The 115,343-nt window shown below is 54.6% G+C and carries 94 protein-coding genes and 2 tRNA genes (2 of these 96 running past the window's edge); 57 read left to right on the top strand and 39 right to left on the bottom strand.

Features of this window, described 5'->3' with window-relative positions; translation table 11 throughout:
* Positions 1-681 carry the 3' portion of a glycoside hydrolase family 88 protein gene (locus EGT74_RS03380; RefSeq protein ID WP_246008109.1) on the top strand. The gene continues 516 nt to the left of window position 1, outside the view, so only the last 681 of its 1,197 coding nucleotides appear in the window; its start codon lies beyond the left edge, outside the window; its stop codon occupies positions 679-681.
* 50 nt (positions 682-731) lie between these two features.
* Here the strand turns inward: EGT74_RS03380 and EGT74_RS03375 are convergent, their stop codons facing one another.
* From EGT74_RS03375 to EGT74_RS03360, 4 genes are all read right to left on the bottom strand, one after another.
* Positions 732-1,922 carry a PepSY-associated TM helix domain-containing protein gene (locus EGT74_RS03375; RefSeq protein ID WP_158617980.1) on the bottom strand — a complete coding sequence of 397 codons (1,191 nt, stop codon included), beginning with the start codon at positions 1,920-1,922 and terminating at the stop codon, positions 732-734.
* Positions 1,923-2,123: 201 nt separating this feature from the next.
* The gene (locus tag EGT74_RS03370; RefSeq protein WP_123845120.1) at positions 2,124-4,466 is read right to left on the bottom strand and encodes a hypothetical protein; all 2,343 of its coding nucleotides are present in this window, start codon (positions 4,464-4,466) and stop codon (positions 2,124-2,126) included.
* A complete protein-coding gene (locus tag EGT74_RS03365) occupies positions 4,432-5,466 on the bottom strand; it encodes a hypothetical protein (protein WP_123845119.1) in 1,035 nt (344 codons plus the stop codon). The genes EGT74_RS03370 and EGT74_RS03365 overlap by 35 nt, the downstream gene beginning before the upstream one ends.
* Positions 5,467-5,513: 47 nt before the next feature.
* Positions 5,514-6,026: a hypothetical protein gene (locus tag EGT74_RS03360; protein WP_123845118.1), complete on the bottom strand. Its 513-nt coding sequence runs from the start codon at positions 6,024-6,026 to the stop codon at positions 5,514-5,516.
* 164 nt (positions 6,027-6,190) lie between these two features.
* On the opposite strand from EGT74_RS03360, the gene EGT74_RS03355 reads away from it, so the two are divergent.
* Positions 6,191-6,264 (top strand) — tRNA-Asp (locus EGT74_RS03355).
* Positions 6,265-6,406: 142 nt separating this feature from the next.
* Positions 6,407-6,667, top strand: coding sequence for a helix-turn-helix domain-containing protein (locus EGT74_RS03350; RefSeq protein WP_262697090.1), 261 nt, complete (start codon positions 6,407-6,409; stop codon positions 6,665-6,667).
* Positions 6,668-6,733: 66 nt separating this feature from the next.
* On the opposite strand, the gene EGT74_RS03345 is transcribed toward EGT74_RS03350, so the two are convergent.
* Together EGT74_RS03345 and EGT74_RS03340 are read right to left on the bottom strand one after the other, a co-directional pair.
* Positions 6,734-6,955, bottom strand: a complete 222-nt coding sequence (locus tag EGT74_RS03345; RefSeq protein WP_123845116.1) for a hypothetical protein — start codon at positions 6,953-6,955, stop codon at positions 6,734-6,736.
* Between the two features lie 19 nt (positions 6,956-6,974).
* A complete protein-coding gene (locus tag EGT74_RS03340; protein ID WP_123845115.1) occupies positions 6,975-8,063 on the bottom strand; it encodes a class I SAM-dependent methyltransferase in 1,089 nt (362 codons plus the stop codon).
* A gap of 323 nt (positions 8,064-8,386) precedes the next feature.
* Here EGT74_RS03340 and EGT74_RS03335 point away from each other — a divergent pair, with 323 nt between their 5' ends.
* Complete coding sequence (locus tag EGT74_RS03335; RefSeq protein ID WP_123845114.1) at positions 8,387-9,958, top strand: family 43 glycosylhydrolase; 1,572 nt, start codon at positions 8,387-8,389, stop codon at positions 9,956-9,958.
* Between the two features lie 71 nt (positions 9,959-10,029).
* Here EGT74_RS03335 and EGT74_RS03330 read toward each other — a convergent pair whose 3' ends face one another.
* A complete protein-coding gene (locus tag EGT74_RS03330; protein ID WP_123845113.1) occupies positions 10,030-11,076 on the bottom strand; it encodes a Fic family protein in 1,047 nt (348 codons plus the stop codon).
* Positions 11,077-11,310: 234 nt separating this feature from the next.
* Here EGT74_RS03330 and EGT74_RS03325 point away from each other — a divergent pair, with 234 nt between their 5' ends.
* Positions 11,311-11,505 (top strand): hypothetical protein, encoded by a 195-nt coding sequence (locus tag EGT74_RS03325; RefSeq protein ID WP_123845112.1) that lies wholly within the window; start codon positions 11,311-11,313, stop codon positions 11,503-11,505.
* A gap of 127 nt (positions 11,506-11,632) precedes the next feature.
* On the opposite strand, the gene EGT74_RS03320 is transcribed toward EGT74_RS03325, so the two are convergent.
* The 6 genes from EGT74_RS03320 to EGT74_RS03295 form a co-directional block, all read right to left on the bottom strand.
* The gene (locus tag EGT74_RS03320) at positions 11,633-14,026 is read right to left on the bottom strand and encodes an FdhF/YdeP family oxidoreductase (protein ID WP_123845111.1); all 2,394 of its coding nucleotides are present in this window, start codon (positions 14,024-14,026) and stop codon (positions 11,633-11,635) included.
* A gap of 76 nt (positions 14,027-14,102) precedes the next feature.
* Positions 14,103-14,975, bottom strand: coding sequence for a formate dehydrogenase accessory sulfurtransferase FdhD (fdhD, locus tag EGT74_RS03315; RefSeq protein WP_123845110.1), 873 nt, complete (start codon positions 14,973-14,975; stop codon positions 14,103-14,105).
* A 128-nt stretch (positions 14,976-15,103) separates the two neighbouring features.
* A complete protein-coding gene (locus EGT74_RS03310; RefSeq protein WP_123845109.1) occupies positions 15,104-15,295 on the bottom strand; it encodes a hypothetical protein in 192 nt (63 codons plus the stop codon).
* A 29-nt stretch (positions 15,296-15,324) separates the two neighbouring features.
* The gene (locus EGT74_RS03305; protein WP_123845108.1) at positions 15,325-15,660 is read right to left on the bottom strand and encodes a DUF4870 domain-containing protein; all 336 of its coding nucleotides are present in this window, start codon (positions 15,658-15,660) and stop codon (positions 15,325-15,327) included.
* A gap of 96 nt (positions 15,661-15,756) precedes the next feature.
* Positions 15,757-16,380 (bottom strand): response regulator transcription factor, encoded by a 624-nt coding sequence (locus EGT74_RS03300; RefSeq protein ID WP_123845107.1) that lies wholly within the window; start codon positions 16,378-16,380, stop codon positions 15,757-15,759.
* A gap of 7 nt (positions 16,381-16,387) precedes the next feature.
* On the bottom strand, positions 16,388-18,616 hold the full coding sequence (locus EGT74_RS03295; RefSeq protein ID WP_123845106.1) for an ATP-binding protein: 2,229 nt from the start codon (positions 18,614-18,616) through the stop codon (positions 16,388-16,390).
* Between the two features lie 124 nt (positions 18,617-18,740).
* Between EGT74_RS03295 and EGT74_RS03290 the strand changes: the two genes are divergently transcribed.
* The 3 genes from EGT74_RS03290 to EGT74_RS03280 all read left to right on the top strand — a co-directional run bounded on the left by EGT74_RS03290 (position 18,741) and on the right by EGT74_RS03280 (position 20,251).
* Positions 18,741-19,220, top strand: a complete 480-nt coding sequence (locus EGT74_RS03290) for an LIC11966 family surface protein (RefSeq protein ID WP_123845105.1) — start codon at positions 18,741-18,743, stop codon at positions 19,218-19,220.
* A 187-nt stretch (positions 19,221-19,407) separates the two neighbouring features.
* A complete protein-coding gene (locus EGT74_RS03285) occupies positions 19,408-19,890 on the top strand; it encodes an RNA polymerase sigma factor (protein ID WP_123845104.1) in 483 nt (160 codons plus the stop codon).
* A gap of 178 nt (positions 19,891-20,068) precedes the next feature.
* Positions 20,069-20,251, top strand: coding sequence for a hypothetical protein (locus tag EGT74_RS03280; RefSeq protein WP_123845103.1), 183 nt, complete (start codon positions 20,069-20,071; stop codon positions 20,249-20,251).
* Positions 20,252-20,321: 70 nt separating this feature from the next.
* On the opposite strand, the gene EGT74_RS03275 is transcribed toward EGT74_RS03280, so the two are convergent.
* Entirely contained in the window at positions 20,322-20,864 is a 543-nt protein-coding gene (locus EGT74_RS03275) for a DUF1415 domain-containing protein (protein WP_123845102.1), read from the bottom strand.
* A gap of 281 nt (positions 20,865-21,145) precedes the next feature.
* Between EGT74_RS03275 and EGT74_RS03270 the strand changes: the two genes are divergently transcribed.
* From EGT74_RS03270 to EGT74_RS03245, 6 genes are all read left to right on the top strand, one after another.
* Positions 21,146-21,841 (top strand): helix-turn-helix transcriptional regulator, encoded by a 696-nt coding sequence (locus EGT74_RS03270; protein WP_123845101.1) that lies wholly within the window; start codon positions 21,146-21,148, stop codon positions 21,839-21,841.
* A 71-nt stretch (positions 21,842-21,912) separates the two neighbouring features.
* On the top strand, positions 21,913-22,326 hold the full coding sequence (locus EGT74_RS03265; protein ID WP_123845100.1) for a DUF1761 domain-containing protein: 414 nt from the start codon (positions 21,913-21,915) through the stop codon (positions 22,324-22,326).
* The gene (locus tag EGT74_RS03260; RefSeq protein WP_123845099.1) at positions 22,327-22,911 is read left to right on the top strand and encodes a YdeI/OmpD-associated family protein; all 585 of its coding nucleotides are present in this window, start codon (positions 22,327-22,329) and stop codon (positions 22,909-22,911) included. It abuts the gene before it with no gap.
* A gap of 318 nt (positions 22,912-23,229) precedes the next feature.
* A complete protein-coding gene (locus EGT74_RS03255) occupies positions 23,230-26,163 on the top strand; it encodes a PVC-type heme-binding CxxCH protein (protein WP_123845098.1) in 2,934 nt (977 codons plus the stop codon).
* A gap of 14 nt (positions 26,164-26,177) precedes the next feature.
* Entirely contained in the window at positions 26,178-27,242 is a 1,065-nt protein-coding gene (locus EGT74_RS03250) for a ThuA domain-containing protein (protein ID WP_123845097.1), read from the top strand.
* Complete coding sequence (locus EGT74_RS03245) at positions 27,243-28,097, top strand: sugar phosphate isomerase/epimerase family protein (RefSeq protein ID WP_123845096.1); 855 nt, start codon at positions 27,243-27,245, stop codon at positions 28,095-28,097.
* Between the two features lie 17 nt (positions 28,098-28,114).
* Here EGT74_RS03245 and EGT74_RS03240 read toward each other — a convergent pair whose 3' ends face one another.
* Positions 28,115-29,356, bottom strand: a complete 1,242-nt coding sequence (locus EGT74_RS03240; RefSeq protein ID WP_123845095.1) for an MFS transporter — start codon at positions 29,354-29,356, stop codon at positions 28,115-28,117.
* A gap of 490 nt (positions 29,357-29,846) precedes the next feature.
* Between EGT74_RS03240 and EGT74_RS03235 the strand changes: the two genes are divergently transcribed.
* The 7 genes from EGT74_RS03235 to EGT74_RS03205 are packed head-to-tail and all read left to right on the top strand — an operon-like array spanning position 29,847 to position 36,435.
* On the top strand, positions 29,847-31,313 hold the full coding sequence (locus EGT74_RS03235) for a Gfo/Idh/MocA family protein (protein ID WP_123845094.1): 1,467 nt from the start codon (positions 29,847-29,849) through the stop codon (positions 31,311-31,313).
* 20 nt (positions 31,314-31,333) lie between these two features.
* Positions 31,334-31,993 (top strand): 3-keto-disaccharide hydrolase, encoded by a 660-nt coding sequence (locus EGT74_RS03230; protein ID WP_123845093.1) that lies wholly within the window; start codon positions 31,334-31,336, stop codon positions 31,991-31,993.
* A gap of 10 nt (positions 31,994-32,003) precedes the next feature.
* Positions 32,004-32,726, top strand: coding sequence for an orotidine 5'-phosphate decarboxylase / HUMPS family protein (locus EGT74_RS03225; protein WP_123845092.1), 723 nt, complete (start codon positions 32,004-32,006; stop codon positions 32,724-32,726).
* Positions 32,727-32,729: 3 nt separating this feature from the next.
* Positions 32,730-33,758, top strand: coding sequence for a zinc-binding dehydrogenase (locus tag EGT74_RS03220; RefSeq protein WP_123845091.1), 1,029 nt, complete (start codon positions 32,730-32,732; stop codon positions 33,756-33,758).
* Complete coding sequence (locus EGT74_RS03215) at positions 33,758-34,570, top strand: SDR family NAD(P)-dependent oxidoreductase (RefSeq protein ID WP_123845090.1); 813 nt, start codon at positions 33,758-33,760, stop codon at positions 34,568-34,570. The genes EGT74_RS03220 and EGT74_RS03215 overlap by 1 nt, the downstream gene beginning before the upstream one ends.
* A gap of 18 nt (positions 34,571-34,588) precedes the next feature.
* Complete coding sequence (locus tag EGT74_RS03210) at positions 34,589-35,476, top strand: sugar phosphate isomerase/epimerase family protein (RefSeq protein WP_123845089.1); 888 nt, start codon at positions 34,589-34,591, stop codon at positions 35,474-35,476.
* 11 nt (positions 35,477-35,487) lie between these two features.
* Complete coding sequence (locus EGT74_RS03205; protein ID WP_158617979.1) at positions 35,488-36,435, top strand: SMP-30/gluconolactonase/LRE family protein; 948 nt, start codon at positions 35,488-35,490, stop codon at positions 36,433-36,435.
* On the opposite strand, the gene EGT74_RS03200 is transcribed toward EGT74_RS03205, so the two are convergent.
* A complete protein-coding gene (locus tag EGT74_RS03200; protein ID WP_123845087.1) occupies positions 36,416-37,510 on the bottom strand; it encodes an amidohydrolase family protein in 1,095 nt (364 codons plus the stop codon). The two genes, EGT74_RS03205 and EGT74_RS03200, sit on opposite strands and share 20 nt — an antisense overlap.
* Positions 37,511-37,758: 248 nt before the next feature.
* Between EGT74_RS03200 and EGT74_RS03195 the strand changes: the two genes are divergently transcribed.
* The gene (locus tag EGT74_RS03195; RefSeq protein WP_123845086.1) at positions 37,759-38,640 is read left to right on the top strand and encodes an AraC family transcriptional regulator; all 882 of its coding nucleotides are present in this window, start codon (positions 37,759-37,761) and stop codon (positions 38,638-38,640) included.
* A 58-nt stretch (positions 38,641-38,698) separates the two neighbouring features.
* Here EGT74_RS03195 and EGT74_RS03190 read toward each other — a convergent pair whose 3' ends face one another.
* Positions 38,699-42,310 (bottom strand): Ig-like domain-containing protein, encoded by a 3,612-nt coding sequence (locus EGT74_RS03190; protein WP_123845085.1) that lies wholly within the window; start codon positions 42,308-42,310, stop codon positions 38,699-38,701.
* A gap of 271 nt (positions 42,311-42,581) precedes the next feature.
* Between EGT74_RS03190 and EGT74_RS03185 the strand changes: the two genes are divergently transcribed.
* The 3 genes from EGT74_RS03185 (at position 42,582) to EGT74_RS03175 (ending at position 44,050) form a co-directional block, all read left to right on the top strand.
* Entirely contained in the window at positions 42,582-43,052 is a 471-nt protein-coding gene (locus EGT74_RS03185; protein WP_220392802.1) for an SRPBCC family protein, read from the top strand.
* A gap of 123 nt (positions 43,053-43,175) precedes the next feature.
* Positions 43,176-43,322: a phytanoyl-CoA dioxygenase family protein gene (locus EGT74_RS27245; RefSeq protein ID WP_262697089.1), complete on the top strand. Its 147-nt coding sequence runs from the start codon at positions 43,176-43,178 to the stop codon at positions 43,320-43,322.
* A 152-nt stretch (positions 43,323-43,474) separates the two neighbouring features.
* Positions 43,475-44,050, top strand: a complete 576-nt coding sequence (locus EGT74_RS03175; protein WP_123845084.1) for a hypothetical protein — start codon at positions 43,475-43,477, stop codon at positions 44,048-44,050.
* Positions 44,051-44,140: 90 nt separating this feature from the next.
* On the opposite strand, the gene EGT74_RS03170 is transcribed toward EGT74_RS03175, so the two are convergent.
* The 10 genes from EGT74_RS03170 to EGT74_RS03125 all read right to left on the bottom strand — a co-directional run bounded on the left by EGT74_RS03170 (position 44,141) and on the right by EGT74_RS03125 (position 60,141).
* On the bottom strand, positions 44,141-45,658 hold the full coding sequence (locus tag EGT74_RS03170) for a SusD/RagB family nutrient-binding outer membrane lipoprotein (RefSeq protein ID WP_123845083.1): 1,518 nt from the start codon (positions 45,656-45,658) through the stop codon (positions 44,141-44,143).
* An 18-nt stretch (positions 45,659-45,676) separates the two neighbouring features.
* Positions 45,677-49,216: a SusC/RagA family TonB-linked outer membrane protein gene (locus EGT74_RS03165; RefSeq protein WP_123845082.1), complete on the bottom strand. Its 3,540-nt coding sequence runs from the start codon at positions 49,214-49,216 to the stop codon at positions 45,677-45,679.
* Positions 49,217-49,263: 47 nt separating this feature from the next.
* The gene (locus EGT74_RS03160) at positions 49,264-50,427 is read right to left on the bottom strand and encodes a FecR family protein (RefSeq protein WP_123845081.1); all 1,164 of its coding nucleotides are present in this window, start codon (positions 50,425-50,427) and stop codon (positions 49,264-49,266) included.
* A gap of 198 nt (positions 50,428-50,625) precedes the next feature.
* Positions 50,626-51,150 (bottom strand): RNA polymerase sigma-70 factor, encoded by a 525-nt coding sequence (locus tag EGT74_RS03155; protein WP_158617978.1) that lies wholly within the window; start codon positions 51,148-51,150, stop codon positions 50,626-50,628.
* 290 nt (positions 51,151-51,440) lie between these two features.
* Positions 51,441-52,274, bottom strand: coding sequence for an endonuclease/exonuclease/phosphatase family protein (locus tag EGT74_RS03150; RefSeq protein ID WP_123845079.1), 834 nt, complete (start codon positions 52,272-52,274; stop codon positions 51,441-51,443).
* 7 nt (positions 52,275-52,281) lie between these two features.
* Entirely contained in the window at positions 52,282-53,238 is a 957-nt protein-coding gene (locus tag EGT74_RS03145) for a BT_3987 domain-containing protein (RefSeq protein ID WP_123845078.1), read from the bottom strand.
* Between the two features lie 28 nt (positions 53,239-53,266).
* Positions 53,267-55,069, bottom strand: coding sequence for a RagB/SusD family nutrient uptake outer membrane protein (locus EGT74_RS03140; protein ID WP_123845077.1), 1,803 nt, complete (start codon positions 55,067-55,069; stop codon positions 53,267-53,269).
* 26 nt (positions 55,070-55,095) lie between these two features.
* Positions 55,096-58,419: a SusC/RagA family TonB-linked outer membrane protein gene (locus EGT74_RS03135; protein WP_220392801.1), complete on the bottom strand. Its 3,324-nt coding sequence runs from the start codon at positions 58,417-58,419 to the stop codon at positions 55,096-55,098.
* Positions 58,420-58,449: 30 nt separating this feature from the next.
* Positions 58,450-59,391, bottom strand: a complete 942-nt coding sequence (locus EGT74_RS03130; protein ID WP_123845076.1) for a FecR family protein — start codon at positions 59,389-59,391, stop codon at positions 58,450-58,452.
* Between the two features lie 165 nt (positions 59,392-59,556).
* Positions 59,557-60,141: an RNA polymerase sigma-70 factor gene (locus EGT74_RS03125; protein ID WP_123845075.1), complete on the bottom strand. Its 585-nt coding sequence runs from the start codon at positions 60,139-60,141 to the stop codon at positions 59,557-59,559.
* 293 nt (positions 60,142-60,434) lie between these two features.
* Between EGT74_RS03125 and EGT74_RS03120 the strand changes: the two genes are divergently transcribed.
* The 9 genes from EGT74_RS03120 (at position 60,435) to EGT74_RS03080 (ending at position 65,012) form a co-directional block, all read left to right on the top strand.
* Positions 60,435-60,508: transfer RNA gene (locus EGT74_RS03120), tRNA-Asp, on the top strand.
* Positions 60,509-60,755: 247 nt separating this feature from the next.
* Complete coding sequence (locus tag EGT74_RS03115) at positions 60,756-60,989, top strand: hypothetical protein (protein WP_123845074.1); 234 nt, start codon at positions 60,756-60,758, stop codon at positions 60,987-60,989.
* A 5-nt stretch (positions 60,990-60,994) separates the two neighbouring features.
* Positions 60,995-61,576: a Crp/Fnr family transcriptional regulator gene (locus tag EGT74_RS03110; RefSeq protein ID WP_123845073.1), complete on the top strand. Its 582-nt coding sequence runs from the start codon at positions 60,995-60,997 to the stop codon at positions 61,574-61,576.
* 84 nt (positions 61,577-61,660) lie between these two features.
* Positions 61,661-62,287 (top strand): hypothetical protein, encoded by a 627-nt coding sequence (locus EGT74_RS03105; protein ID WP_123845072.1) that lies wholly within the window; start codon positions 61,661-61,663, stop codon positions 62,285-62,287.
* Positions 62,288-62,433: 146 nt separating this feature from the next.
* Complete coding sequence (locus EGT74_RS03100) at positions 62,434-63,060, top strand: hypothetical protein (protein ID WP_123845071.1); 627 nt, start codon at positions 62,434-62,436, stop codon at positions 63,058-63,060.
* 10 nt (positions 63,061-63,070) lie between these two features.
* The gene (locus EGT74_RS03095; RefSeq protein WP_123845070.1) at positions 63,071-63,511 is read left to right on the top strand and encodes a DUF6326 family protein; all 441 of its coding nucleotides are present in this window, start codon (positions 63,071-63,073) and stop codon (positions 63,509-63,511) included.
* Positions 63,512-63,733: 222 nt separating this feature from the next.
* Positions 63,734-64,051, top strand: coding sequence for an ArsR/SmtB family transcription factor (locus EGT74_RS03090; protein ID WP_123845069.1), 318 nt, complete (start codon positions 63,734-63,736; stop codon positions 64,049-64,051).
* Positions 64,051-64,548 (top strand): SRPBCC family protein, encoded by a 498-nt coding sequence (locus EGT74_RS03085; RefSeq protein ID WP_123845068.1) that lies wholly within the window; start codon positions 64,051-64,053, stop codon positions 64,546-64,548. Before EGT74_RS03090 ends, EGT74_RS03085 begins: the two co-directional genes overlap by 1 nt.
* A 35-nt stretch (positions 64,549-64,583) precedes the next feature.
* The gene (locus EGT74_RS03080) at positions 64,584-65,012 is read left to right on the top strand and encodes a VOC family protein (protein ID WP_123845067.1); all 429 of its coding nucleotides are present in this window, start codon (positions 64,584-64,586) and stop codon (positions 65,010-65,012) included.
* Between the two features lie 255 nt (positions 65,013-65,267).
* On the opposite strand, the gene bla is transcribed toward EGT74_RS03080, so the two are convergent.
* Complete coding sequence (gene bla / locus EGT74_RS03070; protein WP_123846813.1) at positions 65,268-66,026, bottom strand: subclass B1 metallo-beta-lactamase; 759 nt, start codon at positions 66,024-66,026, stop codon at positions 65,268-65,270.
* Positions 66,027-66,249: 223 nt separating this feature from the next.
* Between bla and EGT74_RS03065 the strand changes: the two genes are divergently transcribed.
* Together EGT74_RS03065 and EGT74_RS03060 are read left to right on the top strand one after the other, a co-directional pair.
* Entirely contained in the window at positions 66,250-66,840 is a 591-nt protein-coding gene (locus EGT74_RS03065; RefSeq protein WP_246008108.1) for a Crp/Fnr family transcriptional regulator, read from the top strand.
* A gap of 55 nt (positions 66,841-66,895) precedes the next feature.
* Positions 66,896-67,411, top strand: coding sequence for a DoxX family protein (locus EGT74_RS03060; RefSeq protein WP_123845065.1), 516 nt, complete (start codon positions 66,896-66,898; stop codon positions 67,409-67,411).
* Between the two features lie 83 nt (positions 67,412-67,494).
* On the opposite strand, the gene EGT74_RS03055 is transcribed toward EGT74_RS03060, so the two are convergent.
* Together EGT74_RS03055 and EGT74_RS03050 are read right to left on the bottom strand one after the other, a co-directional pair.
* Positions 67,495-67,803 (bottom strand): hypothetical protein, encoded by a 309-nt coding sequence (locus EGT74_RS03055; RefSeq protein WP_123845064.1) that lies wholly within the window; start codon positions 67,801-67,803, stop codon positions 67,495-67,497.
* Positions 67,804-67,887: 84 nt separating this feature from the next.
* On the bottom strand, positions 67,888-68,463 hold the full coding sequence (locus EGT74_RS03050; RefSeq protein WP_123845063.1) for a cupin domain-containing protein: 576 nt from the start codon (positions 68,461-68,463) through the stop codon (positions 67,888-67,890).
* 575 nt (positions 68,464-69,038) lie between these two features.
* Here EGT74_RS03050 and EGT74_RS03045 point away from each other — a divergent pair.
* Complete coding sequence (locus tag EGT74_RS03045; protein WP_123845062.1) at positions 69,039-69,545, top strand: VOC family protein; 507 nt, start codon at positions 69,039-69,041, stop codon at positions 69,543-69,545.
* A 94-nt stretch (positions 69,546-69,639) separates the two neighbouring features.
* On the opposite strand, the gene EGT74_RS03040 is transcribed toward EGT74_RS03045, so the two are convergent.
* On the bottom strand, positions 69,640-70,050 hold the full coding sequence (locus tag EGT74_RS03040; protein WP_123845061.1) for a hypothetical protein: 411 nt from the start codon (positions 70,048-70,050) through the stop codon (positions 69,640-69,642).
* A 54-nt stretch (positions 70,051-70,104) separates the two neighbouring features.
* Complete coding sequence (locus EGT74_RS03035; protein ID WP_181954727.1) at positions 70,105-70,506, bottom strand: putative quinol monooxygenase; 402 nt, start codon at positions 70,504-70,506, stop codon at positions 70,105-70,107.
* 243 nt (positions 70,507-70,749) lie between these two features.
* Between EGT74_RS03035 and EGT74_RS03030 the strand changes: the two genes are divergently transcribed.
* From EGT74_RS03030 to EGT74_RS02970, 13 genes are all read left to right on the top strand, one after another.
* Positions 70,750-71,457, top strand: coding sequence for a hypothetical protein (locus EGT74_RS03030; RefSeq protein ID WP_123845059.1), 708 nt, complete (start codon positions 70,750-70,752; stop codon positions 71,455-71,457).
* A gap of 147 nt (positions 71,458-71,604) precedes the next feature.
* Positions 71,605-72,039, top strand: coding sequence for a hypothetical protein (locus EGT74_RS03025; protein ID WP_123845058.1), 435 nt, complete (start codon positions 71,605-71,607; stop codon positions 72,037-72,039).
* Positions 72,040-72,201: 162 nt separating this feature from the next.
* A complete protein-coding gene (locus EGT74_RS03020; protein WP_123845057.1) occupies positions 72,202-72,795 on the top strand; it encodes an RNA polymerase sigma factor in 594 nt (197 codons plus the stop codon).
* A 73-nt stretch (positions 72,796-72,868) separates the two neighbouring features.
* Positions 72,869-73,843 (top strand): FecR family protein, encoded by a 975-nt coding sequence (locus tag EGT74_RS03015; RefSeq protein ID WP_123845056.1) that lies wholly within the window; start codon positions 72,869-72,871, stop codon positions 73,841-73,843.
* A 192-nt stretch (positions 73,844-74,035) separates the two neighbouring features.
* Positions 74,036-77,425 (top strand): SusC/RagA family TonB-linked outer membrane protein, encoded by a 3,390-nt coding sequence (locus EGT74_RS03010; protein ID WP_158617977.1) that lies wholly within the window; start codon positions 74,036-74,038, stop codon positions 77,423-77,425.
* 20 nt (positions 77,426-77,445) lie between these two features.
* Entirely contained in the window at positions 77,446-79,212 is a 1,767-nt protein-coding gene (locus tag EGT74_RS03005) for a RagB/SusD family nutrient uptake outer membrane protein (protein ID WP_123845054.1), read from the top strand.
* Entirely contained in the window at positions 79,206-80,114 is a 909-nt protein-coding gene (locus EGT74_RS03000; protein ID WP_123845053.1) for a metallophosphoesterase, read from the top strand. Before EGT74_RS03005 ends, EGT74_RS03000 begins: the two co-directional genes overlap by 7 nt.
* Before the next feature lie 8 nt (positions 80,115-80,122).
* Positions 80,123-80,947, top strand: coding sequence for a hypothetical protein (locus EGT74_RS02995; RefSeq protein WP_123845052.1), 825 nt, complete (start codon positions 80,123-80,125; stop codon positions 80,945-80,947).
* Between the two features lie 709 nt (positions 80,948-81,656).
* Positions 81,657-82,289 (top strand): ankyrin repeat domain-containing protein, encoded by a 633-nt coding sequence (locus EGT74_RS02990; RefSeq protein ID WP_123845051.1) that lies wholly within the window; start codon positions 81,657-81,659, stop codon positions 82,287-82,289.
* Positions 82,290-82,507: 218 nt separating this feature from the next.
* Positions 82,508-83,839: a T9SS type A sorting domain-containing protein gene (locus EGT74_RS02985; RefSeq protein ID WP_123845050.1), complete on the top strand. Its 1,332-nt coding sequence runs from the start codon at positions 82,508-82,510 to the stop codon at positions 83,837-83,839.
* Between the two features lie 47 nt (positions 83,840-83,886).
* The gene (locus EGT74_RS02980; protein ID WP_220392799.1) at positions 83,887-85,554 is read left to right on the top strand and encodes a right-handed parallel beta-helix repeat-containing protein; all 1,668 of its coding nucleotides are present in this window, start codon (positions 83,887-83,889) and stop codon (positions 85,552-85,554) included.
* A gap of 185 nt (positions 85,555-85,739) precedes the next feature.
* Positions 85,740-87,056, top strand: a complete 1,317-nt coding sequence (locus EGT74_RS02975) for a DUF3108 domain-containing protein (RefSeq protein ID WP_123845049.1) — start codon at positions 85,740-85,742, stop codon at positions 87,054-87,056.
* A gap of 33 nt (positions 87,057-87,089) precedes the next feature.
* On the top strand, positions 87,090-87,719 hold the full coding sequence (locus tag EGT74_RS02970) for a VOC family protein (protein WP_123845048.1): 630 nt from the start codon (positions 87,090-87,092) through the stop codon (positions 87,717-87,719).
* Between the two features lie 11 nt (positions 87,720-87,730).
* On the opposite strand, the gene EGT74_RS02965 is transcribed toward EGT74_RS02970, so the two are convergent.
* From EGT74_RS02965 to EGT74_RS02935, 7 genes are all read right to left on the bottom strand, one after another.
* Complete coding sequence (locus EGT74_RS02965; protein WP_123845047.1) at positions 87,731-89,041, bottom strand: hypothetical protein; 1,311 nt, start codon at positions 89,039-89,041, stop codon at positions 87,731-87,733.
* Positions 89,042-89,252: 211 nt separating this feature from the next.
* The gene (locus EGT74_RS02960; protein WP_123845046.1) at positions 89,253-91,097 is read right to left on the bottom strand and encodes a RagB/SusD family nutrient uptake outer membrane protein; all 1,845 of its coding nucleotides are present in this window, start codon (positions 91,095-91,097) and stop codon (positions 89,253-89,255) included.
* 9 nt (positions 91,098-91,106) lie between these two features.
* Positions 91,107-94,073 carry a SusC/RagA family TonB-linked outer membrane protein gene (locus EGT74_RS02955; RefSeq protein ID WP_158617976.1) on the bottom strand — a complete coding sequence of 989 codons (2,967 nt, stop codon included), beginning with the start codon at positions 94,071-94,073 and terminating at the stop codon, positions 91,107-91,109.
* A 618-nt stretch (positions 94,074-94,691) separates the two neighbouring features.
* Entirely contained in the window at positions 94,692-96,998 is a 2,307-nt protein-coding gene (locus EGT74_RS02950; RefSeq protein WP_123845044.1) for a GH92 family glycosyl hydrolase, read from the bottom strand.
* A gap of 56 nt (positions 96,999-97,054) precedes the next feature.
* The gene (locus EGT74_RS02945) at positions 97,055-98,344 is read right to left on the bottom strand and encodes a GH36-type glycosyl hydrolase domain-containing protein (protein ID WP_123845043.1); all 1,290 of its coding nucleotides are present in this window, start codon (positions 98,342-98,344) and stop codon (positions 97,055-97,057) included.
* 39 nt (positions 98,345-98,383) lie between these two features.
* Positions 98,384-101,173, bottom strand: a complete 2,790-nt coding sequence (locus EGT74_RS02940; protein WP_123845042.1) for a GH92 family glycosyl hydrolase — start codon at positions 101,171-101,173, stop codon at positions 98,384-98,386.
* 44 nt (positions 101,174-101,217) lie between these two features.
* Entirely contained in the window at positions 101,218-103,602 is a 2,385-nt protein-coding gene (locus EGT74_RS02935; RefSeq protein WP_123845041.1) for a GH92 family glycosyl hydrolase, read from the bottom strand.
* Between the two features lie 230 nt (positions 103,603-103,832).
* Here EGT74_RS02935 and EGT74_RS02930 point away from each other — a divergent pair, with 230 nt between their 5' ends.
* The 7 genes from EGT74_RS02930 to EGT74_RS02900 form a co-directional block, all read left to right on the top strand.
* The gene (locus EGT74_RS02930) at positions 103,833-104,564 is read left to right on the top strand and encodes a GntR family transcriptional regulator (RefSeq protein ID WP_123845040.1); all 732 of its coding nucleotides are present in this window, start codon (positions 103,833-103,835) and stop codon (positions 104,562-104,564) included.
* A 562-nt stretch (positions 104,565-105,126) separates the two neighbouring features.
* On the top strand, positions 105,127-105,336 hold the full coding sequence (locus EGT74_RS02925; RefSeq protein ID WP_123845039.1) for a hypothetical protein: 210 nt from the start codon (positions 105,127-105,129) through the stop codon (positions 105,334-105,336).
* The gene (locus tag EGT74_RS02920; RefSeq protein WP_123845038.1) at positions 105,337-108,015 is read left to right on the top strand and encodes an ROK family protein; all 2,679 of its coding nucleotides are present in this window, start codon (positions 105,337-105,339) and stop codon (positions 108,013-108,015) included.
* Positions 108,016-108,065: 50 nt separating this feature from the next.
* The gene (locus tag EGT74_RS02915; RefSeq protein ID WP_123845037.1) at positions 108,066-109,442 is read left to right on the top strand and encodes a sugar porter family MFS transporter; all 1,377 of its coding nucleotides are present in this window, start codon (positions 108,066-108,068) and stop codon (positions 109,440-109,442) included.
* A gap of 176 nt (positions 109,443-109,618) precedes the next feature.
* Entirely contained in the window at positions 109,619-110,452 is an 834-nt protein-coding gene (locus EGT74_RS02910) for a sugar phosphate isomerase/epimerase family protein (RefSeq protein ID WP_220392798.1), read from the top strand.
* A gap of 101 nt (positions 110,453-110,553) precedes the next feature.
* Positions 110,554-112,494: a right-handed parallel beta-helix repeat-containing protein gene (locus EGT74_RS02905; protein ID WP_123845036.1), complete on the top strand. Its 1,941-nt coding sequence runs from the start codon at positions 110,554-110,556 to the stop codon at positions 112,492-112,494.
* 228 nt (positions 112,495-112,722) lie between these two features.
* Positions 112,723-115,343, top strand: the 5' portion of a protein-coding gene (locus EGT74_RS02900) for a glycoside hydrolase family 38 N-terminal domain-containing protein (protein WP_158617975.1). The gene runs 7 nt beyond the window's last position; the window shows 2,621 of its 2,628 coding nt (coding positions 1-2,621); it begins with the start codon at positions 112,723-112,725; its stop codon lies beyond the right edge, outside the window.

Below are 115,343 nucleotides of genomic sequence, written 5' to 3'. Positions count from 1 at the left end.
TGCCCGGTGATCATCGACAATATGATGAACCTCGAACAATTGCTGTGGGTGGCGCAGCAGGGCGGCGACCCGAAATTCCGCACCATCGCCGAAACGCATGCCAACACCACCCTCAAAAATCACTACCGCCCCGACCATAGCACGTTCCACATCGTAGACTACGATCTTAACACCGGCGCCATCCTGAAAAAAGTGAACGGGCAGGGCGCGCACGACACTTCGGCCTGGAGCCGCGGGCAGGCGTGGGGGCTGTACGGTTTTACCATGATGTACCGCTTTACGAAAAACAACGTCTACCTGCAGCACGCGCAACACATCGCAGATTTTATCCTGCGCCATCCCAACCTGCCGGCCGACAAAATTCCGTACTGGGATTACAACGCCCCGCAGATCCCCACCAACCGCGATGCTTCCGCCGGCGCCATCGCCGCATCGGCCCTGCTGGAGCTGGGGCAATACGCCTCCAAAGCGGATCGGGAACGGTATGTGGATGCCGCGGCGGTGATGCTGAAAGCCCTCTCGTCAGACGCGTATCGCGCGAAGCCGGGTGAAAACGGCGGTTTCCTGCTGCAGCACAGCGTGGGGCATTTTTTAGGGAACAGTGAGGTGGATGTGCCGCTGACGTATGCGGACTACTATTTTGTGGAAGGCCTGCTGCGGTATAAAAAATGGTACCTGTAACCTGTAAATGAGATAAAAAAAGGGAGGCCGTTAGCGCCTCCCTTTCTGATTTATGGCAATGCCGGCTCTGCTTCCTGCACCGCCGCCGGTTGCGGCCGCCGGAAGGTGGTCTTTTTCTTTTTAGCCTGTTTTTTCTTCCTGCCCCACCAGATGATGAACCCGGTTACGGGCAGGCTGGCGCAGATGAGGCTGATGCAGAACATCAGGATCTTGCCCGGCAGGCCGGCGATGGCGCCCACATGAATGTCGTAGTTCATGCGGTAGAGCTTTTCTCCTTTGGAGGTGGCCTCGTAAGGTTTGCCGTAGAAACCGCCGCCGGGGATCTTTTTGAGGGTATAACGGTCGTAGAACCAGAATTCCCTTTTATAATAGGTGCCTTTTTCCGGGTTGTAGGTCACGCGGATGGGGTCGGCCGTTTTGTTGGCGAAGTCGATATCGATACTGCCGTTCAGGTGCCGTACCTGCGCCCAGATCTTATCTTCGGGGAGCTGCATGGCGGCAATGGCCGTAGTGTCCGAGAGCGGGGCTTTCCACTCCTTGAACGTGCGGCCGCCGGTAACGGTGTAGAAATAACTTTTGGAGAACCACTGGAACCCCCACACGAGCCCGGTGATGCCGAGCACCAGCGCGATGGTCATGGCGTAAAAGCCCAGCACGTTGTGCAGGTCGTAGTTCAGGCGTTTGGCGCTGCCGCCGGTTTTGACCTTGAAACTTTTGTTGCGGTTGGCGCGGTTCCATCTTTTGGGCCACCACATGATGAGGCCGCTGATGAGCAGCAAAATGAAAATAAGGGTGGCGGTGGCCACGATCGGTTGCCCGATGGGGCGGGGCAGCCAGAGGTTGAAGTGCCCTTCGAGTATGAAACGGAAAAAATCGTGTTTGAGCGCTTTTTCCTTGAGGATGGCCCCGGTGTAGGGGTTCATGTAAATCAGGGTGTACCCGTCTTCCTTGTCCATGTAGGCGGTAATGGCCGAGCGGCCGGTATGGCCGTAGGTAACGCCGAGCACGGGGTTTTCGCCGGCCAGCAGGGCGGCGGCCTGGCGCATGGCGGATGGGGGGAGGAAAGGCCGGTTTTCCGCTTTTACGAAGCGGTAGGGTTGGGTGAGGTCGGAAATCTCTTCCTGGAAGGCGTATATACAGCCGGTGAGGGCGATAATCACCACAATAATGCCTGATGTGAGGCCCAGCCAGAGGTGCAGCCAGTCGTTCACACGGCGGAAGAGCGTTTTGCGTTTGGACATCCGGGTAAAAGCTTTGGGCAAAAATCGGGTAGCCGTGGCGGAAGCGCCTTCGCAATCGGGAAAATTATTTACGCAAAAGGGAAAATCATCAGGGGGGGGCAGCGGGGCTGCCATAAAAAAGCAAAGCATACCCGATTAGGTATGCTTTGCTTTTGCCTACGATATGGATGTTCCCGTGGGCACACGGGAGACGTTCACGGCTTATTTCTTCTGCATATACACAAAGTCGCGCAGGTAACCGCAACGGTCGAACGTTTCCTTGTAAAATGCCGTATTGCTGTAGTTTTTCACCAGTTCGGGGAAGTGCGGGTTTTGCTCCGAGGCCAGGATGTACCAGTCTTTCTTCTCATCATACAGGTGCTTCTGGGCGCAGCGCGCGGCCATGAACAGGCAGCGGGCCTTGAATTCCCGGTTGGTGGCAACGTCCGCCGCTTTTTTGTAGTACTCTTCGGCGCGGTAACAGCCGTAGTACTGCTTCAGGTCGGGGCGGCTGTCGTGCACCGGCTCGTACCAGCGGGTGCTGGGGCGGTACTTCGCGGAAAGCTGGTAGGCGTGGCCGTAGTAGGAGATGCTGAACAGGCCGGTGGCGTATTTGTAATAATCTTCCGCCGTGGCCCTGTTGTTTTTCATCTTTTTCTCCAGCTCCAGCATGGTGGCGGCGTACTCCGCCTGGCTGATCACGGTTTCGCTGCTGTCTACCCCGTAATCTTCCAGCTGCGGCGTAAAGGCCAGCCCCGCGGTGCGGGAGCTGCCGGATTTCTTGAACCAGGTAACGGCATTGGCAAAATCGTGCTGGCGTACAAAACCCACCGCGATGGCTTCGCCCACCTCGTTTTCCGTCATCGTGAACTCCTTGCAGAGATATTGTTCAAACGGCGTTTTCCTTTTCTGCTGCTGCAGGTTGTACAGCTGGATGAGCTGCTGGGCCTGCAGGCTGTCCGTTAAAAAATCCTTCGCGGAGGGATAGTAGCCGTCGATGCCACCGTAGGGGCTTACCTTGTCGCGTTTGGAGAGGATGAGCGCCTGGCGGGTGATGTCGCCCTGCTGGATGTAGCGGGTGGCCACCACGTAATCGAGCAGGTTGCGGTACATCCTGAAATAAAAGTCCTGGTCTATTTCAGCGCTGCTGGGGCCATCGTAATACCAGGATTCCCGTTTACTGGTTGTGTCGAGCTTGCTGTCGAGCCAGCGGAACGATTCGAGCAGCTGCGCCTCGAAGTCTTTCCCGATCTGCGACTGCTCTTCCACCGATACGATCAGCCGTACGATCTCCCACTGGTCTTTCAGGGCGGTGCGCTGCTGCGCCGCCGCCTTCGCCGCGTCGAGCCTTTTATGCGCGCCCGGAAAATCTTTCAGCATATAAGAGAGGTAGGCCGATGAGATCTGCCAGAGCGCCGGTTCCTTTACTTTCCCGCCGCTGGCCAGGCTGTCGAGCAACTGCTGCAGCGCCGCCACCTGGGCGGTACCGGACTCCGCCGCGTTGCTGTAGTTGTAGCCGTCGTCCCCGAACCGCGCCTTGCTCAGGCGGTTGTAGAGGAAGCCGTCTTCGAGTTTGTTGATCTCGCGGCCAAGGAGCACATCGAGCATGGGCGACTGCGGGGAGAGGCGGTACACGTTGCGGATGCCCTGCGGATGCAGGTCGTACACCCGGCAGGCGTACATCGCCGCCACGGTCGCTTTTTCTTCCGTATTGGCGCAGCGCCGCATCACTTCCTGTTCCGGCGCGCCGGCCCAGCCGGTGTTGGTAAAGGCCATTTCCCGGAGGGAAGGCGCCTGTTCAAACACGCGGGAGAAAATATAGGCGCTTTCCGCTTTGGCGCCGGTGCGCAGGAGCGCACCCGCTTTCAGCGCCAGCGATTTGTAGTATATCAGGGAGCCCGAGCGGATAGGCGCCGCCAGGGAATCGTAATACCTGAGCGCCTGGTGATAGTCGCGGCCGTAGTGCGCCAGGCGGATGGCCTGGAAAGCGTACCGTTCCCTGATCTGCTCGTTTTTGCAGGCCTTGTACAGCTGCACCCCGTTGCGGGACAGTTTGATCATGGTGAGGGAGTCGCGCACGGGCGCTTCCCATCCGCCGCCCCCGCCGGTATGCGGTTCGCATTGTTTGGCGTACATGAGGTAACCCAGCGTTTCACGGTCTTTGCTGCCGATGAACCAGCGGGTGAGGGTGTTTTGCTGCACACTGTCCGGCGCCTGCAGGGCTACGCCTTTTTCGATGTGATTGTAGAGCGCCGCCATCTGGGGGCGGGAGTAGGTGTAGATAAATTCCCGTATATCCGCCTCCGTTGCCTTGCCGCCGAAGAAGGCGTGCCAGCTGCGCAGGTTGATGGCCGTTTCATCCTCTTCCCGGCCGTAATAGTTCGCGAGGCCGGTGTAATAAAACGGCTCGAACCCTTTTTTGGATGCGATGTTGGGGTTGAAGAAGTTGGTGTAATAATCGTACGGATCCGGTTCCCCGCCGCCGCAGGAAAATACATAGACGGATTCCGCCAGGAAAAAGGTCAGGAAACTAGCGCAAAAAATTGAAAATCTCTTCCAGTTCATTCGTTGGGTGCTTACGAAGGGTTAATGAATCAAGATGGTATAAAATCACGGTAGGTGAATATGGTTGCCGCTGCCGCGCCAGGTGTTTCGCCGCCTTTCGCAGCACCACGGGGTCGGAGGTTTCGTAGCGGAGCACTTCGCCCGGGCGCAGCCGGTAACCGTTCAGGGTGGTGTCTTTTAACACGGTGTACAGGAACTCGCCGGCGGGCTGGAAGAGGGTGCGGTTTTCCAGTTGTTCCTGCTCCATATTTCGGAGCAGGCCGGCGTATTGCCGGTTGCGGAAAAGCACCGTCCACTCGAACAATGGCAATGCCAGGTCCAAAGATAAGGGATAATTGCTGATACGGTCGTTGCCGGTGTAGGCCTCGAGCGTTTCCATGTTGAGGATGGAATTATGGTCGCCCCACTTGCGGAGGTCGCCCATGTTGTAGCACATCAGCAGCCCTTTATCCACCGGAGGCACGCCGTTACTTTTCAGGTATTTGACCTGGTGCAGGCGGATGGTGGCGGAGAGCTGTTTGCCCGCAAAGAACGGTTGCGCGCGCAGGTGGCGCAGAAAGGCGAAATATGCCGTTCTGGTGGTGCGCGACCAGTCGCAATCGATCTGGATTTCGCGGATGGTGCGTTGCGGGGTGAGCTGCCCCAGCAGGGTGCTTACCCGCTGCGCCAGCTGCGCCGGCCAGGCGGTATCCGGGTGCTGCCACACTTCGTTGACCAGGAACACCACCGGCACCAGCTCCAGGCTGTCCGCCAGCGGTTCGCGCAGGTCCGCCACGGCCACGGGTGAGGCTACACGCTGCTGTGCGTTCCAGCTCACGTCGAACATTTTTACGTACAGCTTTCTGGCGCCGGTAGCGGCGAGCGCTTCTTTTTCAGTGGCGTTCAGCTGCAGCCGCTGTTTCCAGAAATAGAACGCCGGCGTTACCGCGCGGGGTTCCGAGCAGGCGCCGGCGAAGGCCAGCAGGAAGGCGACGACAATAATCAGCCGGTTCTGTTTCACGGCTGCAAATATCGGGGATTCGGGAGAACTGAAAGGGGCTGCCCTGCTTATTTATTGATCGCGATGATGCGGTACCCCTCCGGGAACACGCTGAACCAGATATCCCCGTTGCCGATCATGGCGCCCTGGGCGTTGCGGAAAATCCTGTCGAGCCGCTGGGTATCCACCACCGCTTTCAGCGACGCATCAAAAATTTTATCATATTTCTCGCGGAAGATGGCCGGGGTTTTATAGTTTTTGAGCGGGAAACGGATGTGGGCCGTAATACTGTCTACATTACCGGTTCTGACCCATTCCTTAAAAGTGACCAGGAAGCGTTTGAAGCCGGCCGGATCGTCGAACCCGGCGTTGGCCCAGCTGGCGGGTATGGAACCATCGTCGAACAGGGAATCCTGGGCGGCGATCTCCGCTTCGTAGGGGGAGGCGGCCACGGGGGGCGGCGGGGCAACGGGCACGAGGGTTTTGGTAGCGTCTACGATGGTACTGTCTTCCTGCTTTTTTTCAGGAGCGGTGTTGCAGGCGATGGCGAGGGTAACGAGCACAATGAGGCGGTGTTTCATAAAGGGGCAGGTTTGGTTATACGGTGAAATTAAGGAAGATTTATATGTAATTGCTGGTCAGGGGGATGACAAAAAAAATCGGAAAAAGATTTGCATGTATGATTTATTTGTGCTTATCTTTGCAGTCCCAAAACGGAAAAGCCGAAAGGTTTTGAAGTGAAGGAGGATCGGTAGTTCAGTCGGTTAGAATGCCGCCCTGTCACGGCGGAGGTCGCGGGTTCGAGTCCCGTCCGGTCCGCAAAATCTCGGAGAGCCCCGCGCATTGCGCGGGGTTTTTGTTTTTAGAGATATGGCTTTAATCTCTCAATTAGCACGGAAGTTTTACGGAATTAAATTTTAGTGATTTGTAGATTTAGGAACGAACAATTTTAGGGTTATTGGTGAACACAGGGAAGGACATGATTAGTCGATATGAAAGAGGGCTCATTACCCCTTCACTGGAGGTGGCAAGAAAAATTGCACAGGTGCTAAAAGTATCTCTCGATTTTCTAGTATTTGGCATGAGTGAGCAAACAGCGAATCAGAATGTAGAGTTGAAGGTCCACGATGTTGCCAGTCTTTCAGATGAAGACAAAGCGCATGTTTTTGCTGTGATTGATGCGTTTGTAACAAAAGCTAGACTTCAGAAGATTCTCCAGTAAATAACAGCGTTTGAAAAAACGCATAAACTTAAAGAACCTGAGCCCAAAAAAATACCGGTTCTTTCATCATCCCCTGTCCTCATACCCGAATTCCTCGCCTTCAGCCAGTTCACGGCCTGTATAGCGGCCATGTTTTAAAACAACATATACCATCCAGCAAACTACAAACGGAGAAAGCAGGAACATTCCGACTGCCAGCCCCTGCAGGCGTTCCACCTGCAGCAGGATGCAGTACGCCAACAGGTAAACGGTGGCGGAGATGATTGAAAAAGATGCGTTCTTAAGCATAAGATCAAGTTTTAGTGTTTCAAACAAACATCGTGGCCTGCGAAAGGCCTGTCAGCTCCCTGGCTACCGGGCCTTTTCGCTGGATGAAAACTTTCAGCTTCGTTCCGATGCCGTTCAGGAGCAGGTGGATCGCCATAGCTTTTTCGTGGCAGCCGGAAGTGTCAGGTGCCGGTTTTCTCAGGTAATCCATCAGGCCGAGCGCCCGGAGAAAATAACCTTGTTCCGTCAATCCGCAGCTTTCCAGCCCGTTTTTCAGGCCCCAGTGCTGCAGTGCGGAGAAGTTCACATGCGCTGTGATATCCTGCTCGCCGATATGGTGATAGGGATCCATATTTACCTGGTGCGCGTGATAACACAGCAGCGTGCCGCCGCTCCTGTATCCGGCGTAGAGTTCGGCAGAAGGGTAGCCGTAATCGATCGTTAGTACGAATCCCTTTTTTAACGACTGTGCAACGTCCCGGATCCAGTCTATTGCCTGTAAGTTCACCTCCGTGCGAAAGCCTTTGGGTAAAGCGATGTGCAGCTGTCTGAAATAATCCTTCAGTTCGTCCGGTGCGGGGCGCAGCGATTCGGCGAAGCCGTTCCGGTAGTCTACGAATACTTCCATCAGCTCATCTTCCATGACCACTTCATGCACCGAAAAGTTGTCGAGCAGTTCGTTAGACAGCACACAGCCTGTAAAGCCGCCGATATCTGTAACGGAATTGTACCAGCTTACTTTTTCAGGCAGGTGTTTTTTTTCCTTTTCGCGCATGGAGGGGCTTTTTTCAATAATGCAGTACCGCAGCTGGTTATAGAAAGGCGGATTGTTTTTCAGGTAATCGAGCAGATCGTGGCAAAGAGCGCCGGTTCCCGCGCCATATTCAACAATGGTAAACGCCTCCCGGCCTGTCAGGTTCCACATTTCTTCAAGCTGGCGCCCGATCATGGCGCCGAAAACATCGCTCAGGCTGGTACTGGTGTAATAATCACCTTTTTCGCCAATTTTATGGCGAGCAGAGGTATAATATCCCCATTGCGGGTAATATAACGCCATTTCCATGAATTCGTGGAAGCTGATCGGCCCGTTCTCAATGATCTTTTCCTGTATGATGCCGGCAAGCTGCATGTTGCTGATCCGTGACGATGATACCTGCACAAAAACTGTGCGCGAAGAGCATCCATGGTTTATTCGCTGAAAGATGTTGCATGCAGGGGACAAAGGGGGAAGCAGCGCCGCGCTGTTGCCTGGATATTTGTGCAGTATTTCACCGGGGCATTGTATTGGCGGGCGTTGTGTTTTCCTGAAGTAGTGTAAAAAAAGCAGATGAGAAATTGCCAGTGTGGGTGTATGGATTGTAAATTATTTTCATTATTTTATATTCCGATAGCCCTATTATAAACCCCGCGGCGGTTCATTTCCACGTGGAATTGCTGCGTAATCACTCCGTTATGAAAATCAAAGCCCTCACAAACGTTACGGCGGTTTTGCTGTTACTGGCAATGGCTTGCCAAAAAGAAACCCGACAGGAAAGCACGGAAGCCGGCGAAAAATCGCTGAACGGTAATGACATCGGGATTAGTGCCGCCCCACCCCTTGGCACATTGATCGATGGCGCTACTTACCGCATCAGGGGAATAGCCTCGGCTGCCCCGGCCGGCCCCGTGGTGGAAGTGACCGGTAATTCCACTGCCGAAGGCCAGAAAATCCAGCAGTGGTGGTGGTTCCCCAACAACGGCCAGAAATGGAAACTGGTAAAAATCGACGCCACTTATTATAAGCTGGTGAACGTAACCAGTAACAAGTGCCTGGAATCGCCCTCTGCCACCTCCGGCGATATTTTACAGCAAGGCACGGACGATGGAAGCGATGGGCAGGCCTGGTCCATTGCCTATTCCGGCAGTAACAATGTGTTTTCGCTCACCAACAAAGCGACCGGTATGAAAATGGTGCTGGATCCGCAAAGCACAACCCCCGGCGCGAAGATCAGGCAGAAGTCGACCGTTACCGGCGACCAGGATTTGTTCAATTTCCACAATCTCCATTTCCAGAACCCGCTGATCAATGCAAGCAGGCCGGATCCCTTTGTTGCGCAGAAGGATGGGTATTATTATTTCATGTATACCAGGGGGAACAATATCGGGCTGCGGAAAACCACTTCCATGTCGTTATTGTCAACAGCGACAGAATCCGTTGTCTGGACGCCGCCTGCCGGCACGCCCTATTCTTCCAATATCTGGGCGCCCGAGCTGCATTTCCTGTCCGGCAAATGGTACATCTATTTTGCTGCGAACGATGGCACCGGCGATTCGCACCGTATGTTCGTACTCGAAAACCCCAACGCGGATCCGATGACCGGCACCTGGACGTTCAAAGGGAAAATTTTCGACTCTAGCGATCAGTGGGCCATCGACGGTTCGATACTCACCGTTGGGTCCACTAATTATTTCGTATGGTCGGGGTGGGAAAGTACCGCCAGCAGGTACAAGCAGTACCTGTACCTGGCTACCATGTCCAACCCATGGACCATCAGCGGCCCGAGAATTAAAATATCTTCCCCCACCAATACCTGGGAAAAGCATGAGCCCAGCTCGATTGGATTAGGGGTGAACGAAGGGCCCATCATGCTGCAAAAGGACGCCAGCAGCCCGGTGTTTATCATCTATTCGGCCAGCCGGTACACCAGCGATAATTACTGCCTCGCCCAGATACAGCTGAAGGCCGGCGGCAATCCCACAGTGGCGGCCGACTGGATCAATAAAAAGCAGGTGTTTGTAAGAAACGATGCCAATGCCGTGTACGGACCGGGGCACAACGGGTTCTTCACCAGCTCCTACACGGATCCGAACGGCGTGGCGAAAAAGGAACACTGGTTTATCTATCATGCGCGCAGTGTGGCCAATACCACCAATGGCCAAAGAGCGCCAAGAATGCAGAAGCTCACCTGGAATAGCGATGGTTCGCCGAACTTCGGCGTTGCCGCAGCAACCGGCGTGGATATGCCGATTCCCGTAGGGGAGTAATATAAAAACCAGCAACCCGCACATTGCGCGGGTTGCTGGTTTGGGATGAAGTAAATGTTCCCGCACTCACTTTACAGCGCATACCACGAGCCGCGCCCGGCACCGTGCTGTTGCAGGCGATGATCGGAAACAAGCCTTTCCAGGTGTTTTTTTACGGTATTCCTGTTCGCTTGTGTCAAGAGTACAATTTCACTGATAGTAATACGTCCTCTTGATTTTGCCAGTTCAAGTATCTGGATCGATAATGCCGGCAATTGTCTTAACAGCAATTTTTCCCTTTCAATTTTTGTCTCGAGCCGGGATTTTTGCTGCTGCAAGGCGCGCAGGAAAAAGATAATCCAGGGCATCCAGTCTGGTTGCTCGGTTTTTAATGTGCCTTGCGTTTTTCTTAACGCAAGATAATACCCTTCTTTACTTTGTTCAATGACGGCTTCCAGCGAGCTGTACGGTACGTAAGAGTATCCTGCGCGGAGTAAAAGGACCGTTGTCAGAATGCGGGACAACCGTCCATTTCCATCCTGAAATGGATGTATGGCGAGGAAGACCACAATAAAAATAGACGCTACTAACAGCGGATGCAGTTCTTTATTTTCAGTAACATTAGCAGTCCAACTGACAAGTTCCTGCATTCGTAGCTGTGTATCGAAGGGGCTGGCGGTCTCGAAGATGATTCCCAGACTGTTACCATCCTGATCAAAAGCTTCCACATTGTTGGGTGATTTCTTATAATGTCCCCGATGCCAACTGTCTTTGGAACTATACTTTAATAATTCCCGATGAAGCTGCTGAATATAACCTTCAGTGAGGGGAATACTTTCGTAATTTTCAAAAATGAGATTCATGACGTCGGCATAGCCGGCAACCTCTTCTTCATCCCGCGAGGAAAAATTCCCGATAGCCAGGTTCTCCAGCAATTTTTCTACTTGTTGATCGGTTAATTTCGCCCCTTCAATACGGGTTGATGACCCTACGCTTTCAATGGTAGCGACCCTCTTTAACGAAGTGAGTTGCTCTGGCGCCAGGCTCCCTAATGCGCGCCATGTACCCTTAAATTCGTCGATTTCTGAAATCAGGGACAGAATCTCGGTATTGAGATGTATGGAGGTAATGTTTATCATATATACCCATAAATATACCCAATTATACCCAATTTAGGATGCTGGATACCCATAAAAGTACCCAATTATACCCAATTAGGGGCTATTTAGGCGATCCGATACCCATAAATGTACCCAATTATACCCAATTTAATGGTCTGTACACAGGGAAGGCCTATTTCTAGCTTTAACAATTCCTGGAGTTGCAAAAAGAGAGGGCTGCATTTGTCTGTTTTATCCGGAAAACTCCAAATTTTGAAGAAATTAGGAGATATTATGAAAACGTATCAAGAGGTATTGCAGATGCCAGCCACCTTTTTTAATGTAAAACAGGTGGAGAATAAGTTTGGCGTGAGCAACCAAACGGCCATGAATGACCTTCATGGTTTGGTTGCGGAAGGATTGTTTGAAGAACGAAAGTTCGGAAAGAAGAGGAAGATCTCCGGATAAAACTTGCCCGTTTGAGAGAATCTGATGGTGTGGTAGATGGATACTCACCATGAACCAAGTTGTGAAAGTCTTGTTTTTATCCGGCGGCCGGGTTAAAATACCAGGCCGTTCAGCTGCTAATCCTTTATTACAGCGCATTTATCCGCTGATAGATCTCAGGCGTATGTCTCCTGATTTTGATTTTCACATGCTTTGATGCGGGCATATTGCTTTCCTTCACGACATTGTTGACAGATACCAGCACGTTCGTTTCCGGGAAATACGTGACCGTATTTTTTTCAGGTACCGGGTAGGGCACCACCACGAAGAGGGGGGCGATGCGCTCTACACCATCGTCGTAATTGAAAAGGTCTACTTTGTCTCCTTCTTTGAGGCCGGCTTTCTCCAGGTCTTTTTCATTCATGAATATTACCCGGCGTTCGTTTTTGATGCCCCGGTAACGATCGTCGAGCCCGTAAATGGTGGTGTTGAACTGGTCGTGGGTGCGGGTGGTGGCCATCATGTATTCATCGTGGGCGAGCGTGGTTTCGGGGAGCCCGGTGAGGGTGAACGGAGCGCGGTTGCCGAATTCCGCGGTGATGAAATCACCGTCGCGGGCGGCATTGGGCAGATAGAAACCTCCTTTTTGCCTTACTCTCGTATTGTAATTTTCAAACCCGGGAATACATTTTTCAATATCGTCCCTTACTGCATCGTAGCTATCGGCATAACGTTGCCAGTCCACAACGGTTTTGCCCTGAAGCGTGGCCATCGCCAGCCGGCAGGCGATGCGGGTTTCATTGATGAGCTGGTCGGATACCGGCGTCAGCATGCCTTTGGACGACTGCACCACGCCCATCGAATTTTCGGTGCTGACGATCTGTACTTCCCCGTTCACAACATCGCGGTCGCTGCGCGAAAGCGTGGGCAGGATGATCGATTCCCTGCCATGTATCAAATGCCCCCTGTTGAGTTTGGTAGACACGAATGCCGTCAGATTGAGCTTCCTGATGGCGGCGGCGGTATAGGTAGTGTCCGGCGTGGCAGACAGGAAATTCCCGCCCATGCAGAAAAGGACTTTCAGCTTTTCTTCCTGCATGGCCTTGATGGCCCGCACCACATCGTATCCATGTTTGCGGGGAGCGGTGAAGCCGAACACCTCTTCCAGGCGGTCGAGCTGCAGGTCGGTAGGTTTTTCGTTGATCAGCATCGTTCTGTTGCCCTGAACGTTGCTGTGGCCCCTTACGGGGCAAACGCCGGCCCCGGGTTTGCCGATGCTGCCTTTTAATAACAGGATGTTGAGCATTTCCCTGATCATGTCTACCCCATTGGGTTGCTGGGTAATGCCCATTCCCCAGCAGAAGATGATCCGCTTTTTGAACGCCAGCATCTGCGCGGCTTCGAAAATCGCTTCCTGTGTCAGGCCGGCCGCTTCCGCGAGCGCGGCCAGGGTGTAGTTTTCAAATTGGCGGGTAAACGCTTCATAACCGATGGTTTTTTCTTGTATGAAAGCATGGTCGAGCACCTGGCCGGGAGCGCTCTTTTCGAAATCGAGCAGCAGCAGTTCGATGGCTTTGAGCAGCGCCATGTCGCCGTTTATTTTTACCGGCAGGTAAAGATCGGCCAGCTTGCCGCCGCTGCCCAGGATGCCGCTGATTTCCTGGGGATTGCGGAAGCCCATTAATCCGGCCTCGGGCAGGGGATTGATGGCAATGATTTTCGCGCCGTTCTTTTTGCCCTTTTCCAGCGCGCTCAGCATCCGGGGGGCATTGGTGCCGGGGTTTTGGCCGATGATGACGATCACATCGGTATCGTAAAAGTCTTCCAGCGTAACGGTCCCTTTGCCGATGCCGATGGTGGGGCGCAGGGCGGCGCCGGATGTTTCGTGGCACATGTTGGAGCAATCGGGCATATTGTTGGTGCCGTACTCCCTGACGAAAAGCTGGTAAACGAACGATGCTTCGTTGCTCGTTCTGCCCGAGGTGTAAAATGCGGCTTCGTCGGGAGACGCCAGGGCGTTCAGGTGACCGGCGATTTTTTTAAACGCATCGTCCCAGCTGATCGGCTGATAGTGGGTGCCGCCTTCGGGGAGGTATACGGGTTCCGTGAGCCGCCCTAAACGGCCGATCTCGAAATCGCTCAACCGGGCCAGGTCGTACACGGAATGGTTCCTGAAAAATTCAGCAGTGATCTTTTTGGTGGTGGCTTCCTCCGCCAGCGCTTTCGCGCCGTTTTCGCAGTATTCGCCCAGGGGGGAACGATCGTCGTCCGGGTCGGGCCATGCGCAGCTGGAACAGTCGAACCCGTCGAACTGGTTCATTTTAAATAAAGCGAGTGCGCCCCGGAAGGGGATACCCTGCTCGAAAAGATCGGCCAGTGCGGCTTTGACGGCGGGGATGCCGGCGGCCCATTTTTTCAAAGGCGTCAGTTGCAGGCCCGATAACCTGTATGGATTTTCCGCATCGGGTAAGGCTTTGAACCGGGCAGTCGCCGGTGTTTCGTTGCCTTTTGCAGGTTCGTCCTGATGTTGCCCTTCTTGCATAGTCCTTTGCGTTTAGCAGTTTTTCAATGATGGGTGAGGGGGGAGTGGTGTCGGTCTTTATTTTCAGTATGCATCGTTATTCGTTCGGGCATACCACCTGCTCACCGGTATGATATATGTTCGCCCTGTTGCCTTTCACGAAGCCGAGGAGGGTGATGTCGAATTCCTTCGCCAGTTCAACGGCCAGGCTCGATGGCGCCCCGATGGCGGCAACAATGGCAATGCCCGCCATGGCGGCTTTCTGGATCAGTTCAAAACTGGCCCTTCCGCTCAGCAGTAGAATATGTTCGTTCAGCGGCAGCAGGCCCTCGTACAGGGCGCGGCCGATCAATTTGTCCAGCGCATTATGCCGGCCCACATCTTCCCTGATCAGCAACAGTTCCCCCTCCGGGGAAAAAAGCCCGGACGCATGCAGGCCGCCCGATGCGGCAAAGCCCGTTTGCGCGGCCTTCAGTTTACCCGGCAACCCGAAAAGCACATCGGCGGATAAGCGGAGCGGGCGTTTCTCCAGCTGATGAAAGGGGCTTACGGTGCGGATGGACTGTATCGAACTTTTGCCGCAAACACCGCAGCTGGACGTGGTGTAGAAATTCCTGTCGGATTGCATCAGGCGGGGGGTGAATCCCCCGGCGAGCGCTACCGTTACGCTATTGGCGTTTTCAGCTGAACAGGCCGCATCTGCGTGAAGCACTTCTTTGATGTGATCTTTGGAAGAAATGATCCCTTCCGTAAATAAAAAACCGGTGGCCAGATCGCGGTCGTTGCCGGGTGTGCGCATGGTGACGGAAATGTTTTTCCGGATGCTGTCCATTCCTGCGTCGCAGGTTATTTTTATCTCCAGCGGCTCTTCCACGGAGAGCGTATCGGAGAACTCGGAGACGGACGGGCCATCGATCCTTTTGACGGAGAACTCCTTGACGGAAACCAATCCCGGGCTGCTTATTTCCATATGCAATCATTGATGAGGCTCAGGTAATAAATTTAACGAAAAAAACGATGCTCCCGGCCGCTGCGGCAACAAAAAGGCTGCCCCATCACAGGGCAGCCTCCAACCTGTCAGGCAGGCGCTTCAACATGCTATGCTCTCTGCTTTTTTCCGCCCGCCAGGTACAGCACAACCCCCAGTACGATCACGCCGATTTTTATAGCCCAGGCAGTGTTGTCTCCCCATTGGTAAATCCATGCGAGGATTTTGGGAACACGGTCGAAATAGGTGGCTACAATGGATAAAAGGCCAAGAATGATTAAAAACGATCCGATTTTTTGCATAAGAAAAAGTATAAGATGAAAAAAGGAGGTTAGGCGCCGGGATTGAGGAATGCGAACTTGTGTTCGAACACCGGGCCAACAACGGGCACGGGTTTCTTCAGCCCGTTCAGGGCATTGATGATGCCCAGCACCCACAGTACGAGGATGATGACGTTGGCATATGCCACTACGGACAATGCAGGCACGATGCTGACCACCACGTTGATGGCCACGCCGAGAAGGATGCTGATGATGGCGATGCCCAAAGCCTGCTTGAGGTGGTAGGCCACGAAGGGATCCTGCTTTTTGTCCTTGTACTGGAAATAGGCGATCACCCATCCGATGATGCTGAGGTAGGAGATGACCGCTATGGTTTTTCTGTCCATGCTGATTTGGTTTTGATGGTGAATATTTGTTTCAGCAAAACTACAGCGGCGGGGAGGGTAGCGATATCCCTGAAATCAGCCAATTTTAGCAGCCAGCTATAACAGGCCGTATTGTGTGGCGAGTTTGATCACGGCGGTCATGGTGCTGACGTCGAACTTTTCGATGAGGTTTTTCCGGTGGCTTTCCACGGTGTGGAAGCTGATGAACAATTGTTCCGCGATCTGCGCTGTGGTGAGGCCTTTGCTCACCAGCAGCATGATCTCCTTTTCACGGCGCGTTATTTTGGGGATTTCGGTGAGCTCGCCTTCCTGGATGGTGCTGACGATGTTGCGCGCGGCGTGGCAGAGGTAGGTTTCACCGTTCAGGGCGGCATTGATGGCGGTGATGATCTCTTCACCCACGGAGTTTTTCAGCACATACCCGTTAGCGCCGCTGCCCAGGATGTTTTTGATCACGGGGCGTTCGTTGTGCACGCTGAGGGCGATGATGCGTACGTCTTTGTCGTGCTTGCGCACCTGCCGGCAGATGTCGATGCCGCTCACGTCGGGCAGGTTGATGTCGAGCAGCACCACGTCGGGCGCCAGGGTTTCAATGGCCTGCAGCCCTTCTTTGCCGGTGCTGCAGCAACCGGCCACGGTAAAATCTTCCTGTTGGGAGAGCAGGTTTTTCAATCCTTCCATCACGATCGGGTGATCGTCTATCAGCAATACTTTTATCATACGAAGTTTAGTTGACGGCACATTCAATGGTGAAAGCGGAACCGGTGCCGGGGGCGGTTTCCACTTCGAGGGTACCTTGCAGCATTTCGGCGCGCGACCGGATGTTGGCCAGCCCGGCGCCTTTGAGCGCCCGCTGCTGGGCGGGGTCGAAACCTTTGCCGTCGTCTTCCACCACGAGGAAAATACGATCGTCGCGCTGCTGGAGCTGCACAAGTATCTGCGAGGCGGCGGCGTGTTTGACGGCGTTGTTGACCAGCTCCTGCATGATGCGGTACAGGGTGACCTGGCGGCTGTGGCTCATGTTGTTGCGGTAATGGAATACCTGGCACGATACGGGCACACCGGATTGTTTCAGGCCGTTGCAATATTCCCGCACGGCTTCGCCCAGCCCGTAATTCAGCAGTACTTCCGGCATCATGCTCCGCGCTATCCGGCGGAGCTCTTCCACGGCATTGTCGAGATGGTGCATGGTTTTTTGGACCACGGCCTGCTGCGGGGATGTGGCGGCGGGCTGGTGCAGCGTGGACAGTTCGATCTTGACGCCCGAGAGCAGGCCGCCGAGCCCGTCGTGCAGGTCGCGCGCCAGGCGGGTGCGCTCCTGTTCCTGCCCTTCGAGCATGGCGGAGAGTACGGTCATGCGGTGCTCCTGGCTGAGCCTGTCCAGCTCCAGGTCGTGCAGCTGCTGCTTTTGCCGGAGGGCTTTGGACCGCTGCTTGAACGCGTAATATAAAAACGCGGCAGACAGCAGCAGCGCCACCGTGAGCACGGAATAGATCTTGTTCAGTTTCCGGTTGTAGTTGAACCGTTCGCCGATGGCTTTCAGTTCCTGCTCGCGCTGGGCGGTTCTGAAATTGGCGCTGTCGAGGGCTTTCAGTTGTACGCCGGCGGCATATTTCGCGTTGAGCAGCGCTTTGTCTTTCACGATGGAGGCGTACCGGGCTTCGAGCAGCTCCTTGTCTTTCCGCCCGGAGAGGTACCTGGCCTGTATCAGTTCGCGGTTCCGCTGTTCGGCCAGCAGCCTGATCTCCAGCAGGGTGCGTTCCTTGCGGGCCATTTCATAGCGTGCTTCGAGGTCTTTGGCCTTGTTCATCTTCTCCACATCGAACAGCTCCTGGTAGAGGTTCATGTACTGTTTGTAATTGAACAGGGCCATGGACGTGTCGCGCTTCAGTTCGTAGGCCTGCGCCAGCACGAGGTACGACTGCGAGAGGTTGAATTTGTCGTACAGCGGGTCTTTTATGCTGATGCCGATGGCGTTGTTCAGGTTGGCGATGGCATCGTCGTAGTCGCCCCGGTTCATGGAGATGCTGGCCAGCGTATTGTATGCCGCCGCTTCCACGGCGTATTGCCGGGTTATCCGGCTTTCTTCCAGCGCTATCCTGTTGTAGTAGTTCACGCTGTCTTTATTGGCGGGCGTTGCGGGGAAATGCTCCAGGAAAATACTGGCGATGCCGATGGCCGAAAAGGGGATATTGCTGGGCGTGATCAACCGTTCCCGGTTGGCGCGGGCCAGGTTGAGCGAACGCCGCATGTAAAAGAGCCCCGAATCCAGCGCCGGTTTCCGGGAAGTGTCGGCGCGGTAGAGGTTCAGGAAATAGGAGCCCCTTTCCTGGTGGGTGCTGATCATTTTCTCCAGCTCCTTCAACCGGATGGCCGCTTCCAGGGAAAGACGGGTATATTTTTCGACGTTGGGGAGGTCGTACCATTTGATGTAGATGCCTGCCAGTTCGGAGTAAACAGGCTGCCGGTAGCGCAGGCCTTCGGGCTCTTTTTCGAGCACGTCGAGCGCCTGCTGCAGCGTGCGGATGGCGTCCGTTTCCTTGTGGCTGCGGCTTTCCAGCCAGCCTTTCATATACAGCACATACCCTTTCATCAGGCCGCTGGAGGAGCGGTTGATGTAGTGCTGCGCGCTGTCGAAATACCGGTAGGCGGTTTCGGTATCCCCGGCGATGAAGCTGGAAGCGGCCATGATGCCGTAGGTGCGTGCCCGGTAGCGGCCGTCTTTCATGGGGGCGGACAGGGCAAGGGAGCTGCGCATCACCGCCAGCCCTTCGTTCCAGCCGGTATTGAAAAACACTACCTGGCCGAGCCGGTCCATCGCGTCGATGCGCTGTTCCAGCGGCAGGTGGCGCTGCGCCACTATTTTCCGCAACGAATCTTCCACTACCTGCGCGTGCGCGGTACCGGCTGCGATTATCAGGGCGGCAGCGCAAATTATATGGTATATCAATCGCATGGTTCCTGGTTCAGTAGGCAAATTTACTATTATGCGGGATTTAAAAATGGCTGGTTTCAGGGATATCCCTGCCGGGAGGGGGCCATTACTTTTGTGACATCAAATCACAAAAAATTTCAGCAAGATGAAAAAACTCAAAACGATGATCGCCCTTTTCAGTGTTGCCCTCTTCGCCAGCTGCGGTACAGCCCCCAACCCCGTGGAATACAACAACAAGCTGATGACCCTGATGAACGGGAACGAAAAGAACATGAACGCCATGAACGAAGCGATGACCGGCGGAGATTATACCAAAGCGGAAGCCGTACGGAAAACCTGGGCGGATGAGCTGGGCAAATCCATCGGTGAAGTGGACAAACTGCCCGCCATCAAAGACGATGCAGGTTTGAAATCGGCCGTGGCCGAAGGCCTGAAAGGGTACAAAAAGATCGCCGACGAATCGTACAAAACGCTGATCGACCTGCGTACTAAGGAAAAAGGCGGCGACACTACTGTGCAGCCCCAGATCCAGGCTACGCTCAACACGATCAACAGCTCCTTCGACGCCATCGGTGAAAAGATCAACAAGGCCTCCAACGAGTTCGAGAAGAAATTCAGCAAGTAGCAATACAGATTGTCTCTATACATGTTTTTACAACAGGGAGGGCCGTTTTCAGGCCCTCTCTTGCTGTTTTATATGCGCCGGCTACCGGCCAGTAATTTTTTTTGGCGTGCCTGGGTGATTTCCCGCGTTTTCGATTATTAATACAGGCAAAGCTGTAATTTACAGCCAGGTATTAAACGAACAGATCATGGAAGCAACGGCGCAGCACCCGGACATTTTATACCAGCACCTCTTCCCGAAAATCGCCGCACATGTGCAGCGGAACAGCGGGGATATCGACGATGCCCGCGATGTTTTCCAGGAAGCCCTGCTGGTATGGCTTAAAAAACGGGAAGAGCCGGGCTTCGTGCTCACATCCACCCTGGAAACCTACCTCTTCGCCATCGCCAGGAACTGCTGGCTCAACAAACTGAAAGAACGGCAGAAAATCATCCCCTGTGAGGCATTCGCGGATATGCCCGAGGAAACCCAGGCTACCCCGTTACGGGAACAGCTGCCCCGCTGGCTGCGCAGCATTACGCAGCACTGCCGGCAGATCATCCGCTCCATCTATTTCCTGCAGGAGCCCATGGAAAAACTCGCCGTGCGGATGGGCTGGAAAAACCGCCACACCGCCGATAACCAGAAATATAAATGCCTCCAGCAATTGCGGAAGGCCAGCCGGCAATAATTTTTGCACGCCGTGGGTGATATCGGGGCCATTGTGTTATAAATAGGAAATTCTTGGCAATGACACATTACACCTCACCCGCAAACGGACAGTTTGCAGCAGACATGCCGGGCCGGCCACGGTTGCTCGCAGATCACGGCTTCGCCATACCATTATCTCAAACTCAAAATGGTGAACAATGATCAGGATCTGCAAAAGCATTCAACAGTGCATGCTGAAATCCGTCAGCTGGCTGACCGGGAAACCACGGGCCAACAACACATCGCGCCAACCGGGCTTGTTGCCCGGCACGGATGCCATCCATGCCGAAAGGAACGGCAAAAACAGGGAACCGGCAGCCGGGAAGAAATATGGCCATTAAGATGTTTTTGAGAGTAGTCACTCACCCGATCCAGCTTGCAGCACAAACCTGGGTTGGGTGAGTGTGCGTATTACAAACAACTATCCCGCAGCAGCTTCATATACGCTTCGCCTTTCTGGCGGGCAAATTCGATATTGCGGGCCGGGATGCCTTCCGGGTTGGGGTAATTCGTGATGGCTTTATGGATACTGCTTTCCCGCAGCAAATGCAGCATGGGGTAAACGGACCGGTTGGTATAATTGGCCGCATCGTCCGGCAGGGCATCTGCGAACCGGTATAGCGGATGGAACCCCGCCACCTGGTAAACGCCTTCGTAACCTTTCCGCCGTATTACTTCTTCGGCCACCCTGACGAGTTTCAGGTAATCCGCGAACACGGCGTATGTATCCGGGAAAATGAGCAGGGTGGTGCCGATGCTGCTGTCTTTATCCAGCCGGATGCATTCGTTGAGGAAAGCCTGCCTGGCGGTAATGGCGCTGCCGGCGTAAGCGACCTCGTAACGCACGCTGTTTTGCTTCACCTCCCTGGCGGCAAACGGGCAGAAATTACACCCTATCACTGTCACTTTGATCCAATTCCTTGTTTGAGCGATAATTTCCGCGGTTTGATCCATTTTTTGATTTTAATGCCCGGCGGACGGGAAATACCGTGCCGGCAAGCCTTACGGGCTTTCACGAATGTAGGTAATTCCATCCAGCTGAGGGGTTTAAAGAAAAATGCCCGTCGCCGGTTACCTTCTGAATCCGGCCGCAGGCGCTGTTGCGAACAGGTTCCGATACAAAAACACAATCCATACTTATTGTACATTTTCGACTCGTGAGTCGCATGTTCCGGCCGGAACCGGGGGGCGCCGATCTGTAAAGAAAAAAAACGGATCTTTGCGGCCAGGATAACATGGACACCACTACCGACATCAAAAGGCTCTCCCGGCTGACGGCCATCCTCACCCGGTTGCAGACGAAACGGATATCGACGGCCACGGAACTGGCCGCTAAATTCTCCGTCAGCGTCAGAACGATTTACCGCGACATCCGGTCGCTGGAACAGGCGGGGGTGCCGATCGTCACGGAAGAAGGGAAGGGATATTCCCTGATGGAACATTACCGCATTCCGCCGGTTATGTTCAGTGAAAACGAGGCCAATGCCCTGATCCTTGCGGAACAGCTGGTGCTGAGAAATAAAGACGCCTCATTTATCAAAGACTACTCCGCCGCCATCGATAAAATCAAAGCGGTATTAAAACACCCGGTCAAAGACAAAGCCAACCTGCTGGCCGACCGTACCCGCTTTTCCCGGAACCTCGAAAGGGAACGGAACAGCCATCATATATCCGACCTCCAGTTCGCACTCACGAACTTTTTCCTCACCCGCATCGAATACACCAACGAAGCCAACAAAACATCCGGCAGGCTGATAGAGCCCTTCGCGTTATTGAGCACCATGGAAAACTGGCTGCTGGTGGCCTGGTGCCGCCTGCGGAAAGAGTTCCGGTATTTCCGGCTCGACCGGATCAAAAAACTGGAAGTGCTCAGTGAGCGATTCAACCCGCATAACATGACCCTGCAGGAGTTCTTCGACCGGTACCATTGATTTTATTTTCGACCCCTGACACAGGGCTGTCACTCGCCCCCGCTAGCTTTGCATCATAAACTTCAAACCTTATGATGAATCAATTAGCAAACCTGAATTGGGTGAGCGTACTGCTGGCCTTCGTGGTGTATTTTCTGCTCGGCGCCTTGTGGTTTACGCTGTTTTTCAGCCGGCCGTATAAAATTTCCCTGGGCCGCGAAAACGAAACGTTGCCAAACAAACCTATTTTTATAGTGGGGCCGGCGCTGTGCAGCCTCGTGATCACCCTGGCCACGGCCGTACTGCTGTATGCGCTGGATATATCGGGCTGGGGCGATGCGGTGGCGTTCGCCCTGCTCATCGGCATCGGCTTCCTGGTGGCCAATACGGTGAATATCGCCATCAATCCGAATATTCCCCGGCCCATCCTGTATGGTGTGATCAGCGGATCGTATCATTTAACAGGCATTTTGATCGTCAGTATGATTTTAACCGCGATGAAATAAATGGATAAAAAGGAAATACCCACTTTTTGCCCGGCAAGCCGGCACGAGTGGCGGCAATGGCTGAAAAAGCACCATCGTTCGCAACAGTGTGTCTGGCTTGTCTATTATAAAAAACAGGCGGCCGGCATACCCACCATCACCTACAGCGAGGCGGTAGACGAAGCGCTTTGTTTCGGCTGGATCGACAGCACCAAAAAACCGATGGACGCCGAAAGATTCATGCAGTTTTTCTGCAAGCGGAAGCCCAACAGCGGCTGGTCGAAGATCAACAAGGGAAAGGTGCAGCGGCTGATAGACGATGGGCTGATGACGAAAGCCGGGTACGACAGCATCGAAACGGCCAAACAGAACGGTTCATGGTCGCTCCTCGACGAAGTGGAGGAACTGGTGATCCCCAAAGACCTCGACAAGGCATTCAGAACGCACCGCGGTTCGAAGCGGTTTTTCCAGAGCCTTAGCAAGTCTGTCAAAAAAAGCATGCTGCATTGGCTGGTGCTGGCCAAACGGCCTGAAACAAGGCAGAAGCGGATCGACGAGCTGGTGACGCTCGCGGCGCAACAGCAGAAACCGGCGCAGTTCAGATAATATTCCTGCTGCACTGGATAATTTGAAGGAGCATTACCCCGCAAATAGCGAAAAAAGAGGCGCGTACGCCCGGAGGGAACACTTCTTCCTCCGGCCCCCTTCCTCCTTTTACATGATATTTTACCCTGTTTTTTTAGGATTTTAACCTGATTTACCGGTTACCCCCGCATGTACGCTGCATCTCCGGCTGCCGTACAGGATGCCGCAGGACAGTGGTACGAATTTTTGCCCCTATTTTGGATGAGGGCTTTTGAATCGGCGCATTCGCTCTATATCTGTTTTGTATGAATTCAACCACGTTGCTAATAACCTAAATTGATGAGAGTTAATCAGCTTTCTTTTTTATGGAAATGCCTCCTGGGAGGCTCCTGTATTGTTTTCCTGGTGGCTTTTGCAGCCTGTTCCCGTCCGAAATTCGAATTCCGGAAAGGAGACCGGATCGCCATCGTCGGCAACGCCCTGGCAGAACGGATGCAGTATTACGGCTTCCTGGAAGCATACCTCCAGGCCGCCTACCCGGAACAGGAACTGGTGTTCCGCAACCTGGGCTTCACCGGCGACAAGCTGCTGCACCGCCCGCGGGCGCACAAAGCCTACGGCGACGCGGATACGCACCTCACCCGCGTACAGGCCAGCGTAGTGTTCGCTTTTTTCGGGTATAACGAGTCGTTCGACAATACGGCCGCCGCGTTCGGCAAGGAACTCGGCAGCTGGATCGACTCCACCCGGCAGAAAAAATACGACGGCAAAAACGCCCCCCGCATTGTGGTGTTTTCTCCCATCGCCCACGAAAACCTCAACGACCCGAATCTGCCTACCGGCGAAGAGAACAACAAACGCCTGAAGGCATATACGGAGGCCATGGCAGCCGTATGCCGGGAAAAGGAAGTTGATTTCGTGAACCTCTTCGAGGCCACGGAAAAACTGTACGGGCAATCCGAAAAACCGCTCACCATCAACGGTATCCACCTCAACGAAGAGGGCTACGGCGAGGTGAGCCGCGCTATTGTCCGTGGCCTCACCGGTTCCGTACCGGATCTGAAAGAGGCGGAACTGACCAGACTGCGCCAGGCCGTGCTGAATAAAAACGGCTGCTGGTTCACCCGCTACCGCGCTACCGATGGTAACGACGTATGGGGCAGCAGGAGCGAGCTGCACGGCAACTACGAAACCCTGCAGCGCGAACTGGTGATGCTGGATACGATGACGGCGAACCGCGACAAACGCATATGGGCCATCGCCAAAGGAAATAAAGACGTATTGCCCCTTACCGACGACGAAGAGCCCTTCTGGGGCGCCTGGGAATCGTGGGCGGTGGATACGAAGATCGACGACAGCAACGTGCCCGCGCCGCTGAAAGTGGAATCGAATTTCAAGCAGGACGTGGTGTACCTCGGGGGCGAAGAGGCCATCGGCAAGATGCATATCGCCAAAGACCTCGAAGTGAACCTGTTTGCGTCCGAAGAGAAATTCCCGGAGATCGCCAACCCCGTAACGGTTAAACGGGATACCAAAGGCCGCCTCTGGGTGGCGGCCTGGGAAACCTATCCCAAACGGGAGCCCCTGAAAGAAATGAAAGACCGCCTCGTTATTCTGACGGATTCGGATAACGACGGCAAAGCCGACAAGTCGGTGACCTTCGCCAGGGTGCACAACCCCACCGGGTTCGAGTTCTGGAACAACGGCGTGATCGTGGTATCCGCCCCCAATATCTGGTACCTGAAAGATACCGACGGCGACGACCGCGCCGATGTGCGCATCGTGATGATGGGCGGCATCGACGCGGCAGACACGCACCACGCCGCCAACAACCTGTTCTTCGGGCCGGACGGGAACATCTATTACCAGCGCGGCGTGTTCATGCTCAGCAACGTGGAAACGCCCTGGGGTAAAAACCAGGAAAACAGGTCGCCCGGCCTGTTCCGCTTCAACCCGCGCACTTACCGGTTCGACTTTGTGACCGAAAACAGCCCCAACGCCCACGGCATCAGCTTCGATAAATGGGGCTACCAGTTCGTGACGGACGGTACCACCGGCCGCGCCTACCAGGTATACCTCGACCCGAAGGCGGACGATTCTTCCGCTTTCAAAACCCGCCGCCTCCTCAAGCAGACGGTGCGCCCGGTGCCTGCGCATCAAATCCTTTCCAGCCCGCACTTCCCGGCGGAATACGATAACAATTTCCTGATCTATAACGTGATCGGCTTCCAGGGCATCAAACGCTACAAACTGGCGTACGACAGCGGCAAGGTATGGGGAGAAGAGATCGGCGACCTCCTGTATTCGGACGACCCGAATTTCAGGCCCACCTCCGGCGTGGTGGGAGCGGACGGCGCCCTGTACATCAGCGACTGGCAGAACCCGCTCATCGGGCACATGCAGCACAACATCCGGGATCCCAAACGCGATCATACGCACGGCAGGATTTACCGCGTCACCGCCAAGGGCCGTCCCCTCATGGAACCGGTGCCCGTAGCGGGCCGGCCGGTGAAGGAATTGCTGGATCTGCTCAAACACCCCGTCAACGAAATCCGCCACCAGGTGCAGATCGAGCTCAGCGGCAGAAGTACGAAAGAGGTGATAGACCAGGCGAAGGAATGGGCGAAACAATATACCGCGGACAGTGAGGAAGGCGCACACGCCCTGCTCGAAATACTCTGGCTGCATCAGCGCCACAACGTAGTGAACAGGGAATTACTGGAACAGCTGCGTGGCTCTTCCGTGGAGCATGCACGGTATGCGGCGGAAAGGGTGGCCTGGTTCTGGGACCGGCGAGGTGACAATACCGCTAAAGCGCACCACGAGCATGGCAGCGATGCGGTAGCCGCCGTACATACCAAAGTGCCCGCGGGCAAATCGGTAGACCTCACGGCCAAAAGAGTGGCCGCCGTTACCGTAGGCACCATCCCGGAGAAAATGCTCTTCGATACCAAGGAGATCATCGTGAAAACCGGGCAGATGGTGCGGCTGACGCTGAAGAACGTCGACTTTATGCCGCACAACCTCGTGGTGGTATCGCCCGGCGCTGCCGATGAAGTGGCGCAGGCGGCCATCGACCTGGGCAGCAAGGGATTCGAGAAGAAGTTCATCCCCGACAATAAAAACGTGCTGTACGCCACCAAACTCATCAACAACAACGAAGAAGAAACACTGGAATTCAAAGCCGCGGCGAAGCCGGGAGATTACCCCTTTTTATGTACCTTCCCCGGGCACGGCCAGGTCATGCGCGGAGTGATCAGGGTCGTTAAATGATAATCGTTATGACAATGGAAAAACTGATAACCGGAATAATGGGTATATGCCTGCTGATGCTGACGCAGGTAGCCTGCAGCCAGCCCCGCAGCGCACATGAAGATTACCGAGTGGTGTACCACGGCGAGAGCGGCCCCGGAAAAGGAAAGAACATCGTTTTTATTGCGACCGACCACGAATACCGGTCGGAAGAAACGCTGCCCGCACTGGCGCGCATCCTCGCCAGACGATACGGTTTCCATTGCACGGTGGTGTTCGGGCTCGACTCGCAGCAGTACATCCTGCCCGGCAGCTCCGACCTCCGCGGCCTCGACGTACTGAAGAACGCGGACCTGATGGTGATCTTCACCCGCTTTGCCGACTTCCCCGATGAGGAGATGCAGCACATCAACGATTACCTCGAAAAAGGGAAACCGGTGATCGGCCTCCGCACCGCCACCCACGCCTTCAACAACGAAAAGAATCCCGAATGGGCGCATTACAGCTATCAATATAAAGGCCCGAAGCAGCAATGGCACAACGGTTTCGGGGAAACCATCCTCGGTGAAACCTGGGTGGGCCACTACGGTAAAAACCACGCGCAGGCATCGCGCCTGCTGATTGAAAAGGGGCAGGAAGCGCATCCCATCCTGCAGGGCGTGAAAGATATGTTCGTACAGTGCGGGGGCTACAACGCGGAGCCGGAACAAACGGGCTCCACGGTGCTCGCGCGCGGGCAGGTGCTCAACGGCATGACGCCGGACGCGCCGGCCGACACCTCCAAAAAGGAATTGCCGGTAGCCTGGGTGCGCAATTACAAAATCGGCGCCGGCGCGGGCGGGCGTGTGTTCACCACCACGCACGGCGCTTCGGAAGACCTGCTGAACGAAGGGTTCCGTCGGATGCTGGTGAATGCCTGCTTCTGGACGATGGGGATGGAGAAGGATATCAACCCCGGCGGCAACGTGGATTTTGTAGGCCCGTACAAACCGACCACCTTTAATTTCGAGGGCTACAAGGCCCATGTGAAACCGGCCGATCTGGCGGGCTGGGATTCGGTGATCATGCCAGGCGAAATTGTGAAACCCAAAGCAAAATAAATGATCAAGATCGGATTCAATGTGCTGGCCTGGTCGGCCATCGTGTCGGACCAGCTGAAACCGGTGATAGACCGGTTGGCGACCACCGGGTACGATGGGGTGGAATTCCTGATCGGCGCGCCGGAAGAAAAAGCTTACCGCGAAATCGGCGACCACGCCGCCACGGCCGGGTTGGAAACGACCGCGGTATTTGTACTGGGCCCTGATGAAAACCCGGTGAGCCCGTCGGAAGCGGTGCGGAACAAGGCGCTCGACAAAATCAAATGGACCATCGACCGTGCGCACGACTTGCGGGCGTCCGTGATCTGTGGCCCGTTCCATTCAGCCTTCACCACCTTCACACGTTGCGCGCCCACGGAAGAAGAATACGAACGCAGCGCGGAGATCCTTTACAAGGCGGGCGACTACGCCGCACAGGCGGGCATCCTGCTCACGCCCGAAGCGGTGAACCGTTTTGAGTGTTATTTGTGTAATACGATGCAGCAGCTGGCCTGCCTGGTGAATAAAACCGCCCACCCGAACGTGAAAGCCATGTTCGATACGCACCACGCCAATATCGAGGAAAAAAGCATGAGCAAGGCGATTGCCTATATCGCGCCGCTGCTGGGCCATGTGCACATCAGCGAAAACGACCGTGGCACCCCCGGCAGCGGGCATGTGGCGTGGGACGAAGTATTTACGGCCCTCGCAAAAGCCGGCTACCAGGGTTGGCTCACCATCGAAGGTTTTACGCGCAACGATCCGGATTTCGCCAACTCCATCGGGGTATGGCGCGAATTCTCGGAACCGTGGAACATGGCGGAGGGAGGCCTCCGCCTGATCAGACAGATGTGCGCGAAACACGGTCTGGAATAAGATAAGATGTTATTACATCAATGAGCAGCCGCCGCCGCAGGTGCCGGCTGCTTTTTCCGTTGCCAGAAGAAAAAGATGAGGAATAATACGATGAGTATCGCAGGGAATGCGGCCATCTTCGCCAGCGTTTGCTGACCCGCCGCCAGTTCGAGCTGCGGCCCGGCAAGCCCGGCCTGCGCGCTTTCCGCCCTGGCCCCGTCTATCCAGCGGCCGATGATGGGCTGGAAGATGGAGCTGGAGAACATCCCCACACCACCGATGATCGACATGCCCAGTGCGCCGCTAAGCGGTACGCGCTGCGCTACCGCGCCCACCATGGTAGGCCAGAAGTAACAAACGCCGATCGCGAAACAGATGGCGGCCACATATGCCAGCGGACCGGTCACCACGCTGAACAGGTAAATGCCGATGGCGGCGAAAACCGCGGAGATCAGCAGTACGCCCGTTTGGCCCAGGGCTTTCACCACCGGCCCGGCGAAATACCGGCCAACGGCCATCAACCCGGTCACCAGTGCGAGTATCAGCATGGGGCTGGCGCCGCTGTTGCTCATCACGAGGCCTACCCACTGCTGCGGGCCGAACTCGGTGATGGCGGTGAAGGCCATACAGATGAAGAGGAAAATATACGTGGGGGAAATCATCGCCCGCAGGTTTTCAGACAGCGACATGGCGCCTTCCTCATGCGGTTTCGGGAACGTTTTGCCCCAGAACAGGAAAGCATAGATCAGCGTGGGGATCATGATCACCCACATTTGTATCTGCCAGCTCAGCTGCGCATCCGTCATGAATTTGGAGATAAGGCTGCCGATCACGATGCCGCCGGGGAACCACATGTGGAACCGGTTCAGCATCTGGTTCATTTTCACGCCGGAATAACTGTCTGCGATCATGGGGTTACAGGCCGCTTCCGTACAGCCGTTCCCGAAACCGATGAACAGCGTTGAAATCAGCAACAGCGTGTAGCCGCCGGCGTAAATGGTGAGCACGATGCCCAGCGCGTGCGCGATAAACGCCACCTGCATGATGCGCTTGGGGCCGAAGCTGTGATAAAAGATGCCGCCCAGGATCATGGAAATAGGGAAGCCCAGGAACCACATTGAATTGATGAAGCCCAGCTGCTCGGCCGTGAGATTGAATTGCTGGCCCAGCTGCTGCAGGATGCCCGCCCTGATGGCGAATGTGAATGCGGTGGTAATGAGCGCGAAGCAACTACCGTTGAACAACGCGGTTTTGTTAACTGTTGGCGTGTTGGATGTCATAAACGTGAGAACTTTAGTGATGCAATAGCGAAATGGGCTGCGGAATGGCTTTTACACAGGTTCGGCCTTTGATATTCCGATTTATCAATATAGGATAACAAGGGAGTTTAACTGTCCTGTGCCGTCCTGCCCCTTTCCGCAACGGAAAAGGCCGGTTCGTTCCGGACATGAACCCCTGGGTGCTCCCCCATACTATCAGTAAATTTAATGATTGTTTTGAGAACATCACAGTTTTTGGCGCCATGGTTGAAGGCAATAATAATTTCAAATTCCGGTCTTAAAGGTAAAACCGGGGCTTGATAACATCAGATAATAACAGGAAAAGATAGTATAACAACCACGGGGGCATTATTAGGATATTTGTTGAGTAGCCGGTAATAACACCGGCATTTGTTCCACGGTTGTATTGTGGCTGCAAATCCGCGCTGATACTGCGGTCGCAGCTGCAGCAGATCAAATCCCGAATTGTTGGCTTACCAAATCAAATGCTATGGACAACAACGCACATCGTCCCGACAAACCCTCCGGTTCCAGAAGAGACTTTATTAAAAATGCCGCCATCGCCGCCGCCGGTTTCACCATCGTGCCGCGCCATGTATTGGGCGGCAAGGGATTCCTGGCGCCCAGCGACCGGCTCGTCATCGCCGGCGTAGGCGTAGGCGGCAAAGGCCGCTCCGACCTCAACAGTTTTTACCAGAGCGGGAAGGCCGACATCGGCTTCCTCTGCGATGTGGACGAACGGATGATCGCCACTTCGAAGGAGCGTTTCCCCAAAGCGAAGTTTTATAAAGACTGGCGCGAGCTGTTTGAAAAGGAATCGAAAAGTTTCGACGCCTTATCGGTATCCACGCCCGACCACAACCACGCGATCATTGCCATGGGCGCCATGCAGCTGGGCAAACATGTGTACGTGCAAAAACCGCTCACCCACGATATTTACGAAGCCCGCAAACTCACCGAAGCGGCGAAGCGATACAAGGTAGTGACCCAGATGGGCAACCAGGGCGCTTCCGGCGACGGTGTGCGCCAGCTGCGCGAATGGTACGACGCCGGCGTGATCGGCGACGTGCATTCGGTGTACATCTGGACCAACCGGCCCGTGTGGCCGCAGGGCATTCCCTGGCCGAAAGACAAACCGGCCGTACCATCCGGCCTCGACTGGGACTTATGGCTGGGCACGGCGCCATATAAAGACTACGTGGATAACCTCATCCCCGGCAGCTGGCGCGGCTGGTGGGATTACGGCACCGGCGCGCTCGGCGACCTGGGCTGCCATCTCATCGAAGCGCCGTTCCGCGTGCTGAACCTGAAATACGCCTCCGACGTGCAGGCCAGCGTTAGCAGCGTGTACACCGCATTCGGGCAGCGCGGGTTTTTCCCGGACAGTTGTCCGCCCGCGAGCCACGCCACGTTAACATTCCCCAAAACAGACAAAACCCTCGGGAAGGTCACGATGCACTGGATGGACGGCGGCATCAAACCCGACAGGCCGGAGGAACTGGGACCGGATGAATTGTTCGGCGACGGCAACAGCGGCATCCTTTTCATCGGTACGAAAGGAAAGATGATGGCCAGTGAATACGCCGCCAACCCCCGGTTGCTGCCGCTTTCGCGGATGAACGAGGTGAATGTGAAACCTACGCTCGCACGTGTGCCGGGCAGTGCGGACGGGCACTACGCGCAATGGGTGGAAGGCGCCATCGCCGGGTACGGCAAAACGGAATTAAGCGCCCCGTTCGATCTGTCGGGGCCGCTCACGGAAGCGGTGCTGATGGCCAACCTGGCGATCAGGGTGGCGGACATTCCCGTGCCGAGAAAAACAGGGAAAGGATTCGATTACCCCGGCAGCAACACCAAACTGATCTGGGACAATCAGAACATGCGCGTCACCAACTATGAGGCGGCCAATCAATTCGTGAAACGGGAGTACAGGAAAGGCTGGGGAAGCCTTGGCTGAAACCCCTCAACTGCAACGATATGAAACATGCTTTATTACTCTTTGCGGCGGCGGTCGTAACGATGGGCCATTCGCCCGCTGTCACAAACTCCACTGGTGCGCATCCCCGGCAGCAAAGCTGGATGCCGCTCTTCGACGGCAAGTCCCTCAACGGCTGGAAAGTCGGGGAAAACGCGGCGACCTTTTCGGTGGAAGACGGGAAGATTGTGGTGCATGGCCCGCGGGCGCACCTGTTTTATGTAGGCGATGCCGGCGGGCATCATTTCAAAAACTTCGAATTCGAAGCACAGGTGATGACCACGCCGGGCTCCAATTCAGGGATATACTTTCATACGGAATACCAGGAGAAAGGCTGGCCGGACAAAGGTTTCGAAGTGCAGGTGAACAACTCGCACACCGACTGGAAACGGACCGGCAGCCTTTACGACATCAAGGAGATCAGGGAAAAACTCGCGGACGATAACGTCTGGTACACCCAGCACATCCGCGTGGTGGGCAAACAGGTCACCATCAAAATAAACGGCAAAACGGTGCTGGAATACACCGAGCTGCCCGGCGCCGTATCGCCCGAAGGCCATCCCGGCCGGCTGATCGGCAGCGGCACCTTTGCGCTGCAGGGGCATGATCCCAAAAGCAAAGTGTACTACAAAGATTTAAAAGTGAAAATCCTCCCGGATTAAAACCGCGAATATGAAACCGATCGTACAGATATCGCTCGATCTCACCAACATCGACGAAGCCCTCGAAACCGCCGCCATGGCTTTACGTGCGGGCGTTGACTGGCTGGAGGCCGGCACCCCGCTAATACTGGCGGAAGGGTTGCACGGCGTGCGCAAGCTGCGCGAGGCATTCCCCGGCGTACCGATTGTGGCCGACCTGAAAACGATGGACGGCGGCTACCTCGAATGCGAGATGATGGGCAAAGCCGGCGCCACGCATGTAGTGGTGATGGAACGGGCGCACGAAGAAACCATCCGCTGCGTGGTGAAAGCGGGAAAGGATTTTGGCGTACAAGTGATGGGCGATAACCTGGCGAGCCCGGACATGGTGGAGGGCGCGAAACGCCTGGAAGAATGGGGCTGCGATTATGTGATCCATCATATCGGTTACGACGAGCGCCGGGGCATTGCCGCCAAAGGCCACCGCATGCCGAGCCCGCTGGACCAGCTGCGCGAAGTAGTGGCCGCCGTGAGCGTGCCGGTGCAGGCGGTGGGCGGGCTGTCGCTCGAACAGGCCATCCTCTGCCCTTCGTATGGCGCGCCGCTGGTGGTGCTGGGCGCTCCGCTAACCATCGATGCGGATGCATTCAAAACGGCAGACGGTAACCTCGAAGCATCGTTAAGGTTGATCTGCGAAAAAATCCATGCCTACGGCGATGTGCCGGCAGGAAAAGAAAGAGCCATTAAAATTTAATGCATGAAATCAGCTGGAGTAGTGAACTATGCGCCGGAAAAAGGCGCCGTCGAAATACGCGAAGTGGCGAAGCCCGGGATCGGGGAGGAAGACGTGCTGCTCGAAGTGGCCTATGTGGGCGTTTGCGGCAGCGACATCCATCAATGGACCAACGACCACAGCTGGACGGTGAATTACCCCGTGGTGTTAGGCCACGAGTTTTCCGGCCGCATCGTCGAAACCGGCAGGGCCGTGAAAGGCTGGCAGCCGGGCGACCGTGTGGTGAGCGAAACCGCCGCCATCATCGACCCCGCCAACCCGATGTCGAAAATAGGCTTGTACAATCTCGACCCCACGCGCAAAGGTTTCGGGTACGGCGTGAACGGCGCGATGACGCGGTATGTGTCCACACCCGCACGCTGCCTGCACCGCATTCCCGATCACCTGCCGTTTGAACATGCCTGTTTGACGGAGCCCTGCTGCGTGGCCTACAATGCGGTGGTCAACAACGCGCACCTGAAGCCCGGCGACCGTGTAGTGGTGCTGGGCCCGGGCACCATCGGCATTCTCTGCGCCGCCGTGGCGCGCCTTTGCGGAGCAGACGTTGCGGTGGTGGGCCTGGAAAACGACCGCGGGCGTCTCAACATCGCCGCGCAATACGGTTGCGATACGATCGTGGGGAATGCAACAGCCTGGGCGCGGGAACGCGACGGCCTCGGTGCCGATTGTGTGATCGATGCGGCGGGCGCCAGCGCCACGCTGAAGGTGGCCATGGATTTGGTGCGGCCCAACGGGCACATCCTGAAAGTAGGCTGGGGCCCGCAACCGCTGAACTTTTCCATCGATCCCCTCGTACAGAAAAACGTAACGCTGCAGGGCAGCTTCAGTCATAACTGGCCCGTGTGGGAAAGGGTGATCGCCCTGCTCGCCAACGGCCGGCTCGACGTGAAACCCGTTATCGGCGGTATTTGGCCGCTCGACGGCTGGCATCAGGCGTTTGAGCAGATGCATAGCGGAGCGGTCGTGAAAAGCATCATTAAACCTGTATCATAATGCGGCTGAAAGATAAAGTGATCATCATCACCGGCAGTTGCACCGGCATCGGCAAGGCCATCGCCATCCGCTGTGTGGCGGAAGGGGCGAAGGTCGTGATCCACGGCCTCGACACGGCGCCCGGCGAAACCATCGTGGAGCAACTGGGGCACAACAACGCTGTGCTGCACATCGAAGACATCACGGCCGAAGGAGCGCCGCAACGCCTTGTTGCCGCGGCCATCGCAAAGTTTGGCCGCATCGACGCGGTGGTGAACAACGCCGCCATGATCGCCTCCTCGGATATCCATTCCACCGATCTGCCGTTTTTCCGCGGCATCCTGGAGGTGAACCTGCTGGCGCCGTTTGCGCTCATCCAGGCCGCGCTGTCTTACCTGAGCACCTCGCGCGGGTGCGTGCTGAACATCGGTTCGGTGAATGCCTGGAGCGGAGAACCGAACCTCTTTGCCTACAGCGTTTCAAAAGGAGCGCTCATGACCCTGAGCCGCAATCTCGGCGATACGCTTCACCGCGAAATGGGCGTGCGCGTTAACCAGATCAACGTGGGCTGGGTGCTCACGGATAAAGAAGTGGCCATCAAACGCGGGCAGGGATTGGCGGACGACTGGCACCAGCAGATACCGCGTGTGTTCGCGCCGGCCGGGCGCATCCTGCGGCCGGAAGAAGTGGCCGCGGCGGCCGTATACTGGCTGGCCGATGAAAGCGGGCCCATCAGCGGACAGGTGGTGGAACTGGAGCAACATCCCATGATCGGCCGCAACCCGCCCAAAGATCAATCCATCCTGCCCGCCGCACCGGGCAATCAACCTTAACTGAAAAAACGCGACGATATGCCGAAACTGGCTGTTTTTCCGAAAGCCTTTATGCATGCGCTGTGCAAAGACGGCAGCATGCAGCTCTCCGAATGGATAGACCTGGCCACCGCACTGGACGTGGACGGACTGGAGTGGTACGCCGGCTTCCTCGAAATGGCGGACGCATCCAGATGGGCCGGCTTCCGCCGGCAGGTGGAAGACAAAGGCAAAGTGATACCGATGATGTGCTGCTCGCCGGATTTCACGCACCCGGACAGAAAATTCCGGGAGCAGGAAATCGCGAAACAGCAGCGATGGATCGATATGACCTACAGCCTGGGCGGCTCCTACTGCCGCGTACTGTCCGGCCAGCGGCGGCCGGAACTGACGGTGGAGGAAGGCCTGCGGCTGGCGGCGGATTGCATCAACGCCTGCATTCCCTACGCCGCGGAGCGCAACATCACCCTGATCATCGAAAACCACTACAAAGACGACTTCTGGGAATACCCGGAGTTTGCACAGCAAATGGAAGTGTTCTGCCGGCTGGTGGATATGATCCATCATCCCCGTTTCGGTGTCAATTACGATCCCAGCAATACTTACCTGGCGGGTGAAGATCCGCTGGAATTACTGAAACGTGTATCCGGCAGGGTAGTGACCATGCACGCCAGCGACCGTTACCTGAAAGAAGGCACCATCGAAGACCTTCGCCGCGAAGAAGGCGGGGCGGCCGGTTATGCCAAACGCCTCAGCCATGGAGAGATCGGCAAAGGCCTCAACGACTACGACGCCATCTTCACCGAACTGACACGCGTAGGGTTCGACAGCTGGATCAGCATCGAAGACGGCGTGGACGGTATGGCGCAACTGGAGCGCAGCGTAGCTTTCCTCCGCCGGAAAATGAAAGAGTACTGGCCCGCTTAAAATGTATGGAAATGACAGCAGCCGTTTTGTGCAAAAGCGCATGTATACTGGGCGAAGGCCCCATCTGGTTCCCGGATGAAAATAAACTCATGTGGGTGGATATCGAGCAGCAAAGGGTGTTCTCCCTCGACTGGCAAAGCCGCGCCACCCATTACTGGCGGCTGGAAAAAAGAGTGACACTGATCCTGCCAGTCGCTGACGATCCCAACAACCTGCTGCTGGGCATGCAGGGCGGCCTCGCGAAATTCGACCCCATCAACAACCGCTTCCAGTGGCTGGCCGACATCGAGCAGGAACAGGTCACCCACCGCTGCAACGACGGGGCCTGCGACCGGCAGGGCCGTTTATGGGTAGGCACCATGTGTACGGATTTCATCACCGGCGCGGGCTCGCTGTATATGCTCAACGATGAGCTGGCATTGTCTAAAAAGATAGACCGGCTGACCATTCCCAACGGCATTTGCTGGTCGCCGGACAATCAGCGGATGTACTTTATCGATTCCACGCTGCGGACGGTACAATCTTTTTTATACGATACGGCCACCGGCCATCTCACTTTTGAAAAGATCGCCGTGGAAGTGCCGCCCGCGCTGGGAAGCCCGGACGGTATGGCGATAGATGAGGAAGGGATGCTGTGGGTTGCGCATTACGGCGGGGCCGGCGTTTACCGGTGGAACCCGCATACCGGCGAGCTGCTGGACAAAATTGCCCTCCCCGTTCCAAATGTCACTTCCTGCGTGTTCGGCGGCCCCCACCTCGACACGCTGTTTATCACCACCGCGCGCCAGGAGCTGAGCGATGAAACGCTGCAGCAATACCCCGACAGCGGGCATGTGTTTTATGTACAGGTACCGGTACGCGGCCTGCCCACGAATCCCTGCCGCGTCAGGGAATCAGCCGGTTTTCCCAATCATGCCGTGTATGTGCCGAAGCAGGTCTTCAGCGCGCCAGCCCCCTGAACCATTTTGCTGCGTTTTTCCAGTAGATTTTGTCCACCACCGTTTTGGGCAGCTGTAAGCCTTTGAATGCACCGTCGAATGCGGAGGAACGAAGCGTGTCGCTGCCGGTGAAAAATGCCCAGTCGCGGAGCCAGGCGTCGTGGATGAACGCCGCTTCTTCGGCGGAGGGTTTGCTGTTGTCCGAAATGCGGTCGGTGCCGTAGAGCAGGCGATCCTGGTAGCGGATAAAAAAGTCCCGCACTTTCTGGTGGTTTTTCATGGTGAGGAATTGCAGCGACGATATTCTCGCCGCCATGTCTGCCGCCATGTTGGGATGCCCGTCGAGATGCATGGCGAGCGTATCGGTGTCCCATTCCTGGCTGCCGAGGTGCGCGCCAACGAAACGTAATTGCGGGTGTTTTTTGAGCATGCGGTTGCGGGCGGCTATCTGTTCATGATACGAAGGATAGTCCGGGTGCAGGAACATATGGTACTCCGGGTGGCGGGTGTAGTATTTCCGGTTGGTGTTCATCAGCATTTTGTCCAGCGGCAGCCAGCAGTCTTTCGGCTCGCCGAAGTGCCCGATGACCGTGATGTTATGGGCGGTCAGGAAGTGGAGCACGGTATCGAACCGCGGATCGTCGATCATCACAAAGCGCCCGTCCGGGTCTCTCAATTCCATCCCGATATTCTTGTAAAACTTCACCCCGACCGCTCCCTGATCGATGGCCGATTGCAGGTGCGCGATGGTCTTTTGGCTCCAGTCGCCCCGGCCCCAACCGTCGAGGGAAAAGGTGGCGGCGAAACTTACCTGTTGCGGGAAAAGTTGCATTTGCGTAATGCCGAACTGTTCCTGCGCTTCGAGGCCCGGCGGCTCATCCACGGCAATGGTCAGCAGCCGGTAATTATCCCGTTTCGCCTGTTGCGCGAAAGTGGTGTCGCTGCTGCGGATGTGTACGTGCGCGTCGATCTTTTCAACGGCCGCAAAATCGGCGGGTGTGTAAAAGGCCGTGTCTGCAGAGGATGAGTTGCTGGTGGTAGGCCCGCCGCAACCGGCGATGATCAGTAAACCGGTTATCCGGAAGGGTATACGCATGGGTATCGTTGTTTTTTCTTCGTGGCGGCCCGGAAACAGGGCGGCGCTATTTCCTCCGGCTGCGGACCGGCGGGCGCCGCCGCTATGAGGTTGCAGCGAATATATCATTTATCGGTGGTGCGTTTTTGCCGGTGATTGTCCGGATGCTGTACTATATTATCATGTAGAGGTGCTTCGGTGAAGGGGGGCGAATAGTTGCCAATCAGGGGATTTTGGCTTACATTTAGGAAACAGCATCCGCCACGGCTATGAAACCGCTTTTCCATAAAGTTCCGCGTCCCATACAGACTTCATTCAGCATCCGCCACGATGTGGAGCCCAGTTTTGACACCACCTGGCATTACCATCCCGAGCTCGAACTGCACTTTGTGCTGAAGGGGGAAGGCATCCGGTTTATCGGGGATAAGATCGGCAACTTTTCGGCCGGGGAGATGATACTGCTGGGCGAAAACATGCCGCATACCTGGTACTGCAAGGAAGAGCAGACCCAGAAGAAAGGACATAAACACGTGGAAGCCATCGTGCTGCAGTTTCTGCCCAACTGCATGGGCGACGATTTCCTTTTGCTGCCCGAAGCTCATCTGCTGCTGAAGCTGTACGACAAAGCAAAAAGGGGCATGATCATCCAGGGTGAAACGAAAAAGAAACTCTCCGGCCTGCTCTGGCAGATGGTAAGCGCGGAGCGGCTGGAAAAAGTGGTGATGCTGCTGTCGATCCTCAACCTGCTGTCCGAAACCGAAGAATATGCGTTCGTGAGCAATTCCTATTCTTTCCATCCCGCCGGCAGGCAGGAAACGGAGCGCCTCAATGCCGTGTACAACCATACGCTCGTGAATTTCAGGAATGTGATCACCCTTGAGGAAGTGGCGGCTATCAGCAATCTGACGGTGACTTCCTTCTGCCGTTATTTCAAACTGATGACACGCAAAACCTATTACGATTTCCTCACGGAGGTGCGCGTGAGCCATGTGTGCCGCCTGCTGATCGAAGACAAATTATCCATTCCCCACATCTCCAACCAGTGCGGGTTCATCAATATTTCCAACTTCTACCGCCAGTTCAAGAAAGTGACCGGGCTTACACCGGTGGCGTATAAACGAAAATATCTGCAGGTGAAAACCTTTGCCTGAGGGGCATAAAAAAAGCGCCGGCCCTAAGACCGGCGCTGCGCTCCTGTATGCGCGTGATCTATTGTTTGATCACTTTCAACACTTCACGCCTGTTGGCTTGTAATACGTCTATAAAATAAATGCCCGCCTGCAGATCCTGCCCGAAGCGCAGTACCTGGCCGGGGTTGGTGTACATCAGTTTCACGAGCCTGCCGGAAATATCCAGCACGCGCACCTGTATCTCTTTAGCGGTGCTGCTTTCCACGGTCAGCGTAAATTCATGGCTGCTGGGGTTGGGATAAGCCTTCACCTGCAGCAGCGTGGTTTTTACGCCGGAAGTACCCGCGGTTTTGCTGATCGCCGGAATGTCCGCCGCAGTGGCGCTCTGCGCGATGGTAGACCAGGTGCCGATTTCCTGGTAGGCCGGTGTTACGTACAATGATTGCTGCAAGGCTTCGCTGCCGGATGCGGATTGCAGGGCAAACGCATTGCGCAGGTAGAAGAAATTACCGTCGGGATTCACCGGGGTGTATTTGGCCAGCCGTGCGGTGCCTTTTGTTATCTGGTCGTCCGTGTCGGCATTGTACCAGAACTTGATGCGGAACGTTTCGCCGCCGGTGTTGCGGGCGGATACTTTTAATTGCAGCACATCGGCAGGCGTATAGGTCACACTGTCGCCCGTGATGGGGATGATGAACTGTTTGCAGTTGCCGAGGCCGGGCCCGGAAATGGACTGGTTCAGCAGTTCTCCCGTACCGATCAGCGCGCCGTTCAGGTACAGTTGCGCCTGCAGGTCGATCTGCCGGTTGTTGAAATCGCTGCCGGCATATACCGTTACCGCGTCGAACGCGCTTTTGAGATATTCCACGGTGATCACCTGCGTGGCGGTAGATACGTTGCCGCTCAGGTCGGTGGCCGTCCAGGTAACGATGGTATTGCCTACGGGGAATACGGCGGGTGCATCGTGCGTGAGGCTGGCTACACCCGCATTGTCGGTAGCGGTGGCCTGGCCGATGTTCACGGCCACGGTAGACGCGCCGGGGGCGGGGTTGGCGGTAATGGCTGGCGGTACGGTGATGACGGGCGCGAGGGTATCTTTCACCACCACTACCGTCAGGGAGTCGGACCATGCGCTGTGCAACGCGCTGTCGGTCACCTTCGCACGAATGCCGTACGTGCCGGGTGCGAGATTCGCCCAGCTCCACTGGTAAGGCGCCTGGGTAAAGCGGGCTTTTTCTTCGCCGTTGATATATAACTGTACACTGTCTACCTGCCGGTCGTCGCTGGCGTTCGCCTGGATGAGCGTGGCGCCGTGCTCGGGAAGGGTGTCGTTATTCACCGGCTGCACGAGCGAGATCTGCGGAAGGGCATCGATCAGCAGCACGGGGCGTAGATCCGCTTCCGTTACTTCTTTGGAATGGAAGGTGGCATCGTTGGTCTGGCCGGATACGGAGGATACGATCGCCAGCGACAGGATTTTGTCGCCGCCGATTTCCGCGGCTACCTGGCTGCTGATGTCCCATTCCACATACCCGCTTCTTCTGCCGGGCTGGCTGGCCAGCTGGGTGGTGTTGGCGGGTTTGTTGTTCCAGGTGAGGCCGGTTTCGGTCCAGTTGTCTGCATCGTTTTTCCATACCTGCCATTGTGTGCCGGTGACCGCAGACCCTGCGCCGGCCACATACAAACGGAGGATGGCGTTACCGGCGCTGCTGAAGCTGTTGAGGTCGAACTTCAGGTAAGTGATGCGGCTGAAGCCGGCATTGCCGTCTTTTTTCACGACGAGACCGGTGGCCGTGCCGAAGTTGGAACCGGCGCTGCCCCCGTCACGCACGTAAGCATCCGCCTGCGGGAATTGCCCGCCGCTTACGATGCCCACACCGGTGGATACGGCGGTGTCGCCATTCTGGCCGATCGCTTTGACCGTTAAAGTATAGGTACCTGCCGCAGCGTTCTGCCAGGAGAAGTTGTAAGGCGCTGACGTGGCCTCGCCGATCTTCACACTGTCTGCATAAAACTCCACCTTGCTCACCGCATGGCTGGTGTTGGCGCTGATGGCGATGGGAACGCCCGCCGGGAACGATGCGTTGTTGGCGGGGGAAATGATCGATACCGATTCCATGGTAATGTTCACCACGGCCGAGGTGCTCTCCACGCCGCCACGGGTGGTGGCTTTGGCGGTGAGGGCGTAGTTACCGGGGCTCACGTTGTTCCAGGTATAATTGTAGGGAGCGGTCGTGTCTTCACCGAGTTTGACGCCGCCCTGGAAAAACTCCACCTTGGCGATCGCATCCGGCCCGAAGGCGGTAGCCGTCAACGGCACGTTGGAACCTGCGGGGAATACCGCATTGTTCGCGGGTGTGGTAATGGTGGCCACGAGGTCTTCGCGCAGGGTAGAGGGCTCAATGGCCGGTGCGGGCAGCCCCAGTGCGTTGATCTCGTCGTAAATGGACTGGTTCACATTCAGGCCCCAGTTCCGGAAAAACTGGGCGAGGTTTTCGCCGCTGATCTGGGAGGCATACAGCATAAAGAGCCGCATTTCCTGCTCGTCCCCGCTGGGCGCCGGGGCTTCCGCCCTTACCCGTTTATGCAGGGTATGATAAAAGCTGTCGCCGTAAGCGAGCCACAACTGCTGGAACATACCCAGGCGCATGAACAGCGATACGCTGCTGGCATTGAAGTTCTTGGCGGCCTGCGGTTGGGCGAGATAGTTCATGATGCCATTCCAGTCGCTGGTGCTCATGCCCTGCTGGCCGGGGAGGATGGCGCGTTTGGCGGCGAGGGAATAAATGTTCACGCAGACTTCAATGCAGGTAGACCAGGTCCATGCCCAATGCTGGTGGTGATGGCCGATTTCATGGAACATACCCCAACCGCCGTCTTCCAGGATGTAGGAAGGCGACAGGAGCCAGTGGATGCTGCCGGTGGGGATGCGCACGCGGCCCAGCGAAGTAGCGTCCGGGTTGCCGCTGGCTTTTTCCAGCATCATGAGTTTGTTGCGGAGGATGGGCGCATGGATGGGGAGGCTGTTGTCGAGCCCGCTGATGTCGCCTTCCGCTTTCATTATCCTGTCCATCAGAGTGAGCAGGGTGTCCTGGTTCTCATTTTTATATTGTTCCGCTTTTACCTGCGATACAACGATGAATGTCCGGTCAGACACGAGGGTGGCGTTCGGGGAGAGGGTGTCCGCGGCCAGCATGTCGAGCCAGTCCTGGTGCGTACTGGTGCCCAGGATGTACAGCGGCATGGTATGGTACCCGCTCTGGAAGGTCACTCTTACCTTGTTGTTGTCCGATGGTGTGGCGGAGGAATATTGCAGGTAGAGGTCGCCGCCGTTGGCGTTGGTGATGGTGTTCACGCCGGCCACCAGGTCGTAGGTGGCCACCGTCTGGCGGTCGTAGGTGCCCATGATGAGTTTGGGCAGCCCGGCCCCGCTGAGCTGTTCCACGTTGATCACCAGGGGCGTGTTGGCCGTGGCTCGTAGCCCCACCGGTTCGAAGTCGGCCACCTGCAGCGAGGTTTTTATCCTGGCGGTTTCGGTGGTGATGTTGGGGACCTGGGTAAGCTCCCAGACGGAGCGGGATATCATGTTGAAATACCCGGAAGGAGGGGGCATGGCGGCAGCTGCTTTAAAGGCCGGCAACAAAGTGCACAGCAACAGTACCATGCAGAAACTGGTAAATGTTTTCTTCATGCTGATAGGTTTTTTTACGGAGTGGGAGTAGTTTTTGGTTGAAATGTTGATGCACTAAAACTACCCTTCCGTTTCCATCCGGATACCGGTGAAAACGGACATAATACCCGGAGGAATGTATCAGTTACCCGGTGATGCAATGACCGGCCGTGAGATAGATTCGCTGGTATTCAATGTGTTAATGAAAATTCCCGCATGAAACGAAAGCCCTGCGCCTTTCCGGAATAATGTTTATATTTGAAACCAAACGGTTTCATAAAAGAGTCTCATTATGAAAAACGAACAACACCGCGCCGAGGCGCAAATGCTGATCAGAAAACCGGTGGGGGAGGTATTCAATGCCTTCATCGACCCGGCGGTGACCGTCAATTTCTGGTTCACCAAAAGCACCGGTAAGCTGGCGCTCCACCAGCAGGTTACCTGGGAGTGGGAGATGTATCATGTTTCCACGCCGGTAACGGCAACGGCTATCGTGCCCGACCGCCTCATCACGGTGGAGTGGGGCGACCCGGCCACGACGGTGGACTTTAAATTCCAGGAACTGAAAGACGGATCGACTTATGTAGTGGTGACCAATTATGGTTTCAGGGAAACGGGCGACGACCTCATCGCCATCATCCGGGATTCCACCGGCGGTTTTACGACCGTGCTGGATGGCCTGAAAGCATACCTCGAGCATGGCCTCCGGCTGAACCTCATCGGCGACAAGTTCCCGAAAGAGGTGGGGGCGCATGGCGGGTAGCTCATTTCCCCCTCCCGAAACTTCGCCGGTATTTGAGCGGGTTCATGTGGCAGGATAGAACACGGCTTTGCCGGCGAACAGGTAGGCGCGTCGCAACATTATGCAGACCTCGCTTTAAAGACCATGCGACTGCTGCATGTGGAGCTTAAGGTGGGCGACAGCCTTATCTTCCATCCCAACCTGCTGCACCGCTCCGGAGCGAATCTTTCCGAGCACCAGAGAGTTCCGCCGGAGCGGGCCGCCTCTCGCAATCGGGCCACATTATTTTGATTAACGCCCTGTTAACCGTTTTCGTACAACCCGCGCCGTTCTTACGGTTACGGGTATATGAAAAAATTATACTGTATTGTAAAGTTATATACGTGATCAATTTTTCTAATTTGGTATGGATGTTGAAATATGCAGGCCAAAGCATTTATACCATGAAGAGAATTGTAACGAAAGCACTTGCTGTCATGGCCATCATGGCGACCCCCATGTTGTTAAAAGCGCAAAACGCATCCGAAGGGACCGTGAAATTCAACAAAACGGAATGCAGCGCAGTGATCGCGGAGTTTGATTACCCGGCAGACCTCGTAAAAGCGGCGCTCGCCGCAAAACTCAACCAGGCCGGGTTCGGTAAACAAAGAACACAGCGAGGTTTTATGGCCTACAAAGGCGTGAACTGGAATGAAGTATCATCAGAAAAACTCGACGTGTATGCGCGGGTAGACGGTAAAAAGAAACGCGCCACCGTATCGCTGCTGGCGGCGAAGGGGTACGACAATTTTGTGAGCAACAGCTCGGATCCCGCAGCGGTGGACAGGATGAAACAGTTCCTGAACGGCTTCGCGGCCGACATCGTGGCGTACCAGCAGCAGCTCGACATCCGGCAAAAGGAAGCCGACCTGCAGAAAGCGCAGAAGGCATATAACGAGCACACCAGAAAACAGAAGAAACTCGACGAAGACCGCGCCAAACTCGCGGAAGAACTGGACAAACTGAAGAAAACGAATTAACGGAAACCAATACAAAAGGGCTGACCAACCGGTCAGCCCTTCCTCATTCAAACATGTCGCTCACACTTTATCGTTCTCACTTCTTTCACGTTACGGTTTTTTGTCCCACCACACTTTCGACGTATAGTTATCGCCTTTGGTGAGACGCTGCACCGCAGCGTTGTAATTATCTGCATTCAGTAATGCTTCCAGTGAAGAGTATACCGCCCTGCGGGGAATGGTGCCCGCGGTGGAGCCCTGGTTGCCGCCCGGCGTCAGTACGGGATAACCCGTGCGGCGCCATTCGGTGAAGGCTTCATAATCGCGCCCGAACAATACGATCCATTTCTGGGTCATGATTTTTTCGAGCTGTTGCTCGGCACTCAGGCCGGCGAGTGAAAACTCCGCCGCTATGTAGGCCGGCGGAATGGTGGTGATGTTATAGGGCGGCAAAGCCATGGCCGCTTTGATACCGTCCTGGTAGAAAGTCTGTGCATCGCCCGCGGCGGCGCCCCAGCCCAGCAATGCGGCTTCGGCTTTGAAGAAACACACTTCCGCGTACGTGAATACATAACATGGGATGGGCGTGGCCAGCGTTCTGTTGAAATAGGTGGTGGTAGCGGCGGTGGAATAATCGTCCTTGATGATGGTCAACAGCTGCGCATCGGTGAGCGCCACGCCCATGCCGCGGTAATCGGGCGCGCCCGCTTTTACGGAGTTGACGGTAGGTGCGGCGATCATCGGCAGGCGCGGATCGTTTTTCGTTTTCAGCGTGCGCACGAATGCGTCGGCGAGGTAACGGAGGTCGGAGCTGCCGCCGATGAACTGCTGGAGAATGGGATGCGCGTTGGTGGTCTGCGCATTGTTGAAGGTAGGCACCGCCGCATTGTCCGCATTGCCGGTCAGTAACGGTTGCGCCATCGCTTCGCGCACGGTTTTTTCGGCCAGTTGCGGGGCAACGTAGCGGAGGCGAAGGCCCATTCTCAGTTTCAGGGAGTTGGCGTAACGTTTCCATTTCGCCACGTCACCTTTGAAATAGAAGTCCGCATTGCCGTAAGACGCGTCGGTGGCGTTGAGTTGCGCCATGGCGTTATCCAGCATCGCGATGAGGCGGGTGTAGATCGCCTCCTGTGTGTCGAACGCGGGTTTGCTGTTTACGTTGGTGGCGCTCTCGCTCGTTTCCGACAGAGGCACATCGCCGAACAGGTCGGTCAGCCGCTGCCATACGGAGGCTTCGAGGATGGCCGCAATGGCCAGTTTGCTTCTGCCGGCGGGCATGGTTTCCAGGCCTTTCAAAGACTGCGTCCGTATCTGCATCAGGTTGCGCAGCAGGGCGTAATGCGCGGCCCACACACCATCTGTCGGTTGCTGGATGTAGCGGCTCACGGGCGCTACCTGGCCGCCCGCCCAGTGTTGTATCCACGAGCCGAATTCGATGTTGGCCCTTTCATTGCCTTCGGCGAACGCCGCGTCTTTCTGCACTTTCGAGAGCAGCAGGCCCGCGTCGATATCGGTGACGGAGGTGGGCGGCGTGTTCAGCGTTTCAAAATCCTTTGTACAGCCGGTTGCCAGCACCATCGTGCAGAAGAGGCCGCCTGTGATGTATGTGAGAAATTTCCTGTTTTTCATGTTCTTGTTTTTTGCAGCTTAAAACTCCAGGTTCAGGTTAATGCCAAAATTCCGCATCATGGGCAGGGAAGTGGATTCCAGGCCGAGTGAAGAATTGTTTACGTTAAAGGCCGATGCTTCGGGCGAGAACCCGTCGGTTTTGCGCTGGAAATAAAAGAGGTTCCGGCCGTACAGCCCGATGCCGGCCCTTTTGATAAACTTGCCGGACAGCATCTTGGCGGGCAACTGGTAACCCAGGCTGATTTCGCGCATGGCGATGTAGCTGGCGTCGTTCAGCATTTCTTCAGATACCACGCTTTCTTTATCGTTGGCCACCACGTTCCAGTAGTCCTGCGCGTTCACCGTTTTGGTATTGGGCTGGTTGGTGCCTTCCCAGGTACCGTCCGCTTTTTTCTGTCCCACGATGCCGGAGGCGAGATAACCGCCTTCGCGGCCGGCGAGGGTCTTTTTGGTGGTGCCGTAAATCAGCTCTTCGCGGTTGCTCTGGGAATAGAGCATGCCGCCCTGGCGAATGTCTATCAGCCCCGTCAGCAGGAAACCCTTGTAACGGAAGCTGTTAAAGAAACCGCCGGTCCAGTCGGGCATCGCGTTCCCCAGTTCCTGCTGCACGCGGCCGTTGGTGCGCAGCGGCAGGCCGGTGGCGGGGTCGATGAGCCTTCTGCCCTGTGCGTCGCGCAGCCAGGCGAAACCATTGCTCACCAGCACACCGAAAGGCTTGCCGGGCTCCGCTTTCACGATCACGCCACGGTCCGAGCCCAGCACAAATGCATCCACGCCATCCGCCAGCGATACCACCATGTTGCGGTTGCGGGCGAAGTTGAACGAGCTTTCCCAGGTGAACCCGTTCGCCAGTTTGAGCGGCGTGCCGTTTACGGAAAATTCGATGCCGCGGTTGCGGATTTCGCCGGCGTTCACGCGGCGGTATTCAAACAGGCTCGAGAGCGGTAACGGCACGTCGAGGATCTGGTTTTTGGTGGAAGCGTTGTACCAGGTGAAACTGAAACCCAGCCTGCTGTTCAGCATCCGCACGTCCGCACCGAACTCGGTGGAGGTGGTGAGCTCGTTTTTCAGGTTGGGATCGGGGATGATGGAAGAGAACGAGCCCATCGGCTGGCCGCCATGCGTAAACTGGTCGAGGCTGTAAGTACCGGTAAGCTGGTACGGGTTGCCGGAGCTGCCCGCCTGCGCCCATGAAGCGCGCAGTTTGAGGAAGCTGAGGGTGTTGCTCCTGATATCCAGCGCGTCGGTCAGCACCAGGCTGGTGCTGACGGAAGGATAGAAGAACGAATTGTTTTCAGGAGAAAGTGTCGACGACCAGTCGTTCCGCGCAGAAAAATCCACGAACCAGAATTCCCGGAAACCGAACTGGCCGGATGCGTATACGGAGTTGATCTCTGACTGCTGCAGGTCGAACAGGTAGCTGTTGGTGAGCGTGTTGTTGATCACAAAGAGTTTGGGCACGATGAACTCGCGGCCGGTATTGCCCGTGAGGCGCATGAACCGTTTCTGGTGGCTGCCGCCCAGGTTGAGGCCCAGCGTCATGTCTTTATTCAGTTTCAGGTTGCTGGTGAGCAGCAGGTCGTAATTGTCCTCCCGCACACGGGTCACCTGTTCTTCGATGTCGCCGTTGCGGTTCTGGCTCTGGTAGGTGCCGATCTCGCGGTAGCGCTGGCGCTGGTCGGTATAGAAATCGGTGCCGCCCCGCGCGGTCAGTTTCAGCCAGCTGGTGAAATCGTACGAAAGGCGCAGCATACCGATCACGCGGTCGCGGTTGTCTTCGTTATGCGTTTTGTTGATCGTCCAGTACGGGTTGGCGGTGGAGCTGTTGGTGGCGTACGTTTTTTCGAGGCCGGCATACACGCCGCTGTACCCGAACTGTTTGGCCACATCCTGCGCCGACCAGGTATAATCCGCCAGTACGCTCATGGGCATGCTGCGGGGCTGGCTGATGAAGAGATAGGCGGGGTTGTCCGACGCGTCGGACAATGTAGGCCGGTTTTCTCCTTTCTGGGCGATGTAGTTGATCTTGGCGTCCAGTTGCAGTTTCGACGTGATCTGCGCCTGTGTGCGGAGGTTAAAGGTATTGCGGTTCAGTTTGTTGGTGGGCACATACCCGTTCACGCTCGTGTTGGAGTAGGAGAAGCGGTAGTTCACTTTTTCGGTGCCGCCGTCTACGCTGATATTGTTGACGAATTGTTTTTCCGTGTTAAAAAACGCTTTGTAGGTACCGGGCTGCGGTGTGAGCTTGAGCACGTTGCCCCACTGGTCTTCATACTCCTGCCCCTGCATTTTCGGGCCCCAGCTGCTGCGCATGATGCGGTCGCGGCCGGCGCTCATTTTAGGCATACCCTGTAAGCCGAGTGTTTTTGCTTCGGCCATGGTGTACACTTTGCCGTCGGTGGCGCGGAAGTGCGTGAAGTCGCCGTTCATGCCCTGGCCGTATACGTCCTGGAAATCGGGCGTTACCAGTGCGTTGCCGATGGAATAATCCGAGCTGAATCGGACGCCCAGGCCTTTGCCCGCCATACCGGTTTTGGTGGTGATCAGCACCACGCCGTTGCTCCCGCGCTGGCCGTAGAGCGCCGCGGCGTTGGGGCCTTTCAGGAGCGAAATGTTTTCGATGTCTTCCGGGTTGATATTGGAGATACCGTCACCGTAATCGATGCCGCCGGTGGCGCTGGCGGGGCGGAGGTTCTGGTTGTCGAGCGGGATGCCGTCCACCACGTACAGCGGCTGACTGTTGCCCTGCAGCGAGTTGTTGCCGCGGATCACGATCTTGGAGGAGCCGCCCGCGCCCGATGCCGCGCGCGTCACTTGCACGCCGGCCACTTTGCCCGAGAGGGCGTTGGCCACGTTCACTTCCTTGCCCTGCGAAAGTTCCGCGCCTTTCAGTTCCGCTACGGTGTAGCCCAGCGCTTTTTTATCGCGTTTGATGCCGAGGGCCGTTACCACTACTTCAGACAGTGACTTGGTGCTTTCCGCCAGTTTCACCTGCAGGGTGGTGGCGCCGGTGAGCTCGACGCGCTGCTGGGTAAACCCCATGAAAGAAAATACCAGTGCGCGCGCACCGGAAGGCAGGCGGAGGGAAAAGCTGCCGTCCGGGCCGGAGATGGCGCCATGCGAAGAGCCTTCCACGCCGATGGTCACGCCCGGGAGCGGATTATTTTTTTCGTCCGTCACCTTGCCGGTGATCACCGTATCGGCCACTGCCGGTTTGATAACGGGTGGCTCCGGCGCTTTTTCCTGGATGGTGATGGTCTGGTCGATGATCTTGTAAGTAAGTTGCCGGCCGGCAAGGCAGAGTTTCAGTACTTTGTCGATGCCGGCGTCTTTCACATCGATGTTCACCTTGCCGGCTTTTTTCACGACGTCGTTGCTGTACAGGAAATAAAAGCCCGTTTGCTGCCGGATGGCGCTGAACACCTGTTCGAGCGTGGCATTGCGCATGGTGAGGGAAATCTGCTGCTGTGCCGCCGCGGAAACGCGCAGGCAGATGAAAAGCAACAGGCAGGAGCCGAGCATGACGGCCCGCTTTGCAAATGTCAGTTTGTTCATCATCTTAAACTTTAAGTTAAAAGCGATTTGGTTGTTTATTGGTTGATCAGTCAGAACTGAATAGTCACGGTATTGCCTTCCACGCTACACTGCGCGCCGCTCACGTAATGGAGCATGTCGAGCACCTGGGTGAGGGAAGCCTGCCTGCGGACGTTGCCGGAAAAGAGGCGGGCGGGCAGGGGGCCTTTTACCACCACTTCCACATCGTACCACCGCGCGATCTGCGCGATGATGTCGGCCATGGCGTCGTCTTTGAAATAGAAGAGGCCGTTTTTCCAGGCCAGCGCCTTGTCGATGTCCGCGGGCATCACCTTCACGTCGTTGTTATCCTGTACCAGCGCCTGCTGGCCGGGTTTGAGCTGCCAGGCGCGGTTGCCGGGCAGTTGTATTTTAACGGCGCCTTCGGTGAGGGTGGTGCGGGTGATGCCGTTGTAGGCCATCACGTTGAAACGGGTGCCGAGCACCACGATCTTCACGCCGTTCACCGATACGAAGAAGGGCTTATGATCTTTGGTTACTTCGAAATACCCTTCCCCGGTCAATTCCACGGTACGGTCGTTGTCCGTAAAGCGCGTGGGGAAACGGATGGAAGAAGAGGCGTTGAGCCACACGGCCGTGCCGTCTGCGAGGGTGAGCCGGAACTGCCCGCCTTTGGGGGTGGAGAGTGTGTTGTAGGTCACCTCTTCCGCACCCGCCGCATCGTACACCAGTTGCCCGTTGTTGCCGCTGATGCGCGACCCGCCTTCGCTCAGCACCGTGTCGGCCAGCTGGCCGAGGGTCACGGTTTTGCCGTTGGAAAGCTGCAGCATCGCCTTGTTGCCGCCGGGCTGGGGGGTGATTACCGGGGGCCCGGCGAGCGCTGTTCGTTGTTCATTCCGCTGCCCCGAAGGCCAGAGCAGGAACACGCCCGCCCCCAGTAAAACGGCGGCCGCGGCCGACCAGTACCATATACGGCGGCGGTTACCGGTGCGCTGCGTGTTGTACCCGGCGCGCACGGCAACGGCTTCCCAATCCGCGTCGAGGTCGAGGCTGTCGAAAAAAGCCATGTCCTTTTCGAGGGCTGCCGGATGCCGGAATGAATCGAACAAGGCACGGTGCCGTTCATCTTCCACCAGCCAGGCGTTGAGCCGCTGTTGTTCTTCCGGCGAAATGCCGCCGGCATAATGTTTTACAATGAGTTCCGCGATCTGGTGCGGCAGTTGCTGCTGTGTCATCTGGTATTAAGAAACGCAGCGGGCGGAAAAGGGTGACAGGGAGGGAAAATATTTTTTGGGCGGTGGGGAGCGGCCGGGTTGATTGCAGGGGGCCGAACCGCTGGAGGAGGTGTAATTCCGGAGCTTGCAGGTTGCACCCATCCCGGAGCATGCGGCTGATCGCCTGAACAAATGTGGACGGCTGCGGTCATTATATATTCAATCCCGCGTAAGCAGATACAAAAGCAGCAGGTACGTTTCAGGCGGGAGCCGCAGCCTCAATAACTGGAGGCCGCGCCGTTTCTGGGTTTTCACCGTGTTGATGCTGATGTTCAGCTGCCGGGCAATCTGCTGGTTTTTGAGGCCGTCGATATACCCCATGCGCACGATGCGGCCACATTCCTCCGGCAGGCTCTGCAGCGCCTCGTGCACCGCGGCCAGCACTTCGGTGCGGATGATGGCCTGCATGGCGCCCGCATCTACAGGAGCGGCCGCGGTCTGTTCCTGCACGAACTTCTCCACTACCTTATGATGCCGCAGTACATTGAGACAGGCATGGCGGACGGAGGTATAAAGGAAATTGCGGATGGCGTCGGGGTGAACGGACACTTCGTCCTGGCGGGCGAGGTAGCCGACGAATGCCTCCTGCGCAATGTCGCGCGCCTGTTCGGCATCGCCGGTAAACTGGAAGGCATAGTGGCACAGGCGGGCATAATATTGCCTGAACAGCGTTTCCGCTGTCATAATGTCCAATTTCACCGAACCTTTATGTGGCGCCCCCATGCGTAGTCATTTAGTAAATAGCCCTCCAGGTATAAGGGGAATCGTTGCCCTTTGCAATTTAAATATACATAAAATACGATAACCCCGTAGCGGGCCAGGCGCGGCCATATGCGGATTTTAAGACATGTAATGGAAGAAACGCGCTACCGTGCGCTGATCAGCGGGATAAAGGCCGGTACATTTCACGGCAGCGGTATAAAAAAACGCCTCCCCGCAAAGACGGAGAGGCGTTGTTATTTCAACAGGCAGGATTAATTGATCTTCACGTTGGCCACTACCGGCCGGTGATCGGAGGCATACACCTGTTTACCGGCATGGTATCCGGTAATGGCGTTATAGAATGTGACAGTGAACTTGCCCGTAGGCGCCGTCAGGATGTAATCGATGGTGCGGGTCGGCTTGTCTGACGGAAAGGTGAGCGGGCATTGCTGCAGGCAGCCCAGGTTCATGAAGCTGCGCATCACGCCCATGGTCTGCGATTCCGGCACCGCATTCAGATCTCCGCCCATGATCAGCGGCAGATCGAGCGCGCCGGCGATTTTTTTGAGCTCCTGCGCCTGCAGCAGCCGGCTGTCTTCCTGCTGGAGATGGTCAAGATGGGTGGAGGCGAAGTAAAAATCTTTCCCTTCCTTGTTCACTTTGATCATGGCCACCGACCGGAATTCGCCGCTGATATTGGGCGCCACCGGCAGGGCATAACGCCGGCTTTCCTTGATGGGCAGTTTCGACAGCACCGCATCGCCGTATTCGCCGCCGCCGAGGTCGATGGCTTTGGTGAAATACCATTCCATGCCCGTCAGCGCAGCCAGTTCACGGGCCTGGTGCACGGTGGCGCCGGTGCGCGACGTAAATACGTCCACTTCCTGCAGCGCCACCAGGTCGGGCTTTTCATCGTTGATGATCTTCGCGAGCACGGCAAGGTCGGCCGGAGCGCCGCTGCTGGCCCGCGCACCATAGATGTTGAAGGTCATGACCTTTACCTGCGGCGCGGGTGTGCCGGGATCGGGATTGTTGGGCGCCGGCGTCGATTTTTTCCCGCAGGCAACCGCCATGATGAGCGCTGCGCCGATGATGAGTCTGTTCATGTTCAAATCAGAATACGTTGATTTCCGCAAGATGCGTCAGGTAAATATCGCCCTGGCTGGTGTTGATGGTGAACCTGAAATACCGGGCCTGTTGCGAATAGGCGAGGTAAAAGGTGTTCAGTCTGGTATTCTCCAGCACGAAGTTTTCCTTGTAACTCCAGGTAACACCGTCGGTACTGGTTTCGAGAATAACGTCTTTCGGGTTGCCCGTGGTTTTCACCGCGCCGCTCACCATCCGGCCCGTGAAGGTAAAGCCGTGGATCTTTTTCTCTGCCTGCATGTCGATGGTGACATGATGCGGCGGGCCGGGTTTGGCGGCTTTCCATTCGGTGCTCCAGAAAGTATCGTCGTTGCCGTCGAGCGCGTAGATGGCGCGGCCGTTGGCAAGGCCCTCGCCCGTTTTTTCTTCAGACGAGAAATTGAGCACCTTGAACGCGGCACGGTCATACGCCTGGAAAGGATTGACGGTGTACAGCGCCTTCACGAGGAAAAACGTGGTGCGCAGTTTTTCATTCACCTTCGCATCGGTCTGCACCGTTACCGGCAGCAGGTAACCGCCCACACCGTCGAGTTTATCGAGGTGGAGGGTGATGTTGAACGGCGCGGTGTTCACTTTCCCGGAAGGAATGACGGCGCTGGTCTGTTCCAGTTCGTAACTACCTTCCGGCATCAGCGGATACGTGGTGAAATTTTCGGTGTTGAAGTGGCCTACCAGGGCAGGACTGGTGGAGAACTTTACGGCAATGTCGCCTTTGGGCGCATGCGGCCCGCCGTAGCAGGCGCCGTACACGATCTGCGCGGTAGCCGCATCGCGGTTGAAAGTGAAGCTGGCCGGCGAGCGCGACGCTTGCGGCATGTATACCACCGCCGTACTGTCGGAGATGTGGCTGATGAGGTCTCTGTTTTTTCCGCAGCTGCCCAGCACAAGGGCGGCGCAGCAGAGAGCGGGAATATATTGTTTCATGATGCTGGTCGTTAAAAATGTACAATGCTTACCATCCGGGATTCTGAACGAGGTTCGGGTCCCTGTCCATTTCAGACTGGGGAATGGGATGGAGGTAATAGTTTTTCAGGAACACCCTTCTCTCGAATACCGTACGCTGGTAAAAAACGAGGTCGGTAAGTTTGGTGCCGGCTTCCACGTTCATGCCGTAGAAAGGCCCGCCGTCGGTCTGCTCCGCGATTTTCCAGCGGCGCGTATCGAAATAACGCAGGTTCTCCAGGCAGAGCTCCACCCTTCTTTCGTGGCGGATTTTGGTACGCATGTCCGCCTGTCCCAACCCGGCCGCCACAGCGGGCAAACCGGCGCGGCTGCGGATCTCGTTGAGGTACTGGAGGATTTCCGCATTGCCGGGCGCATATTCGTTCAGCGCTTCGATATAGTTGAGCACGATCTCCGCATATCGCATCATCACGAACGGCCGCGCCACATACTGCGTGATGCGCGGGTTGCTGTTGGGATGGATGTTTTTGCGGGCGATGTAACCGGTGCGCGGGAAATCCCATGAGCCTTTTTTGCCGGTGTTGCCGGTGAAGTACGTCTCGATGATTTTGGTGCCTTCGCTGGTGTTGATCCAGGGGCTGCCGTTGTAACTCACGTTCACGTAAAAGCGCGGCTCGCGGCCCACGTACATGTTGTAAGTGCCTTTCAGCGCATATTTGGTGGCGGCGGCGGAGAAACCTGTTTCCACATAACCGGAGCCCGCTTCTTTGATGCCTTTGCCGTTTTCCATTTCGAACTCATCCACCAGCTGCTGCGTTACGGCTACGGCCGCAAACCCGTTGCAGAGGCGGGGCGAGGTAGACCTTTCCCAGGCGCTGAGCCCGTTGGTGGTGCGGGCGAAGATCACCTCGCTGTTCCAGGGGTCGAGGAATACGTCGCGGGTGGAGAGGTACGGATCGAAGTTACCGGCGGCATCGTTTTTCCGGTATAGCGCCAGGCCGAAACCGGTCATCAGTTCCTTTGCCGCATCGGCAGCACGTTTCCATTTGTTGGCGTCGTACTGCTGGCTGATGAGCTGTTTGCCGTCTTTATTCTTAAACCCGGCGTAATCGGTGTTCCCGTTGAACTGCGGGCTGGCGGCGTAGAGCAGTACCTGGCTTTTTACGGCTTTACAGAATGCCTGCGTTACGCGGCCGTAATCGGTTTCGCTCTGTGCGGTGAAGTGTTTGGGCAGATTCTGCGCGGCGAGGTCAAGCTGCGATACGATGTAATCCACACACTCGTCGTAGCTGCTGCGAGGCAGTTGCATTTCTTCGGCGGAAGGAGCAAGGTCGCCGGCGATGGGCGTGTCGCCCAGCAAGATCACCGGGCCGTACTGGCGCAGCAGGCAGAAGTAATAATACGCGCGCAGGGCACGGGCTTCGGCTTTGTATTGCTCGATCAGCGCAGCGCCGTTGGGCAGCTGTTTTATTTCGGTGTTTTCACCGATGCGCGACATGAAATAGGTAGCCGAGCGGATGCCCTGGTAGTACTTGGGCCAGTAGTTGAAATAGTTGGAGGCCGCGTTCCAGTTGCCAAGGTTGGCGGGATAGGAGTCGTAGCCGGAACCGGGCCGGTCGTAGGTGATGTCCGCGTCGTCAGACATGCCTTCCCAGGGAGAGGTGTTCCGGTAGGAGTCGTTCGGCAGCGTATTATAAATGTTGGCCAGGTATTCTTCGGAGTATTTCCTGCGCTGGAAAACCTGGTCGATGGTAATGCGGTCGTCCGGCACCTGGTTCAGGAAGTCCTTGTTGCAGGCCGGCGAGAGCGACACGGCGGCCATAAAGAGCAGGGTGAAATGTTTTATATTCATCAGCAACTGATTAAAGATCGTAATGATTAAAAGTTGACAGCGATGCCCGCGGTGTATGAACGGGTGCTGGAATAAGCGGCGCCGCGGCCGTTGCCTACTTCCACGTCCCATAATTTAAAGGGAGAGAAGGTGAGCAGGTTGACGCCCTGTAAGAAGATGTTGGCGGATTTCAGGCGGAGCCTCTGCATCCAGGCCGACGGCAGGTTGTAGCTCAGCTGCAGCGTTTTCAGGCGCAGGTAGTTGCTGTTCTTTACCCACCAGGTGCTGGCGGTGTAGTTGTCGTTCAGCGAACCGGCCATCAGCCTCGGGTAGAACGCGTTCGGATTCGGGTTGGATTCCGTCCAGCGGTCGGTAATGTTGTCGAACAGGTTGCCGCGTGCGAGGCCCTGCTGGAAGGGCATGGTGCCTTCGCCGCTGAGCAGCACGTCTACATTCGCCGCGCCCTGGAACAACGCCGATATCGCAAATGCCTTGTATCCAGCGGTAAAACCAAGGCCGTACATGATCTCGGGCACGTCTCCGTAGCCGATGGGCACCTGGTCGTAAGAGTCGATCACGCCGTCGCCATTGATGTCTTTGAACTTGATATCGCCCGCACGCACGTCGCCCGTCTGGCGCGGACTGTTTTCCACTTCCTTGTCGCTTTCAAAGAGGCCCAGGGCGATGTAACCGAAACGCTGGTTCACCTTCTGGCCTTTGCGGTTCAGCCAGGGATATTTCCAGGAAGGGTCGTCGTTTTCGATGGCCTTGTTGCGGTTGAAGCTGAAGTTGCCCATCATGGAGAGCGATACGTCGCCGATGTAACCGTTGTAGTTGAGGGCCACATCGATGCCTTTGTTTTCGATGATGCCCACGTTGCCGTAGGGTGCGTTGATCATGCCGATGTAAGCCGGCAGCGAACGGCGGCGGAGGAAGATGCCGCTGCGGTATTCCCTGAACAGGTCTACCTGGATAGACAGCGCTTCCTTCAGTATCCGGATGTCGAAACCAAGATTGGTCTTGCGTGAAGTTTCCCACTGCACGTCTACCGAATATTCCCCGATTTCCTTACCGGTAAAGGGATTGTTGGGCGTTTTGCCGAATACATAGCTGCCTGTGCTGGCCACTGTGGCGAGGTAAGCGAACCTTCTGCCGTCGATCTGGCTGTTGCCTACCAGGCCGTGGGAGAAGCGGGCCTTGAAGAAGGGGATGATGTTTTTCAGCGGGCGGAAGAACTTTTCTTCAGACAGCACCCAGCCGAGGCCGCCGGAGGGGAAGAAACCGTAGCGCTTGTCCGGATAAAAGTTCTCGGAGCCATTGTACCCGAAGTTCGCTTCCACGAAATATTTGTTGTTGTAGCCGTAGGTGGCGCGGCCGGCCAGGCCCTGGTAGCGGTAGGGCATGGAGGTTTCGAGGTCGCCGGCAAAGGTGTTGATTTTGTCGTTTTTATTATAGAGCAGCATCCCGCTTACGTCGTGTTTGCCGAAGGAGCGGTTGTAGTTGAGCGCCATTTCGGAATAGATGATCCGTTCGCCCGCGTTGGATTTGCCATAGGCCAGGAACTCGGAACCGATGGCCGTCTGTTCGTATTGCAGCTGGCCGTTGACGTCGCGGCCGGTCGCCAGCCAGGTATCCGGTGTTTTGGTGTACCGGTTGCTGGTGTAGTTATAGGCGTCGAAAGAAAACATGCCTGTGACGGACAGCCCTTTGGTGAGGAAAGGCAGCTCCTGCGTGAGGCGCAGGTTCGAAAAGATCTGGCTTCTCCACTGGTTGGCGTAACCTGCCTGCGTGAGGCTGGCCCATGGGTTGGAGAGGCCGCCGCTGCGCACGTCGGCAATTTTACCGTCCGGGTAGCGGGTGGGGATCTGCACCGGCGTCATGAAGTAGGCGTCTTCGAAAATCCCGCTGACGCCCGTATTGGGCAGGTTGATGTTATTGAGGTATCCGCTGATGCCCAGCTTCACGGTGGTGGTGGCCGAGGGCGACAGCGTGATGTTGGACGTTACGTTGTAGCGTTTCTGGAAAATCGAAGAATTGTATTTCGCCAGTTCGTCGATATTATACAGCCCCAGTTCATCGTAAAACCCGAGCCCGATATAATACACCGCTTTTTCCGAGCCGCCGCTGATGTTGGCGTTGGCGTTGCGGAGGCGGCCGTGGCTGTTAAACAGTTCCTTGAACCAGTCTACGTTCGGGTACAGGTAAGGATCGCTGCCGTCGCGGGTTTTCTGGATGGCCTCGTCCGAATACTGCGGAGAGCTCCCGCGGGTGCGCAGCGCTTCGTTGGACATTTCCATGTACGTAGCGCCGTCCGCAAAAGATGGCAGCGTGGTGAAGTTGGTCATCCCTTCCGTATAGCGGAAGTTGTAGCTCGGTTTGCCGGCCTTGCCGGATTTGGTGGTGATCAGGATGACGCCGTTAGCGCCCCGGACGCCGTACACGGCCGTAGCGGCGGCATCTTTCAGTACGGAGAAACTCTCGATGTCTTCCGGGTCGAGGTTGCCGATCTGACGGGGCACCCCGTCTACCAGCGTGAGCGGCGCGCTGAGGCCGCTGGAGAAGGTGGAGATGCCGCGGATGTAGATGTTCGCATCGTTATATCCCAGTTCGCCGCTACGCTGCACGCTCACCATGCCGGCGATGCGGCCGCCGAGCGAGCTGGTGAGGTTGGAAACAGGCTGCTTCAGGTCTTTCGGCGATACGGTGGTTTGCGCGCCCACGAGGCTCACTTTCCGTTGCGCCCCGAAACCTACTACCACCACTTCTTCCAAAGCGGAGGAGGCTTCCTGCATCACCACGTCGATCTTGTCGCGGCCAGACACCGGGATTTCCTGTTTGCGGTAGCTGATCATGCTGAATACCAGCACCGCATCGTCGTCCACCGACATGATGTACCGCCCGTTGATGTCGGTACCCGTGCCCGCGCGGGAATCTTTTACCATGATGGTGACCCCGATCATGGGCGCGCCGGTGGAATCGCGCACGATGCCCGTTATTTCCCTTTTGCCGTTGCTTTGGCCCGCGGAAGATGCTTTGCCCCGGGTGGTGACGGAGATGTTGTTGCCCGTTACTTTGAACTGGAGCCCGGTCTGTTTATCGATTTCGGAGAGCAACCGCGATACGGTGATGCTCCGGTAGGTGAGCGTGTATTTACCCGGCGCCGTTTCCAACGATTTGTCGTACAGGAACCGGAAGGTGGTCTGTTTTTCGATAGCGCGGAAGATGTCGGTAACGCCGGCGTTTTTCACGGAAAGTGAAATCGTGCGGTCTTCCTGGTTTTGCGCCGCCGCCGGCATGGCCAGCGCCAGCAAAGGCATGGCCAGTAGAAGCAGCCGGAGGTGTAGCAGCTTTCTCAGTAAAAATGAATTCATACAATCGGTTTTGAACGTGTTTTTGCGTGGTTATTTTTTGCGGATACGAACCATAGTGCCATCCTGCGAGTACTGCAGGTTGAAGATGAAACAAACGGATTCCAGGGTGCTGGCCAGCGAAGCGTTCACCTGGGTGCCGGATAATACATGAGCGCCGATGCCGGGTGTTTCCAGCACGATGCGCACGCTGTACCAGCGTTCCAGTTCGGCGCTTACTTCCTGCAGCGTTTTGTTGTTCATGTTGATGATGCCCTGCTGCCAGCTGCTCATCTGCGCCGTGTCTGCCCGGAAGCGGTTGAACGCGGTGGCGCCGGTGTTGTACTGCGCCTGGTCGCCCTGCGCCAGCACGATGTTGTGGCCATGCTGGTCGGCTACCTTTACTTTACCCGTCAGTACCGCCACCTGCGGTTTTTCGTTGGCATAGGCCTTTACGTCGAAGGAAGTGCCGAGCACCTGCGTGCTCAGTTCCCCGCTGCACACGATGAAGGGGCGCTGCTGGTCGGCCCGTACGTCGAAGAATGCCTGTCCTTCGAGGTGCACGGTCCGGTTTTCGGCCGAGGTGTTGTAGCGGATGCCGGAGCGGGCGTTCAGTGTTACCATGGAACTGTCCGGCAGCATCACTTTTTTGATCTCCCCGTCGTTCGCATAGGCCGTGGCCCATGTTTCCGGCGCCGTCTGCGCCGGCCGGAACACCTGGATAAGGGCGGCCGTGACCACTGCCGCGGCTGCGGCGTAGGGGAGCAGGCGGCGCAGCAACGGCTTTTTGGGCGCTGCCTTGCGGATGAGGCGCTGTTCCAGCTGCGTCGGCAAAGGTTGCGGGGCGGCCTGTTCCCACTCCTGTGACGGCAGCAGCTGTTGCTGGTCGGCTTCTTCCGTGAGGGCGATGAACTGGCGCAGTTCTTCGGCCGTGGCGGTGTTGTGCTGGATCTTTTCGAATAATTCCCGGATACGCGCGGAATGGTCGTGACTCATGTGATAGGAATGTGCTTTCCTATATATACACGGGAAATGGCTGGACTACTTAGTGGAGGGGTAAAATTTTTTTTGGCCCGGGAAGCGGCTGCGGAAGGGGGTATTGGCGGGCGTTGGAGCACGTTACCCGGCGGGCTGTCTTTTTTAAGCTTTCAGGGCCGGGAGTTATTGGTGGAGGAACAGCAGCACCAGCAGCACGTAGCTATCTTTCAGTTCCGTTCTGATCACTTTGAGGCTGCTGTGGATGTGGGCTTCCACCGTGCGTACGGAGATGCCCAGTTTATCGGCGATTTCGCGGTGGGAGAGGCCTTCTTCGCGGCTGAGCCGGAATACGGTGCGCTGTTTGTCGCCCAGTTTGCCCAGCACCTGCTGGTACTGGCGGTAGAGCTCGTTATAGTCGAGTTTGCGGACGATGCTGTCTTCCTGCTGGAGGGCAGCCTCTTCCGGCGCCAGGGCGCTGAGGCGGCGCAGCGCTTTATTGCGCATGAAATTGATGATGTGGTTGCGGGCGATGGTGAAGAGCAGTGCTTCCGCGTTGGCGTCCGGATCGAGCCGGTCGCGGAAGTGCCAGAGTTTGAGAAAGATGTCGAGCAGCAGTTCTTCCGCGTCTTCGTCGTTGCCTGTTTTCTTTTTACAATACCCCAATACTTTCGGGCCCAGGATGCCGAGCAGTTCCCTGAGCGCTTCTTCTTGTCCCTTTTTAAACCGGTGCATCAATGCCGGTGGAATCTGGATGACGCTACTGTCCATGATGACGCAAAATTATAAAGCCAATGTTATCGTAAGGTTACGCTTCGTGCGGCTAGTCTCTTTGGTTGATCTGAAAAATGTGGAATATCCAATGCTCAATATTAGTGAATTAAAAACGAACTTTTACGCGGTAAATTGGCGCTGCTTCGGGTAAGGGGGATAGGAGGAGGTAATTTTGTATTGATATGTTGAGAATTTTTATGTCTGGAAATTTGGCGATTTGAAATAAATATTTCTATATTTGCAGCCCCGAAAGGGGACAACCGGTACGCTGAAAGGCGTGTTGGTGGTGAGGATCGGTAGTTCAGTCGGTTAGAATGCCGCCCTGTCACGGCGGAGGTCGCGGGTTCGAGTCCCGTCCGGTCCGCAGAAATAAAGGTGCTGAGAGATCAGCGCCTTTTTTGTTTGTTTTAACCTGGGATGATATGGCATACTACGTATATATCATGCAGAGCTTGCAGGGGCGGCTCGTACTATAAAGGATTCACCGAAGAACCCCTTAAAAGGTTGACCCGGCACAACAATGGAGAGTCACCCCCGAAAGCCCTTAAGATGACACTTTTACAAGCAGCGACCTTTGTCTTTAAATACCAGATAAACTGACCCGCTATTACATGGATTTAGGTAACGGCAAACACACTGGCCAGGTTTTGTTTTCTGCCATCGGCAAGGTTGAGCAACTAACTTCCAGGAAATCTGCCCCTGTGGCCAAGCTTCCAATAGCAACCAATGAATTTAATGCCCAGATGCAGCCACATAGGAATATATATCGTTTTTTTGAAAATCGTATAATTGCGCCTATTTTTGAGCTGGTGGCGAGTGTAACAGACGACAGTATCAACATATAAAAACAATGCAGGACATACTATTTGACTTTATATCAAAATACGTTTCTCTGACAGATGATGAGAAGAACGCAATACTTTCGTTAGATTTATTCCGCTCTGTTAAGAAAGGGACGACTTTGCTCAAGGAAGGACAAAAATCGAAAGACAGCTACTTTGTTTTAAAAGGTTGTATCCGGACATATTATGTTTTGGATAGCGAAGAAAAAACGACTGCTTTCTATACTGAAATGGAAGCTTTGACCCCGCCTTGTGTAATAAGCAAAACTCCGTCCGAATATTATGTAAGCTGTATAGAAGACACCATACTTACAGTTTCAAATGCTGATATGGAGGCAGAAATAAACGGTAAATTTCCGAAGTTTGAAACCATGTGCAGAATATTATCCGAACAGCTTTTAGCTAAACAACGAATAGATTTTGACGAGTTTAAAACTTCTTCCCCTGAACAACGATACCTGAACTTGATGCAAAAAAGGCCGGACCTTATTCAGCGTGTGCCACAGCATCAATTAGCGAGTTATTTGGGTGTCAAACCCCAGTCTTTAAGCAGGTTAAGAGCAAGGATTGTAGAGAAAAATAAGGGGTAGGATTCATTTCTTAACTTAAGTGAACGAGTTATAGCATCTCGCGAATCTACCTTTGCATATCATTTAACAACCAGTAATATTGATATGCAAAAGAAAATTCTGTTCGTTTGTCTTGTCTTAATGACGATAAGCACGCTCCACCTCAAAGCCCAATATGCCAAACAAGACAGTACTTACAAAAAGTATTTTATTGGGAGTACCTTCCTGATGTTGGGGAATTTTATTCCCAATGACCGAAACCCACCTCATTTTATACAGCTAAATGTTGGATATAGGATAACACCTAAAAATGTTGTTTTCCTGGAATTAAAAAGATCCAGGTTTGCCTACCCATTAGGTATCCCCTGGGGAAAATCATTTGATGCACCGGGAGAAAACTACCCCGGACATGTCCGCCAGAATGTACTTGGAGTCGCGTACAATCGTTTTTGGTGGAAAGGATTATATACGGGTGTTCATGCAATGAATGCTTTTCAAAAATATTATGATGAGGATAACGAAAAGATTGCAAATGGATACACGCTATTTATGACTTACCGTTTGGGTTACCAGGTTAAACTGTTTAAAAACCGTTTCTTCATAGAACCATCTATTGGTCTGACCCATTGGCCTGTAAAAACTAATACACCCCAATCTTTTGAATTAGCGGAAAGTAAATGGCCTGAATTCTTTGGTTTTGAACCCGGGCTTCATTTTGGGTTTAATTTTTAGCATCGAACCCGGATCTCCAAGCAGGTTAAAAGCAAGGATTGTAGCGAAAAATATAGGGTAAGGTTCATTTCTTAACTTAAGTGAACGGGTTATAGCATCTCGCCAATCTACTTTTACAGTATCGTTTAATACTAATTAAAATAGAAATGCAAAAGAAAATTTTATTGATTGGTTTTGTTTTGATGATGACAGGTACGCTCCAACTCAAAGCACAGTATGATAAAACAGACAGCACTTACAAACGGTGGTTCGTTGGCAGCACTATATTTTTATTGGGTAATCTGGCTTCTACCAACCCCCCGGGCTTCGTTCAACTCAATGTAGGCTATCGGATTACAGGAAAAGATGTAATTACAGTAGAACCCAAAACCTGGAAATATGCCTGGCCGAATGGTATTCACCCATTTTTAAACAAATCATACGGTAAGCCGGAAGAAGAATTTCCGGGATATGTTCGTGAGTATGGCGTATCAGTGGCTTACCAGCGATTTTTGTGGAAAGGTTTATATGCCGAACTGAATGTAATGCCTACCTGGCAGACTTTTATGAATGTTGACGGCAAAAAAACCGACAATGGTTTTCAGATTTTCAATACTTACCGTGTTGGTTATCACATCAAACTTTTTAAGGACAGATTTTTTGTTCAGCCATCAATTGCAGTTACCCACCGTGCTTATCACACAAAAATGCCTGATGGATTTAAACAGCTGGATGATAAATGGTCCAAATTCGTCTTCGGAGAACCGGGATTTCATTTCGGGTTTAATTTCTAACTGATAATTTATGCATACACAAAACACACCGCAAAACTCATTGGAAGACATCAAAGTCAGTTTGAAACTCAAGCTTGCAGCGCTGTGGGCGAGTTTTATGTTTCTCTACATCTATGTAGATTATTTCCACCTGTTTATGCCGGGTTCGCTGGAAGATCTGTTAGCAGGCAAGGTATTTGTATTTGACATTTCGCAAGCTTTTCTTTTGATAGTACTCGCTGCTGTGACGATTCCGGCGTTAATGATTTTCCTTTCCGTTGCCCTGCCGGCTAAAGTAAATCGCTGGGCAAATATCATCATTGCCGCGTTGTTCATTCCCTTTACGTTGTTTAATCTGGTGGGAGAGGCCTGGATACACATGGTGTTTGGCGCTGTTGTGGAAGTCGTTCTTCTTTGTCTGATTATCCTTTATGCATGGAAATGGCCCCGTATTGAGATGAAAAACCTATGATCCAGGACGATGCCCCGGTTTCGTATTGGCCATTTTTTTGTTACCTCCCTTAGTGCCAGGTACACGGATACGGCAGTGCCCAAATCCGTGTACCTGGCATAATTGTCCCTCCCCAACCTCCACAATTTTTCAGAGACCCGCTAAAAACTGAAAATATATTTGCGCAACTCGAAAGTTGCATATATATTTGCAACCTGAGGGTTGCTTAATTAATCAACAAGAATGAAACAAGATATATTCCAGGCCATTTCAGACCCCACGCGCAGGGCTATTTTAACGTTAATTGCTATCCAGGCATTAACACCCAATGCTATGGCCGAAAAATTTGATATGACCCGGCAGGCGGTATCAAAGCATATTAAAGTATTGTGCGAGTGCGAATTGATTAAACCTGAGCCGAGCGGCAGGGAGATTTATTATCACCTGAATGCGAAGAAAATGCAGGAGTTTGACCATTGGTTAGCCCAGTTCAGGCAAAAATGGGAAACGCAGTTTAACCAGCTTGACAATTTATTATCAACAATTAAAAAACAGCAATAATGAGCAACGATTTGCTATTTGATTTTAATGTTGACAAAGCGGCAAAAACCGTGGTTATAATCAGGGAATTTAACGCCGGGCTTTCTTTAGTATGGGATGCCTTTACCAAAGCCGAGTTACTGGACCAATGGAGCGCGCCTGCACCTATGCGCGCCAAAACGAAGTATATGAATTTTGAAGTGGGCGGGCGGCGGTTTTACGCGATGATAAGCCCCGACGGGCAGGAGCGTTGGGCGGTGCAGGAATTTACGTCCATCACCCCGAAAACCAATTTCAAGATGTACAACACGTTTGCGGATAAAGACGAAAACCGTGAACTGCCGGGTTCTGAATGGGATTACAATTTCAGCGAACAAAATGGCATCACCAAAGTGCACATTACCATTTTTAATGAATCGTTTGAGCGATTGGAAAAATTACTGGCGGGTTTCAAAATAGGCTTTACCATGACCTTAAAAAACCTGGAAGAGCTGTTAACCACTTTATCACAGAAATAATAAACAGGAAGATCAACAATTTAAAAATAAAAACTATGAGAACAATCAATCCATGGATCAACTTCAACGGGAATGCCGAAGAAGCGTTCACTTTTTACAAATCGGTTTTTGGCGGAGAGTTCAAAAAGATCATCCGTTTTAAAGATCTGGCAAACGATGAGTTTCCGGTAGCGGAAGCTGAGGCAAACAAGTTAATGTACATCGCCTTGCCAATTGGTAAACAAAATGTGCTGATAGCCAACGACGTTCCCGAATTTATGGGCCGGGTCAACGAAAGCGAAAACAGATCTAAAATATCAGTCAGCGCCGAAAGCCGTGAAGAAGCAGACCGGATATTTAACGGCCTGTCGGCAGGCGGAGATGTTGAAGGGCCCATTGGCGAAGGTCCCTGGGGTACATACGCCGGGATGTTCAGAGACAGATATGGTATTGAATGGATTGTGGAATTTGACCCCCAATTATAACGGGCAAATTTAACCGGAGAAAAAAGCGGCCCTTATAGGGTGGCGAGCCCACTGCCATAAAGTTAAGCCAACCATTTGCCCCTAAAGCTTGGCATACTGCGTATATGCCATACAGCGCCTGCAGCGCGGCGATGCCCCTTAATCCGTCGAGAATCTCGAAATGCTGTTTTGTCTGCAGGATGGTTGCGGTGGTTTTGTTCGAATCCATTGAATGTATGTAAGGCCCCTTTATTCTGGCAGCAGTTCTTCAATATGTTATTTGACCCTGAACAGGTTAATCGTGTAGTCCAATAATGCTTTGTTCCCATATTCCCCGTGCCCGGGCACAATAATTTTCACATCCGGGTAGTGGTCTTTCACTTTTTCAACCGTGCCTGACCAGGCGGCAACATTTGCATCACCCAGGAAACCTTTGCCGGCATTCAGTTCTTTGATCAGACAACCTCCAAACAGGACGTTTTCGCCGGGGAAATATCCGACGATATTATCCCTGGTATGCCCTTCTCCGAAGAACTTCGCAATCACTGTTTCATGGCCTACTTTCAGGATAAGCGAGTCCGGGAAGCTGTTTTTTGGGGTGATAAAATTGTTTTCTTTGGCGAGTTCTATCGTTTTGACATATGCGTAAGATGGAATGCCCTGGTCGTCAAATGCCTTGAGGCCACCTAAACAATCATGGTGGAAGTGGGTCGGGATAATTGCGTTTATCCTGCAATGCAGCGACTGTTTTATCCATTTGATGAGCTCTTCCGAAATTTTATCGTTGGTTGGCGTATCAAAAACAATGGCTTCCTGGCTGTTTCTGACGATCAGGCCGTTACAGGGAACGTTCCCGAAATCCTGCGTCTGTAAAAAAGAAGTATGCTCAAAGGCGTTTTCGGAAATCTGGGTAACAATCAGGTTATCGGATTTGTAAACCACTTTGGCTTTGAATGCGTCTTTTTGTTGAGCCCTGCAATTTAAAATCGAAACAGTGAATAAGGTTATCAATAGAATTTTTATGGCGACTTTCATATTGTTTGTTGTTTTCAGAATTTTAGCGTACACCCGGGTAATGGCAATGCGAATTTGACAGTTATACTTGTTTGAGAACGGTAAATTTACAAAAAACATATAGTAACATGTGCAGAAATTGGTTCGTATTGGATGCACCGTATAAATCTTCGTATCCGCAGATGTATCGGGCTTAAAGGGATTTTACAAAAGCCGTATCTTCGTCAGCGCCAATCGTCCAACGATGGCAAACCAATATTTTCCGGCAATGGACCAGATTCGAAAGTATTTTGAAACATTAACGCCGATCAGTGACCATGACTGGCAGTTTTTTGCTTCCAGGCTTACACGGCAGGAATTTCCCAGGAAAGCCATGTTGTTAAAAACAGGGCAAACAGAAGATTACCTCTCGTTTATTGAAAAAGGGATCGTCCGGTTTTATATCCCCAAAGATGAGCAGGAAGTCACCTTTTCCTTTTCCTTTGCCAATGAATTTGTAAGCGGGTACGACTCCTTCCTGAGGCGAACGCCGTCCGTATACTGTATGGAAACGATTACGGAAACCACGCTCTGGCGTTTAACCTACGCGGATTTGCAGGTTATTTATGATCGGACGGACGTCGGGGACGCGATTGGCCGGAACGCCAGCGAGGGGCTTTATATGGAAGGGCTAAGGCGGGAGATTTCGCTGCTGACCGACACGGCGGAACAGCGATACCTGAAACTGATCGAGGAACAACCGCGGTTAATGCAGCAAATCCCCCTGAAATATATCGCCTCATACATCGGGATTACTCCACAGGCGTTAAGCCGGATACGCAAGCGCATTTATTAACCCTGGTTCATTGTTTGCTCCGGCGTTTCGGCTCATCTTTGCAAAAAAGAAAGAAATGCCGGAAAGTATTTTACCTGTCGTTTTCCTCATTGCGTTACTGGTCATGAGAATATTATACAAGGAATATAGATTCGCCCTTTCGGGCAGGATGGCAATGGCGGCCATGCTGGTGGCAACGGGCGTTGCGCACTTTGTGTTTACCAAAGGTATGTCGATGATGCTGCCCGATTTTGTGCCTTTCAGGACTCCGTTGGTATACGCCACCGGGGTGCTGGAAATATTGGCCGCGGTTGGGCTCCTGTTGCCCAGGTACGCAAAATTGACGGGGTGGCTGCTGATCGCTTTTTTTGTGCTGTTGCTTCCCGCAAACATTTACGCCACGATGCACCACGTCAATCTTGAAAGCGCGACCCTTGACGGGGATGGGCCGGGTTACCTGTGGTACAGAATTCCCTTGCAGGCAGTCTTTATCGGCTGGACTTACCTTTCCTGCATAAAACCTTCCATCATTAACGCGCGGCTTTTCACACAAAAAGATCACAGGTATATCGAGGTGAATGAAAGCAGGTGATCGTCTGTTTGACCCAATGGCAAAGCTCCGGCTAATCCTTAATGGATATATGTATGCGGGACCGGGGCGTGGGGTGCCATATGCTAGCCCAGCAAGCCGCTTAATACGTCATTGATAAAAGGAATGAAGCCTTCCGGTCCCGAAGCCCTGTCTTTCATGTGAACGGAAGTGGTGTCGCTGGCGCTGAATATGTACCGGATAATTTGCAATCTTGTTTCCAGCTCAATTCCTGCGCCCATGATCACGATATCAATATTGTTGTGATGCTGGAGAAAAACGGCCTCTACTTCCGTCTGGTTGGAGGCCGCAAACAGTGCAATATTTTTTATAGTTATTTTGTCTGCTGACGGAACATTGGTTAGCAGAAGGCCGACAAGCAGCACTCTTCTCATTTCGGTTCATTTTATTGAGATGATGAAGGAAGTCGCCCGCCATCGCATGGCGGGCAGTCCCGTAAAAAAAAGCAATACTGTTTTTTATTGTTTTAAATACGTTATCGGCGGGCCAACTCTTTCAAAGCCGTGTTCTTTTCTAAGATTATCTCGTTCCGCCTCTGTCATTTTAGCGGCTACGCCTTCACTGAGCTTCTTGAAATATTCTTCCATTTTACCGGCAGGTTGATGACAGATGATCAGCTTTGCCAATCCTGGCCCTACCTTTGCAAAGGTATGCGGTACTTTCCGCGGGCCAAATATCAGGTCGCCGGGCCTGGCGGTATAAGTGGTCTCCCCGACCCGCACAAGGAATTCGCCCTCTAAAATATACCACCATTCATCGGTGTCGTAGTGCGTATGCAGTATGGGGCCTCCTTCATTTATGCGTGTCGATTCAAAAACATACATGCCTCCATCTGTGTCGCTGCCTGATACTTTGGTATAAAAGGTATCACCGGCAAAAGGGGTCGTGCTTTTATTAAAGCGGTCTTTTCCCGCATCCACTTTGAAGCCTTTGTCGTCGCGGATTTCTTTTCTGACTCTTGCATAAATACTGAGCGGAGCGGTAAGAAGGGCACCCATGGCGAGGCCCAGCTTTAAAAAGGAGTTGCGTTTCATAAAGGAAGTTTTGATTCTGGATAATTCAATATGATAGTGATCTGACCTTTAGGCTTTCTTTTCTTCAATGATATTGTCGCGTTTCTACTGAAGTTTTTTGGTGGTTATCTTTGAAAACACTGGCAATTATTGCACTGTTGATCAATTCTTCAAAAGATTGAGTTGTCGTGTACATGCTTTGTCGGCAAGGTATATTACCATTAATTTTTTCAGGAAAATGGAAAGCATACAATCTTTCCTGGTATTTGGAGCCGCTTTGGGGAACGTATATTAACGCGTAAGTCCTGAGATTTGAGATTTAAATATGATTAAAAATACGAATAAATTGTGCTCATATGTTTCATCCCATTCCAATGAGCAGTAAATTACGAAAAAGGCGGAAGATGAAAAAAAATTGATGCGCCGGATGTTGTGCTTCTTCCGCCATTGGCCGGTGGGCCCTTTTTGATGATGTTGGCCATTGTTTCCCGGGAGACGATAGTCGCAAACGGCCCCCTTATTGCCGCGAATGCCCCTGATGCGGTCAATCCTTCCGTTTTACCTTTGGCTAAGCATTCACCTAACTGCATACAAACATGAACAGCATCAACACTACCATCGCCGGGCTTGAACTGGCCCAGATCGGCTGGGTGGTCCCGGACATTCACGCTGCGGTCAAGTTCCTTACGAATGCCCTGGGTATAGCGGGTTTCCCCGAACCGGAACACGTGCGCGCGCGGGATCTGGGGATGACCTACTACGGCCTGCCGGCGGCCGGGGAATGGCTGACCACCCAGACCTACAACGGGGGCACATTCATCGAGCTGGTGCAGCCGCTTTCCGGGCAAAGCATGTTCCACGACTATCTCGCCAAGTATCCCGCGGGCGGCACACAACACCTTGCCTTCCGTTTGCCGGTCAGCGATTTCGAACGGGTCACCGGCGATCTGCGCGGCCAGGGGTATGCGGTCATCAGCGAAGTAGACCACCCGATCGCGCGGATGGTTTTCTTTGACACCTACCAGACGCTCGGCGTTGTGACCGAAATCATGGGCATCACGCCGGAAGGGTGGAAGGCGATCGAACAGATGAAGGGCGGGTGAGGATTGGTTTATCCGGTCTGAGGCCAGCGCTCCGCCGGATACCATCGAGGGTGTCTGACGGCCTTGACTTATGGATAGTTTTGAGGACTTGTATTTATGCTCCCTTTTTCACGTAATAACAGCGGTGAAAAAAAGATTTATCCGTGATCGTCGCAGCAGCTTTCCGGTCATAAAAAAGATACAGGCGGAGGACCATCTTTGTTGGCGTCAACCGTTCGATTTTCACAAAGTGCCTGTCGGCCAGGAAAAAACTGCTGTCCTTTTTGTTGTATTGTAATTTTTCACGCAATCCGTCGTCATTGGTAAGCCACCCGTCCTTTGAAATTTTCAGGTGGTAGCCATTATGGCTCTGCATCACGGTTTTTATTTTACTGGAATATGGCTTCCCGTCGCTACGTACCCTGACCGTACCTCTCCAGTTGCCGTACAGATCTTTCGGGATATCCTGGGATGAGGCGAAATGCCCAAGCAATACGAATGGGATAAAGAAAATAGCTTTCAGCATGCGTTTATAAGCAAATGTTAAACAAATGATGACGGGGATTCTTCAGCGGGCCCGTTACTTGATCTTTAATTCAGGGACAAGCGGATCCGTTTCCACCAGTTCCAGTTCCCTGACCATATGCGCAGTCCCGTTTTTATACTTCAAAAAGTGCGTGGTTTTCAGATGCGCCTGATACGCCTCTTCTGTGGCATAGATTTCCAGGATTGTGAGGTGGGTCGGTCTTTCCTTTTCAAAGACCGCATATAGTGTCAGTACGCCGGCCTCCTTTGCTATGGATGCTTCGATCTCTTCTTTCAGGAGCGTTTTATAGTTTTCCAGCTGCGCAGAATCAACCACGATCTTTGCAAGCCGGACCTTTCCCGGCTTTTGAGGGGCTTTGGCGGCATTGCAGGCGGCCAGCATGATGGCGATGCCGCTAACGATCAGGAAATGAAAGATGCCTTTTGGCTGAACCATATGAAAGCACATTTTACTTGTGACAGGATGTTCTTCCCCTGGTACAATGTTACAAAGTTTTAGCCTCATTCAGCTGCCATATTTCAGAAACCTGCATATCATTTCCCCTCTTCTTTTACCGGCTCCGCCAGCGGGTGAACATAACTTTCTTTACATTCCGGCGTAAGCGCTGTACAGCTTCTGTCAGGGGTACGGCGCATTTATAATACGCTGTTATATCTTTGTGCCCTAAAACAACGGACGATGCGGCTCATTTTACCCTTCATCCTGATGGCCGGCTGCTATGGCTGCGGGATTTTTAAACCCAGTGCAAAATATCAGTTCTCGGACGGTTACTATAATGCCAGCGGCACTGGCAACATGCGAAAGGTATACATTCACAATGATGACGATCTGATACGGGCTTATCCTGTCTCAAAGGTGGCGGCCCGAAAGCACGTGGATACCATGCAGGCGCGTGCGCTCGTTTATGGGAACGTAGCGCCCGGCAGCCTGAGCCAATCGCCTGTTTTCACCAAAGGGAGCTTCGACATCGATTTTCTTACCGTTCCCATTAAATACCGCTTCCCGGCAGAAGGCGTCACCAGGCAGCTGAATGCCAATCTCAACGGCGGGCTGTACCTCGGGTATCGAAAAGACTTTTACATACTGCGCTACAACGTAAGCCCCATCGGCATTTCCAAAAGAACGATCACGCACCTGGGATTTTCCGTTGGCACCTATATGGGGTTCGGCAATACTTTTGTCAGTCCGCATGTAACGTCCGGGGCCGTTCAATCGGAGTACGACGGCGTTGTGTTCAACAGGGGGATTGCTGCCATTGCCGCTTTGAACCAGTTTACCGCCGGCGTCGCAATCGGATGGGACAGGCTCATGGATGGCAACCACGGCAGCTGGGTTTATAACAACAGGCCCTGGTTGGGCCTTGTGTTTGGGTTGAACCTGAACTGACGGCTTGTGGATGTTGTAAACCTGCGTCGTCCACAAATGGGATTGATATCGGCCAGCTCTATCCGTCCTATGTGTCATGAACGCAGTCCTGGATTGTTTAAGAGGCCCCGGTTAAATTCGTTATATTGGTATAACAATCCCTTTGCCATGGGTGAAACCTTTCTTTTCGTAATCATTTGCGGAGTTTTCTACGGTCTTCATTGGATGATCAGTCGTTTTTGGGGTCTGAAGGCTGATTATTTCGTATTTCTCGGGCTGGCAGGTAGTTTATTGCTGATCAGCCTGTTTGTTCCATTGAGCTCGGCCATGACGATCCCGCTTGCACTGGCCATCCTGTTTTTTATTGCGCTGGTAGCCTGCTGGCATAAGCGGGAAAAAGATCAGAAACGGCGTGAGATCGCAGCCCGCCACCCGGAAAGGGCCCACCGCATTCCAGGGTACAATGAAATCCAGGAAGACTGGTTTCATATCTTGCTTGTGATTTTAAGCCTAACGGCGTTCGTTGTATGCCTGGCGATTGTTGTATTTGTATTGCCCTATTCAAAGATCATTATGAGCTCCGGTAGCAGCGTAGTTCCTTAAAAACTGCCGGCTTTATTATTCCTTCACTCCGTGACAGGCGAAGCAACAACGAACCTCGCAATTGGATGGGGCGCACTCCCTGACCGCCATCGCCACCCTCATACTATTCTAACAAATGTTTGTTACATTAGCACGGAATAATTCACGTTTCAAACATGCACCATGTCTCGTCCCGATCCGAAGTTTAACGACGCCCCGGCCACGGTGGCGCATTTGGAATATGAGCAGCTCGTACGGGAACATACCGGCAGATTATTGGGCATTGCCTATGGCAAACTGGGCAACCGCGACGATGCGGCCGATATTGTGCAGGAGCTGATGATCGACATTTGGGTGAAAAGAGAAAAGTTATCCATTAAAGGCTCGGTGGCGGCCTATCTCAATACCGCCCTCAAGAACAGGATATTGAATCATCTGTCGAAAACGGACCTCCACCAGCGGACCGTCGAAAAAATGACGCTGGGCATCAGGGCGGTACAATCTCCCGTACTGGACCTGCTGGTGGAAAAAGAGCTCAATACCAGCCTTTCGGCCATCATATCGGAACTGCCGGAGAACATGCAAAAGATTTTCGCGCTGCGGAACGAGGACTATACCCTGAAAGAAATTGCCCAGGCTTTGGGGCTGGCCGAACAGACGGTAAAAGGCTACAGCATGGAGATGTACCGCAGGATCAGGCAGGCCCTGAAACAACGGCACCCCGACATTCACCATTCCCTCTGCATTACCGTATTTTGCCTGCTCACCAAAGGGTAGCCACATTTTTTTTTGCTTTCCTGCATACTTTTCCCCCCTGCCGCTTGTCTTAGTCCTGTAAAACGGGAAGACAGTGGAAAATCACCAGCTGCAGAAACTCATACAGAAATACCGGAACGGTACCGCCACACCGGCGGAACGGTTCGTGGTGGAGTTATGGTACCAGTCGCTGGAGGAGGCCCCGGCCGACGAACCAACGGCCATCAGCGAAGCGTTCATATCCGAAGTAGAAACCAGGATATTGTCCGGAACGGTCCGGGCTGCCGCCGCGCCGAAGGTGAGGCGCCTGCCGTGGCGCTGGGTGGCTGCCGCCGTGCTGCTGCCTGCGCTGATCTTTACCTGGTACCAGTGGTCGAAAAAGGAAGCGGTTGTGCAACCCGCGGAATTTTTGGCGGGCCCCGTTATACGGACGTTTAAAACCGGCCCGATGGAACAGCAGCGCGTTGTGCTGCCCGATAGTACGGTGGTGGTGCTGAATGCGAATACGGAGCTGCGTGTGCTGGCGGATTATACGCGCAACGCGAGAAAGGTGGCGCTGCAGGGCGAGGCTTTTTTTGACGTGCGGAAAGACCCGCTGCGACCGTTTGTTATCGAAGGGGGCGACCTGGATATCCGTGTGCTGGGCACCAGTTTTAATGTGCAGGCATACCCCGCTGTAAAGAGCACCAAAGTAGCCGTGCATACGGGCATGGTGCGTGTTTCCCTGAAAGAGAAAATACTGTCTGCATTGAAGCCCGGTGAGGAGCTGAAATTTGACCGGCGGACGGGCGGCTACAACCTCGGGGCTGTTGCCGATAACCACGGCAATTCGTGGATGACGGGTGTGGTTGTGCTGGACCAGTCCAGCTTCCAGGAGCTGAGCCAAACCATGTACAACATGTACGGCTGGAGGTTGGTGACCGGCGATGCCGGTTTGCTCAAAGACCGTTACAACATTACGTTCCGGAAGTCCATTCCCGGGGGGGAAATGCTGCAGCAGATACTGCGGCTCACCGGGAAAAAGTACACCGTCAAAAAAGAAGACAGATCGCGTATAGTGCTGTATTAACCAAAACAAGAGGGGCCGCATGATGCGGCCCGGTCATAGATGTGAATGATCCGGAGGAAAGCTGCCGGCGCTTTTCCGGTGGATCCGTTTACGCCGTCTTTACCGTTTCGTCAAACAATTTAAAGTCAACAAATGCTACTCTTCAGACCCGCGAAAAAATCACGGAGGCCGGGATGGCCTTATGCGTTGCCTATGGTGCTGGCATTCGCGCTCTGCCTGCTCACGGCGGTTCCCGCCAATGCTCAATCCGCCGGGAAACCGCTGCATCTCACCTACAATAACACCACGATACACGAGGTATTGGTAGACCTGCAAAAGAAAACAGGGGTGGATATCGCTTTTACCGAAAAGCTGGGGCTCAAACACCGGAAGATCGATCAGCTGGTGATCAGGGGCGAATCCCTGGAAAGCGTGCTGCACAGGCTGCTGGATCCGCTTGACGTGAAGATATTGAAAGGGAACAACGGCCTCACGCTGGTAAAAAAGGAACAGGCGAAAGAACAGGAATCGCTTACGGGTAAAATCGTGTCGGCCGACGGCGCCGGCATTCCCGGCGCAAGCATACGGCTGAAGAAAAGCAATATCTCCACCGTATCGGGCGCGGACGGCGCCTTCCGCATAGCCGCTCCCACGGGAGAAGACACCCTGACCGTCAGTTTTATCGGGTACGCCACGAAGGAGGTGGCGGTAGCCCCTGCATCCGCCGACCTCACGGTGACGCTGGCGGAAGGGAAGGCCGTTGCCCTGGGGGATGTGGTGGTGGTAGGATACGGCAAACAGAAGAAAACAAACCTGACGGGCTCGGTGGAAGTGATCGACGGCGCCCGCCTCCGGAACCGGCCGGTGATGAACGTGAGCCAGGCCATGCAGGGCACGGTATCGGGCGTGCAGTTCAACTACGGCGCCATGGGTTACGAGCCGGGCGCCAAAATGGGCATACAGATACGCGGCCAGGGCGCGCCCTTCGTGCTGATCGACGGTACGCAGGGAGATCTGAACGATGTGGATCCGAACGACATCGAGAGCATCTCCGTATTGAAAGATGCGGCCGCGTCCGCCATTTACGGCGCCCGCGCGCCTTACGGCGTTGTGCTGATCACCACCAAATCGGGCGCGCTGGGGAAAAAGGTGCAGGTGAATTTTTCCGCCAACGGGGCGGTATCCACACCCATCGACAAGCCCCATATGCTCGACGCATACACGTTCGTAAAAGCGATGAACGAAATGCACGATAATCAGGGCGTGGCCCGTTTGTTTACGGAAGAAACGATCGACCGGATCATCGCCTATATGAAAGACCCCGGCGGCCCGCAAACGATCCCCGACCCGGGTAATCCCAAGAACTGGGGCACCTACCTGCTTTCCAACGGGAACAACGACTGGATGGACATTCACTTCGGCAACGGGCATCGTAACCAGCAGAATTTATCGGTCAGCGGGGGCGGGGAGAACCTGGCGTATTTTATTTCCGCCGGGCATACCTACGAAAAAGGCATCCTTAAATTCGGGCAGGACGACTACAGGCGCGTCAACCTGAACTCCAAGCTGGATGTGAAACTTACCGACTGGTGGAAGTTTACCTCCAACACCCGCCTGATGCAGTCGCAACGGAATAAACCCGGCGTTGACGGCACTTATTCGCTGGCGCTGCACCACGTGCTCCGCACGCATCCCAACCAGTGGCTGAAATCTCCCAACGGCCACTACTCCAACCTTTCCCGCATACCGGCGATGCTGGCCGCTACCGATGAAACGGTGGGCCGGGAACTGACGCAGCGTTTCGCCACGGTATTCACGCCGGTGAAAAACTGGGAGATCAATGCGGACTATTCTGTGGATTTGCCCTACAGCGATTATGAAAAAGTTTTTCTGACGGCGTACGAAGACATGGTGGACGGTTCGATGTCGGCCATACAATCCACCGTGCCCTCTTACATCTCCAAGGAAAAAACGAACAGCGTATACAGTTCCTTCAACCTTTACACCAGCTATAAATACGATTTGCTCACAGACCATCATCTGTCGCTGATGGCGGGCTACCAGCAGGAATCGAATAGAAGCGACGCGCTGGGTGGTTTGAAACGCTCGTTGCTGGCGCCTTCCGTACCGTCCATGACAACGGCCATCGGGGAAATGCAGGTGTATGACGCGATGAGCCACTGGGCCACACAGGGGTATTTTGCACGGTTCAACTACAGCTACCGCGATAAATACCTGCTCGAAGTGAACGGCCGGTACGACGGCACGTCCATCTTCGCCCGCAGCAAACGCTGGGGTTTCTTCCCGTCATTGTCCGCCGGCTGGAATATCGACCGGGAGCAATTCTGGGAACAGGTAAGCCCCTACGTGAACGCCATGAAGATCAGGGCATCGTGGGGGAGGCTGGGCAATCAGCGCGTGGCCGCCTACCAGGACCTGCCGCTGTTGAACATCCAGCCCAACCTGAACTGGATCGTGAGCGGCAACCGGCCGGCATATACCACCGGCCCCAACCTCATCAACCCGGAGCTTACCTGGGAATCGTCCGAGTCGCTCGATCTCGGCATTGAAATGAGCTTTTTGAAACAGCGCCTGAGCATGGTGCTCGATATCTACCAGCGGATGACGTTCGACCGTCTCGGCCCCGCCAAAGCGCTGCCTGCGGTGCTGGGCGCAACCGTCCCCAGGGAAAACAACTCGGAACTGAGAACGCGGGGCTGGGACCTGTCGCTGGCCTGGAAAGACAAGGTGGGCGGTTTCTCCTACGGCATCAGCGCCCTTGTGTCCGACTACCGTTCCGTCGTAACCAAATACAATAACCCGACCGGGATACTGACCACCGAATATGTCGGTAAAACCATGGGGGAGATATGGGGATATGAAACGGTTGGCCTCATCGGCACGAAAGAAGATGCGGACCGTATCAACAGCACCAAATCCCAGAATTTTATCAGCGCACAGGTGTGGCGCACGGGAGATGTGGAGTACCGCGACCTTAACGGCGACGGGAAGATCAACCAGGGGATGGGGACCGTTACCGATCCCGGCGACCTGAAGGTGATCGGCAACACCACGCCGCGTTACCAGTATTCGCTGACCCTGAACGCCGGTTACAGGAACTTCGACGTGTCGGTTTTTTTCCAGGGCGTGGGGAAACGCGATTACTGGCTGAGCGGAAATATGTTCTGGGGCTTTAACGCCTGGAACCAGAGCTCTTTGTTCCCGCATCACCTGGATTACTACCGCGATGCGGAAGCCGGCAAATATTCAGGGCTGGGCGTCAATACCGGCGCATATTACCCGCGGCCCTACAGCGATAATGCCCAATACCGGAAAAACCAGCAGGCGCAGACGCGCTACCTGCAAAGCGGGGCCTATATCAGGCTGAAGAATTTGCAGATCGGCTACGCTCTTCCGAAAACATGGGCAAGGAAAGCGGGCCTCCAGAAAACAAGGCTTTTCCTGTCAGGAGAAAACCTCTGGACGCGTACGTCCATTACCAAAGGGTTTGATCCGGAAACGGCCCTGCTGGGCGAATACGGCAACGGTAAAAACCTGTTCGTACAGGCGGTGTTCGCTGCCGGCATCAATGTTTCATTCTAAACCCGTAACGCTGAAAAATCATGAAAGCAAAAGCATATGTATACTGGGCCGCGTTGCTGTTAACGACGGGAATCACGTCCTCCTGTAAAAAAGATTACCTCGAAAGGAAACCGCTCACCCAGGTATCGAACGACGAATACTGGAAAACCGCGGACGACCTCGACAAATATGTGCTCCAGTTTTACACCACGTTCCCCGTGATCGAGTCTGTGGGCTCGTATACCGGCCTGACCAGCTGGGATGCCGTACGCGGCGCGGATACGCAGATATCCGGCACCGCCAGCACCATGTGGAACGGCGCGCGCGCGCCCGTCACTTCCGGCGGTAACTGGACGTGGACCGATATCCGCAACGTCAATACCTTTTTCGAGAACTACCGCAAGTGTAAAGATCCGTTTGAAAGATACCAGCAGTATGTCGGCGAAGCGCATTTTTTCAAGGCCAAATTGTATTTCGACAAAGTGCTGGCTTATGGCGATGTGCCCTGGTACGACAAACCGCTGGGCATGGACTCGGATGAGCTCTACAAAGCGCGGGACGTCCGCACGGCAGTGGTGGATTCCATCCTGTCGAACCTCGACCAGGCCATCGTTTACCTGGCTTCCCTGAAAACCTTGCCCGGCGGTTCGAACCGGTTGAGCAAGGAAGCGGCGCTGCTGTTTAAATCGAGGGTGGCGCTCTTCGAAGGCAGCTGGCAGAAATATCACAAAGGCACCGAGTTTGCAACACCGGGCGCCGACCACGACAAATACTTCCGCATAGCCAGGCAGGCGGCGGAGGAACTGATGAAACCGGCCTACAAAACAGGCATATACACCAGCGCGGGGCCCGGTGAAGATTACAACAGGATGTTCTCGCTGACCGACCAGGGCGGCAATCCGGAGGTGCTGCTGTGGAAGAAGTTCGACCGTACCCTGAACATGGGGCACAGCTACCAGATCTACGTGTCTGACCGCACGGCGGGCATTGCCGTGACGATGGGGCAGGTAGAGCATTATCTCGATAAAAACGGCGCTCCTTACGATTACATGACCCTGTCGAAAACGGTGAAAGGCAGCAAGTTCCTGGCAAGGATCGCGCAGGACTGCGATCCCCGCCTGTCGCAGCTCATCTGGATACCCAACATGGTGATGTGGGACAACAGTTACGGGAAGGGCGTGTTCAGCAAACCGTTCCTCGACAAGTCGGGCGAGTACCTGAACAACACCGGCTTCCAGATCAGGAAAGGCAACGACCCCAAAGATCCGCAGGCGGGGAGCGGCGTGGCCTGGAACACCAACAGCATCACCGCGTCCATCGTTTTCCGCTATGCCGAGGTACTGCTCAACTATGCGGAAGCCACCGCGGAGCTGGGCGAGGCGGTGGACTACAACAGGTCCATCAATCTCCTGCGCCGGCGGTCGGGCATGCCGGACTTCAGGGTAAACCCCGATCCTTACCGGAGCCGCTATGCGGATTACGGTTATCCGTTATCCGACGAGCTGCATGAAATACGCCGCGAGAGAACGGTGGAACTGGCCGCCGAAGGTTTCCGCTACGACGATCTCAGGCGCTGGGCCGCACATAAACTGATGGCAGGCAAAAGACCGAAGGGGTATCCCCTCGACCTGACCGAGTGGACGGGCCAGAAAATCAACTACCAGGTAGATGCCGACGGCCTGATCGACCCGTTTGTAAAGCAACTCCCCACCGGATACCGTTTCAATGCCCGGCGCGACTACCTGGAGTGCATCCCCACCAATGAAATCACGCTGAACAAAAACCTTAAACAGAATCCCGGATGGTAAAACAATTTTCCCGCCACATACTCGCGCTCTTTTTTCTTTTTATCAGTTTACAATCCGCCGCGCAGACGACGGCGCCGGCTGTCCGTTTCGGCGTCATCGCGGATATTCAGTATGCCGACCAGCCCGACCGCGGCACGCGTTACTACAGGCGCTCCCTGCAGAAAATGGACAGCTGCGTCGCCGATCTGAACAACGAACAACTCGCTTTCAGCGCCGTGTTCGGCGACCTGGTGGACCAGGGGCCGAAAGACCTGGGGCCCGTGATGGCACAACTCAAACGGCTGAAAGCCGGATTCCGTAATGTGCTGGGCAACCACGATTTTGTAGGCGTATCCGACCGCGATGCGTTGTTCAGGCAGTTTGAGATGCCCGCGCCCTATTATGCGTTTGAAAAAGGCGGCTGGATGTTTATCGTGTTAAATACCAACGAGGTGTCCGGTTACGGCGCCAATGAAGGTGCTCCCGTACGAAAGGAATGGGAGGCGCAGATAGACGGTCTGAAAAAAGCGGGGAGGAAAAACATGCAGCCCTGGAATGGCGGCGTTAGCCGGCGCCAGCTTTCCTGGCTGGAGCAGCAGCTCGCGAAGGCGAAGAAAAAGAAGGAGAACGTGCTGGTGTTCACCCATCACCCCCTGTTTCCCGAAAGCGGCTATGAAACCCTGAACAACCGCGCCGTGCTTGCTATCCTGGAAAAATTCCCCAACGTGAAAGGCATATTATCCGGCCATCATCACACCGGTGGTTTCGCCTATTACAACAGGATACCCGCCGTAACCCTTGAAGGCATGATCGAAACACCGGATCAGAACGCTTACGGCGTGGTGGAGCTGTACCCCGACAAAATAGTGCTGACGGGGCGGGGGCGGATGTCGTCAAGAACTTTATTGTTCAATTCAAAATAAAACCCAAAATGAAACAAACAGGAAAACTGCAAGCTACGCTGCTGGCGATGATGCTTTTTGCCGGCGCGGCCGTCACCAGCTGCTCCAAACAATCCGGACCCGACGGTACCGCTCCGGCGCCGGAAAAACTATCCACCGTGGGGGCACAGACCACCACGGGCCCTATAGTGGCCGCACACAGGGCCAATAACCTGCTGAAGGTAGACGAGATCATCGCTGCCGGCATCAAAAGCATGGAAGTAGACATTTTCGTGGGCACGCGGAATAACCAGCCCGCCCTGCTGATCGGCCACGAAGCCGCCACCGCCACGGGCCAGAGCCTGGAAGAGTATTTTGCGAACCTTCACCAGAAAATGCCGGATTTTGAGTTCCTGTGGCTGGATTGCAAAGATCTGAACAGCACCGCCAACGAGCAGCTGTTTATGGCCACCCTCAATAAAATGGACAGCATGTATGCCATCAAGAGCCGCGTACTGGTGGAAAGCAGGTATATACCCTACCTGGTAAGTTTCAAGCAGCAGAGCTGGCTGGTAAGTTACTACTGCAACTGGCAGGATGTATACGGCAAAACCCCCAAACAGCAAACGAAAGCCATGGACGCCATGTACAGCGATATGATCACTTATGGTATCGACGGCATCAGTTACGATGCGGCGGTGAATACACCGATGAAAAATTACTTTACGGGCAAAACCGTGGGAACGCAGCCCGTGAAAATGTATTCCTGGGCGCTGGCAAGGTACTACGGTGAGCCTGACCTGGCCAATAAACTGGCTGTTTACAGCAACCTCGGCGTGCTGTTGATCACGTTTCAGAGCAACAACAATTCGTAATAAAAAAGCGTCTTAACCCCATACACCGGCCCCGGAAAAGCTTCCGGGGCTTTTGTATGTTATTTCCCGAACGGCGGGGCAGCAGGTTGCTCCGCTCCGTTGTGTCAAATCCCCGTTTGACGGGCGCCGTTTCCCTTCCGGTAGAAAAGAAGCTGGCAAACTGCCTTGTGCCACCACCCCGGCACGGAGAAAGACGAACCTACAACGAAGCTACAACGAACCTACAACGAACCTTCCCTTTGGAGCGTAGGTTCGTTATTCCCCTAGTGTAGGTTCGTTGTAGCTTCGTCTTTTGCCCTCAGAATCTCCACTCAGATCAAATCTCTGTCCATTCGTGCACAATTTCCGGCCCGGGGGGGCGGTCATGACGGGCATGGGCGATTTTGTCCATATTCTGCACTCATGCACATTTTCCGGCAGGAGGAGCGGTGTCCGGCAACGTTTATCCCCGCCGTACGACCGCCGCGACCATTTCAGGGAACTCAACATCGCAGCGGGGATATTCATCAGCGCAAACGGGCATTTCAGATAATATTCCGCCCCGGTGTGCCTATTCGCGGTAAATTTATACTGTGAAGGAGCGAAGAAGGCTATTACACTGTGCAGGTACAATCGTGTCGACGATAGACAGATCATGCGTGCGCTCCGTAAATTGTAACGCTTGTAAAATAACGCGGGATAAACCGGGGCTATTAAAAATCATCGCATCATGAAAGAACTGATCATCAACAAAGATTACGAAGGAATAAAAAGGGCGCTTTCTCAAAACCCTTCCCTGGCCAATGAGGGCATTCTTTTCGATGAAAAGAACACAACCAAAGCCCATCCGCTGCACCGGATCTGCGACGGCGTATTTGCCCATGCCTATACCGATCAGGAAGCGGTTGAAATGGCCCGCATATTTCTGGCGCACGGGGCCAACGTGAACGGTAACGCACAGGCCGAAAAGCAGGATACCCCGCTGATTGCGGCGGCCAGCCTGCATGCGGAGGAAGTCGGTATCCTGTACATAGAAAACGGCGCGGATATTCACCATGCAGGGTGTCATGGCGGCACCGCCCTGCACTGGGCCGCATGGGTTGGCAGGGACAAGCTGGTGGAGAGGCTGCTTCGGGAAAAGGCGGACGTTCATCAACGATGCATCGATTTTAAAGGCACTCCGCTCTTATGGGCCGTTCATGGGTTCAAACACGGAGGGGCGGAAAACAGGCTTCGCCAGGTGGAATGCGCCCGGCTGCTGATTGCAGCAGGGGCCGATAAAACCGTTACGAATATCGATGGCACCACGCTGTTGGGTTTCCTTGATGAACAGGATACGGCAATGATCGACCTGTTACGATAGTGCGGCACTGAACGGCCTTCTCGCATGAAATAGCCGGCACTTCCTGCCGGGGCGCGGCTGGCGGTGCAACGCGGCGCAAACTTCTCCTTTAATTAGGCGGTTCTCTTCGCCATGGGAACATTCCCTCGCGCTGGGAACATTCCCAATAAAAAAATCACCGCTCTTTCTTTGTGGGCACCTGCCTTTTTGTGTTACTTGTTTCCATAAGCATTCCACACATGAAAAGAACTGTCCACGTTATCCTCTATGTACTATTCGTGTCCAATTGTTTCGCGCAATCCTTTATCCCGGGAAATTTTGTGGTGCTGAGAATCGGTTCGGGGGCAGACACCCTCACGGCCGGTGTGGCGCAACCTGTTTTCCTGGATGAATACAATCCCTGCGGCGACCTGGTACGAAGCATCGCCATGCCCGTAACTGTTTCGGGCGATCACAAAAGGCTCACACTGCCCATTTCAACAACCGATTACACCGAGGGGTATCTCAGCCGTTCGCAGGACGGGAGCAAACTGGCGCTCGCGGGTTACGATGCGGACCCCGGCACCACGGGCGTATCGTCCATTTCTTCCACTACCGTGAAAAGAGTGGTTGGAGTGGTGAATACAGACGGTACGGTGAATACCAGCACCGCGTTAAGCGCGTTCAGCGGCCAGGCGGTGCGGGCGGCGGTGATCGACGGCTCGGGCATCTGGGTGAGCGGCGGCTCCGGTGGTATCATGTATACCACGCCGGGCGGCACCTCCCACGTGCAGCTCACCAATGCCACGGCGCGCTCGCTCGTGGTATCCAACGGGCAGCTGTACGCCTCTTCCACTTCCGGCTCTTACCGGCTCACCACCGTGGGCACCGGGCTGCCTGTTACGGCGGGGCAAACCATGGTGAACCTGCCCGGCCTTCCGGCCACGGGGAGCCCGTATCAGTTCCTGATCGTTAACGCGGGCAGCGGGTCCGATGTGCTGTACCTCGCGCACGATAACCTGCTGCGGAAGTATTCCCTCTCAGGCGGCGCATGGGTGAGCAACGGGGCCATCGGCGTGGCGTCGGATAAATACCGCGCCGTTACCGGCACACTGCATACCAACGGAACGGTGCTGCTGTACGCCATCCGGAGAAACGACAACGCCACCGCTGCCGGCGGGGAAATCGTGACGCTGACCGACAGCACCGGGTATAACAGCGACTTTTCAGCCGCAGTGCCCACCGTGATCGTCAGGGCCAACGAACAGAACGTATTCCGGTCTGTCGTGATGGCGCCGGAAGGAGTGGCGGTCAATACGCTGGCACGTAAAGGCGATACGGATTCCATCAGCCTGAAACTGTCGCCCAACGGGGCGAGAGAGAACGTGGTGGTAACCTTCAATACAACGCAGCTGTCCAACCCGTCTATCGTGCTCACGAACGCCGCGGGGCAGGTTGTACGGCGGATTGCGCCGGCTTCGATACAGGCGGGCAAGGTGACCATCAACGTGCAGGGGCTGGCCAAAGGCGTGTATTATGTGACGCTGAACGACGGTAAAAAACAGACCACCAAAAAGTTGCTGGTACTGTAATAATCCGGCAGGCCTATTCAAATCATAAAATAACAAGCAAGCATACCATGAAACTCACTTCCCGAATATTGCATCTCTGTGTGTGTATGGCGTTGGCCGTGGCGGCACAGGCGCAGCTGCCCGAGCTGAAGCCCATCCTCGACGCGCAGAAGAACAATCCCGTTATCGAAATCCCGGCAGGCAAATACCTGCTCAACAATATGACAAACGGAGCTTACCAGTTCGCCAACCTCAGCAATGTGGAGATCAGGGGCAACGGCGCCTCCATCATCTGCAATTCCCAGGAACTGGCCTTCCGGTTCCTGAATTGTACGAACATCAAAATATCCGGCTTCTCCATCGACTACGACCCGCTCTGTTTCACCCAGGGCGCGATCGTGGCCAAAGATGCCGGTAACATGTGGTTCGAGGTGGAAATCGATCCGGGATATCCCGTCGACAATGTAAAGAACGCCCGCGTGCAGTTCTACGATGCGGCCACGCGGCAGCTGAAAAGAAACAGCATCACCACCGGCGAAGGACATTATTCCGCCTTCCAGAAAGTAGGCACCCGCCGCTTCCGGCTTACCAAAAGCACGGCCTGGGCAGCGGGCGAAAAAGTGGGCGACCTGGTGGTGCTCGACGTGGTGTCCACCAAAGCCAATCCCGCCGCGCACGCCTTCCAGCTGGAAAAATGCACGAACGCCACCGTGGAAGATGTGACCGTGTACGGCTCGAACAGTTTTTCTTTCTATGAAAGGGATTGCAGGAGCACACACTACAACCGCTGCAAGGTAGGCCGCGGCCCCACGGCGCCGGGCATGCCGGCGAGGCTGCGTTCCAGCAACGCGGACGGTATTCATAGCAGCATGGCCGGCATCGGCCCGCTGGTGGAAAACTGTGACGTGAAACACAACGGGGACGACTGTATCATCGTATGCGGCCGCTCATTCCCCGTATGCCGTGTAGACAGCGCCACCAAATCAGTATACCTGATGGCGCGCGAAGCGAACCTCGTATTCTACACCGGCGATACCCTGCAGCATGTATTGTATGCGGGCACTAAAAACAGCAAAATGAAAGTGGTGGCTGTTGAGCCATATACACCCACCGAGACGGAGAAACAGGCCGTTTTCGCGCTGTACGAAACCCTGCTGTTCAAACCGAACTACACCAGGGGCGTGCGCATCACCGTCGATACCATGCCGGCCATGGGGATTGGCGATGTGGTGTACAACGACAGCCATATGGGAAAAGGGTTTGTGATCCGCAACAACAAAGTGGGCTATAACCGCTCCCGCGGCATCCTCATCAAAAGCAGCAACGGCATCGTGCACGACAATGAAATAACCGGTACCGCCATGAACGGCATACTCGTAGCGCCCGAAATCCACTGGATGGGCGGCGGCTTCGCGGACAATGTGGAGATCAGGCACAACCGTTTCTTCGAATGTATGTTCGAGAAAACCAACCAGGCCATGCCGCCGGGCGTACTGTCCGTATTCTATTCCAACGGAGCGGGGAATGTGCCTGCCGCCGGTGCGTTCGGGCAGATCAACGTACATCACAATACCATCCAGAAATCACCTTACCCCGGTTTCGTATTTACCTCCGTGATCGGTTTGCAGCAGTCGGCCAACACGATGGTGCCGCATCCGTGCGGCAGCCGCGAGCATGGGAAGAAGTACAGCACGACCTTCACCGGGCCCGTATGGGAGAAAAACAATACGCCGTAAGAGATATTACAAAGCATTGGAAGGAAGACCTGCGCATTGCGCGGGCCTTTTTATTACCTGGAAACAGGTAGCTGACCGTACCTGTAAAACGGGGATGTGGATGCCGCTGGTTGTAGGGTTCGTTTTTTCCCTAAATTTGCACCGTACCCTGGCAGCATAAACTAGTATTTTTAAAACATCACAACATGACCGTTACCCGTTTCAGACTATTCCGGGCGTTGACCGCCGTGGCGCTTGTATGCGCTGTAACCTGCAGCAAGGGGCAAACCATCGTAAAACCTGACAATCAATCCCTGGAGAGCAAATGGCTTAAAAACGGGCAGTTCGAAATGGCCTGTTTCATCAACAACGGCGGCGAGCCGGTGCAGATCAGTTCGTTCGCGATAGAGATCAACGCCAATAAAGAAACCGTGTCCATCTACACCGCCATGAACCTCGTGGGATCGGAAGATATGTGGATCGACACCAGCATCACCGATGCCTCCTTCAAGCCCATTTACCGCTCTTCGTTCAACAGGAACCGGGAAATGGTGCTGACGTACGGCAAGGAAGTGACCGGCTATTATTACGACAGGCAGACCGACCAGCGCACCACCGTGAAAGAAGCGGTGAAGGAGGCTTTTTTCGACAGCTACGCCTATCCTTATTTACTGGGCCTGCTGCCGCTCGCATCCGGGTACAGCGCCACCATGCCGGTATACGACTATAAACCCGACAACAGCACCAACATCAAAAAAGCGGTGATAGAGGAAGTAAAAAGCAACACCTACACCAGCAGCCACAGCGGCACCCGTAAGGTTTGGCAGGTAAGCGTTTTTGAACCGGCCACCAACGACCGCTACGAATATTACATCGACAAGGAAACCCGCCGGCTCTGGAAAGTGGATATCCAGACCAAAGGCCAGCAAATCGCGATGATCGACCGGGAAGCCGATTATAATCCCATCAAGAGCAAATTCGATAAGGCCACCGCGATGAAAATGATCAAGTCCGGCAAATCGGTGATCAGCGGGCAGGCCTTTGCAAGAGATAATCAAAACTCGGGTAGTATGCTGGGCGGCATCGCGGTGCTCAACGTCAACAAAAAACAGTACGCCCGGAAAGGCACATCGGTCGTGCTGATCCCCTATACCGATTTCTTCAGGGAATGGGTAAAGGTGAACGATGCGTCGAGGAAAAAGGGCCAGGCCATTCCGCTGCCCAAAGAAGCGGCCGAATGTATCAAAGTAACAACGATCTACGACGATAAGGGAAGTTTCGAGTTCGTGAACCTGACGCCGGGAGAATACCTGGTCTTCAGCGAATTCGGTTATACGCATACGACCCACAGAACGGAAGTAACGGGGTATAGCGACAGGTACGTCAACGGGCTCTACCAGGGCACCATGACCCATACGACTTCCAGGGCCTATGATTCGAACGCCGCGGCCAGTGTCAGGAAGACGGTGACGATCGATAAAGACGGGGAGAAGGTGGAGATCAAACTGAAGAAGACATTGTAATGGTCGTCGTGTTTCGGTTTAAATACAGTTAACATGAACCCGCAAGTCAAACACAGCCTGGTATTCCCCACCATACAGGTGGGGGATATCCTTACCGCCATTGATTTTTACGTGGAGCGCCTCGGCTTCACCCATCAATTCTCCTGGGGCGAGCCGCCTACTTTCGGCGGGGTGTCCCTGGGAAATTCCGTACTGCACCTGGAAGCAGGCCCATCGTATGCGAACGGGCCTTCCATCGTGAATTTCATCGTAGACAATGCGGACGAGCTGTATGCCTTCCATCAGGCCAACGGCGTCGACATCATAGAACCGATCGAAGACCGCCCTTACGGCATCCGCGATTATATGACACGCGACCCGTACGGCAATTGCATCGGCTTCGGCAATTACATCTACAACCAGGGGCCCGCCGTTAAGATCGAACGGGTAGACGTGCCGGTGCGCCTCGAAAAGCGGCTGGCGGCTTTACTGAACGACCTGGCCGAGCACAAGCGCATGAGCGTGAGCAGCTGCCTCGAGGAAATGCTCCTGCACTCCTTTGAACGGATCGGCGACACCGTGGCCAGCCCGCATACGCTGAATACACTCGATTATATACAGGAACTGAAGAAAAAACACGGTATCGATTACGATACGCACGCCAGCTACCGCTTCGAAGAGTAACCAGCGTACTGCTACAGGCTCCGCACCGTTTTGAACGTAGCGTTCAGCGCACGTTCCTTGTACACCGGGCACCCGTTGGCGTCAAAGCCGTCGGCGGTATACAGCGTGCCGCTGAAAGAACCTGTTACCGGTTCACCCACCTTTCCCCATGTTTTAATGTTCAGCACACCCGATGAGAACCGCTTGACGCGCGGCGGCCCGCATTCTTCATATTCGGAACCGTAAGAAAAAGTTTGTGTGCCCAGCGATCTGCCGGCGTGGGTGTACGATTGGCCGATGGTGCCGCGCTCCCCGCTCGGGTACCCGGATGCCTGGAAGCCGTAGGCCTCGAAGCCGACACTGATGTTGGCGGAATGGCCAGTCACGTAAATGCGGCCATTCGCCAGCAGGGCGGTCACCTCCGTCATGTTGAACGGTTCGCCGAAATCGCCGGCCATGAATACATCGCCCAGAATGTCGATGCTGGTGAGGAGGATGAGCTGTTTGAAGGTATGATAGCCGCCGGGCGCGTTTTCGTCTTTTACCCTGATGTTGCCTTTGCAGGTAACGGATATTTCCGCTTTGTTGTCGCCGCCGGGCTCGGGATGATCGGGCACATACTCCGCTTTACTGGGGTCGTTGGCGTTGTAGGTGAGCGCGCCGAAGTTGTTCAGCAGGTTCCAGTCGAAATCTTCCAGCCAGCCACTGAAATCGCCGACGGGTAAAGGCGCCAGCAGGTCATCGTCGAGCATCACAACGCCGGTCACCTCCAGCTGCACTTTTTCACCCACCGACACATATTGTTTGGATGCTTTCAGTTCCACCGCGGAGTTGAACATCCAGTCGCTGAAATGGGTGGTTTGAAAGCTGAACTGCTGCGTGGTGGTGTTGACTTTCGCCGGCACCGCTTTCCAGGTGCCTTCGGCCGTCTGGTACCCCGCCATCAGCAACTCCGGCCGTATGCCTTCGGTATCCCCGGCATAATGGTAGATCACCTCCACCGGTTTGCTGAAAACGGTGCCTTCGGGCGTCAGCCGGAACCCCCTTTTGGCGGTATCGTTGAGCAGGGTGTTGGTGATGGGCTGTATGCCGAAGGTGGCGTTGGCCGTTACCGCACCGGCGGGGACCCTGACCGTCAGTTTACCGTCGGCGCTGGTAAGGGTGCCACCGGCCGGGCCGATCACCTGCTGCACGCCTGCTCCTTTGGTGACGCCTTTGGCGGTGACGGCAGGAGTGAGGGAAGATGGCCCCTCGCTGCGGGGATTCTTTTTACAGGCTATGAAGCTGCAGAAGAGAATGCACAGGGATATATAAGCTGCGAAGTACCGGGGTAGAGGTTGCATGATATCGGAATTTATAGCAGGCGAAAATAACCAGCGCTATTCATCCCGCCCCGGCAGGTCCGCCCGGATGACGAATAAACGCTTCAGCCTGCCGGAATTCGCTGGTGGAATGAAAAGCGGCCCGTATTCCTGCGGCCGCGTCCCGGCCATAGCCATAAAAAAAGGAGCATGCACCTTCGTGCATACTCCTCCCGGTTTTTATCATGATGGTCTAGTAGCCTGGATTCTGTTTGATCGCGTCGTGACTTCTTTTGATTTCATCGCGCGGAATGGGCAGCAGGTAATAATGATCGCCCTTCCACGGTTTCCTCACTTCCGCAGCCTGGATGACGCCGTAAGTGTATGTGAGCTTGCCGGCGAGGTCGCCTGCTTGTGCGCCGGTCCAGTCCATGGTTACACCGGTCAGCCCGCGGATGGGGATGTCGATGTTGCCGGGAGCGGCTTTCCAGCGGAGGAGGTCGAAGAAGCGGTGATCTTCGAGGTGCAGCTCGATCGCTCTTTCGTTGCGGTAGTCCCTTACGAGTTCTGCGCCGGTGCTGGTGATATCGGGCATGTTCACAGATGGCCTTTTCCTGATTTTATTGATGTATTCCCGCGCCACGGCCTCATTGCCCAGTGCGATCTGGATCTCGGCGTAGTTCAGGTAAAACTCCGCTATTCTCAGGAAAACGACAGCCTGCTTGTAATCGTGCTCAAAGCTCGCGCGCGGGCCGGTAAAGTCGAGGTACTTTCTGAACGTATAACCGGTTTGCACTCTCCAGTGAAACGGCGTCAGGCCTTTTATCCAGTACGACTTGGAGTCGCGCCCGAAGTCGAACAGCGTTTGCCCGTTTTTAGGGTCCGTTTTATTGGGATTCGTGTATGGCGGTGCGTTGTTGGCGTTCGGGTTGGCGTCTTCCCAGTATTCATACGTGCGCACGGTGCTCTTCGAACCGTCGTTGATGGTGAAGGGCCCGGCGCCGGGGTAAATGATGCTGGTGTAATACCGGGGATCCCTGTTCTTGTTCGGCTGCTGCGGATCGTAGCCCGCTGCCGGGTTTACCGTAACGCCGTCCGCCAGGTAGGGATACTGGCCATTCGTCAGCTGGAACATGTTCACGAACGTCTGCGTAGGCATGAGCCGTTGCTGGGCGTCGAAACCGCAGGGCCAGTAATCGTAATTAAAGCCCCATCCCGGCACCCTGGTGCCTGTGGTGGAAGATCTGCCGAGGATGATCTCCGAGCCTTTCAGCGGCCTTGTAAACAGGTCGTCGTGCGTGGGGTGCAGGGAGAACCCGAGGTCGATCACGGCTTTGGTGGCGGCTTCGGCAGCCAGCCATTTGGCCCTGTCGTTAGAGGGGTTGTTCTGCGGACTGGCCATATAAAGCAGCACCCGCGCCTTCAGCGCCAATGCAGCGGCTTTCGATATTTTCCCGGCTACGGGTGTGCCTGCTTTCAACAGGCCGGCGGCCAGGTCGCATTCACCCAGGATGAATTTTGCGCATTCGTCGTAGGTGTTCCGCGGCACATCAAAATTGCCGTCGTCCAGTTTGTAGCTTTTGGTGATGATGGGCACCCCGCCGAATGTTTTGATCAGTTCGAAATACATCCACGCCCGGAGGAAATGCATTTCGCCTTTCATGGGATCCAGCACCGCAGGGTCGAAAGTGGAATTGGCGATCCTTTCGAAGAAAACATTCGCTTTCCGGATATATCCGTACTCTTCGTTCCAGATGTTGGTCAGATCGGTTACGTTGTCAGGCGAGATGTTCCCCTCGATGTACTGCCGGATGCCGGCGGACCTTTCGTGTGTTTCCGGCTGGGACACGGCCACATCCGTCAACGCTTCAAATCCTCCCGTACCGGGCGCCCAGATGGGCCGCATGCCGTTGTACACATTGTACACGTAATTCTGAAGAAAGGTGGCGTCCGAGAACACCGCATCATCCGTCAGTTTGTCCAGCGGTTTTTTATCCAGCAAATCCTTGTTGCACGAAAAAGTGCCGGCCACCGCGCCGCAGAACAGGATGAAATAAACTTTCGCGGCTTTTATCTGTAGGAATTTCAATCTTTTCATAATCAATGTTTAGAAAGTAAGGTTAGCGCCGAAGCTGAGTGTTTTCATGTTAGGATATCCGCCGCCGTTGCTCAGCAGGAATTCCGGATCGCCGGCTCCGTACTGCTTCAGGTTGTTGTAGAGCATGAAGAGGTTTTCGCCGGACAGGTACACCCTGAATGCCGATATTTTGGCTTTGGACAACAGGTTCTTCGGGAGCGTATACCCCAGTTCCACCGATTTGAAACGGGCCCAGGTAGCATTGTGATAATAAAAATCGGCGTCGGATGCCGCCACGCCGGTGGGCGCTATCATCGGCAGCACGGAGTTGACGTTTTTGAGCGAATAGGCGTTCAGCGCCACATATTGCAACCCGTTCCCGCCCGAACCGGAGTTGAAGGACGTATTCAGCCGCCATTTTGCGCCGGTCTGTCCCTGCAGCAGCATCGTGAGGTCGAAGTTCCCGTAGTCCAGCCCGATGGTGAGCCCGAACTGCGCTTTGGGGAATGCGGAAGCATCCAGCCTGTACCGGTCATTCGCATCGATTTTGCCGTCGCTGTTCAGGTCCGCGAAGATCAGCCCGCCGGTGCGCGCACCGCTATAGCTGGGATATTTGTTCAGGTCTTCCGCCTGCCTGTAGATACCGATGGTTTTGTACACCAGGATGGCGCCGTTCGGTTTGCCTTCCTGTTTCTGATATGGCTGCGACTGCGGTGTTTCATCAAAGAACACGATCCTGTTCTGTGCGTAGGAGAAGTTACCGTTGGTCCTCAGCCCGAGGCGGCCGAAGTTTTGCCGGTAACCTGCCGTAAGATCAAAGCCCTTGCTGTTCATCTTGCCGATATTCTCGTCCGGCAGCACCAGGCCGGTATAACCGGGAACGGAAGCCTGTCTTTTACCGAGGATGTGAGACGTGTTGGTGTTGAAAACATCAAACTCGAACGTCAGGCTGTTGTTGAGAAAGCCCGCTTCCAGCCCGATGTCGGTTTTTTCGCTGACCTCCCAGGTAATGCGGGGATTCGGCGTGCGGGTGGGCGCAATGCCCTGCACGTCTGCCGCATTCACCACCCAGCCGGCCGCATAGCCGTAGGAACCGAGGTACTGGAAGGGATCCACGCGGTCGTTACCCAGCTTCCCCCACGATGCCCTGATCTTCAGGTTGCTGAAAATATTTTTAGGTATAAAGGATTCCTGGCTGATCACCCATCCCGCCGATGCCTGCGGGAAAAAACCGAAGCGGCTTTCTTTCGGGAAAATAGTAGAACCGTCGTACCGGGCGCTGAAACCCAGCAGGTATTTCCCCTTGTAGTCGTAAGTCAGGCGGCCGAAGTAATTTTTCCTGGCAAATTCGGATGCGCCGCCGTCGTTGTTCCAGTTCTGGCGATCTTTGCTGCCCGCGGAAATCTGGTCGATCAGCGGGGAGTCGTAACCGTAACGGGCCGTCCAGAAAAAGTTGTCTTTGTAATCCATCTGCTCGTAAGCAACGAACGCGCCTATTTTGTGATCGCGGATGGTGGTGTTGTAAGACAGTCTGAGGTTGCCGGTAACGCCCAGGCTTTGCCGGAAGTTTTCGGTGATGCCGGTGTTTTCCACTATTCTCGACTTCCGTTTGATGACTTCTCCCGGGTTGGCGCCTCTTTCGTAATAGAACCAGGTATAGTTAAAGGTTTTGTCGTAATGCATGGTTTTGGCGACGGATGCAAAACCGTCGAGCGTGAGACCTTTTACGAAGGGCATATTGTATTTGAACCGGAGCGTGCCGTTGCTGACATCCGCTTTATACCGCTGGTAGCCCGGGCCGAGCAGCCTGGCGGCAGGGTTGAGGTGCGACCATCCTTCGCCGGGATACCGGTAGTCGCCGCCGATATATGCTTCCTGCAGCGGGCTCGTGCTCGCGAAGTAGGCGATCTGCCCGGAGCCGGCCTGCGGCGTTTGCGTGTTTTTTTCGCGGAACGAAAGGTCGAGGCCCACTTCGAAATCTTCGGTAACCGACACGTCGATGTTGCTTCTTACGTTGTACTGCCGCAGTTTCGTTTTATCGTCGCCGCGCATGATGCCGCCCTGTGATGCGGTACCGAGAGACACAAAATATCTCACCTTCTCGCTTCCTCCTCTCATGGTCAGTGATTGCCTGGATTGTTTGGCAGGAGGGCCTATCAGGGCATCGAACCAGTTTTCCGCCCTTCTGGTGCCGTTCCTGAAAGATTCGATCAGGGCATCCGGGAAGTCCGGCGGCGTGCCTTCCAGCGCCCTTCTTTCATTCAGCACATTCATGTATTCGAATACGCCGGCCGATTTTACTTTCATGGTCGGGGTCTGGTAAGAATGCGTGGTGCTGAAATCGAAGGAAGGTTTGCCCGTTTTTCCCCGTTTGGTGGTAACGAGAATAACACCGCCGGCGGACTGTGCCCCGTAAACGGCGGCCGATGCGTCTTTCAGCACGGAAATGGATTCGATATCATTCGGGTCGAGCCTGTTGAGACCGTCTGGGTCTGCATTGGCCACCCCGTCTATCACGATCAGCGCGGAACTGTTGCGGTAGGTGTTCGGGCCTCTCACCAGTATCTGCGCATCGTCGAAGCCGGGAGCCGCGCTTCGCTGGTTCACGAATAACCCGGCGAGGCGGCCGGAGAGGGAGTTGGATACCGATACGGCGGTCGACTTCTTGACTTCCGCGCCCGATATCTGCACCACAGCATTGGTGAGCTCTTTCTTCTTCTGGGTGCCATATCCCACTACGATCACGTCGTTGAGGTTTTTCGACAGGAGCTCCATCTTTACATCGACGGTAGCGGACGAGCCCGCCTTCACCTCGCTGGTCAGGTAGCCGATGAAATAAAACACCAGCACGCTGTTGGCGTCTTTTACCTTGATGGAATATCTTCCCGTCTGGTCGGATACGGCCACATTATTGGTGCCTTTCTCCGAAATGCTCACCCCTGGAAGCGGTTCTCCTTTGTCCCCGGTGATTAATCCTTTGACGACCTGTTCCCGCATGACGGCCGTTTTTTCGAAGCCCGCGGGAATTGCTGCAACAGGCGGAGCATGCTTGTCATTTGCCCGGAGGGCGGAGCCTGAAAGACCTGGTAGCAGCAGCCAGCAAAACGTGCATGTAGCCCTGTACCAAACACGTGATAGTTTAAGTGTTTGCATAACCGTGGTTTATTGTATTTGAAATATCATACTGTTCAATAAGAGCATAGATTCTGGTCGTCTCACTTGTATATACTGATAGCATCAATCAGGTTGGGGCCTGATGTTACATGTTAGGCTTTGCTCCACTGGAGCCTCTCGATTTCGGTTCTTCGATATGTTTGTATGTACGAATGTATATACATATCAAATGTAGTGGAAAACTTTTTATTTGCAACTTTTTTTTGAAGAAAATATCTGCGGGGATCGAATGTTGCGAAATGTGAGGAAGGGAAGCGGCCTGCTGCGGTGTAGGCGCGGGGCGGGATTGCCGGAGATAGCGGAGGTGGCGATGAAATCAGCTGTGGCAAGCCGTTTCAAGGATGTTCATAAAACGCAAAAAGTTGAGATAGCATCTCAACTTTTTGCGTGCCGGCCAACTGCTGTTGTTACTGGCAATTGCCGTTGTAACACGAAATTTTATTAACGGGCAGCTTCGAATAACTGATAGTTAGGCTGGTTGTCCATTTCATATCGCAGTTCGCAACCCCTGTTGATCTGATCGTGCCGGATAAAAAACTGCTTCAGTTTTTCCCCGTTCACGCTGGCGCTTTTGATGTACCGGTTGGTGGCCGATACATTTTTTGCGGTGATGGTGAAGGTTTTGCTTTGATAGTATTTCGGATCCAGGTAGATGGTGGCTTTGGAAAACAGCGGGCCCGTCAGTTCGTATTTGGGATTGGCTTCGGTGCCGCCGTTCGTCTGGAACAGCCCTAGTTTCAGCAGTACGCTCAGGCTGCCCATCAGGCCCTGGTCTTCGTCCCCGATGAATCCGCCCTCGGGTGAGATATCCGCATAGATGCTGTCGATCACCCGTGATACCCAGTACTGGGTGAGCCAGGGTTTGCCGGCATGGTTGAATATGAAAGCCGTCTGGATGGAAGGCTGGTTTTCGTAATTGATCCACGAACCGATGAAGCGCGACGGCGCGGAGGCTTCGTATTGTTGGTTGAGGCGGTCGGCGGCTTTTTCTTTTCCACCCAGCAACGCAAACAGCGAATCGAGGTGATGCGGCACATACCAGAGATACTGCGCCGCGTTCCCTTCTTCAAAACCCTTGTCTGATTTCAGCGGATCGAAAGGATGCTGCCATCGCCCGGCGCTGTCGCGGGGAACAAAATAACCGGCTTCGGCGTTGAAAATGTTTTTATAGTTGCCGGCCCTTTTGCTGAAATAGGCGTAATCGTCCGTTTTCTGCAGGGCTTTGGCCAGCTGCGCCAGCGTCCAGTCCTGGTAAGCGTTTTCCAGCGTGATGGTAGCACCGTCCTGGTGCATGCCGTAGATGGTTTTCGACAGCGGGTATGGAACATACCCATGGCTGATATAGAATTCAATACCGCCGCCTTTCGAGGTCTTGTGCTCATAGCCGATCTTTCCCATCATGCCGCCCGGGAGGTGGTTCTTTTTCAATCCCTCGAACGCCAGCCCGATATCAAAGCCACGAATGCCTTTCTGCCAGGCGCTCACAAAAAAAGGCGTGGTGGATGCGCCCGTCATCACATAGGTGTAGTTCCCGGCCGCGGGGCCGCGTGGTATGAGCCCGCCGTTTTTGTAGTATTCGAGGAAGGAGTTACAGAATTCCTCCGTGATGTCGGGATATACCAGTGGCCACAGCGTATTGAGCGTCCATTGCGCGCCCCAGAAAGCATCGGAATTGTACATGTTGAAACGGGGCGTGCCGTTGCTGCGGAGCGGCAATTGCCGTACGCGCGGCGTGTCGCCCGTGCAATCGGTATACCGGCCGTCCACATCGTTGATGATGCGGCGGCCCTGTATTGCGTGCGACAGGTCGGTGTAAAACCGCTGCCTTTGCACGAGGGTGCCGCCTTCCACTTTTATTCTCGACAACAGGGCGTTCCATTTGTTTTGCGCATCGCGGACGGTGGCATCGAAGTCCCATCCCCCGATTTCTTTCCGGAGGTTGTTGGCCGCCCCTGCTTCGCTCACAAAGGAAAGCCCCACTTTCATGTCTACCGCGCCGGCAGCATCGTCGAACGCTACCAGCAACTTGCCGTCTTTCCCGCGCCATTCCCGGCTGTTTTCCCGGGTACTGCCCTCGGCCCACAGCAGGGTGCGCTTCATCGGGCGGCTGAATTCCGCGGTGAAATAGACGGTGTATTCTTTCGGTTTGCGGATGGTAGGGCCGTTGACGATGAAGCCGCTGATCCGGTTGGGGCCCGTTTGCTGAAAGCCGCCCCGCACCATGTTGATGCCTCCCAGCTTGCCGCCGAGGTCGAAGAGGATGCCCCGGTGCCCGCTCTTTTTGAACGTATACCGGTGAAACCCTGCGTGATTGGTGGCCGTCAGCGCCGCGTCGATATCGTAGCGGCTTAACGTTACCTTGTGATACCCGGGTTTCACCACTTCATTGGCGTGGCTGAAATGGGAAGCATGATTGTTGAAAATCCCCTTCAGGTCAGCCTCCGTTGTGAAAGCGACCGGCATTACGGGGAGGCCGGACAGCTGCCATTCGTGAATGTGGCTGAAACAGCGGATGGTATCGATGTTATACCGGTAACCGCCTTCCCAGTCGGTGAGGCTGTTATTGTCCGGGAACAAACTCACCATGCCGAACGGTACGCTGGCCGATGAGAAATAGAACCAGCGGGAATGTGCCGTACCCATCTGCGGTACAACGAGATCAACCGGCCGTTCCGGTTGGCGCTGTGCGTGAACGGATGGCGGTACTGTCGTCAGCAGCAACAGCAGCCGGTAAAGACGATGCTTCATTTTCTTCGTGGAATTAATGCGCGGTAAATATTGTGTTTTTTTGAGTATCCCCATCATTATTTTTTCAGGTTCTCCAGCATCACGATAGCGGTGTACAATACGCCCGCTTCGCCGCGGAACGTACCGGAGCCCCGGGGTTTATTATCTACCGAATACCATTCGTAGAAGCCGTTATTGTCTTTCACACGTTTTACCATGGGCTGTATCTGCTCGTAGGCCTCCTTCACAAAACCGTGTTTTATCAGTTGCTGTATCATCCGGGCGCCGAACCACGTCCAGTCGCCGCCGTTCTGGTAGCTGTAAACCGGGTTCATGATCTTGTTCGCAAAGTAACCTTCCGGGTAGGGAGGGTACAGCGTGAGGCCGATGGAAGCTGCACCGGCGAGTTTTACCCTTTTGACCATTTCATCGAGCGAAGCCTTGATCTGCGCTTTGCTGAGGAGGCCTGCTTCAATGGCAACGGTGGTGCCGCCGAAATAATAGATCTTGTTCTCGTCGAAACCGGCGGGGAAGGGAGAACCTTTGAGATAGATATGCGGAATGAACTTCTGTTCCTTTTTATCCCATAAATGTTTCATGCTGTTTTGCATAAGCCTGTTCCTCACCGGCTGCCATTTCTGCCTGGATGCGGGAAGAATGTCCATCAGGTTATTCAGGGCCACGATGAACATGGCGTTGTCGTAAATATCGATGGCGGGATGTGTGTTGGCATCCAGGTCAACGCCCCAGCCGTGCTCTGGTTGTACATCGCCCCAGTCTGCCGTGGTGGCGCCGATGATGAGCCCGTACTGTTTGTTGTAACGGTGGTTCATGAGGAAGTCCATCGAAAATTCCAGCCGTTCCGCCACCGTTTTATCGCCGATCTTTTCCTGCAGGATCGTTTTGTCGCCGGTGAGCTGGATGTACCGGTACACCGCCTGTACCAGCGAGGTCTCCTGGTCGGTCTCCACGGTGTTCTTGTGACCGGCGTATCGCGGCTCCAGTTTGGAATAGGAAAAATCCGTCTCGCCTTTGCCGATTTTCTCCGCGGGCGTGAAGCCGTCTATGATATTGCCATCGTCGCCCTGCATCCGGAAAAAGACCAGCAGGTTTTCTTTCAGCACTTCTTTCGGATTTACCTGGGCGGCCAGTTCGATGAAGGTATTGTAGTCGCGGATCCATACTTCCCGGTAACCGTCGCCGGCATTAAAGCCCGTTTTCATGACCTCCAGCGCTTTGTTTTTGACAAAGGCGAAGTACTCGTTGTTTTTTATTTCCTGTACGAGTTGCCTGCCTGCGGGCTCTTTTACCTGTGCGGTTCCCGCAAGGGCAGGAAGCAACAATAATAACGGAATACATTTCTTCATTTGTATGAGTATTGATAGTGATTGTTCAATTTAGTTTGATCAGCGGGCAGGGACTTTGAAAGGATATGCACCCGTTCCCCAGGAGCGGCTGGGTTCCGGCCCCAGCCATAACTCCAGCACGCCCCCCTTCGCGAAATCGCTGTGGGAAAAGAAAAACTGCTGATGCGGCTGCCCGTTCAGGGCGCCTCTCTGGATATAACAATGCTCCCTGGAATTATCGTGCGTTTTGATCACAAACTCTTTGCCCGGGTAATAATCGTTGTTGAGTTTGATGTTGATTTCGTCGAAAACGGGACTGGTGATGTCGTAAACGGGGTCGATGCCGGATGTGCCGGTAAGACTGAACAGCCCGATGGACGTCAGGGCGCTGACGCCACCCATCTGCCCCTGGTCTTCATCGTGCCCGCCGTAGCCCTTATCCGGCGTAATGCCGCCGTAGGCCTGTTCATTGACCCTTCTCACCCAGTACTGGCTCAGGTCGGGGCGACCGGCGTAATTAAACACATGGGCGTTGGAACATCCGGGCTGATTGGCATAACTGACGTAACCGGAACTGTAGCCGAACACGAAGTCCTGGCTTTTTGCCTGCTCGAACGCGTAATTGAGTTGTCGGCAGAGGGAATCGTTGCCACCCATCATATTCGCCAGCCGGCTGATGTCGTGAGAAACGGACCAGGTGGCCTGCCAGGCGTTGGCTTCCACCCAGCCGTTACCGTCGAGCGGGTTTTGATGCACCCATCCTCCCTGTTTGTTTTTGGGGAAGAGCAATTTTTGGGTGCTGTCGTACAGCCGGCTCCAGCCCTTCGACCGTGCGGAGAAATATTCGAAGTCTTTCTTTTTTCCGAGCTTTTTGGCCATTTGCGCCAGCGCCCAGTCCTGGAACGTGATTTCAGTGGTGATGCCTGCGTTGGAAGGGTAGTAGCCGTTTTTGATATAAAACTCCATTTCGTCTTTCCCGCCCATCATGCCGCCGGGCGCATGATTTTCTTTCATCACGCGGTAGGCCGTTGCGGTGGATTTTTTTGTCAGCACGCCTTTCTGGAAAGCCGACGTGATCAGGTTGGTAGCGGGGCAACCGGTCATGATATAGGTATATCCGCCGGCATTGGGGCCCCTTGGGAGCAATCTGCCGTTTTCGGCGTATTGTACCAGGCAGGCCGCAAAATCGTCGAGCACTTCGGGCCATGCGAGGCCCCACAATACGTTCAGGTTCCATTGCGTCAGCCAGAAGGCATCCGAATTGTACATGTGGAACTTCACTTTCCCTTTGCTGTCCCTGGGCAATGTCCGGATTTTAAACTTCGTGTTGATAGTGGCATTGCCGCGCCGTTCCCCTTCGGTGTTGTCGGGGTAGTCGCCGGATACATCGTCCAGCTTATGCCGTCCCAGCAACACATGCCACAAGTCGGTGTAAAACTTTATCTGCTGGCTGGCGCTGCCTCCTTTTACGGTGATGCGGCCCAGCATTTCATTCCATTCGTTTTGGGAGGCCGCACGGAGCTGGTCGAAATTCCAGTGCCTGCATTCCGATTCGAGGTTGCGCCGGGCGTTTTCTACGCTGGTGTAGGAAACCGCCACTTTCATCTGAACGGACTCGCCGGCTTTTACGCGATACCGTGCGGATACGCCGGTTGTGGGGGCATCGTAATAACTCATATGGCCACCTGGATTTTTGGCGGTTTTTTCCGGGCCGCCCGTTAAGGTGGTAACATCCTGCAGCTCACGTTTGTTGTCCCAGCCGTTCAGTTGTTCAAACGGTTTTTCGAAGTCGACCGCAAAATAGATCCGCACATTTTCCGGCCCGCCCCATAAACGGCCGGTGGTGTTGACGGAGCCTTCGATGCGGGTATTGCCGACCTTTTCTACCCGCGCATCGGTCATGGTGGTGGTGGACACATAACCGCCCAGGTTGATCAGGATATTGGCCAGCGCATCCCGGGTATAGGTAAAGCGGTAGAAGCTGACGCGGTCGCCCGCTGTCTGTTCCACCCATGTATGATAGTTGTCGAGGTAAAGGCGGTGATACCCCGGCTGGATGATCTCCCCGTCGTGTGAGAATTTCGACTTCCAGGCCTGCTCCCCGAGGTGAGGGGCAACGTCGCCGGTGGTGGGCATCAGCGTGATGCCGGCCAGCATCCAGCAATGTACCTGCGGAAATCCCAGCACCTCCGTCGAATTGTAATTGTATCCTCCGCCGTATTGATTTTTGTTGCGGGTCAGCGGCGATGCGCTGATCATGCCGAATGGCTGGCTGCCGGTAACACAGAAAAAATAGCGGCCCCGGGCAGACTCGATGTACGGGTCCACCCACGAAACCGGGTCGGCAAACCGGGCAGGCGCAGGGAACACTTCCATTTCCGACAGTCCTACGTTGGGACCGTCGGCATCCGTTGTTTCGAAACGCACCCAGCTCACGGTCTGATCCGCAAAACTCACCACTTTGGGCGCGCCGTTGTTCGGTATTTCGAAAACGGGTATCCGCGTGCCGTTGCTGAAGATGAGCATGCCGCCGGCATTGTGCGAGGTTTCCGCAGCCCGGTCGTACAACACGATTTTATTGACGGTCTGTGGTGTTTTCCAGTCCAGCTGCACCCAGGGGTAGTCGATATACCCCCAGAAAGTGACTTTGCTGTTGGATACCCATTCGCCGATGCCGTCTGTCCTGATAATGCCGTCAACAACCTGTTGTGCCTTTCCTTTCCCGCCGGCCTCGGAAGACGCCGTTACGCTGGCCGTGGCGGCGATATTGCCCGGGCCGGCAAACAACGGCCAGCTGCAAAGCATCAGTGAGAGCGTGCAGCAGGCAGTCAGTATTTTGATGGTGCGCATGTGATGGTGCTGTTTATGTTGTCAGTTGCTTGAAAACGTGGTTATCATTGCATGTCCGTGCTCATGGACGGCGGCGGTGTGTTGACACCGAACGTGGTATCGGGCCGCGGCCCCATTTCAAAACGCAGCACGCCGCCCGCGGTCAGTTTGTTGCGTTCAATCCAGCAGTTATCGACGGGTTTCCCGTTGAACGAAACCGACTGGATATACATATGCTGCTTCGAGTTGTTCGCTGATTCGATCACGAGTGTTTTACCGGTATAGTATTTCGGATGCAACCGGATCGTCACCTTTTCGAACAGCGGGCTGCCGAACTGAAAGGTGGGTTGCATGGCGGCATGCCCCTGCACATCGAACAGGCCCAGTGCGGCCATCACGTACCATGCCCCCAGCTGCCCCTGGTCTTCGTCCTGCCCGTATCCATACCCATGTAATGGTTCCGCGCCGTAGAACTCATCACAGATGGTGCGTGTCCATTGCTGTGTGAGCCAGGGTTTACCGGAGTAGTTGAACAGCCAGGAATGGTGCAGGCAGGGCTGGTTACCGTGGTTGTACAGTTTCTCGATCCCGGAAAAACTGTTGATTTCGTTGCCGCCGCCGAAGGTGGATTTGCGGCTTTCCTCAAAGGTATGCTCCAGCCGTTCGTTGAAGAGGTCTTTGCCCAGCAGCCGGATCAGACCCGCGATGTCCTGCGGCACGTACCAGGTGTACTGAAAGGCGTTGCCTTCCTGGAAACCTCTCCAGGGCTGCATCGGGTTGAAGTTTTCGATGAACGTTCCGTTTTCGTATTTCGGCCGGATCAGCCTGGTGGTTGTGTCGAAAAGATTTTTCCAGCATGCCGCCTGTTTCATCAGGCGCCGGTAATCGTCCTGCTTCCCGATGGCTTTGGCGAACTGTGCAACGGCGTAAGAGCTGAAGCAGAATTCAAGGGTGTGCGAGGCCCCGAAATTGAACTTCCAGCCGTTGGAAAGCAGGGTATCTTTTGAAGGGATGTAACCATGGTTCACCAGGTAATGCAGGTCATATTTCCCGGAGCCATAGGGGCGGTTGACGTACCCGGTTTCGTTTTTATAGGCCGCATCGTACGCCTGCTGCACATTAAAATCCCGGATCCCGCAGTTATAGGTGGCCGCAATCAGAAGACCGAAGAAATTCGTTTGCACCCCGTTGGAATGCGCGCCGGCCGCCACGCCATCATGCATCCAGCCGGTTTCCTCCGCAAAGTCGAGATTGGATTGTATGTACTGGCTCTGATAGTCCGGGTATGCCAGGGCCCATAGCTGGCCCAGATTCCAGAAAGCGCCCCAGATGCCGTCGGTGTTGTAATGATGATAGGGAGGCAGGCCGTTTTTGCCCGGAGGTATCTGGCCGATGCCGCCGTGGTTTTTCGGGTATTGCCCGTTCACATCGCTGGCCAGGCCTCTGCCCAGCAACGCATGATAGAGGCCGGTGTAGAATTTCACTTTGTTGATGCTGACTTTTCCTTCCACCCGGATACGCCCCAGTTTTTCGTCCCATTTGTCAGCCGCCGTTTTCCTGACGGCATCGAAACTTTTACCCGTAGCTTCCGACAGCAGGTTTTTCCTGGCATTTTCAATGCTGGTGTAAGAAAGCCCCACCTGCATTTCAATCACCTCGTTCTGCCGGGTGGAGAAATTCAGGAACATGCCGTTGCCGGTGCCGCGTGTTTCTTTCTGCTGCTGATAAACCAGGCTGTCTGTGAACGCGCCGAAAGATGCGGGCGCTTTGCTGAGCTTTATGACGAAATACATTTTCACCCGTTTCCCCGGGTCGCAGAATTTCAGGTATTCCGGGTACGTCACAATCGAGCCTTCCAGTTCTTTGGGGGCCGAGAGGCGCATGCTGGCTTCCGTTACCCCGCTGCTTTCTCCCTGGCGGTGCCCGATGTCTACGATGATGCGGGCGGTGGATGAAGCCGGGAAGGTATAGCGGTGATAACCGACTCTTTCGGTGGCGGTGAGCTCCGCTTTGATGCCATAGTCTTTCAAATACACGGAATAATAGCCCGGCACGGCGTGCTCCGACTTTTTATCGAAACGGGAACGGTAACCGGAATCGGGGTGCTCCAGTGTGCCTGGTGTGGTTTGCAGCGGGCCCGTAACAGGCATCACCACCAGTCCTCCGATCTGGAACTCATGGAAGTGGCCGAAACCTTCGATGGAAGTGTGCCGGTCGTCGTAGCCGCAGGGCTGCCAGCTCCCCGGGCTGCCGTATGCGTTGGTGTGCGGGGCGAGTTTAGCCATGCCGAAGGGCAGCGCTGCGGGCGTATAAAAGAACCACCTGCCGTGAACCGACCCTATCTGCGGGTCTACCCACGCGGAGGGACGGAACGTGCCGGTTTTTACCTGGGCGGTAGCGGCGGCGGAGAGCGCCAGCAGGAATAAAGCAGACAGTTTGATAATTTTCATGATCTTATCGGAATTGACGACATTTAAAATGTCAGGCTACCGGAACCGGTATGATCACTGGCGGCCGGCTCCGCTGACGGAAATATCCATAACGTGCCGCTGATACGGCTATTCAAATGTATATACATATGTACATATAATCAACAATTCCGCCGATTATTTTTGCCGGGAGGAATTACGGGTAACAAACTGGCGCAAAAAAATGTAATATTGTATATTCTTAAATACATATGACTTTTGCAATAGACCATAAGAGTCCTGTTCCGCTTCACATTCAGACAGAGGACCTGCTCCGGAAGATCATCAAACAGCCGCAATATCAGAAAGGTAAACATTTGCCCAATGAGATTGAGCTGGCGAGGACGCTGAATATATCGCGCGGGACGCTGCGGCAGGCGATCAACAAGCTTGTTTATGAGGGACTGCTCACCCGTAAGAAGGGGGTTGGTACCAAAGTCAACAATATGGTGAGCTCCAGGGCGCTGAACTGGCTGAGCTTTTCGCAGGAAATGGCGGTGAGGGGCATTCCCATCAAGAATTTCGAGACGCACCTGAGCTGGGTGAAGCCGGAGGAAAGTGTGCGGAATTTTTTCGATATAAAGGGGAACAGGAAGGTGTTGAAACTGGAGAAGTTAAGAGGGCGGCCCGAAGGTCCCTTTGTTTATTTTGTTTCTTATTTCCATCCAAGGATAGGCCTGACGGGGGAAGAAGATTTCAAGCGGCCGCTGTACGAGATCCTGGAAAGCGACTACCAGGTGGTGGCGGATCTATCCCAGGAGGAAATCAGCGCCAGGGCGGCCGACAAATTTCTGGCGGGCAAGCTGCAGCTCGATACGGGCAGCCCGATATTATGCAGAAAACGGTTCGTATTCGACCAGGCGGAGCGGCCCATCGAATATAACCTGGGCTTCTACAGGGCCGACAGTTTTGTTTATACCATCGAAAGCCGCAGGGAACAATAGCATGTATTGCGCCGGGCCTCCCGTAAAACGTTTCCCGGCAGCACAAAGGCAGCAGCAGATATTGCCCGGTGACATTCGCCGGGGCTTTTTTTCAGCGGCAGGCGGCGGCGTGATGCCGTAATCAGTTCCACGTATCAAAAATTAAGCGAACATCGGCGGGTTTCCCCGGAACGCCGTTTTGTTTCCCGACATTCCAACCCCTGCAAGCGCTCTGCGATACACCCTCCACCTGTAAGTACCCCAACACTGACAGGCGCATTCAATCACCGGCCGGCATTCCGAAAAAGATACGCATCCGTAACCACAGGTGCCCCGCTGTAAACCCGATTCTTTTCCCCAATGCTGCCGCCTGCAGGCCTTCCATGAAAGCAGACAAATATTCAATTGATGCAAAACCATCAAGCCGCAAAATATATTTGGAATTTCACAGATTGTTCAATATGTTTGTTCATATGTATGTACATATGGACAAACATATGCGTAAGTATGATAAGCGGGACGGATACCGGGATGTTCTGAAAGAATGGTGCGGGAAAACCAACCGCGCCGGAAATTGTTAATTATGGGCAGGGCCGCTTCGCTACGCAGCGGTGCGCCGGCTGCGCCAGAAGATCGCGCAACCAGATTGAGTTTGCAGGCTATTCAACCGGCGACCTCGTTTTCAAACAAAATGAGCCCGGCGCACTGGTATTCAAAGCCGGAATGGTTGATGCCGGATATCGCCGGAACGATCAATTTACCTGTCACGGAGCATTATAACATTCTGAAATAAATGAAAGGGGGTCTGAAAAAAATAGGAGTGGATGTAGGCGGCAGCCACATTACCGCGGCGCTCATCGGTGAATCCGGCGGAGAGTGGCAGCTGTTGCATAAAAACAGGATGGCCCTCGATTCTGCAGACAGCGCCTACAACATTGTGGCCGCGATCAGCGACTGTATCGAAGAGCTCCAGTTCGGCGTGCAGGCAATCGAAACCGTAGGCATTGCTTTCCCCGGCCCCTTTGATTATGAAAAGGGCGTTAGCGCTATTCTCAGCGTTGGGGGGAAATTCGAGCAAACCTTCGGCCTGCATGTAAAACAGGCCATCCAGGATTTGACGGGCCTGCAAAATATTCATTTCCAGTTTTCCAATGATGCGCACTGTTTTGCCGCCGGCGCATACCGGCTGCTCGGGCTCAGGAGCAGGCGGACTATTTTCCTGACACTGGGCACGGGGCTGGGCTCCGCTTTCATGGCGGATGGCCGGGTATTGATGCAGCATCCGGATATTCCTGCGTCCGGCGCCTTGTACGACCAGGACTATGGTGAAGGGAAGGCGGACGACTATTTTTCCACCCGCTGGATTGTAAATGCCTATGCCCAAAAAACAGGTTCGGATATTACCTGCGTGAAAAAAATAGTGGAAAGCGGGGAGCCCGCGGCCGCTGAAGTAATGCAGCAATTCGGCGCCGGCCTCGGACAGTTTCTGCGTCCCTGGCTGCAACAGTTCGGATGCGACGAACTGGTGATTGGCGGGAACATCGCCAGGGCTTTTGCCCTCTTCGGCCCTTCGTTCAAAAAAGAAATCGGCGATCTGGCCGATACCATCAACATCGTATTGTCCGAGAATACGGAAGACTGCATCATTTCCGGGGCGGCGATCATCGCGACGATTGCGGCCAGTGATAAATATTCAAACAGCAAAAAAATAATGAGAAAAACGCTTCAGGAACTGCTACCATTGACTGTATCGAAAAACGCTACAGCGGCTTATGACATCTATCCATCCTTTCCGTCCGCTGAAATAGTATACAGCGGGTTTGATTCACTGGCGGCGGAAGTATTAAAAGAAAAAGTAATCATCATAGACGGATACGGCGGCGTACTGTGGGAGAATTTCAGGGAACAATTGCATGCCGCGTTAAAAGCCGGGAATAAACAGGTGTTCTGGTACGATATCGGGGCCTGCCTGAAACCTGCCGCGGAAATACAGGCGATGATCGCAGACAGCCTGAATGGAGACGACCCGGTATTCGGGAAAAGATACACCGGGGAACTGGCGGATTTTTTCGATGCCGGCAAACTGCGGCAGATCAAACCGGATCCCGCCGCGGATATTTCCATCATTTACGGTACCGGCGCCGCATTGAGCGGCATCAAAGGGAAGCTGTACTATGCGGATGTGCCCAAAAACGAGATCCAGTTCAGGATGCGCGCCGGCAGTATTGCCAACCTCGGGGCGGAGGGGCCGGAAGACGGTACACAGATGTACAAACGGTTTTATTTTGTAGACTGGCCGGTGCTCAACAAACATAAAGCAGCGTTGCTGCCGGCAATAGACTGCCTGATCGACGAGCAGCGCATACAGGTGATCACCTGGATGAAGGGCGACGCTTTCAGGCGCACATTGCTCCGCATGCTGCAGCAGCCATTCCGGGCAAGGCCCTGGTTCGAGCCGGGGGTGTGGGGCGGCGACTGGATGAAAAAACACATTCCGGGGCTTTCCCAGGACGCCATCAACTACGCCTGGTCTTTCGAACTGATCACACCCGAAAACGGCATCGTGCTGGAAGGCGACGGCAACCTGCTGGAAGCTTCCTTTGATTTCCTGCTGTACGCAGACAACGAAAAGTTACTGGGCAAGGCGGCTCCGCGCTTCGGAACGGAATTCCCCATACGCTTCGACTTCCTCGATACGTTCAACGGCGGCAACCTTTCCATACAATGCCATCCCCGGCCGGAATACGCCAAAGAACATTTCGGCGAAAACTTTACACAGGATGAAACTTATTATATCCTCGATTGCAAACCGGACGCTTCGGTTTATCTCGGCTTCCAGGACGATATTGACCCGGAAGAATTTAAATCGGCCCTGATTGAAGCGCAGGCCACCGGCGATGAAATGGAAGTGGAAAAATACGTGCAGAAACTGCCGGCGCACAAACACGACCTGTTCCTCATACCGAACGGAACGATCCACGCATCCAGCGTCAACAACCTGGTGCTCGAGATCAGCAGCACGCCTTATATTTTCACGTTCAAAAAATACGACTGGCAGCGGCCCGGCCTCAACGGCCAGCCCCGTCCCATTAACATCGACCATGCCCTGAATAACCTGTACTTCGACCGGAAAGGGGATTACGTTGCAGCCAAATTGATATCGCATCCCGTGGTGGAAGAGGAATGGGAAGGCGGCCGGAAGTTGCAGCTGCCCACGCACGAAGAACATTTTTACACCGTGCAGCGGTATGAGTTTACCGATAGCGTCACCATCAGCACCAATGGCCAGTGCCATATATGTATGCTGGTAGAAGGGCAACAGATCAGTGTAAACGGCGGCGGCAGCGAGACGGCGTTCTATTTTGCGGAGACTTTTGTTGTGCCCGCATCCACAGGAAGCTATGAAGTGACCAACAAAGGCAACGGTACGGCGTTCCTGGTGGTGGCGCATGTAAAAGACAGCCATTGCTGATATCCCGTATTTAACAATCAACCTATCATTCCATCTGGTAACTGCAATTTATGACGCAAGTAAAAACAAACAGGTTCATCGCTCTCATTACGCTTATCGCTGCGCTGGGAGGTTTTCTTTTCGGTTTCGATATGGCCGTGGTAAGCGGGATCATCGAACCGGTGAAGCTCCAGTACGGGCTGTCGTCGTCGCAGGAAGGCCTGTTTGTATCCTGTGCCTTGCTGGGTTGCATTGCCGGTGTGGCTTTCTCGGGCTATCTCAGCGATAAGATCGGTAGAAGGAAGGTATTGTTCATCGCCGCGGTGCTTTTTCTGGTAAGTGCGGTGGGCTTTGCATTCTCCACATCCTATGCGGTGCTGATTTTCTTCCGTGTGTTGGCAGGGGTTGCGGTTGGCGTGGCATCCAACGTGTCGCCGCTGTACATTTCCGAAGTTGCCCCGGGGCGGAAAAGGGGAGCGCTTGTTACCTATTACCAGCTCGCCATTACCGTGGGCATCCTGTGCGCCTACCTGAGCAACTATTTTATCCTGAAGCATGCGGCGGCATATACCGGCGCCGAAAGCGGCATATGGTTCCAGCTGTTTGTAACGGATGCGTGGCGCGGCATGTTCCTGGTTGGTGTTATCCCGGCTTTGGCTTTTACATCATTACTTCTCATTGTGCCGGAAAGCCCCAGATGGCTTGTCCGGTACGGGAGAACGGATGAAGCGATGGAGGTGCTGCGGAAAGTATCGGGTGAAGAAAACGCCGTTGTGGAATTGAAAGCCATACAGGAAGCGGCTGCCCAGCAGAAAGGCGGTCTGGCGGACCTGATGCGTCACCCGCTGAAGAAATTACTCGCGCTGGCCATGATACTCACCGCACTGTCGCAGCTCAGCGGCATCAACGGCGTTATCTTTTACGGACCCACCATCATGAAATCGGCCGGTATCGTTACCAGTGATGCCCTGTTTTACCAGGTCATATTGGGCGTGGCGAATACACTCTTCACATTTATCGCCATTCTGAAAGTGGACAGCTGGGGCCGCCGCCCGCTGTACCTCTACGGTTCCCTTTTCTCGGCGCTGGCGTTGGCACTGACCGGCTTTTGTTTTTTAACTGACATCACCGGATGGCTTATGCTCGGCAGCATCATTCTTTTCCTGCTGTTTTTCGCGCTTTCGCTGGGGCCATTGAAATTCGTCATTTCCACGGAAATATTCCCGACGCATATCAGGGGCACGGCATTGTCGATTTGTATCATGACCATGTGGGTGGCCGACTGGCTGGTCAACCTCCTGTTTCCCATCATGCGCGACGGGCTGGGCATTGCTGTGACCTTTTTTGTGTTCGCGTTTTTCTGTTTCCTGTCGTTTTTATACGCTAAGAGCAAACTGATGGAAACAAAAGGGAAAAGCCTGGAGGAGATAGAAAAAATGCTAACCTGAAAATACATCCCTGATATACCGGAAAAATATTTTGAATAACGGGATTAAGCGTCTTTGTAGTGCTGCCCGCTGAACGAACCGGCGATGGACAGTTGTTGGCAGTGCCGGGCGCCGGATGAACAGATTTATGAAAGATGAACGGCCGGTTATTGCCGCCCACGTGTAAATTCTACGAGATGACAGAACAGCTACTCAAATTGACCGTGCAATTCTTTTGCCCCCGGTGGGGGCAGGAGCACGAAACGTATGACGCTTTTTGCAGAAAGGTAAAAGATGCGGGATATGACGGGATTGAAGCGCCTGTACCTGACGATGAAAGGGAGAAAGAGGCCATGATGAATGCCTTGTCCAGGTATGACCTGCTCCTGGTGGGCCAATACTACCAGTCTTTCGAAAAAGATTTCCAACAACATATCGCCGCCTACGAAAAGCACCTGCGCAACCTCATGGAAGCAAAACCGGTGAAGATCGATTCGCAAACCGGGAAGGACTATTATTCTTTTGATCAGAACAAAGCGTTGTTCGATCTGGCGGAGAAACTATCGGCAGAGTACGGTATCCCGGTCGCCCACGAAACACACCGCAATAAAGCCCTGTTCTCCGCACATAATACACAATCGATACTGGAGCAGGTTCCTCAACTGTCCATCACCGCCGATTTTTCGCACTGGTGCACGGTTGCCGAAAGTTTGCTCGAAGATCAGGCCGATGCGCTCGCGCTGGCCTGCCGGCGGGCTATTCATGTACATGCCCGGGTAGGGCACGAAGAAGCGCCGCAGGTAAACGATCCACGCTCGCCGGAATGGGAGCGGCAGCTGAACGCACATCTGCGCTGGTGGGATGCCATTCTGGAACATCACCGGGAAAGGGGGGCATCCACAATGACCGTTACGCCTGAATTCGGTCCCCTGCCGTATATGCCGGCTATGCCATACACCCGGGAACCGCTGGCCAGCCAATGGGACATCAATATCCATATGATGCACCTGTTGAAACAACGATGCCGGTAGGGTGATACAATGAGCTCGGTCCCGCCGGCGGACTGTAAATCCAATTGGCGAAAGATGCGGTATTACGGTTGACATTAGACAGCAATCTCGAAATATAAATAATGAAAAATTTCTTTTGTGGCTTATTGGTATTAAGCAGCGTTTGTTCTGTTGCACAAAACAGGCCGGCCGATGGCCGTCAGCGGCCGTATGTGGAATATCATGTATCGGTGAACGGTGATGATAACAATGACGGCACATCCTCCCGTCCTTTGAAAACGATCATGGCGGCCGCCCATAAAGCGATGCCGGGGGACGTGATCACCGTACATGGGGGCATTTACCGCGAGGCAATCACGCCGCCGAGAGGCGGGAACAGCGGGCAGGAGCGGATTGTGTACCAGGCGGCCCGTGGAGAGAAAGTAGTGGTGAAAGGCTCCGAAGTTGTGAAAGGCTGGCAACGGCTGAATGAGGATACCTGGGTGGTCAGCATCGCCAACAGTTTCTTCGGAAAGTTTAATCCCTATAAGGAATACATTCACGGCGACTGGTTCTGGCCCACGCCGAAAGACAGGAAATACCTGAGAGGCGCTGTATACCTGAACGGCGACTGGCTGATGGAGGCGGCTAAGAAAGAAGAAGCGCTGCGCCCCGCCGATGCAAAGAATCCGCTCTGGTGGGCGGCGGTAGACGCGGACAGTACCACCATTTGGGCGCAGTTCAAAAATATTGACCCGAACAGGGAACTGGTGGAGGTGAATGTCCGCCCCACCGTTTTTTACCCGGATAAACCCTTCATGAATTTTATCACTGTTCGCGGGTTTACGATGGAGCAGGCGGCTACCAACTGGGCGCCTCCCACAGCGGAGCAGATGGGGCTCATCGGAACACACTGGAGCCGTGGCTGGATCATCGAAGATAATACAGTGCGGTACTCAAAATGTGTCGGTATTTCGCTGGGCAAATACGGCGATGCGCATGATAATAATCAAACCGAGTCCGCGGAAGGTTATGTGGGTACCATCAAAAGGGCATTGGCGTTCGGCTGGAACAAAAGCACCATCGGCGGGCATCTTGTTCGCAACAATACCATCAGCCATTGTGAACAGACCGGCATCGTGGGGAGCATGGGCTGCGCCTACAGCATCGTGGAAGGCAACACCATTCACGATATCTACATCCGCCGCTTGTTCAGCGGGGCGGAGCAGGCGGCCATCAAGTTCCATGGCGCGGTAGACGTCCAGATTCGCAATAACCACATCTACCGCAGCAACTTCGGTATCTGGCTCGACTGGATGGCACAGGGCGCCCAGGTAAACAATAACCTCATGCACGATAACGACGAGGATATCTTCCTGGAAGTGAATCATGGCCCGATGCTCGTGAGCAACAATATCCTGTTGTCCAAAACCAGCTTCCTGATGAATTCAGGCGGGGCGGCCATCGTGCATAATATGATCGGCGGGAAAATAAGGGTGATCAGCTACGACAGCCGGTTAACGCCTTATCACCGCGCTCATGCCACCGAGCTGGCGGGCCTGCACGACAATCCCGGCGGCGACATCCAGTTCGTCAACAACCTGTTCGTGAACAGGGGAGATGCAGGTGAATATAGCAAAGCCTTACTCCCCGTAACATTTACCGGGAACGTGTACACAAAGGGAGCCGTCAGGGCCGTCAATGCCGATAGGACGCAGCGGTTGGGGGAGATGAACGCGGGCGGAAAGGAAAAAATGAAGCAATACAAGGAGCAGGCAGCCACGGAACTGCAGGCTTTGGTGAAAACCGGTTTTGATGCCGCAGCCCGTTTGATCACCCGCAACGATGGGATTTATCTCGAAATAAATCTTGACAAAAACTGGCTGACGGAACAGCCCCGGAAACTGGTGACTACACAATCGCTGCGCCCGGCTATTGTTCCGGCATTACCGTTCGGGAATAGTGACGGTACATCGCTGAAAATAGATACGGATTATTCCGGGAGCCGGCGTAATACCGCCAATCCATCACCGGGGCCGTTTGAGATAAAGCGTAGCGGTAAGCTGGAGATAAAAGTAAAATAACATCGATACACACCCGTGCCAATATCCCGGCCGTCAACGGCGGGAATTGCCGGTATTTACCTCGCATCATCAATATCAGACAAAAAAATATTTATGCGTACTCACAAAATCAAACGGACAATGGATGGTTTAGCGACACAGATAAGGCGATGCTTTTATGCACCGCCTGTCTTGCCGATACCCTATCGTTATCCGGCGGCCATCCTGGCCGGAAAGGCTCTTCCGGCAATGCTGCTGCTACTTTCTTTGCAGGTTTCGGCACAGAACAACCCCGTATCACCGATACCCGTACCGGCGGCACCTTCCAATCTGTTGCCGGGGAAAACGGCACCGGAGGTCACGGACATCTGGGTGGTGTTTAAAACGCACTGCGACATCGGTTACACCATGCCCGTGGAGGCGGTGCTGAAAAAGTACCGGGAAGATATGATGGACAATGCCGTCCGTTTAATAGACGCCGACAAACAAAAGCCGGTGAATGAAAGATTTAAATGGACCATCGCTGGCTGGCCGATGAAAGGCGCTATTCTCGGCCCGTTGCAGACGCCGGACAGGAAACGCAAAGTGGAGCAGGCGCTCCGGGACGGAACGATCAGCGTTCATGCGCTGCCGGCGACGATGGAATCGGATGTGATGGAACCGGAAGACTACGTGCGGGGATTGATTTTTTCTTCACAGATCGCCCGCGAGTACGGTCACAAATTGCCGGTGGCGGCGAAGATGACCGATGTGCCGGCGCACAGCTGGCTGCTGCCGTCCCTGTTGCATCATGCCGGTATCAAATTCATCCAGATCGGCTGTAATTATACTGTACGCCCGGTGGCCGTTCCGCAGCTTTTCTGGTGGGAAGGCCCCGATGGCTCACGGGTGCTTTGTAATTATACACCGCACTACGGATCCGGCGTTAAGCCTCCCGAAAACTGGCCTTCTAAAAATTACCTCGCCGTTATCATGACGCACGACAATGACGGTCCCCCTTCTCCCAAAGAAATCGAAGACGTGAAAAAACAGCTGGCCGGTATGAAAGGCGTGAAGCTGCATTTTTCAGACCTCGAGGAATATGCGGCCGCCTTATTGAAAGAAAACCCGGAAGTACCCGTCGTTCGGGGTGATATGGTGGACCCGTGGATACACGGTGTGATGGCGATGCCCGTAGAATCGAAAACGGCCCGTAATGTACGCCCATTGATACCGGCGCTCGACGTATTAAATACACAGCTGAAAGGATGGGGGCTGGTGCCGTCTTCATTGGCGGCCCCACTGGCAAAGGCGTATGAAAACAGCCTCCTTTTCAGCGAGCATACTTTCGGCGCCCTTACGCCCGGATACGGAGCGTTTTCGGCGGACGGTAAAACTAATCCGCCGGCCGAGGTGAGATATAAGTACAACGACGAATTTGTCAAAGCCAGGAAAGCGGGTTTTTATGAAAAGTTCGAATCGAGTTTTAAAGACAAGGCAAGATATATCGAGATCACAGACAGCATCACTACTACGGGACTGCAGTCGAGATTGAAACTGCTGGCCGGTAACGTAAAGGCGAATTCGGGAGACGTGGTAGTGTATAATGCATTGCCATGGGCGCGCAGCGGGGTGGTGGATTTGAACGGCGAAAAAATGGTGGCGGAAAACATCCCTGCCAATGGCTACGCCGTCATCAAGAAAACCGCGTCTGCCTTTTCGCCTCTCGATGCCGGTACGGCTGTACTACAGACCAAATACTTTACGGCGAAATTCGATACTCGGAAAGGCGGCATCGTGTCGCTGATTGAAAAATCTACGGGAAGGGAGCTCGTTGATCAGCAATCAGCGTATGCATTGGGCCAGTTCCTCCATGAAAGATTCAGCTATGCCCAGACGATGGATTACCATGACAGGAATTATACGAGGAATAATCATGGCGCCGGCGCAAAGCCCAACATGCCGAAGGATATTACCTACCTGGCCACCACGCTTAGTAGCTGGACAATAAAAATGGAACGTTCCGCGATGGCCGACAAGGTGACGCTTGTGACGGAGCAGGCAGCGCCTGTGGCCGGGTCGGTTTCGATCGAATACACATTCCCGGCGGCTTTCCCCTATGTGGATGTGGAATGGTCTATAAAAGATAAGGTGCCCAATACGGTGCCCGAAGGGGGCTGGCTTTGTTTCCCCTTAAACGTCCGGCAGCCTCAATATACCGTTGGGCGTCTGGGTGGAGCGATGGACCTGGCGAAGGATCAGATCGTAGGCGGTAACAGATATCTGTACGGGGTACAGACGGGAGCTTCCCTGGTGGAGGCGGGTGGAGCCGGCATCGGGATTTGCGCCATCGACGCACCGTTGCTCAGTTTCGGCGAGCCGGGCCTCTGGAAATACGACTACGATTATTTCCCCAAACAGCCTGCTGTATTTGTGAACCTGTACAACAACATGTGGAATACGAATTTCCCCTACTGGACGGAAGGGTCGTGGAGTGAGCGCGTGCGTATCTGGGGCATAAACCCCGGCGAAAAAACCGCGGAGAACCTCGCTGTGAAGTCATGGGAAGCCAGGGTGCCGCTGATGGCGGTTGCTGCCGGCGGACAGGGGAAGAAGCTGCCTTCGCGGCAGGCCGGCATCACCGTTTCTCGGAAGGGTGTGCTGGTTACAGCCTTCGGTGCAGATCCGGATGGCAACAAAGGTACATTGCTACGCTTGTGGGAACAGGCGGGTAACGCCGGGGAACTGACGGTCACGCTGCCAAAAGGGCAAACGTTCAGCAAAGCCACGCCCGTAAGCCTTCGTGGCGAAACCGCCGGCAAACCGGTAAAAATCATCAACGGAAAACTCAATTGTTCCATCCGGCAATTCGGGCCGGCCAGTTTTATACT

The sequence above is a fragment of the Chitinophaga lutea genome (assembly GCF_003813775.1).
GTDB lineage: Bacteria > Bacteroidota > Bacteroidia > Chitinophagales > Chitinophagaceae > Chitinophaga > Chitinophaga lutea.
This window is presented reverse-complemented; position numbering and strand designations above follow the sequence as displayed.

Excerpts from the sequence above, each read along its gene's own strand:
- EGT74_RS03375 (WP_158617980.1), bottom strand. The coding sequence starts at position 1,922 with ATGTCCAAACGCAAAACGCTCTTCCGCCGTGTGAACGACTGGCTGCAC.
- EGT74_RS03370 (WP_123845120.1), bottom strand. The coding sequence starts at position 4,466 with ATGAACTGGAAGAGATTTTCAATTTTTTGCGCTAGTTTCCTGACCTTT.
- EGT74_RS03360 (WP_123845118.1), bottom strand. The coding sequence starts at position 6,026 with ATGAAACACCGCCTCATTGTGCTCGTTACCCTCGCCATCGCCTGCAAC.
- EGT74_RS03345 (WP_123845116.1), bottom strand. The coding sequence starts at position 6,955 with ATGCTTAAGAACGCATCTTTTTCAATCATCTCCGCCACCGTTTACCTG.
- EGT74_RS03340 (WP_123845115.1), bottom strand. The coding sequence starts at position 8,063 with ATGCAGCTTGCCGGCATCATACAGGAAAAGATCATTGAGAACGGGCCG.
- EGT74_RS03335 (WP_123845114.1), top strand. The coding sequence starts at position 8,387 with ATGAAAATCAAAGCCCTCACAAACGTTACGGCGGTTTTGCTGTTACTG.
- EGT74_RS03330 (WP_123845113.1), bottom strand. The coding sequence starts at position 11,076 with ATGATAAACATTACCTCCATACATCTCAATACCGAGATTCTGTCCCTG.
- EGT74_RS03320 (WP_123845111.1), bottom strand. The coding sequence starts at position 14,026 with ATGCAAGAAGGGCAACATCAGGACGAACCTGCAAAAGGCAACGAAACA.
- fdhD (WP_123845110.1), bottom strand. The coding sequence starts at position 14,975 with ATGGAAATAAGCAGCCCGGGATTGGTTTCCGTCAAGGAGTTCTCCGTC.
- EGT74_RS03310 (WP_123845109.1), bottom strand. The coding sequence starts at position 15,295 with ATGCAAAAAATCGGATCGTTTTTAATCATTCTTGGCCTTTTATCCATT.
- EGT74_RS03305 (WP_123845108.1), bottom strand. The coding sequence starts at position 15,660 with ATGGACAGAAAAACCATAGCGGTCATCTCCTACCTCAGCATCATCGGA.
- EGT74_RS03300 (WP_123845107.1), bottom strand. The coding sequence starts at position 16,380 with ATGATAAAAGTATTGCTGATAGACGATCACCCGATCGTGATGGAAGGA.
- EGT74_RS03295 (WP_123845106.1), bottom strand. The coding sequence starts at position 18,616 with ATGCGATTGATATACCATATAATTTGCGCTGCCGCCCTGATAATCGCA.
- EGT74_RS03290 (WP_123845105.1), top strand. The coding sequence starts at position 18,741 with ATGAAAAAACTCAAAACGATGATCGCCCTTTTCAGTGTTGCCCTCTTC.
- EGT74_RS03285 (WP_123845104.1), top strand. The coding sequence starts at position 19,408 with ATGGAAGCAACGGCGCAGCACCCGGACATTTTATACCAGCACCTCTTC.
- EGT74_RS03280 (WP_123845103.1), top strand. The coding sequence starts at position 20,069 with ATGATCAGGATCTGCAAAAGCATTCAACAGTGCATGCTGAAATCCGTC.
- EGT74_RS03275 (WP_123845102.1), bottom strand. The coding sequence starts at position 20,864 with ATGGATCAAACCGCGGAAATTATCGCTCAAACAAGGAATTGGATCAAA.
- EGT74_RS03270 (WP_123845101.1), top strand. The coding sequence starts at position 21,146 with ATGGACACCACTACCGACATCAAAAGGCTCTCCCGGCTGACGGCCATC.
- EGT74_RS03265 (WP_123845100.1), top strand. The coding sequence starts at position 21,913 with ATGATGAATCAATTAGCAAACCTGAATTGGGTGAGCGTACTGCTGGCC.
- EGT74_RS03260 (WP_123845099.1), top strand. The coding sequence starts at position 22,327 with ATGGATAAAAAGGAAATACCCACTTTTTGCCCGGCAAGCCGGCACGAG.
- EGT74_RS03255 (WP_123845098.1), top strand. The coding sequence starts at position 23,230 with ATGAGAGTTAATCAGCTTTCTTTTTTATGGAAATGCCTCCTGGGAGGC.
- EGT74_RS03250 (WP_123845097.1), top strand. The coding sequence starts at position 26,178 with ATGGAAAAACTGATAACCGGAATAATGGGTATATGCCTGCTGATGCTG.
- EGT74_RS03245 (WP_123845096.1), top strand. The coding sequence starts at position 27,243 with ATGATCAAGATCGGATTCAATGTGCTGGCCTGGTCGGCCATCGTGTCG.
- EGT74_RS03240 (WP_123845095.1), bottom strand. The coding sequence starts at position 29,356 with ATGACATCCAACACGCCAACAGTTAACAAAACCGCGTTGTTCAACGGT.
- EGT74_RS03235 (WP_123845094.1), top strand. The coding sequence starts at position 29,847 with ATGGACAACAACGCACATCGTCCCGACAAACCCTCCGGTTCCAGAAGA.
- EGT74_RS03230 (WP_123845093.1), top strand. The coding sequence starts at position 31,334 with ATGAAACATGCTTTATTACTCTTTGCGGCGGCGGTCGTAACGATGGGC.
- EGT74_RS03225 (WP_123845092.1), top strand. The coding sequence starts at position 32,004 with ATGAAACCGATCGTACAGATATCGCTCGATCTCACCAACATCGACGAA.
- EGT74_RS03220 (WP_123845091.1), top strand. The coding sequence starts at position 32,730 with ATGAAATCAGCTGGAGTAGTGAACTATGCGCCGGAAAAAGGCGCCGTC.
- EGT74_RS03215 (WP_123845090.1), top strand. The coding sequence starts at position 33,758 with ATGCGGCTGAAAGATAAAGTGATCATCATCACCGGCAGTTGCACCGGC.
- EGT74_RS03210 (WP_123845089.1), top strand. The coding sequence starts at position 34,589 with ATGCCGAAACTGGCTGTTTTTCCGAAAGCCTTTATGCATGCGCTGTGC.
- EGT74_RS03205 (WP_158617979.1), top strand. The coding sequence starts at position 35,488 with ATGACAGCAGCCGTTTTGTGCAAAAGCGCATGTATACTGGGCGAAGGC.
- EGT74_RS03200 (WP_123845087.1), bottom strand. The coding sequence starts at position 37,510 with ATGCGTATACCCTTCCGGATAACCGGTTTACTGATCATCGCCGGTTGC.
- EGT74_RS03195 (WP_123845086.1), top strand. The coding sequence starts at position 37,759 with ATGAAACCGCTTTTCCATAAAGTTCCGCGTCCCATACAGACTTCATTC.
- EGT74_RS03190 (WP_123845085.1), bottom strand. The coding sequence starts at position 42,310 with ATGAAGAAAACATTTACCAGTTTCTGCATGGTACTGTTGCTGTGCACT.
- EGT74_RS03185 (WP_220392802.1), top strand. The coding sequence starts at position 42,582 with ATGAAAAACGAACAACACCGCGCCGAGGCGCAAATGCTGATCAGAAAA.
- EGT74_RS27245 (WP_262697089.1), top strand. The coding sequence starts at position 43,176 with ATGCGACTGCTGCATGTGGAGCTTAAGGTGGGCGACAGCCTTATCTTC.
- EGT74_RS03175 (WP_123845084.1), top strand. The coding sequence starts at position 43,475 with ATGAAGAGAATTGTAACGAAAGCACTTGCTGTCATGGCCATCATGGCG.
- EGT74_RS03170 (WP_123845083.1), bottom strand. The coding sequence starts at position 45,658 with ATGAAAAACAGGAAATTTCTCACATACATCACAGGCGGCCTCTTCTGC.
- EGT74_RS03165 (WP_123845082.1), bottom strand. The coding sequence starts at position 49,216 with ATGATGAACAAACTGACATTTGCAAAGCGGGCCGTCATGCTCGGCTCC.
- EGT74_RS03160 (WP_123845081.1), bottom strand. The coding sequence starts at position 50,427 with ATGACACAGCAGCAACTGCCGCACCAGATCGCGGAACTCATTGTAAAA.
- EGT74_RS03155 (WP_158617978.1), bottom strand. The coding sequence starts at position 51,150 with ATGACAGCGGAAACGCTGTTCAGGCAATATTATGCCCGCCTGTGCCAC.
- EGT74_RS03150 (WP_123845079.1), bottom strand. The coding sequence starts at position 52,274 with ATGAACAGACTCATCATCGGCGCAGCGCTCATCATGGCGGTTGCCTGC.
- EGT74_RS03145 (WP_123845078.1), bottom strand. The coding sequence starts at position 53,238 with ATGAAACAATATATTCCCGCTCTCTGCTGCGCCGCCCTTGTGCTGGGC.
- EGT74_RS03140 (WP_123845077.1), bottom strand. The coding sequence starts at position 55,069 with ATGAATATAAAACATTTCACCCTGCTCTTTATGGCCGCCGTGTCGCTC.
- EGT74_RS03135 (WP_220392801.1), bottom strand. The coding sequence starts at position 58,419 with ATGAATTCATTTTTACTGAGAAAGCTGCTACACCTCCGGCTGCTTCTA.
- EGT74_RS03130 (WP_123845076.1), bottom strand. The coding sequence starts at position 59,391 with ATGAGTCACGACCATTCCGCGCGTATCCGGGAATTATTCGAAAAGATC.
- EGT74_RS03125 (WP_123845075.1), bottom strand. The coding sequence starts at position 60,141 with ATGGACAGTAGCGTCATCCAGATTCCACCGGCATTGATGCACCGGTTT.
- EGT74_RS03115 (WP_123845074.1), top strand. The coding sequence starts at position 60,756 with ATGGATTTAGGTAACGGCAAACACACTGGCCAGGTTTTGTTTTCTGCC.
- EGT74_RS03110 (WP_123845073.1), top strand. The coding sequence starts at position 60,995 with ATGCAGGACATACTATTTGACTTTATATCAAAATACGTTTCTCTGACA.
- EGT74_RS03105 (WP_123845072.1), top strand. The coding sequence starts at position 61,661 with ATGCAAAAGAAAATTCTGTTCGTTTGTCTTGTCTTAATGACGATAAGC.
- EGT74_RS03100 (WP_123845071.1), top strand. The coding sequence starts at position 62,434 with ATGCAAAAGAAAATTTTATTGATTGGTTTTGTTTTGATGATGACAGGT.
- EGT74_RS03095 (WP_123845070.1), top strand. The coding sequence starts at position 63,071 with ATGCATACACAAAACACACCGCAAAACTCATTGGAAGACATCAAAGTC.
- EGT74_RS03090 (WP_123845069.1), top strand. The coding sequence starts at position 63,734 with ATGAAACAAGATATATTCCAGGCCATTTCAGACCCCACGCGCAGGGCT.
- EGT74_RS03085 (WP_123845068.1), top strand. The coding sequence starts at position 64,051 with ATGAGCAACGATTTGCTATTTGATTTTAATGTTGACAAAGCGGCAAAA.
- EGT74_RS03080 (WP_123845067.1), top strand. The coding sequence starts at position 64,584 with ATGAGAACAATCAATCCATGGATCAACTTCAACGGGAATGCCGAAGAA.
- bla (WP_123846813.1), bottom strand. The coding sequence starts at position 66,026 with ATGAAAGTCGCCATAAAAATTCTATTGATAACCTTATTCACTGTTTCG.
- EGT74_RS03065 (WP_246008108.1), top strand. The coding sequence starts at position 66,250 with ATGGCAAACCAATATTTTCCGGCAATGGACCAGATTCGAAAGTATTTT.
- EGT74_RS03060 (WP_123845065.1), top strand. The coding sequence starts at position 66,896 with ATGCCGGAAAGTATTTTACCTGTCGTTTTCCTCATTGCGTTACTGGTC.
- EGT74_RS03055 (WP_123845064.1), bottom strand. The coding sequence starts at position 67,803 with ATGAGAAGAGTGCTGCTTGTCGGCCTTCTGCTAACCAATGTTCCGTCA.
- EGT74_RS03050 (WP_123845063.1), bottom strand. The coding sequence starts at position 68,463 with ATGAAACGCAACTCCTTTTTAAAGCTGGGCCTCGCCATGGGTGCCCTT.
- EGT74_RS03045 (WP_123845062.1), top strand. The coding sequence starts at position 69,039 with ATGAACAGCATCAACACTACCATCGCCGGGCTTGAACTGGCCCAGATC.
- EGT74_RS03040 (WP_123845061.1), bottom strand. The coding sequence starts at position 70,050 with ATGCTGAAAGCTATTTTCTTTATCCCATTCGTATTGCTTGGGCATTTC.
- EGT74_RS03035 (WP_181954727.1), bottom strand. The coding sequence starts at position 70,506 with ATGGTTCAGCCAAAAGGCATCTTTCATTTCCTGATCGTTAGCGGCATC.
- EGT74_RS03030 (WP_123845059.1), top strand. The coding sequence starts at position 70,750 with ATGCGGCTCATTTTACCCTTCATCCTGATGGCCGGCTGCTATGGCTGC.
- EGT74_RS03025 (WP_123845058.1), top strand. The coding sequence starts at position 71,605 with ATGGGTGAAACCTTTCTTTTCGTAATCATTTGCGGAGTTTTCTACGGT.
- EGT74_RS03020 (WP_123845057.1), top strand. The coding sequence starts at position 72,202 with ATGTCTCGTCCCGATCCGAAGTTTAACGACGCCCCGGCCACGGTGGCG.
- EGT74_RS03010 (WP_158617977.1), top strand. The coding sequence starts at position 74,036 with ATGGTGCTGGCATTCGCGCTCTGCCTGCTCACGGCGGTTCCCGCCAAT.
- EGT74_RS03005 (WP_123845054.1), top strand. The coding sequence starts at position 77,446 with ATGAAAGCAAAAGCATATGTATACTGGGCCGCGTTGCTGTTAACGACG.
- EGT74_RS03000 (WP_123845053.1), top strand. The coding sequence starts at position 79,206 with ATGGTAAAACAATTTTCCCGCCACATACTCGCGCTCTTTTTTCTTTTT.
- EGT74_RS02995 (WP_123845052.1), top strand. The coding sequence starts at position 80,123 with ATGAAACAAACAGGAAAACTGCAAGCTACGCTGCTGGCGATGATGCTT.
- EGT74_RS02990 (WP_123845051.1), top strand. The coding sequence starts at position 81,657 with ATGAAAGAACTGATCATCAACAAAGATTACGAAGGAATAAAAAGGGCG.
- EGT74_RS02985 (WP_123845050.1), top strand. The coding sequence starts at position 82,508 with ATGAAAAGAACTGTCCACGTTATCCTCTATGTACTATTCGTGTCCAAT.
- EGT74_RS02980 (WP_220392799.1), top strand. The coding sequence starts at position 83,887 with ATGAAACTCACTTCCCGAATATTGCATCTCTGTGTGTGTATGGCGTTG.
- EGT74_RS02975 (WP_123845049.1), top strand. The coding sequence starts at position 85,740 with ATGACCGTTACCCGTTTCAGACTATTCCGGGCGTTGACCGCCGTGGCG.
- EGT74_RS02970 (WP_123845048.1), top strand. The coding sequence starts at position 87,090 with ATGAACCCGCAAGTCAAACACAGCCTGGTATTCCCCACCATACAGGTG.
- EGT74_RS02965 (WP_123845047.1), bottom strand. The coding sequence starts at position 89,041 with ATGCAACCTCTACCCCGGTACTTCGCAGCTTATATATCCCTGTGCATT.
- EGT74_RS02960 (WP_123845046.1), bottom strand. The coding sequence starts at position 91,097 with ATGAAAAGATTGAAATTCCTACAGATAAAAGCCGCGAAAGTTTATTTC.
- EGT74_RS02955 (WP_158617976.1), bottom strand. The coding sequence starts at position 94,073 with ATGCGGGAACAGGTCGTCAAAGGATTAATCACCGGGGACAAAGGAGAA.
- EGT74_RS02950 (WP_123845044.1), bottom strand. The coding sequence starts at position 96,998 with ATGAAGCATCGTCTTTACCGGCTGCTGTTGCTGCTGACGACAGTACCG.
- EGT74_RS02945 (WP_123845043.1), bottom strand. The coding sequence starts at position 98,344 with ATGAAGAAATGTATTCCGTTATTATTGTTGCTTCCTGCCCTTGCGGGA.
- EGT74_RS02940 (WP_123845042.1), bottom strand. The coding sequence starts at position 101,173 with ATGCGCACCATCAAAATACTGACTGCCTGCTGCACGCTCTCACTGATG.
- EGT74_RS02935 (WP_123845041.1), bottom strand. The coding sequence starts at position 103,602 with ATGAAAATTATCAAACTGTCTGCTTTATTCCTGCTGGCGCTCTCCGCC.
- EGT74_RS02930 (WP_123845040.1), top strand. The coding sequence starts at position 103,833 with ATGACTTTTGCAATAGACCATAAGAGTCCTGTTCCGCTTCACATTCAG.
- EGT74_RS02925 (WP_123845039.1), top strand. The coding sequence starts at position 105,127 with ATGGGCAGGGCCGCTTCGCTACGCAGCGGTGCGCCGGCTGCGCCAGAA.
- EGT74_RS02920 (WP_123845038.1), top strand. The coding sequence starts at position 105,337 with ATGAAAGGGGGTCTGAAAAAAATAGGAGTGGATGTAGGCGGCAGCCAC.
- EGT74_RS02915 (WP_123845037.1), top strand. The coding sequence starts at position 108,066 with ATGACGCAAGTAAAAACAAACAGGTTCATCGCTCTCATTACGCTTATC.
- EGT74_RS02910 (WP_220392798.1), top strand. The coding sequence starts at position 109,619 with ATGACAGAACAGCTACTCAAATTGACCGTGCAATTCTTTTGCCCCCGG.
- EGT74_RS02905 (WP_123845036.1), top strand. The coding sequence starts at position 110,554 with ATGAAAAATTTCTTTTGTGGCTTATTGGTATTAAGCAGCGTTTGTTCT.